Below are 113,809 nucleotides of genomic sequence, written 5' to 3'. Positions count from 1 at the left end.
CAGCTTCATGTCCTGGCCCTCGGGGCGGGCTGCTGCACGAAATTCGGCATCCAGGCCCGCCTCATGCAGCGCGTGCTGTCCGGACTCCGCATGCATGTCGAGTGTTCCGCCCTGACCAAGGCGGATGTGGCGGTTTATGTCGGCCTCGTAAAGGGTGGCCTCGATTCCGTTGACCTGCAGCACGCGGGCGAGCGTGAGGCCACCGAGGCCACCCCCGACAATGGCGATGCGGGGGGTGGTGGGGTGCATGGCGCTACTCCGTTCAGGTGACGCAGGGTTCGGGATCAGGCGGACCGAGGAGCCGAGGCCTGTTCGGCGACCGGCTTCGGAGCCACGGGCTTGCCACGGAGCGGGATCTCCTTGACGAAGAGCGCAGCCACGAAGGCGGCGGCGCACAGGCACGCGGCGAGCAGGAAGATGTGCTGGGTACCGGTGGCGACAGCGTCGAGGTAGGCGTCCTTGACCTGGGCAGGCAACTTGGCCAGGGCGGAGGCGCTGATCTGCGTGGATTCCCCGGAGCTGGTGGAGACGGGCACGTGGCTGGCCGTGGCATGGGTGAACAGGGAGCCGAAGACGGCGGTACCCAGGGAACCGCCCACGGTACGGAACAGCATGACGCCCGCGGATGCCGCACCCATGTCCCGCATCTCTACGCTGTTCTGCGCGATGGTCGTGGTCATCTGCAGCATGAAGCCCAGGCCGATGCCGACCAGCGCCATGTAGATCCCGGCGACGAGGCGCGAGGTGTCGGTGTCCATGGTGGCGAGCAGGCCGGTGCCGACGGTGAGGAGGGCGCCGCCCAGAATGGGGAAGATCTTGTACTTGCCGGTGCGGGACATGTACTTGCCGGCGATGTTCGAGACCAGGGCGACGGGGATCATCATCGGCATCAGCAGCAAGCCGGAGTTGGTGGCCGAGGCACCCTGCACGCTCTGCTGGAACAGCGGCAGGTAGAGCGTGGCGCCGAACATGACGACACCGGCCGCGAAGATCATGACAACGCTCAGAACGAAGTTGCGTTCGCTGAACACGCGCAGCGGGAGCAGGGGCTCGGAGGCCCGCTTCTGCGAGGCGATGAAGCCGGCCAGAGCCACTGCCGTGAGGGCGAACAGCGACAGGATCTGCCACGAGCCCCAGGCGTACTGGGTGCCCGCCCACGTGGCAGCCAGCACAATCGCGGTAATCGTGGTGGTCATCAGAACAATGCCCAGCCAGTCGATACGGGCCTTGCTGCGGATGGCGGGCAACTTCAGCATGACCGTGCACCAGACCAGGGCCAGCAGTCCGAGCGGAATGTTGATGTAGAAAGCCCAGCGCCAGCCGATGTGGTCGGCCACGAAGCCGCCGACCAGGGGGCCCCCGATGGTGCCGATGGCCATGACCGCGGCCGTCATGCCCTGGTAGCGGCCCCGCTCACGCGGCGACACCAGAGCACCGATGAGCGTGATCGCGAGGGCCGAGATGCCGCCGGCGCCCAGGCCCTGGATCGCCCGGAAGCCGATCAACTGGGTCATTGACTGCGAGGCCCCGGACAGCACCGAGCCGAGCAGGAAGACGCCGATCGAGGCGAGGAAGAGGTGTTTGCGGCCGAAGAGGTCGCCGAGCTTTCCCCACACGGGGGTGGATGCGGCGGTGGCCAGGGCGTAGGCGGTGACGACCCAGGAGATGTGGGACAGGCCGCCGAGGTCGCCGACGATCGTCGTCATGGAGGTGCCGACGATGGCGTTGTCGAGCATCGCCAGCAGCATCGCCAGCATGACGCCGAGCATCGTGAAGCGGATGCGGTTGGGACTTGCGGACGGTTCGGCCGACGAGGGCGCAGTTGGAGCCGTCGACATGGCTGATCATGCCTTTCGCGGAGGAGGAGGCGTGGTGGGAGCGGTCGCAACAACGCCCGCTCCTGTGCCGTCCAGGGAAACACAACCAGATGTAAAAGTACAACCGCTAGCCTTATTTATCCGATCGCCTTACGGGTTTACAGTGGCAGGCATGACCGAGACGACAGACATGGCCGAGACGAGGGGCGTGACCGAAACGCTGGGGCGTCGGGAGCGCAAGAAGGCCCAGACCCGCAAGGCGCTGTCAGAGGCTGCGGTGCGACTTTTCACCGAGCGCGGCTTCGACAACGTGGGCGTCAGAGAGGTGGCCGAGGAGGCGGACGTGGCTGTGACCACGCTGTTCAAGCACTTCCCGACCAAAGAGGCGCTCATCTTCGACGAGGACGAGGGCCGGGAAGCGGCCTTGATCGCCGCCGTTCACGACCGGGCGCCCGGCCAGTCGATCCTCGACGCGCTCCAGGGCCATCTCATGCGCACCCGCATCGCGTTCCGCGATGACACCACGGAGTTCACCGCGCTCTTCAAGCTGGTGGACGAGACACCATCCCTGCAGGAGTACCTGCACCGGATGTGGCGGCGGCACGAGACGGCGCTGGCCACCGCCATTAGCGAAGCCATCGGCGCTCCCGCAGGTGACGTCCGCGCCGCCGCGCTGGCCCGCTTCGTCATGGAGAGCGGCAATCTGGTCCAGGGACGCGAGAATCCCCAACAGGCTCTGGCGGAGATTTTCGACCTGCTCGCACACGGTTGGAGCGACGGCTCGAGCTGAGCCGTGCGGCCCGGCTCAGGTGAACACCGGCTCGGACCTCCGAGCGGCCTGAGACCGGGCCGAGAATGCGGATCCCGTCAACCTGCCTTCTACGAGCAAGGGCAACGACCGGCGCGACCGCCTCCGGTCACTGACCGCCCGCTTCTCCCGCGCTCTCCGTGGCCGTGTTGCGCGGCAGCAGCTTCACCGCCGGGAGGCAGAAGGCAGTGACCGCGAGGACCACGATCAGAGCGACCTTGATCGCATGGACGGGTGCGCCCGCATGCAGGTAGACGGTGGTCACGACGGCCGAGCCGATGCCGCTGGCCAGCTGTTGCACGGAGGTCAGAGTGCCTGAGGCACTGCCCGCTTCGGCGGGGTCGATATCACCGAGGGCGATGTCGATGATGAGGCCGTAGCAGCAGCCCATACCCACGCCGGTGACGAAGACGGGAAGGGCGAGCTGCCACAGGGTCACGTCTATGCCCTTTGCGGAGAGCAGGGCAAGCAGCAGGCCCGCGCCGAGCATGGTGACGACCATGCCGACGGCGATCAGCTTGCGGCCGAGCTTGCCGCCGAGGGCGATGCACAGGCCGGAGCCGGCGATGATGCCGAACGTCAGCGGCAGGAGGCCCACTGCGGTGTGGCCCGGCGTCTCCCCCAGCGCCCCCTGTATGAACAGGGAGAACACATAGGTGATGCCAGCGGTGACAGCGAAGAACAGCAGACCGACGATCATGCCGGAGCTGAATCCCTTGTTCTTCAGCAGGCTCGGCTTGATCAACGGCGCGTCCGCAGTGGCCTGCCTGCGGCCGAACAGCACCAGGAAGATCACTCCCATGAGCAGAGAGGCGATCGGCACGGCTTCCCAGCCGTAGGTGGAGCCCTCGATCAGACCGAACATCAACCCGAACATGGTCACGGCCAGCAGTCCCGCACCGACGCCGTCGACCGTGGCGGACGGGTCGGCGCCGTCACGGGGAAGGAGCTTGAGGGCGACCGCCACGCCGACGACGCCGAGCACGATGTTGACCAGGAAGATGGGCCGCCATCCGAGCCCGGCGATGTCCGCGTCGATGATGAAGCCGGCCAGGAGCGGACCGCCCACGGTGGCCACGCCGAGCAGCGGACCGAAGATGTTGAACGCCTTCTTCAGCAGGTCGCGCGGGAAGGTCTTGGTCATGATGGCCATGCCCTGCGGGATGAGCATCGCGCCGAAGAGGCCCTGTACGACGCGCGCAACGATCAGCACCGCCGGGTCCGGAGACAGCCCCGCGACCGCCGAGGCCACGGTGAAGCCGGCCATGCCGGTGAGGAACATGCGGCGTTGCCCGTATCTGTCACCGAGCCGTCCGCCGATGACGAGCAGGATGCCCATGGCGAGGGCGTAGGACGAGCCGAGCCATTTGATCAGACCCTCACCGCCCCCGATGTCGCCCACGATCGTCGGCGCGGCGATGTTCGTGACCGTCGAGTCGATCAGGTCCAGGGCATCGGCCAGCAGCACGAGCCCCAGGATCAGCCAGCAGGCCAGCCTGGAGATCGACCCAGCCGCGGACGCACTGCTCCGAGTCTGTTGTGTGGTGGTCATGGCGCTCCTACCAGGGCGGATCTGAGTCACACGCTTCATGGGCGGAAGATCACGAGATCCCCGAGGGCGTATGTCAGGTGGGAAGGTCCCAGCCTCAAGAAACCAGAATCATTCTGAGAATGCAACTGGATCGAAATCAGAGTCATTCTGTAACCGGTAGCATGGTGGCCATGGTGACGCAGGAACTAGGACGACGTGAACGAAAGAAGGCGGCGACGCGCCAGGCTCTGTCGGATGCGGCGTTGAGGCTCTTCGCCGAACGCGGCTATGACAAGGTCACGATCGCCGAGGTGGCTGCCGAGGCCGACACTGCCGTCGCGACGGTTTTCGCGCACTTCCCCGCCGGGAAGGACGCGCTCATCTTCGACGACGGCAGCGCTCGGCGAGCGGACCTGGAGGCGGCAGTGCGAGAGCGCCCCGAGGGCACCTCCATCCTCGACGCGGTGCATGGCTACCTCGCCCGACGTGGCCCCTTCATCGAGGGCATGAATGCCGAGCAGCGCACGAAGGCAGACCTGATCATCAACACCCCGGCGTTGCGCGCGTACGCCCGCACGCTGTGGATCGGCTGCCAGGACGCCCTGGTTCAGGCCGTCGCCGACGAGAGCGGACGTGATCCGCGAGATCCGGGGGTGCGCTCACTGGCCCGCTACGTTCTCGAACTGCCCGACCTCATCGGTGCGGACGACGACCCCCGGGCCTCCCTGGAGGCCGCCTTCGTCCACCTGCGCCTGGGCTGGCCCGACTTGTAGGCGGCCCGCACCCCGCGGGCGGGGCCGTCGGGACCTACACCGACGGATGTACGCCACTCAGCCCGCGGATGCAGAAAAGGTCCCCGGAACGTCGCTCCACGGTCTGTCGCTTCGAGCACAGCCCGGTTCGCGGGAGCCTCCGGCTTCCTGCTGAAGAACGCGATGCCCGCGGAACTCCTGACCGCGATCCGCAGCGTGGCCGTCGGCGACGCGGTCGTCGCGCCCCGCATCACCCGGCTCCTGCTGGAGAACTTCGCCCACCAGCTCCCCATCAAGTCCGACGTCGGTGTGCGCGAGGACGAGCGGCTGGAGCGCATCACTGTGCGCGAGCGCGAGGTCCTCACCCAGGTGGGCCGCAGCTTGTCCAACGCAGAGATCGCCGAGACTCTCCGCCTGGCCGAGGCGGCGGTCAAGACACACGTCAGCCGCATCCTGTTCAAGCTGGACCTGCGAGACCGCGTCCAGGCGGTGGTCTTGGCGTACGAGACCCGACTCGTACAACCCGACTGAGCCCGGGACGCGATGTCAGTCAGGCGTGTCGGCGGTGGCGAGCTGCTGCAGGCGGGAGGATTCGATGTCGAGGCCGTGCTGGGCCCGGCTCAGCGCCGAGGAGCTGTACGTCCCCTTTTCACGCACTGCCAGCAGCCGTTGGCTCTCGGCGGCCAGCACCCTCAGCCGCAACTCGAGGTACTGCTCCTGCAGATCCGCCTCCTCGTGGGGTGCTCTTGGGATCTGCGCGGCGTTGGAGGGGATGCGGGAGTCGGCACGGACCTGCTCGAGGATCTGCGGGTCGTAGTCCTTCCCGTCGGCCCGGTGCAGAAGCCGATCGTCGAGCACGTCCCGGGCTGCGAGGGCGAGTTCGCCCAGGAGTTGCTCGACGTCGTCGCGCAACTGTTGCGGGTCATCGGCGGGGATTTTCACCTTCCGGATGACCACCGGCAGCGACAGTCCCTGCAGCAGCAGCGTGGTGGCGGCCACCACGAAGGCGATCAGGATCAGCAGGGGCCGGTCGGGAGTGTCCTCGGGAAGCGTCTGGGCCGCGGCCACGGTGATCACACCGCGCATGCCGGCCCAGGCCAGCACCACACCGCCGCGCCAGTCCAGCGCCTGGTTCAGATGGAACTCCACGTCCGCCGCGATCCTGGTGATCCGGAGCGCGAACCGCTGCTTCTTCTGCTCGGTGTCCAGGCGTGGCCCCGAACCCCGGCGCCGGGACGTCCCGGCGCGGTCATCGACTTCGGGCCCCGTGTGGCCTCCGTCCAGCCGGGCCTGGATGTGAGCCAGACGGGGCTTGACCCGGGCCGCGCGGCGCGTGTCGCCGTGCAGTGCGGCGATCAACGGGGCCGTGAACACCATCCGTACGGCGATGACCAGTGCGGAGGCCGCCAGTCCGACGACCACGGCCCGTCCCACGTCTAGATGTTCGCGCTGAACCTCATCGACCAAGGTCTTGAGGCCCAGACCCATGAGCAGGAACACGGCGTTCTCCAGCAAGAAGGCCATAGTGCGCCAATTGGTGGCTTCGGTCAGCCGGTCCTGTGCCCGCAGGAACCGTGGTGCCTGGTGTCCGGTGACCAACCCCGCCACAACGACGGCCAGCACGCCCGAGGCATGGAACTCCTCGGCCGGCACGAAGGCGACGAAGGGGATGACGAAGGAGACGGCCGTGTTGAGGACTGGGTCACTCAGGCGACCGCGCACCCGCACATTGACCTGCCCCACGACCAGCCCCACCACCACTGCTACAGCCACCGCGTACACGAATTCGCCGGCGATGCCCCACAACGACACCGTTCCGGCGACGGCGGCCAACGCGGAGCGCAGGAGCACCAGCGCGGAGGCGTCATTGACCAGTCCCTCCCCCTCGAGCACCGTCAGCAGCCGGTGCGGCAGGCCCAGGCGCCGCCCGACCGATGTGGCGGCGACAGCGTCCGTGGGACTGACGACGGCGCCCAGGGCGAAAGCGGCGGGCCAGCTGATGTCGGGCAGAAGAGTGTGAAAGAGCCAGCCGGACCCCAGCGTGCTGGCCGCCACGAGCACCACGGCCAGACCGGTGATCGGTTTGAGGTTGCGGCGGAAGTCGACGATCGGCATGTTGACGGCGCCGGAATACAGCAGGGGGGGCAGCACCCCGGCCAGAACCCACTCCGGATCCAGCTCAGGATGCGGTACGCCAGGCACGTAGCTCAGGCCGATCCCCACCACGACCAGACTCAGCGGTGCCGCCACCCCCAGCTTCTGGGAGAAGGCGGCCACGGCCACGATGCTGATGACGCCGACAGCAGCGACGAGAGTAAATTCCACGATGTGACCAGGTACTTTCAGAGGTGCGGTCGTCTGGCAGCCGAGTGGTCTGGAACGTCTCAGTCGATAAGACAGGACACACGTCTTCTTATACAAGACGCCTCAGGAGTAGCGGCCGCTTACCCCACTTCCCCTGCACGCGCCGTGTCGTGCTGCCTCAGAAGCCAGGCTACGGATTTCTCGTCCCGATTTTCGAGAGCGTCAACCAGGTCCACGTGAAGCCCGTACCGGTCGCGCAGGTACGGCCCCAGGGGAACGCCGTCCTGGGGGAGGACTGCCTGCGCATGGCGCTCGACGAGGTCCAGCAGGTTGACGTACAGGGAGCGCAGCAGCGCGCTCGGCGTGATGTCGGCCACTCGTGCGTGAAGATGCCAGTTCGCTCGGACGAACTGCTCGGCGTCCTCCGCGCCTGCGGCCTCCTCCATCCGCGCAAGCAGGGCACGCAGATCCTTGATGTCGGCCGGCGAACCGTGCCACAGCGCGTCCTGCCACAGCAGCGGCTCCAAGGCGTTACGGATGCGCAGCGCCTCGGTCACGTCGTCCTGCGCGGAATCAAGCGCCAGAACGGACTGGGCGAGCCTTGCCATCGGTGTCTGCTGCGCGGCGAACAGACCGCCCCCCGGCCCTCGTTGCACCGTGACGACGCCCCTCGTCTGCAGCAGCCGGAGCGTCTCGTTGAAGGTGCCCACCGAGACTCCGCACCGGGCTCGCAGTTCGTCCTTCGTGCCCAGACGAGTTCCGGCGGCGACGCGGGCGGCAAGCTCCGTCACCATGTCGGCGGCCATCTCCGCCCGGGACTTCGCCCCGTCCTGGCCCCATTCTGATCGCCGCAGCGCCGGAGGATCCATGCCTCTGGCACGCCCCTCATGCCACGCACCCTCGTCCCGCGCTGCCACGGTCGCCCCCCTTTCGTGTCGGAATCGCCCCGACACCTGCGATTCATCATGACGAATAGCTTCCCACCTCTTGACGCCTAATGAAACCAGGGTGCAACATCACCATAATCATCATGGTGAATAGACCTGATCTCAATCGGCGGTGAGCGCGCCCCCAGGCGGCCACCATCGAGGGATCCCGCATGACCACCTTCAGACACCTCACAGTGAAGGTCCTTCCATGCACAAGGCCGTACGGGCACCGTAGAGGCACACTTCCGACGGGCCAGGCTCGAGCGTTCTGCCGACCGAGGACCCGCCTAGCGCACCGAGCATCCCGCCCCGTTGCAGGCGCGCCCCCTGCGCGCACTCTCCGACCTGCACGCCACAGGACGTTCGGTCGCGTTCACCCTCTTGCAACATGTCGCACCATTCGGTTCACTGTTCTGCATCGCGCTACATTCTCTGGAGACGACATGCTAGGGATCGTCCTGGTCGTACTCAGCGGGCTCTGGACCGGCGGCATCACGACAACCGCCTGGGAACGGATCCCGGTCTGGCGCCGCCTAGACCCGGTGTCCCGCGCCGTCGACTTCCGACGGTCGTTGCATCGGATGGATCCAGCCATGCCGATCCTCGCGGTCGTCGTCATCGTTCTGGGCGTTGTCTACGCCCTGCGGCACGACGGCGACGCCCGGACACTGGCATGGACCGCCCTCGGCACGGTCGCGCTGATCGTCGTCGTCTCGATCGTTCTCCTCGAACCCATCAACACCAAGTTCCGCCGGCTCCCGGAGGGCACTCCGCCACCGGACGCCGCATCTCTGCATGCCCGATGGGCACGGCTGCACATCGCCCGTGCGGTGGTGGCAGTCGCCAGCCTGGCTCTGTTCGTCTCCGCAACACATTCCTAGGAGGTCACCATGAATCGCATCCCACCCCCGGACCCCTCGCGTGAACCGCTCAAGGTCAACGTCTTCGAGCGGATGGCAAACGCGGCCAACCAGCTGATGGCGCTGTTCCCCTACGACGACGCCGGCTCGATCGTGCCCTGCGGCGCCGTGTTGTCAGGCGGTCCGGACAAGGAGTACGGCCACTTCTTCCACGGCAACTCCGTCGCCGAGGTCGTGGTCGTCTACGGCTCCCACAAGTCACTGCTGTCCTCGGGACAGATCTTCGCCACCCAGCCGTTGCACGGGGTCAACTCGTTCCTGCGCGACGAGAAGGACCCCGAGGCCTTCGGCGTCATGACGATCACCCAGCACCAGGCGGAGTCCGGGGACCAGCACGAAACGGTGATGGCCCGCTGCCAGGAGTGCAAGGCCGAGCTGGTCAGGGTCGACTACGACGCCACCCCGCACGGAGCCGAGGGTCACGACCCCACCCGGTTCGGCGCCGCCGACGACCGTGTCCGCCAGTTCCCCACCACCGCCGGGTCCATGGAGTTCCTGGAACTGCGCAACAGTGAGGAGGGTCGTACCTGCGCCGAGTGCGGGCACGTCAACACCCTCTTCCCCGCCGCGGAATGGGGATGGGTGCGGCAGGTCGAGCAGACCGACGTCGTCAACAACGCCTACCGCGAGCTGGTCAAGGAGGGCCTGTCGTGAACCGTCGTCGCATGCTGCACGCTTTCAAGGCCGGCCAGGAGGTCGGCAACTACGAGGACGCCGCCGTCCTGCAGGAGGCCGTCGACCCGCAGCTGTACCTGTCGCGGAACTGGCTTCCCCAGCCCTTCCACCTGATCTGTTCCAAGGACACGGTGATCACCCAGCTGAGCGGCGCCTCGCAGATCGCCCTGCGGGACAGCTCCGTCAACACGTTCCGCATGGGGGTCGGTGACCTGGCCTACGTCCCCGCGGGCACCCCACACCAGATGACCCCCAGTGAGGAGGGCGTCTGCCTGCGCTACATGCCCCTAGACGCCGGGCTGGTGGGTGCGGTCTGGTACTGCCTCGGCTGCGAGGTCGAACTCCAGAGGCACGAGTGGGAACACTCCAACGAGCTCCCCGCCTCCGGCTTCTACGCCGACGCCTGCGCGCGGTTCAACGCCGACCTCGAGGGTCGCACCTGCGGCAAGTGCGGCGCCGTACACCCGGAGATCGACCTGTCCGCGTACGGCTGGAAGGACGAGTGACGGAACCGAGCCCCCTGAGGTCGCCCCGGCCGTGACTGGCCTATCTCGGAAGGGACATCGCGTCCACGGCACCCGGGCCACGCGCACGGACCGCACACATCGGATCGAAGGGATTGGCACGTGTTCAAGGATTACATCGTCGTATCCGTCGGAAACCAGGATCGCTTTGTCGAGATGCAGGACTACGCGATCAACAACCACGCCCAGACCGTCATGAGTCACCGCCCGTTCAAGGGCGTCTTCCGGCGCTTCATCATCAGTCGGGTCGCCCAGCCCGCAACGCTGCCGGCGCAGCTCCTGTACAACCGTCCCACGGAGGTGGCCCTGGTCGTCGAGCACACCTGCGACGACGCGGCACTGTTCCGCGAGGCCCTCGAGGACGAGGAGTACAAGGCTGTCATCGGTCCGGACGAGGAATACATGGCGCGCCAATTCCTGGACACCCCTCCCGTTGCCGTGGAAATGGACGAGAAGGTGATCTTCTCGGAATCCGGTGCGGGGCAGTACCGCGTATTCGACTTCCTCAAGCGACGTTCCGACGTCAGCCCCGCCGACTTCTCCGACTGGCTCGCCCGGGAAGGCGTGCTGCTCGCCGACCTGGCAGAGTTCCGCGCGGCAGCGTCACGACGCGTCCACAACCACATCGGCACGGACACTGCCGTCTACGCGGAAAGCGGCGGCGCTGAGGCCTCGACCGGCCGGGAGTACGACGGCATCGTCGAGACCTGGGTGTCCTCGCCCGACGAACTCTCCCGTTTCCACTCCGAGATGAGACGTCGGCACGCCGACTACGTGGATCCCGAAGCCAGCTTCTCCGTGGTCGCCACCGAGAACGTCTTTGTCACCGATCAGACGTAGAGCGCGATCGGCCGAACCTGGGCCGCGGCGCACAGCCCTGGCTCGCCATGATGAACTCATCTAAGAGTTCCGTTTCACCGGCCGTGCGAGCGCCGCAGTCGCGGTGACTGAGCTGGACGCCGCTCTCGTCCACTCAGCACCGTCGGCAGGATGTCTGTCTCGTCGGCCATCGCCTGTGTCCAGGCTCCCTGCGACGCAGAAGATTCGCGGTGACCATCCAGCATCCGTCACCCGCGCTAGTCGGCATCGGCATGCCGGTGAGTCTCGCCGAGCCGTACGGCTCGAAAGCGGCCATCTCTCTGCCTCCGTCGGATCACCCCCCATTTCCGTCAAGGAGTGCGCCCGTTGAGTTCGACGACAGCAATCCCCGCATGGCGCCGGCAGGCCGGCGTTCTCGGCCTCGCCTGTCTCATTCTCCTGGTGGACGGCTACGACCTCTTCACCCTGGGCACCGTGGGGCCCAGCCTCGTGGACTACAAGCCCTGGGGTGCGACCACCTCAACTGTCGGGCTACTCGGCAGCGTCACCGCCGTCGGCATGCCGTTTGGCTCGGCCCTCGCGGGCTGGGCCGGCGACCGCTGGGGACGACGCGTACCGATGGCCGTCGCGGTCATCTGGGTCTCGGCGTCGATGCTGGGAGCCGCGCTCGCGCCCGGGCTGGGGTTCTTCGCCGTCGTGCGGTTCTGCACCGGGATCGGTATCGGTGCGCTGGCTCCGCTCGTGGGCGCCTTCGTCACCGACAGCGCACCACCGCATCGCAGGACGCTGCACCTCATGGTGGCGTTGGGGGCCCTCGGAATCGGCGGCATCGCTTCATCACTTCTTGGCAGGCTGCTTCTGCCCGACGTGCACTTCCAGTGGCTGTTCCTGCCTGGTGCAGTGCCCGTCGTCATCGTCCCGCTGATCTGGCGGCTGGTGCCCGCCGCTCCCCCGCCTCATGAACCGGCCCTCGCCGCGGCCCGGCGCAACCACGTGACCCAGCTGCTCACCCCCCAGTTCAGACGTACCAGCACGCTGTTCTGGGGCGCCACCTTCATGAGCATGGCCCTGGTCTACAGCACCAGCTCGTGGCTGCCCACGGTGATGGTGAAGGCAGGGTACGACCTCGGCTCGTCGCTGGACTTCCTCATGACCTTCACCATGGGCGCCGTCGTCGGAGGCCTGGTCCTCGCGCCGATCGCCGACCGGGGCCATCTGCGGATCGTGACGTTGGGGACGTTCCTCCTCGCTGCCGTCGCACTGCTCGTGCTCAGCACACCGCAGCCACGCCCGCTACTGCTCGTGGTGTCGGCGCTTGCCGGCCTTGGCTCGCTGGGCTGCCAGAACATGGTCGCGGCCTGTATGACCGCCTTCTATCCGCCACACCTGCGCAGCACCGGACTGGGTGTGGGGCTCGGCGTTGGCCGCGTCGGTGCAATGGTGGGTCCGACCTACCTCTCCGCCGTCACCGGCGCGTTCGACTCCCCCCGCGCGGGCTTCTACGCCTTCATGATTCCCGCCGTCCTGGGGGCCTCCGTCATCGCGCTGCTCCCCCGCCGGTTCGCACCCTCATCCACCGAGCCTGCCGCACCTGAGGCTGCGACCACTGTCGTCCGACCTTGATGCGACGCCGCTCCCTCAGGGACCCGTTCATCCCCTGACCTACAGGGCCGCGTCGGCAATCAACTGCTTCATCAGGTGTACGAACTCTCCGCGCTGAGCATCGAGCAACGGCCGCACCAGTTCGCTCTGTACGTCGAATACAGCCCGGGCGTGCTGGTAGAGCTGCTCACGTCCTGCGGCGGACAGCGTCAGAAGGTTCCGGCGGCCGTCGATCGCGTCGCGGGTGCGGGCGATGAGTTCCCGGCTCTCCAGCCGGGCGATGACGTCGCCGCCGCTGGACTTGTCCAGCGAGGCGTGCCTGCCCAACATACGCTGGTCGATGGGCGACTCGCTCTGCAGGACGAGCAGTACGCTGTATTGCACGGAGGTCAACTCGGCCGACACACGTTCGCTCCACAGCGTGGTGTGGAGTTGCTGTGCGCGACGGATCAGGTGACCGGGTGTCGTGTGCAGTCGTAGGGCCGGCAACCGCAACGGCCACCCGGACACTGCGGCGTTCTGTGGAATGGACGCCGTGGTGCTGGGCGGTTCCCCGCGGTAGACGACCAGCCGAAGCAGCCGCAGCAAGGCCTCACCCTCATCGAAGGACAGCGGCTGCAGCAACCGGTCCTGTACGTCGAGCACGGCTGGCGCCGCCCGCACCAGGATGGCCTCGCCCGGTTCGGTCAGACGGGCGAGCATACGTCGGCCGTCCCCCGGGTCACGGTCCCGTACGACCAGTCCTCGGCCTTCGAGCCTGCGAAGGACTCCCGCCGCGGTGGTCTTGTCCAGCGACATGAGTTCGGCCACGGTCCGCTGGTCGATCCCGGGCTGCTGCCCGAGGACGAGCAGGACGCCGTACTGCATCGACGTCAGGTTCTGCGGTACGTGTTGCTGCCACAACACGGCATGCAACTGCTGAGTGCGACGGATGAGGTGCCCCGGGGTGCTCGCGAGGACGGGCAGGCTCTCAGCCGCCACCTGCCCGGACCTGCCGACGGCCACCATGTCCCCCTCACGATCGCCCCCGATGGTACGCGTGCTTTCTCAGCCCGGCAGATCAATCGGTCAGGTCGAGGGCGGCACGGACAATGCTGTCGGCGTCCAGCCCGTGAAGGCGATACACGTCCTCGATACACCCTGACTGACCGAACCGGGTGACGCCCAAGGCCGTGGTGCGGACCTGGTTGATGGTGGCCAGAAAGGACAATGTGTGCGGGTGCCCGTCGAGGACAGTCACCAGAGGCGTCGCCCGTGCCGCGGGAAACACCTGGTCCAGGATCCACGACTCGGCCTGCTCATGGCCCTGGCGGGCGCGTACCGCCCGGTACAGCAGGTCGGGGCTGGTCACACAGATCAAGTCGGCGGCGATCCCCGCCTGACCGAGGCGGGCCGCCGCTGCAACGGCTTCGGGCACCACCGCCCCCATCGCCGCGATCGTGACGCTCGGCTCCTGGACGCGGCGCAACTGGTAGGCACCCGCCACGACGTGCCGCCGGCGGCGTTCCCGGGCGGCCGGGTCGGAGGGCACCGCGGCCAGCCCCTGGTCGACCGGCCGGGTCGACAGACGGAAATAGGCCGAGCCGCCGTCAGGCCTGCCGAGCTGCGCCAGCGCGGCGAGCAGGGTCCACTCGGCGTCGATCGCGAACGCCGGTTCGTAGCTGGTGCACCCCGGCTGCTCAAGTCCGATCGAGGGTGTCTTGACGGACTGGTGCGCGCCGCCTTCGGAGGCCAGGGACACACCTGAGGGAGTGCCGATCAGAATCGACTGGCCGCCGGCGTAGGTACCGAAGGACCACGGCTCCAACGCGCGCTCCACGAACGGGTCATAGAGCACGCCGATCGGCAGCAGCGGCTCGCCCCACCGGCTCCAGGTCGCGCCGAGTTCGCCCAGGAGCCCCACCAGGTTGGTTTCGGCGATCCCGAGTTCGATGTGCTGTCCGCTCGGCTTCTCGCGCCAGTGCAGGATCGTCTCGGGGTCGTCGGCGAACCAGTCTCGTCGTTCGTCGGGCGACCAGACACCCACCTTGTTCACCCAGCCGCCCAGGTTGGTCGTCGAGCTGACGTCCGGGCTGACCGTCACCACCCGCCGCGCCGCCTCCGGGGCCTCCCGGGTCAGGTCCAGGAGCACCCGGCCCAGCGAGGCCTGGGTGCTCGACGCTCCTGAGGGCGTTCGCCCGAAGTCGTCCGGCATGGCCGGAGTCTTCCGCGGTATCGGCTCCTGCCGGTGCAGCCGCTGGGCAGTCCGCACGCACAAGGAGCGGGCCGGGCTGTCCGCGGCGAACCTCCGCCAGGGATCGGCGGGATCGGCTCCGAGACGGATGGCCAGTTCCCCCAGCTGCTCCGGGCTCAGCAGCGCCGAGTGGTTCTGCGGATGCCCTCTGGTCGCCAGGCCGTACCCCTTGATGGTGTACGCGAAGACGACTGTCGGCCGGTCGTCACTGATCGAGTCGAACGCCTCGTCCAACGCCGCGAGATCATGGCCGCCGAGGTTCGCGATCGCGTCGACGAGGCTCTGGTCGTCCACCTGGCCCACCAGCTCAGCGATCCGATCAGCGCCGGGTCCGACTCCGGGCAGCCGCTGCCGCAGTTCCCTCGCGTCGAGGCGCAACAGCCGCTGATACTCGGGGTTGGTCATCTCCTCGATCCGCTGCCGCAGCTCGGGGCCACCGGGCCGGGCGAACAACTCCTGGAGCAGCCGTCCGTACTTGACCGTGATGACCTGCCAGCCCGCGGCGGCGAACATGCCCTGCAGCTTGCCGGCCGCGATGTCCGGCACGACCCGGTCCAGCGACTGCCGGTTCAGGTCGACGACCCAAACCACTTCGCCCAGCTGACCGACCGCCGGGTCCAGCACCGCTTCCCAGACAGCGCCCTCGTCCAGCTCCGCGTCACCCAGCAGCGAGTACTGACGTCCCCTGCCCGCATCCCCTCCCATGGCCTGCACATACCGGCGGGACACCGCTCCCCAGATCGGGGCGGTCGCGCCGATCCCTACGGATCCGGTCGAGTAGTCCACCGGGTCCGGATCCTTGGCCCGGCTCGGATAACTCTGTAGTCCGCCGAACTCCCGCAGCCGTGGCAGATACGACACGTCGAGCCGACCGAGCAGGTAATTGATCGCATGCAGCACCGGCGAAGCGTGCGGCTTCACCGACACCCGGTCCTCCGGCCGCAGATGCCGGAACCACAGTGCGGTCATGATCGACACCATCGAGGCCGACGACGCCTGGTGGCCCCCGACCTTCAGTCCGGACGGATTCGGCCGCTCCCGGTTGGCGTGGTGAACCATCGCCGTAGACAGCCACAGGAGGCGGTCCTCGAGCTGGCGCAGTACCTCGAAGGTCTCGTCGGTCCGCCTCGGGTCGATCACGGGGCTGCTCACAGGCTGCCCTCCTCATCCAATCGATCTACGGATGGAACTTAGGGAGTATACGGATCAAAAGTTAGGGGCGGCAACGGTCAGCGTCAAGCGCTCCTTGCCTTGCTGATGCGCCGATCGCGTGAGCGTCCCGCCCAATGGGATCACTCCGTATGCTCTCTAATATTGATTACCCGCGAGGGCCTGACAGCCCTTCTTCGGTTTCGTGCTGTGCCGTTTCCTGTGGTCGCCGCGCCCCAGCTGTCACTTCGGATGGGCGCCGAGTCGACCGGTCGGCGTCCACGCTCAGCCGGGGACGTTCAGCGCCACCTGATAGATCTGCTCGATAACGGTCATGCGTACCGCGTAGGCAGCGCCACCCGCGCGCGGCGAGCCAGTCTGGAACGTGTGCATCTCACCGGCAGAGTCGGTGCGGATCAGCATGCGCCGGCCGCGCCGGAACTTCCCCTCGGCAGTTGAGCCAGCGCCAGGCGGGCCATCTTTGTGTGGTCGGCGACGGTGTCGCTGCCGGCTGTGCCCCGCTGCGGCAGCCTTACGACCGGCCCTCCGGGGCCGCCGCATCCGTGGTCAACGAGAGTCACGAACGGATGCCGGCCATAGCTCTTCCTACAGGTCCGCGCGGCATCCTCCTTAACGGAGTGGAACAGCCACAGCCCACTGCCGGTGTCCACGATCACCTGACCGCGCGCATGCGGAGCTCCAGGTCCGGCCATTGTCAGACACGGTCGCCGATGTCGGCCCCTGCGGTGCCTGTGGCCCACGTGACCTGCGCGGTCGCTTTCCGCCTCCTACTACGCTCTCCTGATCTTGGCGAGCTTCTTGGCCAGCAGGAAGCCCGATCCCGCTGCCAGGCTGGCTCCGGGATGCGTGCTCGCGCCGATGTGGTAGAGCCGCTTGACCGGGGTCCGCGGCGCGAGCGCGTACGGCGAAGGCCGCAGAACCAGCATTTGATCGAGGTCGGGAGCGCCGGACGTGCAACTGCCGCCTACCAGGTTGATATTGGCCACTTCCAGATCTGCGGGCGACACAGCGATGCGCTCGATGATGCTGTCCTCAAGCCCGGGAAGATGGCGGGCGAGCCGACGCTGGATCCGGTCCGCATACGCTTCTCGCACGTCGACGGTCCAACCGTCGGTGACCGCTATCTCGCCCACCGCGTCACCGATCGGGACGGATGGCAGATCCAGCACCTGTATCCACAGCTGGGAACCACCTACCGGACCCCGGGTGTCGTCGAGGGCCATCGGCTGCCCGCAACAGATAGTCGACTCCGCAGGCAGCAAGCCGCGGCGCCCCTCATTGGCTGCACGCGACACGGCGTCCAGTCCACCGGTGATGTTAACCACGGCCGTGCGACTGAGGTCGTCGTCCACCGCCCAGCGCAACGGTCGGTCGAGTGAGTAGGCCATCTGAAAGACAGCCGGGCCGGGCCGAACCTTGCGGGCCGAGGCACGAAGCTCGTTGGGGACACTGACGCCATCCAGCAGGAGCTCGTAGAGTTGAGCCGCGGTCACCGAGCAAGCGACGGCGCGTCGCGCGTCGAACACGCGATCGCCGGCCGCCACACCCACCGCCTTGCCCTGCTGAACGATGACGCGGTCCACGTCGACGCCGGTCAGGCACACACCGCCGTGCTCCTCGATGATTGCGGCCAGCGCAGCGGCGACGGCTCTGCCACCGCCGACCGGCACGGGTTGCCCCATGGCCTCACAGAACGCCGCAACCGCGCGGACGGTTACGGCAGAGCCGAGTTCGTCAGGGCTTGAGGCCCCGTGGAGGGCCCACGGCGCGAGGAGAGCGTGGATGAGCGGTTCTTCGAAGGTCTCGCCCAGCCAGGTACGGGCCGACATCAGCATCTCGGCGAGCAGTGCCCGCGTCCCCGCGCCGCCGCGCCGCCGGTAGACACCCCACATCCAACGAAGTCCCGCCGGCGAAAGCGGGTGGAGGTTGCGTATGCCGAGCAGATCCTCGGCTCCGGCGAACAGAGCGCCGATCGCGGCGTCCCACGCCTTTCCTTGCCCGGGCTGAAGCCGCTCCAGCCGCTCGATATTGCGCGCGTGGTCAGTAGTCATCAGGAGCGAGCGTCCGTCATCAGTCACCACAGCGAACGGCTCGTCGGTATTGGCATATCGCAGACCATGGCGCTCGAGGTCTGCACTCAGATACTGGTATGCGGGGGAGCCGAGAAACTGAAGGTGGAAGCAGGACATCAGCTCGGTCCGGAAGCCACCCTTCGTGTCGACGGTGCACATTGCGCCGCCAAGATGCTCCGCACGCTCGAGCACAGCAACCCGCCAACCGCGCTTGGCCAGCGTTGCCGCCCCGACGAGGCCGTTGATCCCGCTTCCGACGAAGACGGCGTCGAACAGGTCGCCGTTCCGCGGCCGCCGATCTGCTTGCTGCATAGGGTTCCTCTCGTAACTCATGTGCCGTTGACCGCTTCAATGGGGCTCATGTCCGTTTGCGAGCACTGAAGGGTCGAATCCGGTGCGTTGCCGTCCGTAATCGCCGGCGAGCACGCACGAGACATCGGCGTCGCCATCTCCCGGAACGGAAGAGGTCGCACGCGCTATCCGGGTGAAGGTCTCGAATCGCGCGTCATGCGCACTGACCTCCCGGCGATCCAGAAGCTCATTGCCGGGAAGCCCAACAGATGGGTGGGTTCCCCTCAGCTTGCTTCGCCTCCGTGATGCAGGTCGACCAGCAGCCGGTTCAGGTTAACTCCCCATCCTCGCCATGTTGCATAATGCGGAACAGCGCCCCTGATTGTGATACCTAATCCGCCACATGGCAAGGCTGTCGCCGTCCCCTTGTTCGGGATGAACACCCGGCGCGCCGGCATCGGACGCCAGCGCCCGATCTTGAAGACGAGGGCTCCTTCACCGCACCCCGCACCGAGGCCCAGTAGGCCTAGGGCGGCGACCTGCTCCTAGTTGCCGCGATGGCTGCGACACGGCACCCGGCGAACGCCGCCGCCTCGGGTTTCGCATCTCTTTGCTTGCCCGTCGGAGCATGAGGGCTGCGGCGAACAGGCGTGACGAGCGCGCATAGCCGGTCGCAGAGACTGAAACTTCCCGAATGCGCGCCGAGAGAGGAACGAACCGTGAAGTTTGCGCGCGCACGTGTCGATAACTTCGGCTGGACCGGCCACCGTCTGCTCGTGGCCGAGGGAACGGGGCCGTGGATCGACCTTCGGGCCTGGGCCCGCGACGAGCTCGTCCATCGAGGCGCGAACGAGGAGCGCGCGAACGACCTCGCGGCCGCTTGCGTGCCCGGCAGCCTGTCGCAGGCGCTTCAGGGAGGCGACGTCTTCCTCGACCTCGTCGATCGTGCGGTGGCGGACGCCGAAGGTCACTGCGCCTGGGAGGGCGCGCTCACCTACGGCAACGCCGCTGACCCCGCGAGCTACCGCGACTTCATGGTCTTCGAGGAGCACTTCAGGTTCGGCTACGAGTGGCAGGGAAAGCCCGTCCCGGAAGTCATGTACGAACTGCCCGTCTGCTACGCGGGCGATCCGCGTTCGTTCATAGGGCCCTTCGACGAGATCCCTTGGCCGTCGTACTCCGAGCGCCTGGACTACGAACTCGAACTCGGGATCGTCCTGGGGCGCACGACGTCCGACGTCAGTCCGGACCAGGCGCTCGGTCATGTGCTCGGTCTGACGATCCTGAACGACGTCAGCGCACGTGATATCCAGGCACGCGAGATGACAGGCGGTCTGGGGCCTTCCAAGGGCAAGCACTTCGCCTGTGTCGCCGGACCGATGGTCGTCTCGCTCGACGAGTTGTCCTCCGAGCGGCTCGGGATGCGCGTCCGGGTCAACGGTGACGTCTGGTGCGAGACCACCACCGACCGGATGGTCTGGTCCGTCGCCGAGATCGTCTCCTGGGCTTCGCAGGGGGAGCGACTGCCTGCGGGGACCCTGCTCGGCAGCGGCACCTGCAACGGCGGATCGTCGATCGAGCTCGATCGTGACCTGTCGCCCGGCGACGACATCGAGCTGAGCATCGAAGGGCTGGGGATGACGCGCAACCGCCTGGGTCAACCCAGCAGCACCGGGACCCGTCCTCGGGCGCGAACACGGACCCAGGACGGACACACGGCCGAGCACCACTTCCTCACATGACGGCCACGCTGAACGACCAGCTGAGCTCGCTGCTGGGATCCGACCGCGTCAGGGGCCGACTGTTCGACCGGCTCGCCCTGGCCCACGATGCCTCGCACTACCGGCTCACGCCGGCCTCCGTCGTCGTACCGCGCAGGACGGAGGAGGTGGCGGCCGTCCTCTCCTGGTGCGTCAGGGCGGGTGTCACGGTGACGTTCCGATCCGGGGGAACCAGTCTCTCGGGGCAGGCGAGCACCGACGGGGTCATCGTCGACACGCGTCAGCACTTCCGCCGCATCGACGTGCTCGACGGCGGGGCGCGCGTACGCGTCGAACCAGGAGCGACGATCCGGTCGGTCAACGCACACCTCGCGCCGTACCGTCGCAGGCTCGGCCCCGATCCGGCCAGCGAGATCGCGTGCACCGTCGGTGGAGTGATCGCCAACAACTCCTCGGGCATGCAGTGCGGGACCGAACTGAACTCGTTCGAGACCCTCGAATCCCTGGTTGTCGTACTGCCAAGCGGAACGACGATCGACACCGGCGCCCACGACGCCGACGAGCGGCTGCGGGCCACGGAGCCCACGCTGTACCGGCGGTTGGCCCACCTGCGCAACCGGGTACGGAGCAACCCGGATTCCGTCGCCCGCATTGAGCACCAGTACTCGATGAAGAACACGATGGGCTACTCAGTCAACGCGTTCACCCGCTTCACGTCGCCGGTCAAGATCCTCGAACACCTGATGGTCGGCTCGGAGGGAACCCTGGGGTTCGTCGCGAGCGCCACGTTCCGCACCGTTCCTGTCCTGCCGCACGCCGCGACGAGCTTTCTGGTCTTCGACTCGATCGCCGACGCGATCGACGCGCTGCCCGCTCTGATCGAGGCACGCGCCAGGACGCTGGAACTCCTGGACGCCACGTCCCTTCGCGTCGCACAGCGACAGCCGGAAGTCGACTCGGTGCTCGGAGGTCTGGCCGTCGCCGACCACACGGCACTGCTCGTCGAGCTGCAGGCCGACGACGAAGCCGAACTGGCCGAACAGCTTGCCGGCACCGCGCCAGTGTTGGAACGGCTCCGGCTGCACCACCCGGCGACGTTTGTCAGCGACGCCGCGGCGCGCGCACGCATGTGGAAGCTGCGCAAAGGCCTGTACACCGCGGTCGCCGGTGCCCGGCCGCCCGGCACGACGGCGCTTCTCGAAGACGTCGCGGTCCCGATGCCCGCCTTGGCCGAGACGACGCAGCAACTGTCGCGGCTGCTCAACGCATACGGTCACGACGACGCGGTGGTCTTCGGCCACGCCAAGGACGGCAACCTGCACTTCATGATCAACCCGGCCCTCGGCGATCCCGAGCAGCTGCACCGCTATGAGGCGTTCACCGAGGACTTGGTCGACCTCGTCCTGGGGCAAAGAGGCACCCTCAAGGCCGAGCACGGGACGGGTCGGATGATGGCGCCGTACGTCGCGCGGCAGTTCGGTGACGAGTTGTACGACGTCATGCTGCAGGTCAAGGCGGCGACAGACCCCACGGGCGTGCTGAATCCCGGAGTTCTGGTGGGCGTCGGCCCCCGCGCTCACCTCGAGCACCTGAAGATCGTCCCGACGGTCGATCCAAAGGTCGACGCGTGCGTCGAGTGCGGATACTGCGAGACCGTGTGCCCATCCCGCGAGACCAGCACCACGCCTCGACAGCGCATCGCGCTGCTGCGCGAGATCGACCGCGCCGATCCGGACGAGGCCGAGCTGCTGAGGTCTGCGTTCGCTGTCGATGCGGTCGACAGCTGCGCCGCCGATTCATTGTGCGTGACCGCCTGTCCCGTGCACATCGACACCGGAGAGGTCATGAAGGGCTTGCGCGCCGGGCGCGTGGGTCCGCTGGCGGCAAGGACGGGCGTCGCCGTCGCTCGGCACTTCCGGGCGGCGGTCACCGTCGCTCGCGGCAGCCTCGGCGCCGCCTCCGCCGTTCCCCGACACGTGGCCGGTGGTGCCAGTCGGACGGCGCGGAGATTCGGGGGCGATGAGTGGATTCCCGACCTCACGCTCCCCCTTCCCTCGCCGGGACCGTTGCGGCGGCCGATCGCCTCGGCCCGGCCGGACGCGGTCTTCTTCCCCGCGTGCGTGAACTCGATCTTCGGTGATGGAGGTGCACCTGGCACGACGCGTTCCTTCATGGAGCTGTGCAGAGTAACGGGAATCCGGCTTCGGACGCCGGAAAAAATCGGGGGCCTGTGTTGCGGAACGCCGTGGAAGTCCAAGGGCTTCGTCGCAGGACATGTCGAGATGGCGGTGCACACCGTCGACTCCCTCTGGGGCGCATCGGAGCAGGGCCGGCTTCCGGTGGTATGCGACGCGTCAAGCTGTTCGCATGCGCTGGGAGAGCTGGGGCGTCATGTCGACGCCGAGCGCCGGGAGCGGTTCGAAGCACTGACGGTGTTGGATTCGGTGACCTTCGCTCGTGAGGTCATCGTGCCCCGGCTGGGGTCCGTCCGACGCGTCGGGTCAGTCGCGGTCCATCCCACATGCTCATCGGTCCACATGAACAACGTGGAGGACGTCCTGGCGATCGCCCGTCACTGCGCCGACGAGGCGGTCGTTCCTCTCTCCGCGGGGTGTTGCGGATTCGCGGGAGACCGCGGACTCCTGCACCCGGAACTCACGGAGGGCGCAACCCGGGCCGAGGCCGCTGAAGTCACCTCACGGCACTTCGATGCCTACGTCTCGAGCAACAAGACGTGCGAGATCGGGATGTCGCGCGCCACCGGCCGTCGGTACGAGCACGTGCTCGACCTGCTGGCAGCCTGCGTGAGGGACGGCGAATCGGAGGCCCGGCCCCACTAGCCGCTGAAGTGCGGGCGCCAGCGACCACTGGGGGCGAGCTCGCCGGCCTCGAGTCGGGTGACGCGGCCGTCGAACAAGGTGAGGGGCGCCTCCGTGGGAGCGCAGATGGTGACCTCTCGGACTGTGCACAGGACGACAACATGGTCGCCTGCCGGCACCTGTTGCAGAGCGGAGAGTTGGAGCACAGTGACCGCCGCGTCAAGTACTGGTGTTCCCCAGGTGGATTCATGCCAGTCGCCACCACGGAAGCGGTCGTCGATCGGCAGAGTGAATCTCTTGTACGTCGCGAGGGCGAAGTGCGGTAGGACGCTGAGGCTTGTCGCCGCGCACGTGGACAGCGACGCGGTGGCGGGATCTTCGGGATCGGCACAGTAAGCCACGACGGGTGGGGTGGCCGACACCGGCATGAGGGTTGCGACCAGCATCCCGATCGGGCGCCCGCCGACGAGTCCGGACACGACTGCAGAGCTGGTCGGCAGTCGATTCATGGCGCGGTGAAACGTGTGGGGATCGACATCAGGGCCGGACGACTGGGATTTCGCCACCATTTGCATACGATATGGCTCACTGCGGAAATCAGTGCGAAATCAAAGGTGGGCGTGCTCAGAAATGCGGAGACGGAGTGGTGAGTGACGAGCGTCGCGGCCTCGTCAGGGCGCGATTGCGGCCTCCTCGCCTGCGTGCGGACGTCCGCCCGCGGGAACGTGTCGGGGCGATGATCCGCGACCTGCTGGCCTCGCGGCGGGTGCTGCTGGTCACCGCTACGGCCGGATCGGGCAAGACAACAGCCGTGGCGCAGGCGTTGGCGTCGGTCGAACGGCCGATGAGTTGGCTGCGTCTCGACGTCTCGGACCGCGCGGCCGGTCGGCTCCTCGTCTACCTCGAAGCGGCACTGCGAGCTGCTGATCCCTCGATCGCTCCGGCCGTAGAAGCCGCTTTCGCGGCGGACGTCGGACACGTCGAGGCCGCGGCGATCCTGGCGGAAGGAGTCGGCCACCGAGAGCTGGTGATCGTTCTCGACGAGATGGAGAAGATCGTCGCCTCCGCCAACGCGCGGGCCGTACTGAGTTCTTTCATCCGCCATCTGCCCGACAGCGCGACCGTCGTCGCGATCTCCCGGGTGGAGACGCAACTGTCGCTGGCGCAGTCCGAGTTGGCCGGCATGGTAGGCAGGATCGCCGAGCGCGATCTCGCCTTCACCGTGAACGAGGCGCGTGCAGCGCTCGCATCACTGTCACGGAGGGAGGTGGACGCCGAGGCGGCGGTCGCGGCCACGGGCGGATGGGCGGCGGGGATCCTCTTCGGATCGTGGACGTCGGAGCAACACGTCCACGGCACCGGGGGCGAGGTCGATCCTCTCCACAGCTATCTGTCGACCGAGATCATGGCTGCGATGTCCCAGCGCCTGCAGGAGTTCCTGACCGCGACAGCGATCCTCGAGGAGGTCACTCCGGCACGAGCGGCACGGCTGGGGTTCGGGGAGGGCGGAACCCTCCTCGCAGAGCTGGCCGGTATGCACCTGCCGGTCGAACTGGACCGCCAACAACTGTCGATGCGCGCGCATCCGCGCTTCAGGGACTACCTGCTCAGCCGGTTCCTGGAGCTCGAACACTTCGTCCAGCAGACGTTGCGTCATGCACACGGTGAGCTCTTGCTTCATGAAGGGCAAGGGGAAGACGCCGTCGACGAGTTCATCCTGGCTGGCGACATCGCGCAGGCCGAGGACGTGGCGAAGTCGGTCATCCTCGACGTCACCCGACGCCTCGACCTGGACGTCGCGGATCGCTGGCTTCGCTCGTTCCGTCGATGGCGCATCGAGGAATCGCCGGTGCTGACAGCGGCGGAGATGCTCGTCGCCGTGGATCGCGAGGAGTACGGAGCCGGTGCGCGTGCCGCCGATCGTCTGCTGCTTCTGTCCCCCGGGACAGGTGAGGGAGCCCCGATCGACTCACGCATGATCGGGGTGATGGCATGGAGCTACTTCCTCGTCGGACGGATCGACGACGCCCGTCAACTGCTCTCGACAGCACCGTCGGATGCGCGTATCGACGTCATCCGTTTCTGCATCGGAGTCGAGCTCGTCGACGACCCGACGCACTACCGCGACAGACCGCTGGACTCGGGGACCGAGATCGACGGGCTTCTGGCGCGAGTCGACCTCGCACACGGACGCTTCGAGCGGTTGGTGCGGGGCAGCCCGTCCGCGATGACAGCGGTACGGCTGAGCCGCCTCGGGGCGCTGACCGGGCTCGGTCGGCTCGAGGACGCGCTCGGTCTGGCCGCGGAGTCGACGCACGGCTGGACCGGGACGCGTCTGCAGGCCGAACTGCTGGCCGAGTGCCGGCGCCCCGAGGACGCCTGGGCTGTGTTGATCGCGGGCCGGGACAGACTGGCGCGTACCGACGCGCCTTTGTTCCGAATCTTCGCTCTCCTCACCGAAGCGATGCTCGCGCTGCGTTTCCAGAAGGACCCAGCCCAGGCGGCCGCGGCATTGACGGCGGCCGAGCGTGAGCCGACGGCGTTGCAGCGCGTCCGCGTGGTGGAACAGCTGGAGCTGTGGCGGGGCCTCATCGCGCTGCAGGAGAATCGTGACGCCGTGGCCGTCGAGCGCCTCAGAGCGGCCGTACGGCTGATGACCGCATGGGACCGACGGCTCTTTCTTCCTACGGCGGCCGTCTACCTCTCCGAGGCGGAGTGGCGCGTCGGCAACGAGACGAAGGCGGACAAGGCGGCGGATCTCGCGCTGGCCGTCTCCCGGCAGATCGGCTCCATGCATCTGATCGGTCGCGCGGTGGCCGAGTTCCCGGCCGTACTCTCGCGCCGGCTCGATGCCGAGGTGGACGCGGACGGTCCCTGGCACGATCTCGGCCGCAGCTTGCTGCTGCAGGCAGAGATGAGATCCGACGTGCCGGACAGGTCGCTGATCCGTGTGCGAGAAGTCGCACCAGCGGGGTTGGAGATCGGGGGGCGCTACCACGAGCTGAAGCTGCTCAAGGCAGTCGAGCTGCTCTCCTATCTGGCGGTCAACGGGGGCAGCGCATCCCGCTCGGCCCTGATCGGCGCCCTGTTCGAGAGCAAGAACGACAAGGCGGCCCAGGCGTATCTGAGGATGGCGGTCAACGCGGTCCGCACCCTGTTCCCGAACGTCGCGTGCATCGATGTCGGTCCCGAGCGCGTCACGTGGGCTTTCGGGGAGCTGAGCAGTGATCTGGTCGAGACGCAGACCGCCTATCGGCGGCTCCGCGACGTGAGCGGCCCCCTGCGTCTCCAGCTTGCGCGCCGCCTGCTGAGCGCGGTGGGGACCGGCGAGTTCCTACCGGGAGCGCGCTCGCTGTGGGCAGTCGAGCAGCGTGAGGTATGGCACGGCCTCCTGCTCGACATCAGATTCGCCGCCTCCGAAGCGGCCTTCGCCGAGAACCAGTTGGGGGTCGCCCACATTCTCGTCCGGGAGGTGCTGGAAATCGACCGGTACCGGGAACGGGCGTGGCGTCTGGCGATGAAGATCGCCGCAGCCGTCGGGGACGGTGACCGGGTCCTCGCCCTGTTCCGGGACTGCGAACGCGCCCTGGCCGAAGTCCCGGCACAACCGAGCGAGTCGACGCGTCGGCTGCTGAGAGACCTGCGGAATTAGCCAGCGGGAGGCCTTGCACTACCTGGCTGTACGCATCGGTTTGTGTGAGGTGGCTGGGCTTGCCTGTCAGCCGTGATGGAGGCCGTGGCAGAGCGTGTCGAAGGCGGCGCGAGTGAACTCCGGGAGGTCTCGGCAAGGCGGCGGTGGTCCGGGCTCGCCAGCCAGCAAGCGTCGGCGTAGTTCGCGTTGGACGGCGCGGTGGATTCCGGCGATGCCGCCGGCCAGCAGAAGCGGGGAAGGGACTGACCCCTCCTTCTGAAGCTCGGCGGCGAGGGCGATTTCCGTGTTCTCTGCCATCTCACGTTCGCGGGCGCGCAGAGTGGGACTTTGCTGGATGACCCGCCACAACCGCAGCATCTCGTGCAGGGTCGAGGTCTCCGAGTAACGCTGTTCCAGCTGGTCCAGGACATAGTCGCGAATGGCTTCGACCGGGCAGCTGCCTTCCTCGCGATCACGGACGATCATGGCAAGTTGGTCCTCAGCCTCGGCCTGGCGGTCGAAGAACAGGTCTTCCTTGGCCGGGAAGTAGTTGAAGACCGTCTGCCCGGAGACGCCGACGATACGTGCCACCTCGGCAACGCTCACCTGGTCGAACCCGCACTCCAGGAAGAGCGGGAGCGCGGCGTCCGCGATCGCCTGCCGGGTCTGCTGCTTCTTGGTCTCGCGTAGTCCCATGCCGACGATCGTAGGGCCAACAAAAACTTTATTGACACAAAGCTTTGCGTGACAAAAAAAATGGCTAGGCTGGTTCTGCAACTACTCCGACACCTGCCGGAAACCTACGCATGGCCCAGTGTCGCGCCACTGCAAGGAGTACGTGTGTCCGCTCCACCATCCACGTCGGCATGTCCCGCCGTCACCCGCAACGTCCGCCGGGTTCGGCTCGGCGGGCTGCTCGCCATGCCAGTGTCGACGCTCGACACCATGGTTGCCGACACTGCGATGCCAACGATCGCGTCGCCCCCTCCATGAGCACGCAGATGGCCACACGGGGATCCAGGGCACCGGCGCCGGCGGGATCAGTTCATGAACCACCAACTCGCCCCCCAACCCTCCGAGGCGGCACTCACCCTCGCCGCTCCCGGCACAGTCGGGCGGAGTCTGTTCACCCCAGCATCCAAGAGAGGTACACACCATGATCAACATTGCTGTCATACTGGCCAGCACCCGCCCCGGCCGGCGCGGCGAGGCTGTGGCCCAGTGGGTGATGAAGCACGCCAGCCAGCGAGACGACGCCCGCTTTGGGCTGATCGATCTCGCCGAAGTAGGCCTGCCTCCCCTGGACGAGCCGGTGGGACCACGCAGCGGCCAGTACACCCAGGAGCACACCCGCTCCTGGGCCCAGACCATCGCCGGCTACGACGGCTTCCTCTTCGTCACCCCCGAGTACAACCACTCCGCCCCGGGCAGCCTGAAGAACGCCCTGGACCGTCTCTACGCCGAGTGGAACAACAAGGCAGCCGGCTTCGTCTCCTACGGCGTCTACGGCGGCGTCTGCGCTGTGGACTCCCTGCGCCCCGTCCTGAGCCACCTGCAGGTCGCCGACGTCGGCGCCCAGGTTGCCCTCAGTATGCACACCGACTTCACCAACTACACCGACTTCACCCCGAGCGAGCACCAGACCGCCGAACTGGCCGAAACCCTCGACCAGCTGATCGCCTGGTCCGCCGCGCTGGCCCCGCTGCGCACCGCCTCCTGAGCCGCCGCTATCGGAGGCGGCGAGGTGACCCGCCATGCGCGCTTAGGCCGATGTCATCGGGCGGAGAAGGCCCCAACATTGATCGGCTAAAGCCCAATTGATCGGCTTTCAGGTCGGCTGCACACGTGCCGGATACCGGTCAAGGGTGCCACGGTGATGCCCCTTTTGCCCGGCGACGTGATCCCCACGGGTACGCCCGCCGAAGTATTCCCGATCGAGGCCGCCGACACCATCCGGCTCGCCTGTCCGACCTCGGGCTGTAGCCAGGCGACGGGAGCGGCGGACACGGCAGTGGCGTCGCCGACATCTGGCCGTTCCAAGGGGCGATGCCCCTGCTGGACGAGAACGCAACTGATCACATTGAGACGACAAGAGGAGACATCATGTACCACCTTTTCGAAGGGCTGACCTTGAAGCCCGGTACCTCTCCGGAGGCCTTCGCCGCGATCGTGGCCAACGTCCGTGAGCTGGTGGCGGGCGTGCCCGCGATCGCCTCGTCGACGATCGGCCCGGCCCATCCCGCGCATGCCGAGGAGCACTCCGTCGACATCGCCATGCACTTGACCTTCGAGACCGAGGAAGCCCGCAACACCTTCTACTTCCACGACAACTGCAGGATCGTTTTTCAGAAGTGGGTCGTGCCCAATCTCGCCGGGACGCCGTTGCGAGTCGAATTCAGCGATGACCGCACCGCCCCCGAGACGGACAAAGTGCCTATGCCGCCTGCCCCATGGTTCACGGGCGACGAAGGCTTCGGCGACCCCGTCGAAGGGCACTGAGCCGGACCGGTTGCCAGGCGTCTGCGCCGCCTGAGGGCGCTCGCGCCTCTGTCGCCGCTGCCCCCGGAGCACTACCAAGCGGTCCTGGGTGACCCTCCCCCACCCCGATACACGCCGCTGCACCGCACCGCACCGCACCGCACCGCACCGCACCGCACCGCACCGAATGGAGAACGCAGATGTATCTGTCGCTGTTCTTGAACCCCGGCAGCTCGGGACCTGACAACGATCTCGAAGTGTTCGAGACGACGATCGCACACGCGTTGGAGGCCGATAAAGCCGGCTTGGCCGCGATCTTCCTCACCGAGCATCACTTCAGCGGGCACAACACCTACACCGACCCCTTCATGTTCGGCTCCTACCTGGCTCCTCAGCTCTCGCAGGCGTACATCGGTATCGCGGTCATGTGCGCGCCCTTCCACAATCCGCTGCGGATGGTCGAGTCCTGCAACATCCTCGATGTCCTGACGCGCGGGCGGTGCATCATCGGCATGGGGCCAGGCTTTTCGCGCCCCGGCGATCTCGAGCCATTCGGCATGACCCGCGACCAGGTCAGCGACATGACGGATCAGCGGATGGAGGTCATGCTGAAGGTCTGGGCCCGCGCGGAGGCAGACCCGCCTCTCGATGTCTCCACCGACTGGGACCAGGGCATACTCACCAACCGCGTCTCCCCTGCGCCGTTTCGCAAGCCGCATCCGCTGTTCGGCCGTGGTACCACGACAGACGCGACGGTCGTCCGGAATGCCGAGCTCGGGCTTCCCGTCATGTTCGGCATCTTCGTCGGCCTCGACGATGACAGCCGCAAGCAGGTCCAGCTCTACCGGGACACGCTCAGGTCCAGCGGTCACAGCCCGGAGAGGATCGCGGAGTGCGAGCGCTTCCTCGCCACGAGCAAAGCGGTCTACGTCGTTGAGACCGAGGCGGAGGCGGAGGCCTACTACGAGCAACTACGCCCGTTCCACGACGCCGCCGAGTCGATCGGCGCTCCGCGCCAACTCTGGGGAGAAGGCGGCATCAAGCGCGCCCACGTCTTCGGCACTCCCGAGAGCGTCGCCGAGCAGATCAAGGCGTACAGCGAGGTCGTGCCTGGCTTCCGCTGCGCCATGTTGCCGGGCCCTGGCGGACCGCCGATCAGCCATGCGCAGGCGAAGAAGTCGTTCCGTCTACTCATGGACGAGGTGGTGCCGCTGCTCGACCTCGAGACGTACCCGGATCCGCCCGAGGTCCAGGCCGAGCATTCGCTGACCGCCGAAGTCTCGGGCTGAGCTTGTCCCTGGCACGACTAATGGGGGGCAGTCCGTGCAGGTCAGGGAGCGTTGATGGGTTCGTATGAAGTAGTCGTCTCCCAGGTCGGGGAGAGCGGATCCGACCGGGTGTCCTGACGCCGACGAAGGCGTTCATGCCTGGGCAGGCCCCGATCCGGGAGGCGAGGTGTCCGACGGTGGTGAACCGGGTCATGCCGCTGCCGGTCTCGGCGATGATGACGTCGGCGGCTGCACAGCCTATGCCGGAGATGGTGTCCCCAGTCCACCCTGATTCATGCTCAGGTGGGCCCAGGAGCGCGGTGATGCGGGCGTCGAACTAGCCGACCACTGCGGTCAGTAACCCGCCCCGGAAACCGAGAAGCCCGACCACTCCCGAAATGGGGGATCTGGTCAACTCGTCGAGCGGCTGATCCGCTACAGCACCGAAGAATTCGCCCACTCCTCAACTACTTCGGCTGACCCTCAACGCCGATCGCCGCAGCCCTGTCACAACGCAATCACGGCGGCACCGAACAAGCACAAAGGACCGTGCACGCCTCTTGAAAACCCCAGACAAGCGTCGCACAATAAGGGCTACTGTTCCGCTATGTGACACATAAGACCTCCTGATCCAAGGCCCACCTTTTCCACCCTTCGTTGCCCGACCTGGTGGGAACCAGCCTGACGGGTCGCGGAAGCCGGAGACAGAAGCGGCCATGGTGGATCTTCGAAATTGGCAGACCATGGTCAAGCCGCAGAGCCCGCAAGGGCGACGCGATCCACATCGCCCGCGAACCCTCTACGCAGCAACAAAGAAGACCTAGGCCCCGATCAACTCGCCTCGCATTTCATTGAGTTGCATCACTGAGCTCCCAACAGGCAGCAGATCTACGCCGGCTGCCAGGTCAACGAGCCTGCATAGCCAACACGTCCACCTGCTCGAACTCGTCACCCTTGCCGAGGTTGTCGCCTGGTGGGACGGCATCGACGTACATCACGACCTGGATCTGGATCACGAACGCCGTAAGCGAAAACAACAACCAGCTCGAAGCCCGCAACGCCTTCGGCTTCCGCAACCGCGAGAGCCAGCGCCCACGGTCATGCTGCGCTACGAACCGACGAGAGCAGCACCCCCACTGACTTCGAACACCCGCCATGGTGACCTGAGCCCACCACATGCACAGCGTGATCACGATGAACCCGTGCCGCGCAGGCAGGGGTGCGGCGCAGACGCCTACGTGAAGTACGAAGAACTCTGATGGGAGTTGTGCTCGCAACATGAGACTCGAGGGACAGATCGCTCTTGCCATTGGTCGTCGTCACCGGCCGCGCTGCCCAGGCCAGCGAGGAAGCGGTCAATTCGATCGTGACTGCCGCCGACCAAGCAAGGTCCCTGGGCTCCAACATGAGCGCCGACGCCGGCATCCCAGTAGCTGTCGAGCAGGCCCTCACAGCCTTGAAGGCTGGGAGAGCTCACCGTACGTGTGAACCGGGGTAGGCACTGCATCGCTCGACAAGGCGATCAAGACGTTCCAGATGTGCTTTAGGCAAGGACATCTTTGCGAGCCTTGAGCGCTAGTGAACTATTGCCCACGGTAATTTCGACGCGATGGTCGCGGCCTTCCGCAACGTGCGCCGGGGCGGCGCCGAAATACCGACAATGACCTCATCAAGACGCAAAACGAGGATGCTCGGCGGCGAGATGGCGTTCAGTGCCGCTTCGAGGAGCCGCTCGCAATAAGGAGAGTTCGGGATGACGAGACGATCACCCCTGTTGTTGATGATCTGCGCCGTCGCCGTCGGAGTTGGAATGGCCGGTTGCGGCGATTCCAACAATTCGACCGGCGCTGCGAGCAAAGGCCCGATCAAGGTGATGACGCTGGGCACCTTCGACGCTCCGGTGATCGGCTGGAACGTGGCCAACGTCCCCGCGGCGATCGAGGCACGCGCGAAGACCATCAACGCGAACGGCGGGATCAATGGCCGCAAGGTCGAGGTGATCGAGTGCAACTCGGCCGCCGACCCCAACAAGGCCGCCATTTGCGGGCGGAAGGCCGTTTCCGAGAAGGTAGCGGCGATCGTGCGCACGAACATTGCCCCGACCGACGAGGCCGGCCTCTACGCCATCCTCAACAAGGCGAAGATCCCGGTCATCGGCGCCAACGTCAGCACCTCTACCGGCGGCTCGAGCCCAGTGGCGTTCCCGCTCGCCAATGAGGAGGCCTTCGCCTACGTACCCAACGCCCTCTCCGCCGCCGGCGCGAAAAAGATATCGGTCGTCGGCTCCGCCGAGACCAAGAGCCCGGAGGGCACGGCAGGTGCCATCGCCGCGATCAAGGCAGCGGGTGCGCAGCCCGGGCAGATCGTCTATGTACCGGGCAACACCGTCGACTACACGCCCTACGCGGCCAAGGCGATCGCCAACGGAGTGGACGGCGTCGCCGTCGTCGCGTTCCCGCAGACCAACCCCAGCATCGTCCGGGCGCTACGCGCCCAGGGCTTCAAGGGCAAGATAGGCGCCGCGACGCTGTTCATGCAGGACAAGTCCATCAAGGCGCTTGGCGACCTGGCCAATGGCATGATCTTCGTCGGCCAGTATGCGCCGATCACTGCCGACCTGCCTGCGATGAAAATGTTCCGGCAGGATATTGCAAAGTATGCCCAGAAGTATCCCCGCGACGAGTTTTCGCTCGGCGCCTGGCTGGCGATGTGGACGTTCGAGCGGGTCGCGGAAAAGCTCAACACGGTCGACAACAAGTCTGTTCTGAAGGCGATGAGCGACTTGACGGAATTCGACCAGGGCGGCATCACACCTCCTCTGACCACGACCAAGCCCGGCAAGTCCGTGAACAACCCGAAGATTACCCGTGCGTTCAACCCGTTCCTGACCTACTCGGTCCTCAGCGACGGGAAGTACTCCGCGCTGACCAAGGGCAAGTTGTTCCATGACCCGGTCGGCGAGGAGAAGTAACCGCCGGACGGCAGCCACCACCAGGCTCGCCTAGTCGTACTGGAGTACCGACGCGTATCCGCCGGGATGCGAGCGATTCACGTCCCGGCGGTATGACCCAGACGGAGAGAAAAAACCAGTGGCTGAATTCTGGCAGTTCGCAATATTGGGGCTCGGCGTAGGAGCGATCTACGCGCTTGTGGCGCAGAGCATCGTCCTCGTCTACCGCGGCTCCGGAGTACCCAACTTCGCGTTGGGCCCGATGGCCGTCGCGGGCGCCTACGCCTACTACGAAACGGTCGATCTCGGCTTGCCGGTTGTCGTCGGAGTCCTGGCCGGTGTCGCGGCGTCGGCTGTGATCGGCGCGCTGACCTACCAGCTCGTGATGCGGTTCATGCTCGACGCCACGCCGCTCGCGCGCCTGGGCGCGATTCTCGGCGTCTTCACGGTGCTCAACAGTGTGCTGCTCGCGATCTACGAGGACGATCAGGTTTCCGTCACCCCTCCGCTGCCTCAGGACACGGTGGGCTGGATTTCGCATGTCTTCGGTGCCAACGTCGTCGTCAGCGTCGATCGCCTCTATCTCTTCGCCATCGGCGCAGTCATCAGCGCGACGTGCTGGGCCATATACAAGTTCACCCGGTTCGGGCTGACGACGCGCGCCGTTGCTGAGAAGCCGGTCGCTGCCGCGGCTCTGGGGCGCTCCCCCCACCTGATCGCCACCGCCAACTGGGCTGCCGGAGCGGCGCTCGCCGGCTTCGCCGGGATTCTGTTCACGAACATCACCGGCCTCACGGTGGGGCAGTACAACCTGCTGCTCGTACCGGCGCTGGCAGCCGCGCTGGTCGGCGGCTTCACGTCGTTCCAGGTCACCTGGCTCGCGGCCCTGGCCACCGGCGTCGTCACGACGATCATCTCGAGCCAGGCGTCCTGGCTTCCGGGCCTGTTCAAGCAGCCGGGATGGCCGGACGCGATCCCGTTCTTCCTGATCATCGGCATTCTCCTCGTGAGGGGCCGCAGCCTTCCGATTCGCGGTTTCATCACCAAGCGCCCGCCGCACGCCGGCACCGGCCGCGTGAGGCCCACGATCCTCGTGCTCGCGTTCTTCGCGATTTCGGTTCTCGGGTCCGGTCTGGGACCCGTGGACTACGGCGGCGTCCAGGACGAGTGGGTCATCGCGATCTCCTACAGCATCGCGATCGGCGTGATCGCCATGTCGATGATCGTGGTGACCGGGTACGGAGGCCAGCTTTCGCTGGCGCAATTCACGATCGCGGGCCTTGGAGCGTTCGCCTGTGCGCGGCTCTACAGCGGCTCTCCGATCTTCGGAGTCAGCGTCGGTGGCGGCATGCCGTTCTTCCTGGCCGTGCTGCTGGCGGTCGCGATCAGTGTCGGTGTCGGCATGCTCGTCGCGATACCGGCCCTGCGAACACGAGGCTTCAACCTGGCGGTCGCGACCCTCGGGTTCGCCGTGATCGTGCAGCAGTTGGTGTTCACCAACCCCGACTACACCGGTGGCCCGGAGGGGACGCCGGTGTCCTCGCCACACCTCCTGGGCATCGACTTCGACCCGGTCTTCTACCCCCGGCGCTACATGTTGCTGTGCCTGATCGTGCTCACGCTCGTCGGCCTGGCCGTCACGAATCTGCGTCGCAGCACCGCGGGGCGCCGATTGCTGGCTGTGCGAAGCAACGAGCGTGCCGCGGCGTCATTGGGAATCAACGTCGCTTCGGTCAAGTTCTACGGCTTCGGCGTCGCGGCCGCGATCGCCGCGATCGGTGGGATCCTGCTCGCCTTCCGCCAGCCGAACGTCCTGATGACGGGCTACAGCCACGTGACATCGATCTCCCTCGCGGTGTTCATGATCCTGGGCGGAGTCGCCTTCATCGGTGGAGCGATGGTCACTGGGATTTTCATGCCGGGCGGAGTGGGGCCACAGCTGCTCGAGCCCATTTTCGGCACGAACTACATCGTCCCCATCGCCAGCGGCGTCGCGCTCGTCCTGACGGTCATGTTCAATCCCGACGGCCTGCTGCTCGACGTCTCGCGGCGATGGGGCAAGCTGTTCGATTGGCTGACCGCCCGGCTCGCACCCGTGCGAGCGGCGTTGCTCGCCCCTACGCGAGCGCTCCTGGAGAAACGCAGGCGCCCCATGGCGCTTCCCGCCGAGCGCATGACCGAGCGGGTGGAGCCAAGGACATTGCGGATCGAGGGGATGCGCGTGAGCTTCGGCGGCGTGCATGCGGTCGACGAAGTCTCACTGACGGTCGCGCCGGGCGAGATCGTCGGGCTGATCGGTCCAAACGGCGCCGGGAAGACCACGCTGCTGGACGCGGCTTCCGGGTTCACGGCCTGCGGCGCCGGCACGATCTCGCTGGACGGGGAGACGATCGACGACTGGAGCCCGCATCGTCGCGCGAAGGCCGGCTTGACGCGCTCCTTCCAATCGCTGGAGTTGTTCGAGACGCTGACGGTCGCCGACCATCTCCGCCTGGCGACGGAGCCGTACACGTGGCTCACCGGGCTTCGCGATCTGGTGTGGGCGCCCAAGCGCCCGCTGTCGCCCGCGGCCATCACCGCGCTGGAGGAACTCGGCCTGCTCGACGACATCGATCGCGTTCCGGAACAACTGTCGCACGGCCGGCGTCGCCTGCTCGCGATCGCCCGTGCGGCTGCCGCGCGCCCGTCGGTGCTTATGCTCGACGAGCCTGCGGCTGGCTTGGACGACGCGGAAAGCGAAGAGCTCGGCCGACTGCTCGGCAGGCTCGCGCGCACATGGGGCATCGCCGTGCTACTCGTCGAACACGACCTCGAGCTGGTGCTCTCCGTGTCCGATCGGATCGCGGTCCTGAACTTCGGCAAGAAGATCGCGGAAGGAACTCCGGACGAGGTCCGTTCTTCCGCGGAGGTCATCGCCGCGTACGTCGGGGAGACAGACGCGGAGACCCTGGATGCCGGCGAGGCGGGCGAGCCCGTCGCCACGTATGCGGGAACTGCGCTGATGGACGGGCGTCCCACGCCTTCCGCACGCCCGTCGACGTCGAAGCCGCTCCTGCACGTCCGCTCACTCACCGCGGGCTACGGCCGGGTGGCGGCTGTGCGCGACCTGGACATCGAGGTCCATGCCGGGGAGGTCGTGACGCTGCTCGGTCTCAACGGCGCCGGCAAAACGACCTCGCTGTTGGCGATGTCCGGAGCCCTGAAGGCGCTTGGCGGCGAGATCAGTTGGAAGGACAACCCGCTGTCGCGAGAGCCGATGGACTGGCGCGCACGTAACGGTCTGATGCTGGTCCCGGAAGAGCGCTCCGTCTTCATGGACTTGACGGTCGCCGAGAACCTTCGCGTGGGAAGCGGTGACATGGACTTCGTCCTGGAGCTGTTCCCGGAGCTGATCGAGAAGCTCGGCAGTAAAGCCGGTCTGCTCTCCGGTGGCCAGCAGCAGATGCTCGCTCTCGGGCGCGCGCTCGCGAGCCGCCCGTCGGTACTGATGGCGGACGAGCTTTCCCTTGGCCTCGCGCCGATCGTGGTCACCCGTCTGCTGCAGGCGATCAGGGCCGCTGCCGACGCCGGGGCCGGCGTGCTCCTGGTGGAGCAGCACACACAGGCAGCCCTCAGCGTCGCCGATCGCGCCTACTTCCTACGTCGCGGTCAAGTTGTGCTCTCCGGATCGGCTCACGAGTTCAGGGGCCGCGCCGAGGAGGTCGCCAAGGCGTATCTGTAGAGAACGAGTCGTGGCCCGTCCCCCATAGTCGGAAGGTCTGGGCCTGGTGGCCGACCGCACAGCCGTGGCTCACCGCTGTTCTCCTCAACAGGTCGTGCAGCTCAGAGCGCTCCACGCCCGAGATCGGCGCAAGTACCGTGGTGCAGCCCGTCTGCAGCACCGGGACGAGCGCGGAGAGGGGGCGCCGCCCCTCTGGGGTGAGCAGGACGCAGATTCGGCGGCGGTCGCCGGAGTTGGCGCACCACAAGGCCCGTTGTCGGCGTCCATGAACGGCGATCATCACGATCCTGTACCAGGAACACCGGGAGCATCGCCTCGCTGGATACGCGGTGACCAAGGTGAGCAGGTCGTGGAAGGAAGCGTCTGTGCAGGAGGCCAAGCGAGGGACGTCGACGGGCAAGGCCCTGCAGCTGCGGTGCGCCGCCTTCGGGCGCGGAGCATGAGTAGCGTGAACGGCCCTGCCCATCAGCCGTAGCCTACGGATGCTGATCTCACGGTGAACATCACCTGGCGATTCGACTGGCGATCGCATTGGAGCTTCTGTCCGGTCACGCGGTGACCCCACGGGCCAAGCGGGCGAACCTCTGCCCGCTCGGCGTCCGTCGTGTCGGTCGGATACCGGCTCACGCGCGTCAGATTGCCGGCGCCGTTCCCTGACCGGTGAGCCAGGCAGTATGAACCGAGCACTCCGCGATCACCTCTTCTGAGCAGCTGTTGGCAGCGCTGCTCACCGGATACATGAGGTTTCTCGTGTCGCGGCGTCCGACGTCAGGTCAGGCCTTCCGGGAGTTCGTCCTGCGGCGGCGGAAAGGTGCCGTTGAGGAGTTCGACCCGGTTCCCGTCGGGGTCGCGGTAAAACGCCACCCACACGTCGGGGCGGCCTCCGGGATGGTAGGCCGGTGCCTCCGGCTCAATCCCCACCGTCGCCAGCCTGGCGATCTCGGCGTCGAGGTCATCGACAGCGAGTGCAAGGTGACCGCTGCCTGCCTGGATCGTCCAGTTCGGGTCCTTCGACTCGTTCACGGAGAACTCGAGGGTCGCCTCTCCGCCCGGTGTCCCGAGGTACAGGGTGTAGAGGCCCTCCATCCGCATGCAACCGACGACATCGAGCCCGAGCGCACGGTAGAAGTCGAGGCTCGCCTGCGGGTCGGCGACCCGGATGTTGGCGTGGTGGATGCGTGTCATGCGTCCGCCTGCTTCACGTTGGCGATGTCGAAGTCGGCCTCCTTGGCCATCGGCCAGTAGTCGTGGCACGCCCAGGACTCCAGGCCCTGACCGAACGTCAGCTCCTTGGTGAAGAGCTCACGCCACGGCTGTACGAGCAGCGAGCGGGTGACGCGGCGCTGGATCCTGTTGCGCGCCATGAAGACCGTCTCGGCGATCTCCCAGGCTCGTTCGAGCAGCTTCTCATGGGGGACGACCTCGCTCACGAGGCCCAACTCGAGGCTCTGCTTGGCGTCGAGTGTCTCGCCAGTCAGCAGGAAGTACTTGCCGCGGTTGTGGCCGAGCAGTTCGCGGAACAGAGTGTGGACGCCGTCACCGGGGACGATCCCCATCCCGGTGTAGTGCGTGTCGCGGATCGTCGTGCGGTCCGACGCGATGACGATGTCGTTGAGCAGCGCCAGTTCGGCGTGGATCAGCAGGGGGCCGTTGATCGCCGCGATCACCGGGATCTCCAGGTTCAGGAGCGAGAACGGCTCCTTCGTCTGGTCGAAGTAGAAGACGTCGTAACCGTGACGGTGCTCGAACGGGTCTCGGAATCCGTTGCGGTCCCACGAGGCCTCGTCGAACGTCGACAGGAAGCCGTCACCGGTCCCGGTGAGGATGATCACCTCGTTGTCCGGGTCGTGGTGGATGTCGGCGAACGCCGGGATGAACGCGCGGTGGAGCTCCAGGTCCCACTTCGCTTCGCCACCATCGGTGTGCATCGCGACCTCGAGGACGCCGTTCTCCCGTTTGAAGCGGAAGTACTCGGACCACGTCTCCGCGTAGTCGTCGAGGTGGGTGCGGTACATGGCATGGCGGCTGAACGCGCCCTTGTTCGTCATGTCTGGCCCTCTCAGTGGGTTTTGCTCAGGGTGCGCAAGCGGGCGGAAAGCGAGGCGAAATCACCCGTGAGACGCGCACTCGGCGTGGGCCTACTTGTAGTGCTCGACCAGGCCGAAACGCTGAGTGAGGACGTCGAGATCCACGTCGGCTCGAGCGAGGATGCCGTCGCGGCTGGACTCCACCATGGTTCGCACCGAGGCGAGGTCCCACCCGACGAGTTCGTCCCCCCACTTCTTGAGCTCGCCGTCGACGACGACGAAGTCGACGTTGCGGGTCTCGGCCGCCGTCACGACCGTTCCGAAGGCGTTGTTGAGGGGGAGGGTGTTCCAGTCGAGTGCGTCGACGGCCACCAGGTCGGCCCTCTTGCCGGGGGTGATGGATCCTGTCGTCCGGTCCAGTCCGATGGCCCGGGCGCCTCCGATCGTCGCGAACTCGAGCACATCCCGGGTCGTCAACGGCTCCGGGAAACCGGTGTCACCTCGGTAGCGCCGCTCGAACGCGGTCATGCGCTGGATGTTCATCAGGGTGCGCATCTGGGTGAACATGTCGCCGGTCAGGCACACTTCGACGTCGACGCTGAGGCTCGGGCGGATCCCGAAGTCGAGGGCACGCTGGATCGACGGTACGGCTTCGGCGATGCCGATCGTGGCATCCGAGGTCGTGGGAATGGACACTCCAACGCCGTTGTCAGCGATCATGCGCCATGCGTCGTCGGACAGATCGAGGCAGTGGATGAGCAGCACGTCAGGGCCGAGGAGGCCGGCTCGGCCCAGCGCTTCGACGCGGTCGGACGCCGCAGGGCCGAGCACTCCGTCGGACGCGAAGCCGATCCCGAGGTTCCGCGCGAACTCCACGCTCTGGGGCCCCAGGGCGATCTCGGGCCGTGCGAAGTCGCCGGCGATCGCGCCCATCCGGAGGGTCAGGAGCTGGTCGTCGGAGGAGAAGTAGGTGTCACGAAGGCGCTCGGCATCTCCTGGCCACGTCGTGCTGAACTCGCCGCCCATGACCCCGCACGTGGTGTGCACGGCGCGGATACCCGTGTCCTGGAGTGCTCGGATCGCCTGGTCGGAGTGGTCGGGTGTCCTCGGGTTGTGCGAGAAGTCCAGGACTGTGGTGATGCCGGCGTCGAGACAGCCGAGTGCGGAGACGAGGTTCCCGACGTAGACGTCCTCGGGCGTGTACATGGGCCCGAGCCAGTTGTTCATCACCGCGAGGTAGGCGCTGTTGTGGTCGCAGTCGGGGATGAGGCGACGCAGCTGGTTCTGCCAGCAGTGCCGATGTGTGTCCTGGAAACCGGGGACGAGCACGTGACCGGAGAGATCGACCGCGATGACACTCGGGTCCGCGAGGGCGTACGAAAGATCAGGTCCGACGTCGACGACATGCGACCCGCGGATCAGGACGTCCGCTCGGCCGAAGTCTCCGATCGCGGGGTCCATGGTCAGGACCGCGGCTCCTCGGAGCAGTACTGTGCGGCCGGCGGCCGGTCCGGTCAGTCGGTCATAGGTGTCGTCGTGAGCTCGACGCATCAATGGCTCCCGTCTGCGATGTTGCCTGCCCACTCAGTCGGCGACGTGGGCGTGTCGAGAAACGTATGCGCAATGCCGAAACCTGGTCGAAACTCTCGTCACGTCGACGGACGAGTAGTCATGGCCAACCCGACTCCTCCTCGCGAGCAGCCGGTTTCGCCGCCCTTTGCGTGCGCCGCCGACAGTGGGGGAGGAACATGCGCGAGCCGCTGAACTCGCACGCCAGATGCCGCTGGAGACCTTGGACGGAACCTCATGCCTGACGAGCGAGTGAAGGACACAACACCCCTGACCGCAGATGTGGCCGTGGTGGGCTACGGCCCCGTGGGGCGGCTCCTGGCGTTGCTGCTCGGCCGTTCCGGCAGGCGGGTCGTGGTCGTCGAGCGCCAACCGCAGGCCTATCCCCTGCCGCGGGCCGCGCACTTCGATGACGAGATCGGGCGGATCCTGCAGTCGGTCGGGGTGTCCCCCGACTCGATACCGGACGTAGTCGAGGCGTACGACGACCTGTACGAGTGGCGGGCCGCGGACCGCCAGCCGCTGCTGCGGCTGGACTGGCGCGGCCTGGGTCCGTCTGGGTGGCACGTAAGCCACTTCTTCCACCAGCCTAGCCTCGAAAGCATCCTCGACGCGCAGGTCCAGGCGCTCGACTCCGTGGAGGTGCTGCGCGGTTGGACGGCGGTGGCCCACACCGATGGCCCGGACGCCGTCAGTCTGGAACTGCGCTCCGCCACCGACGAGCGGCGTTCGGTCTCCGCACGCTACGTCGTCGGTTGCGACGGCGCCAACAGCGTGGTCCGTTCCTGGATCGGAACGGAAGCCACAGACCTCGGCTACTTCCACGACTGGCTGGTCATCGACCTGCTGATGCACGGAGCACTCAAGGAGCCGGTGTTCTCCCCGCCGGCCTGGCAGTTGTGCGACCCTGTCCGGCCCACGACGCTGGTCCCCGGCGGCCCGGGACGCCGCCGTTTCGAGTTCATGCGCCTGCCGACCGAGACCGCCGAGGAACTCAACGACGAAGCAGTCGCGTGGCGACTGCTCGAGCCGTGGGGCATCGGTCCGGGACAGGCCAAGCTGGAGCGCCACGCCGTCTATACCTTCCAGGCCCGCTGGTGCGACACCTGGCGCAGGGGCCGCCTGCTGCTGGCCGGGGATTCCGCCCATCTGATGCCGCCGTTCGCCGGCCAAGGCATGTGCTCGGGCATGCGCGACGCCGTGGCCCTCGCCTGGCGGCTGGACCTGATCCTCGACGGCCGCGTAGCCGCCGACACCGTTCTGGACAGCTACGGGCCCGAACGCGCCGAGCACGTACGGCACTTCATCGCGGCGTCGATGGCTCTGGGCGAGGTCATCTGCCTCTCCGACCCGGTCGCCGCCGCCGAGCGCGACCGCGCGCTGCAAGCCGACCTGGCCGCGGGAGCCGAGTCTCCGCCCCGCCCGCTGCCGCGCCTGGGACCGGGGTTCCACCGCGAGGACACGGGCGGCGGCCTGCTGTCCATCCAGGCCGCAGTCACCAACGGCCGACGGACGGCCTTGTTCGACGACGTCGTCGGTCCCGGCGGTGTCCTGCTCATGGCCGACCCGGGGTTGCGCGAGTGGCTCCGCCCGGAGGACACCGCGTTGCTGGACGACCTCGGCTGGCAGGTAGTAGCGCTGGCGGCCGAGCCGACAGCTGGCGAGGTCGTCGACACCACCGGCGCCTACGCCGCCTGGCTGGCCGGGCTCGGCGCCGTCGCCGTCCTGGTCCGTCCCGACCTGTACCTGTACGGTGCCGCCGCCGACCCGGCGGATCTCACCGGGCTGCTCGATCATCTGCACGCGGCTCTGGGGAGACCGGCGACGGCCGACCGATAAGCAGGCCGACGACCGCGGCGAGCAACGCAACGCGGTATCCGTTCGTCGCCGCGACGGCCACCCGGAAGGCCGGGCTCCGGACGATGTCCACTTGGATCTGGCTCACCCCGGCACCTGGAACGGCGGCCGACCGATCGCTCTGAACGTACCGGGCCCGCCGCTGCCACCGGGGCGTACGGCAGCCGGATCCGGTGCGAGGCGCCATCCGTGGGGACGGTAGGGCGCCCAGGTGGGATCCGGGTCCTTCCCCAGCCCGGATCCCACCCGTCGGCAGACAGTCACCACCGACCCGAAGGCACACGATCATGCGCATCATCGCCATCGAAGAGCACTACATTCTGCCGCAGCAGCGGCAACACCTCGACGCCTCCTGGCTGCCGGACAAGCACCGCCGACAGATAGACGCCACCGTCGACCAGCGACTCGCGGACATGGATGCCGCCGGCATCGACCTGCAGGTACTGTCGGTGCCGGCGGCCCAGCCCAGGGCCCTCCCGGCCGAGACCGTCATCCCGATGTACCAGGGCTTCAACAACGACCTGCACACTGTCGTCACGGGCCACCCGGACCGGTTCGGCGCCTTCGCCGCGCTCCCGGCCAGTGAGCCGGACGATGCCGCCGCCGAACTGGAACGCGCGGTCGTAGACCTCGGCTTCGTCGGCGCCATGATCAGCGGCACCGTCGCCGGCCGTTTTCTCGACCACCCCGACTACGTCCCGATCTGGGAGACGGCTGCCCGGCTCGACGTGCCGATCTACCTGCATCCCGCACCGGCACCAGCGCCCGTCATGGACAGCTACTACAGCGGCTTCAGCAAGCCGGTCAACATGATGCTGGCCAACGGCGGCTACGGCTGGCACTACGAGACCTCGCTGCACGCGGTACGCCTGATCGTCGCGGGCGTGCTCGACCGCTGGCCCAACCTCAAGCTCATCCTCGGCCATCTCGGCGAGGGGCTTCCCTTCCACATGTCACGCCTCGACGAGGTGCTGACACCCCTGACCGACCATCCCGACAAACCCATCAGCAGCTACATCCGAAGCAATTTCTGGTTCACCACCAGCGGGTACTTCCACGACGGTCCCTTCGAGCTGGCACGCCGGGTCATCGGAGACGACCGCCTGATCTTCTCCGTCGACTATCCCTTCGCCGACAACCGCGAGGCCGGCGAGTGGTTCGCACAGCTCGAGCTGGAACCCGATACCCGCCGTCAGATCACCCACCAGACCGCCGAGAAGCTACTTGGCCTGCGCTGAACCGACCCGGCAACCGCCGCTCAGAAGCCTTCGGATTCTCTGGCTCGCGCCGTCATGGACGCGTAACATTCGGGCGATCGGATACATATTCGCATCTATTCCATAAGTACATCAGGTTGCAAATCCCAGGGAGGGGAGACGTCGTATACCACATCTTCGAGGGACTGACCCTGAGGGGCTTCCCCTCCCCGGAGGACGTCGCCACGCTCGTTACCCACATCCGTTAGCTCGTGGCGGGCGTGCCGGCGATCGCCTCGGCGACGATCGGCCCGGCCCACCCCGACCACGCCGACGAGCACTCGGTCGATATCGCCATGCATATGACCTTCGAGACCGAGGAGGACCGCAACACCTTCTACTTCCATGACAACTGCAGGATCCTGTTCCAGGAGTGGATCACTCCCAACCTCGCCGGTATCCCCTTGCGGATCGAGTACAGCGATCACCGCACCGCACCCGAGCCGGACAAGGTTCCCATGCCGCCCGCGCCATGGTTCAAGGGCAACGAGGGCTTCGGTGACCCCGCCGAAGGGAAGTGACCCCGAAAAGTCGTACGACCTGCGAAGCTGCCCGTTCGTCAAGCAGCTCAAGTACGCGGCGCACTACGATCCCAGTCGAGATTGAGTGCCTCGGTGATCTGGTCGAGGCTCTGCGTAAGGCGATCAACGGGCTCCGCTCCCCCGAGCGCCTCGGTCGCCGGGGCGGTCACCGAGGCAACCAGGCGCTTCCCCTCGGCGATGCCGTCGCGACCGCGATCGGTCACGTCGATGAGCACAATGCGCTTGTTGACCGGGTGGGGGCTACGCGTGATCCACGCCAGCTGGTCCAGGTGATGCAGGGCTGTGTTGACGCTCTGTGGAGTGATGTGGTGCCCCCGGGCCAAATCAGCGGCCGAGCACGGGCCCCTCTGCTCCAAGGTCACCATCATGCCCAACTGGGTGATGGTGACGCCCAGTTGCTCCAGCGCGGCATTGAGGTTGCGAGAAATGGCCTGCGTGGCACGCCACAGAGCGTGATTGAGCGTGCGGTTCCACGGTTGCGACTCCGGCATCGACATGCGCCCTCCCGGCATGTTGTCAGTCATCTGTTAACATAACAGCTGTCTGATAACTTAGGTTTCTGGAGAAACTCATGCCCGCGACTCCCACTGTCGCTCACAGTCCTCCCGCGCACGAGCCTCGCCGCGCGGCCCTCACGGCCCTTCTCGCCTGCATCGGCGTCTTCGCCTCCTACCTTCCCATCGGCGGTGTCGCCGTCTCCCTGCCCACGATCCAGCAGGGACTGAGCGCATCCACGTCGGACCTCCAGTGGATCAGCGATGCGTTCATCCTGCCGATGGCCGCCCTGATTCTCACCTTCGGCCTCATCGGTGACCTCTACGGCCGCAAGAAGGCATACCTGGTCGGCCTGCTTCTCTTCGCCGCCGGCTCCCTGACCAGCCTCACGGCCTCGTCGCCCCAACAGATCTGGGTCGGTCAGGCCCTCTCCGGAGCGGGCGCGGCCGCACTGCTGACCTCGACGCTGGCCTTGATCAGCCACGTCTACCCGGATTTCCGTGCGCGGGCCAAAGCGATCTCCGCCTGGGCGGCCGCCCTGGGCCTGGGCATGTCGCTGGGACCGCTGGTCTCGGGTCTGGTGCTGGAACACGCGAACTGGCGCTGGATCTTCCTGCCCGGTCTGGTGGTGGCCGTGCTCGCCACTGCTATCGGTGCACTCCTTCTGGAGGACTCCCGCTCCGCGCACGGTCGGGCCATCGACATCCCCGGTCAGGTCATCGCCGTCGTCACGATCACGGCGCTGGTGTACGGCGTCATCGAAGGTGGCGAGTCCGGCTGGAGTTCGACCCGCGCGGTCATCGCCTTCGTTGTAGCAGCTGTGGGGCTGGTCGGCTTCGTCGTCACGGAGCGGAAGGTAGCCTCGCCGATGCTGTCGATGAGTCTGTTCCGCTCACGCGCGTTCACCGGAGCAGGCGTGGTCATCGCGCTCACCCTGTTCGCACAGGTCGGACTGGTCTTCTCTCTCAGCCTGTTCTTCGGCACCGTCCAGCACCTGTCCGCGCTGCAGATCGGCTGGCGGTTCCTGGCCCTGAACGGGATCACGGTGCTGCTCGGCCCAGTGGCCGGCAAGCTCATGGGCCGGGTCGCCCCGGGCCTGCTGCTCACCATCGGGCTGCTCGTCACCGGACTGGGGACCCTGTGGCTGAACACCCTCGACGCCCACAGCTCCGGTGGAACCGTCACCCCCATCCTGCTGGTGATCGGGACCGGTCTGTCCTTCGTCATGGCCCCCATCACCGCGGTGGCCGTAGGAAGTGTCCCTCACCATCTGGCCGGCATGGCCAGCGCGGGCAGCAACACCCTGCGCCAGGTAGGCGGAGCAATGGGGCCCGCGGTTTTCGGTGTGATCCTCACCAACCACACGGTCTCTTCCCTGCCGAGCACTCTGGCCCAGTCCGGACTGAGCACTACTGATCAGCACCAGGTGACCGCCGCGGTCGCTCGTGAGGGCCTGAGTGCCGCCGGACACCTGGGGCTGCCCGCGCCCGCGACCGGTCAGGCCCTCGGCGCCTTCGGGGAGAGCTTCAGCAGCGCTCTGCACATGTGCACCACGATCGGCGCGATCGGCATGTTCGTCGCTGCCGTCGTTTCCAGTGTTCTGATCGGTGTGCGCAGGCACAAGGACCAGGCACCCACACCGGTGGACCCTGACACCACCGGTCGCCACCGCCGCCAGGAGCAGGCCCGGGTTTGACCGGCGGGTCTTCGCCATTTTCGAACGTGCCGTGAGGGACCTGCCGGGCCCTCACGGCACGCGGTGTTCGCTTTAGTCAGTGGTGAGGAAGCGGCCCTTGCGAAGGACCCCGATGTGGTGGGCAGGATTGACCAGGTGCGCGACGTCGGTGAGGGGGTCCGCGTCGAGCAGGACGGCGTCGGCGACAGCGCCCTGCGTGATCGTTCCCGCCTCGCCGCCGAGGCCGATCTTCCCGGCCGCGTGGCGGGTGCCGGCCGCCAGGACCGCGGGCAGGGGAAGGCCCGCCTTCGCCAGCAGTTGAAGCTCGCGCAGTAGAGCCACCGGAGGTGACGGCATCATCATCGAGACGTCGCTGCCGGCTACGATCTCCACACCCGCGTCGTGCATCATGCGCAGCGTCCGCATGGCGTAGTCGAAACGGACGCGGCACTCGTCCGCCGGATGGTGCGGGAAGGCGCGCCCGTAGAAGGGACTGCCGGTGATCCGCGGAATGTCGTCCGCGGTGATGACGCCGTCGGCGACGAGTTCCTCCAGGTAGGCAGCCTCGCCGTTGCGTCCCAACTGCTCCCAGGTGACCAGCGTGGGGCAGTACAGGGTGCCGTTCTCGGCGAGGAGTTTCGCCATGTCAGCGGCTTCCTCGTCGCTGTCGGGATGTTCGGGGAGGAAGGCGTGCTCGATGCAGTCCGCGCCCGCCTCCACGGCCTCTTCGAGGTCGACGCGCCGGCAGACATGGACAAGGACCTTGCGGCCCTTCTCATGCGCGGCGGCCGCCACGGCCCGCAGTGCGGCGCGCGGCAGTTTGGTGGGCGAGCCCGGTTCACCGTCGTAGATGCACTTGATGACGTCGGTCTGTTCCGCCAGCTCCAGGGCCAGGCGGTACGCGACGTCGGGGTCGTCGATCTGGTGACCGGCCGCGGCCATTTCGGCGTTGTCCAGGACCGGCCATCCGCCGATCCCGGTGAACACCGGGCCCGCGAAGTACAGCTCCGCGGCAGGGTCCGTGGCGATGCGCCGGTGTTCGCGCACGGCCAGTTCCAGGTCGAGGGGGCCGCCCAGGTTCACGACGCTGGTGATGCCTGCGCGTACGAAGCCGGCCAGGGCTTCGGAGACATGGCCGACGCGCTTTTCCGCCGGCTGGAAGAAAGCGAGCCCGCTGAGGTGAGTGTGGCTCTCCCACAGCCCGGGGACCAGCCAGCCGCCCTTGCCGTCGATGGCGGGCTCCTGCGTAGTGGCGGGCCGGACGGCGGTGAAACGCCCGTCCGCGACTTCGACCTCCGCACCGGTGAGCGGTTCGCCGCCGGTGCCGTCCACGACGGTCACATTGCGAATGATCACTGCCAACCTCCAAAGGTGTAGTGACTACAGGTTTATTCTGGCATGGCAATACCGCCCAGTTCCTTCGGGGGTGTTCTAAATGGAGTGACTACGCGTTCGTGGGGTGACGGCCGTCTGTAGCGCCGGTCAGGCGGCCCCAGCCGTCGGTGAGCAGGCCGAAGAGCGTGTCCACGGCTGCCAGGGGGTCCGGGCTGTCCCTGGCCAACAGGCGGATTTCCAGGGCGAAGCGCGCCAGCGCTCGCACCTCCACGTCGGCCGGGTCGCGGCCCAACTCATTGCTGATCGCAGCGGCCAGCGCATCCTCCTGGCTGAGCCACAGCCGCCGGGAATACTCACGCAGGGCGGGGGTGGAATCAACCAGTTCGAGGTAGGCGCTCAATTTCGGGGCCGGCATCGCGAGCAGCATGCTGCGCAGCTGCATGTGCAGCCCGTCGAGGACCGACTGCCCCGGGGCCCTGCGGCGCACCGCCCCGACGAGTGCGGCCTCAGCTTCCTCCGCCTGATCGAAGACCAGTGCCTCCTTGCTCGGGAAGTACTTGAACAGCGTCGTCAGGGACACCTCGGCGGCTTCGGCGACCTCCTTGACCCCGACCTCGTCGAAGCCGCGCTCCGAGAAGAGCCGCAGAGCCGCGTCCGCGAGCGCCCTGCGTGTTGCGGCCTTCTTGCGCTCACGGCGCCCGATCCCGTGCTCCATCACCCCTCGACGGTAGCCGAAAGCGAAACGGCTCAGCCCACAGCGGCAGAGGGACGCTCCTTGTCCCCCACTCTGAGAACTTCAGGCCGGGCGTGTCGGAAACGACTCGCGGCGGCGCACCGCTTCCGGGCGGCTCGCCAACTCCGGCGGTCGGGCCGGCCACGGACAGTTGTGCAATCACCACGGGGGCGGTCTGTCCCGCAAGCTGACTCAGAGGGCGATCTCATCCAGATCCACGGGCGCGGTGATGGTGCCCCGGTAGCCGATCTTGTCGGCGACAGACTGGGCCTTCGCCAGATAGACGCTGGCCGGCTGCGGTATCGGTGTGTAGTGACAGAACACGAGGTTCTTCGCCTCCGCGGCCTTCGCCACTTTCGGTACATCCATGACGTTGGAATGCGAGGTCAACAGATGCTCGCGCAGGGCAGATGCCTGCGCCGGAGGCATACTCTGGGTAAGCACCTCCACATTGTCGTTGTCCTGCACCTCGTGCACGAGATAGTCGCAACCGTGTGCCAACTCGATCAGGTTCTGATCGGGCGCCGCCGTGTCGCCGGAGAAGACCACCACCTTCCCGGACTGCTTCACCGTGAAGCGGTAGGCGTAGGCGTCTTTTACCTCCGCGCCGTGGAAGACCCGGGTCGCGTCGACGATGACGTTGGCGTCCTCCATGACCCGTACCACCGTGCTTCCCGGCCTGATCTCGACGTTCCGTGCGCGCACCTGGGGAAACTCCGGCAGGAACCCGCCCGCGACGAAGAGACGGATCTCCTGTTCGAACGCGGCGTTCAGGCCGGCTGTCGTAGCCGACATCTTGGGTGGGCCCCACAGCGTCACATCGCCCAGGCGGGAGTCGTGGTACGCCCAGCCGTGCAGCAGGACGTCAAGCAGACCCGAGGTGTGGTCAAGGTGATGGTGCGTGACGAAGACATCACCGAGCGGTGCGAACTTCAGGCCGGAAGCGACCAGCTGAGTCGCGGTGTTCAACCCCGCGTCGACCAGGTAGGTCCGCTGGTTTACGACGAGCGCGAGCGCAGGCTTGGCCCTGCTAGCCCTGACGATGGGGCCACCGTCCGTTCCCAGCACGACGATGCGGTCGCCCGTCGCGCCAGTGCCGGCGGAGGCAGCCGGGGCCCCCGCCACGTTAAGCCCTCCCGCGAGTGTGAGGCCGCCGCCCACGACGGCCGCGGCCTTCAGCAGTGACCGGCGCGTGGTCGCGACAACTTCGCGGTGGGCGGGGGAATCGTGCTGGCACATGGGAACTCCTTGAAGATGGGAGGGGATACAAGGTGCCCGGGAGACAGGGCGGGCTCTCCGCCCCGGTCGGAACCGCACCACGGAACGTTTGTTTCTGTGGTCAAGCAGGAAGTCGGCGGTCGGGTCGACGCGGTGACAAGCAAGTCCTCGTCCCGGCCCGCGGTACAGGTTCCAGCGTCCGGGGCGGGCTCGATTCAGCCGGTGCGTCCGCTGCGGCGGGCGCGTCCGCGAGCCGCGTGCACCACCGGAGCGGCACGCCGACATTCGGCGGCGCCGTTCAGGCACAGGACCGCGGGCGCGCCAGGGTGAACGTACGGGACCCCGTCCTCACTCCGCGGAGTCGCCCGTTGGATCACGTCCGTCCCGTCGCAGCTTGCGCGCAGCCGAGACACTCCCGCGGCTGCTCGAGTACTACCCAGAACTGATCCGCGCCCACGACCTGGTGCGTCAGTTCGCCGCCGAGACGGATCATGGCCGGACGTGCGTGGGTGCCGCTGCTCCGCAACCGGGTCATCCTCATGGCCATGCTCCGACGCCGCTTTCCATGACGGAGCGTCACCGGCGGACGGTGGCATGCCCCTGCTTCACGGAAATCTTGCCGGGGCGCGTTCGGGTGTACGCCGACGGCCGCTCGAGCACAACCAACCAGCATGACCACGATCTACAGCTTAGGTATCACAAGGCTGTTGCCTCTCCGAGCTTGAGAACTGCGCTTCCACTGGTTGGACATAGGGACTCTGAAAGCTCACAAGACGACGTCCAGGCGGTCCGGCCGTCGGGCCATGACCAGGTCGGGGGCGGGTTCGCGACGGTAGCTGGGAGCCAGCCGCATGTTCGGGAAGCGACGCAGCAGTTCCTCCAGCACTACCTGAGTCTCGAGTCGGGCCAGCGGCGAACCCAGACAGGCGTGTATCCCGTGTCCGAAGGTCGCGCTGACGGCTTGCCCGACCGGACGGTCGAGGGAGAAGCTTTCCGCGTCCGTCCCCCACACCTCCTGGTCCCAGTTCGCGGACTGCAGGCCGACGATCACCCGCTCGCCCGGATTGACGGGGCACCCGGAGATCTCGCCCGCCTGCTTCACGGTTCGCAGCACGTACTGCAGCGGCGCGTCGAGCCGGAGGGACTCCTCGATCGCCGTCGGCCTCAGCGTGGGGTCGGCGAGCAGCCTCTCCCACCGCTCCCGCTCTTCGAGCAGCGAGCACAGCAGGTTGGTGATCAGACTCGCCGTGGTGTCCGTGCCCGCCACGATCAGTTGGAAGAGATGGAGAGCCGCCTCGATCGGTGTGAACGCGGCTTCGCCGTCTGCGGGGTGAGTGAGGCCGTCCAGGACGTCGTCACCTGTGGCTGGGGCGGCAGCGCGCGCCACGACCTGCTGGACGAGGTACTCCGTGAGCGCGACGCTTTCGGGCATCGCCGGATCAACGTTCGGGATGGCGTTGTTGACGGCGTCGGCCCACTCCTTCAGGCGTTCCCAGTCGTCTTCGGGCAGGCCGAGGAAGGCGTAGACCACAAGTGTCGGGAGCCGGCGCGCGAGCCGACTGTAGATCTCGACCTCCTGGCCGGGCGCCCATTCGTCGAGTATGCCGGCCACGATCTTGCGGACACGGGGCTCCTGGGCCCGCAGCCGGGCGGGCGCGAACCATCGGCGCAGTCGGGTGCGCAGCTCCGTGTGGGCGGGCGGGTCGATGTTGGTGATCACTTCGAGTACCAGTGCGGGCTTTCCGCTTCCGTCGCTCAGCGCGAAGTTTCCGGTGGACGAGTATGTCTCCGGGTCGCCGAGAACCTGCACGGCATCTTCGTGCCGCGCCACGAAGTGGACCCCCGGTCGAGGCTGCGAGACCGGGCACTGTTCCCTGGCGGCGGCCAGTCGAGCGGAAGGGTCGGCATTGTGGGCCGGGTCCAGGGGGTCGTAAGGAGCGGTGCTGTGAGCAGTCATGTGGAAAGCCTTTGCATGTGATCTGGGCAGGAGCGAGCTGTTCCGAACCTCCACATCGGATGTGACCCCTGTCATTGCGATCAGGGGGGGGCGGGGGCTGAGCGGCATTTCCGCGAGGCTGATTTCAGTCCTGTGGTTCTGTGCGGCATGGCTATCGCAGGCCGCCACCGTCACGGCCGTGGCATCCGCTCGGTCTGCCCGGCGCGAGTTCGAACCCAGCCGCCGGAACGCGACATGATCAAGACAGCGTGGCTGTGGGCGCCGGCCGCTGCCGGGCGATTCGGGAGAGCTTCGGGGCTGAGACCGGAAGGTTCACAGCCGCTGCCGTGCCCCCGCCGTCCGGTCCGGCCGGCCAGTGCAGCAGCACGCGCCGCTCGGCGACGGAACCGTCGAGCACTGTCGGTTCCCCGCGGGGAGGGAGCTCGCCCGCGAGCCGGATCTTGAGACCGAACGCCTCGGTCCAGAAGAACGACGGGGCGATCGCCGCTGCTCCCGCCTCACGATCGAGCAGGGTCGCCGCAGCCGTCTCGGCCTGCGACAGCGCGTTGGACCAGTGGGGAGTGCGTACCGGTCGGCGGCCGGCTCCGCGCACCGCGACGACGTCGCCCGCCGCGACGACACCTGGGGCAGCAAGACAGTCCTCTCCCGTGACAAGCGCGCCGTCGGTCCCGCCGGTGAGCAGGAGGCCACTGCCGCGCAACCACTCGGTGTTGGGGACGTCGCCGGCAGCGGTCACAGCGATGTCTCCCTCGGCGACCGATGTGCCGTCCGGTGACACGAGCCGGTCCGGCACACCATCTCCGAATCCGAGGCCGATGCCCGCGCGGACGACGCGGACGCGCACCCCGTGGTCCGCGGCGGCGGCATGCAGCATCCCGGCGAGCAGCGGTCCGAGGCGGGAGGTCAGGGGCATGACCTGGTCCACGACCGTGACGGACTTGCCGAGCCTGACCGCCGAGGAGGCGATCTCCATGCCTAGGAAGCCACCTCCGGCCACCACTACGTCGCGCACCGCCGCCAAGCGCTTCCGCAGACTGACAGCGTCATCGAGACCACGGAGCATGATCTCGCCGGTGCGGTCAGCGGGAGCCAGCCGACGCGCCCGCGCACCGGTGGCGACGACCAGTCCGTCGTAGGACAGACGATCACCGTCGGAGAGTTCGACAAGTCTTTTCGAAAGATCGAGTCGGGTTGCCCGCACTCCGGCGATTACGTCGATGCCTTCAGGTGTGGGCAGGAAAACGCTCTCGTCAGGTTCGGCGCCGATGAGGACTCCCTTGGACAACGGCGGCCGGACATACGGGGGATGAGACTCCTCCCCCACCATGGTGATGGCCCCTTCGAAACCGAGCCGACGCAGCGCGCTTGCGCAGGCGCATGCTGCCTGGGACGCGCCCATCACCACCACGCGGCGTGGCACTGCCGTGCCGGATCTCATGAGGCGGACAGGGCCAGAGCCGCGACCGGGCAGGCACGGACCGCTGCCTCGGCGAGCGGCCTCTGCGGTGGTGGAACCTCAGCCGCGTCGATGACCAGCTCGTCATCGTCGTCGAGGTGCAGCAGTTGGGGTGCGGCCTGCTCGCACATGCCGTAACCCTCGCACCTGCGGCGGTCGACCGAGAGCCGGCCGATCACTTGCTGCTCCATTGCAACTCTCCATATCTGAAGCCGGTTGTGTACCGCGCCGCGACCTCGGCGGCGGCACCGACGGGCAGGGACCAGCCAGGGGAAAGTCGCGCTGGTCGTGGTCGATGCAGACAGGGGGTGGTCGACACATTGAGAGGCCAAAGACCCACATTCGTCATGATGATTATGGTGATGCTGCATCCTGGTTTTTCGCACAGTCAAGAGGCAGGACGCCAATCATCGCGACGATCGATACGACGAGGCCTCGAAAGCCTGGTGGGCGAGCTGAGGCCCGGACAGTTCGAGGCGACCCCCTCGACGCACGAGGCCGCGGCTTGCGGCGCCGTGCGCCGGGGACTCAGCTGGGCACCAAGGACGAATTCCCACCTGCTGCGGAGTGTCGGTCGGCCCCGGCTTGTTCGCCGCCTGGAAGAGACTGATGACCAGGCTCGCCCGGTCGGTCCTGCCGCTGAACGGTCGTAGGCAGACGTGAAGACGCGCTGTGGGCTGGCTCGCCGGATGACATCAAGGACTCGCGGGTCGCCCTCGAACGGATACAGACCGCGGCGGACGATGGTGACCCGCGAGGCGTTCGCTCCACACCCGCCGACTGGAGAAGCGTCATCGAGGAGTTGTACGGGGGCGTCTCGGCGGCGCGGCCGAGTAGCCGTCAGGGCCAGCGCCGCGTTGCCGCGTTGAAGACAACCCAGCATTCGTCCGCTGCGTGTGGCAACTGCCCTTTCCGGCGCCGAGATGTCGAGCGATGGCCGCCTTATGCTGGCACCGGCGACAGCCCGAGGTCACGGTAGGAGGAGCACTTTGCCGATCTGTCGTTGGCTTTCCAGGTACGAGTGGGCTTCGGCCGCTGACGCTAGGGGGTAGGCCCGGTCGATGATCGGGTTGATCTTCTTGGCTGCCAGCAGTTCCAGGCACAGTTGTTGGTCCCGTCGCGTCGCGCCGCGGACACTGGCGATCCGCACCTGGCCACCGATGAGCGCGAATGCATCCAACTCAAGCCGGGATCCCTGGCTGGTCGGCGAGCCCAGGACGATGACCGTGCCGCCGAGCCGTGTGCAGGCGAGGGAGAGCTGAAAGAAGTCGTTGCCTCCGACGCAGTCCCAGACGGCGTCGGCGCCCAGGCCGTGTGTCAGCTCCCGCACCTGTGCCGGCAGGTGGGGGTCGGTGGAGTGCACGACGTGGTCGTAGCCGAGCTTGCCGAGTGCTTCGCCTCTGTCCGGCTTGGTCGTGGTACCGATGACGGTGGCTCCGCTCAGATTCGCCAGCTGGGCGCAGGCAATCGCCATCCCGCCGCTGGCACCGGTGATGACCACCGTGTCGCCGGGGCCGACGGGCGCTTGCCGGGCGCAGTTGAGCGGGGTGGTGTAGGTCCACATGGTGGCTGCCGCAGTGTCGAAGTCGACGCCGTCGGGGATGGGTAGGACCGCGTCCTGGCTACGCGCGACGTACTCGGCGTATCCACCGAAGACCTGGTGACCGGGGTAGGCGGTGTCGACGCATAGGTTTTCGAGCCCCCGCACGCACAGGGCGCAGTTACGGCATGGTGGGTGCGGAAGCTGTACCACCCTGTCTCCTGGGAGCCACCTCGTGACATTCGCCCCGGTCGCCACCACCTCACCTGCTGCGTCCCGGCCGAGCTGGAACGGCAAGGGCCAGGCCGGCCGTCCCGGAAGAGGCTGCGGCAAGTTGCCCGAGCGGTAGCGCAGGTCCCAGCTGTTGACGGCCGTGGCGTGCACGCGCAACAAGACGTCGTCGGGGCCGACCTCGGGAACCGGCGCCTCTACGTACTTGAGCACCTCGGGCCCGCCATGCTCGAACAGGCGAACCGCCATCATCGTCTGTTCCATTCTCACATCCTTCCGATCAGAGCTGGCCCAGGGGGATCAGGAACTGAACGCCCGACGATCGGCCACTCGTTGTCGGGTCGGATGAAGGTCAGCTAGAAGATCCGCCCCGCAATTTCCGGATCGGACGAGCGCGTCGGGTTCGCGAGCAGCTCTACGACAGTCGCGGGTGGCCCGGCCCGAACGACGGCCTCGTCGACCGCTACGCAGTCGATCGGCACGGAGTGCCCGTTGATCATTTCCGCCATGTCCGCGATGGTGAGATCACTCGGACCATGAGCCAAGCCGAGGCATTGCACCTTCTCGACGGCCTGATGTCCTTCGGCAAGTTGGGCGCACTCCTGATCTCGAAAAAGTGGGCCATCCGAGCCAGGCTGGTGGATCGACTGGTCGCTCAGGGCTCAGCGGGAGTCGGCCAGCAACGACCGCCGCCGGATCGTGGGTTCCTGCACCCCCACGCGGCCGCGAGCTCGCCCGCGCCGCCCGCCGACACAAGGAGATCTTCCGCACCTGGTTGCGCGACCGCCTGAACGGGCTGGGCCTGGCCTCCACTACGAGCCTGCTGGAAGCTTGTCTGGTCGACACCTCCTTGGCGGAGACCATGACCCAACGGCGCAGACGGCCGATCGCCGCGGAGGTCTCACAGCGGAGAGAACCCTGACGGGTCCCGTCCTCCGGTCCTCCGCGAGCAGGGCCTCAGCGACTGCCGTGGCCGTGGCGCAGCAGTCCCTGCCCTGGTTGCGAACTTCCCACACAACGGACCGACCCTCCGATGACACTCGGCTTGCTTCACCGAGCGCCAAAGCGTCCAAGGGGTGAGCGCTGCTTCCCCACCCCCTGGGCAGGCCGCCCCCTCGGCGCTCTGGCATGAGAGGGGACGGCGTAGCCCCCGCGGTCGATGACACGGCCTGAGCCGCAACGGGACCGGGAAGTGGTCGGTCACCGCGGCGCCAGGTGAGGCGCTTTACGACACGACCGCCGCCGGCGTGACGCCCAGGCCCGGAGGGTGGCCGGACCGGCCGGTAAGGGCGCCTCAGGCAGGTTCCGCCTGTCCCACCATCTCGGCGAGCTCTGCCGCGTTCTGGGTGAAGTCGATCTCGTGGATGGCGTCGAAGGGGAAGCCGATCCGTTCGAACTCTTCCTCGACGGCCTTGGCGCTGTCGGCCTCGTAGACCGAGACGATGAATCCGGTCCGGGTGTTCACGAACAGCTGCTTGAAGGTCGCGTGCACCTGCTGGGCGACCTCCGGCGCGTTCCCCGCGATCTCCTCTTCCGACAGGCCGGGGGCCTGGTGAAGGCTCAGGTACAGAGGCATGGCAGAACTCCTTCATCCGTGCTATGTATCACGATACAGAACACTGTCCCTCTCATTGGAACGTAATGGCAAGAGTCATGGGGACTGGATATCCCTGCGCTACTGTGCTCTGCGTGGATCGAAAAGCGGGGACCAACATCGACGGGACCAACTCCTCAAGCCGTCCGGCGGGCCTGATCGGGGCAGTCGACAACGTGCTGCGGCTACTGCGTATGTTCGAGGCCCACGAGATGATCCGGGTCAATCAAGTGGCCCGCGACATGGGTCTGTCGCGGTCGACCGTCCACCGCATGCTGGCCACGCTCAGCCACCACGGCTTCGTGGCACAGGACGAGTTCTCCCGCGCGTACAAGCCCGGCCCCGCGCTCGTCGACATCGGACTCGCGGTCGTCGCGAACATGGACATCCGGGTTATCGCCCACGATGCCTTGGAACGTTTGCGTGACGAGACAGACGAAACCGTTCACCTCGCGACTCTCCGTGGGACGGAGGTGCTGTACATCGACAGTGTGGAGAGCCGACAGATCGTACGCACCGGCAACCGGACCGGCTTGACGCTCCCCGCTCATGCTACGGCGGCAGGCAAGGCCCTGCTCGCCGAGCTCAGCGACGAGGAGTTCCTGGCCCGCTACCCCTCTGAGGACCTGCAAGCCCCCACGACGCGGGCGCCCCAAACACGCGGCGAACTACGCGAGCAACTGAACGAGGTACGGCTCCGCGGCTATGGGGTCAACAACGCCGAGAGCGAATCGGACGTCAGCGCGGTCGCGGCAGTCGTCCGCGACAAACAGGGGCGTCCCCGGGCAGCCATAGCCACGACGGCTCCCGCCTCGCGAGTCGACGAAACCTGGGTCGCCTCCGCCGGGGCGGCCACCGTCCGGATCGCCCGCGAACTCAGCCAGCTACTCGACTGACCCTCCGCAGTTGAGAGGCGGAGCCCAATGCCTCACGCGCAGATGGCGCGTGAGGCATTGGGCTCTCCACCGGGCGAATTGCGAGAGATGACGCCGGTGAGAACAAGATCCGTCCAGGCGAGGACTGCCTGCGGTCTGCTCTACCAGCGCCCAGGGCGCCTCCATCAGCTGCACTGGGGCACGCTTAGCGCGCGGATCTTCCGCCCGGCGCTCTTGAACATACGTGGTTTCTTCCACTGGTAGGAGCCAGCGGAGACCTGCGCCGCGAGCCACGGGTGTTCGTCGATCGCGTGGAACAGGTTCAACCTCCACCGAGCGCAGGCACACGATCAGCCTGCGCGCCGACCACGATGGTCTGCGCAGCAGGCCGCTCTCCGTATACGAACCCGGCAGTCAGACGGCCGTAGCCGTCCCATGGTCGAGAACCTGGATGCTGGACTGCTCGGGGGCCAGATTCCGGAACAGCTGCTGGTGCAGTTGTTGGTGGACGGCGGCGAGTCCCGCCTGGTGGATGGGGATCGCGGTACGGGGGGCCACAGTCCGCAGGTAGTCGATCGCCTCGCTCGCCTTCATCCACGGTCCTCCGGTCGGCAGCAGGAGGATGTCCACTTGCTGGGGCGGGAGGACGAAGGCGTCGCCGGGGTGGAGGAGCCGGTCGTCGACCAGGTAGCCGTTGTTGTGCGGGCAGGGCAGGTCCGGGTGGATGACCGCGTGGTCGCCGGCGAGCACCTGGATGGGAACGCCGGCGACGGAGATGGTGTCCCCCTTGTCGACGGTCTCGTGTCGCACCCCGGCGATCTGCGGATTCTTGCTGGTGCCCGGGTCCACGATCAGCCGGGCCGCGGAGTTCTCGGCGAGCAGTGGAAGGAGTCGGGCCACGTCGACATGGTCAGGGTGCTCGTGGGTGATCAGTACGGCATCGATGTCACGGACGCCTTCGAAGTCCGTCGAATAGGCGCCCGGATCGAAGAGCAGCCGGACGGTGCTGCCGTCCCGCTCGATCTCGGCCAGTACGCATGCGTGTCCGAAGTGGGTGATCTTCATTCTGAACTCCGGTGGGAGAGGAATGGTGGGCGTCACAGCCAGGCAGGCAGCAAGGGCAGACTGGGCGGCGAGCAACTGAGGCCGGCGCCGGAGGCACGGCCAGTGAGCCAACCCAAGAGCTGCGCAGTGGTGCCCTTCACCTCTGTCATGGCGGCGAGCGGCTCGCTCGGCCGGGTCATCAGGGGTGCACGGCCCGGCTGGGCGCGTAGAACGAGGGGCGGGCAGCCGTCGCGCCCGGCCAGGGTGGTGACGACGTCGGGGAGTAGCGCCGTGGCCAGGCCGTCGGGCAGTGCGGCGAACGTTACCCCCGTACTCAGGTCGATGAGGTGGATCCACACTTCCCGGATCCGCAGCCACGGGATGAGGGACGCCGGCACCGCGCGGCCCTGGGCGGTGCGGACGATACACGCCCAGGCTGCGTCCGGCATGTCGTCCAGGGACTGTTGGAGGCGGGCGGCGCTGTCCCGGACGTCTTTGAGGATCACTTGCGCGGGTCGGTCGGCTCCTTCCTCGATGTCGCGCATCCGCCCGGAGGCACCCTGCGGATACATCGGGGTTTCCACGCCCGTGGCAGCCCAGGTGATCAGGTTGTCCAAGGCGTCCGCGTTGCGCGCCAGGTGGGTGAGCAGGTGGGCCGTCGTCCAGCCGGGAAGAGTCGACGGGCTGCTCACCCATGTCTCATCGGCCTGGTCGAGTTCGGTGTTCAGCAAGCTCGTACCCGCTGCCAGCCACTCGAGCAGCAGCGGGCGAGGTGCGGGCTCACGCGTCATCGGACTTCTCCTGGACGCAGTGGTTGCGGCATTCGCCCAGTCCCTCGATCCGGGTGGTGAGTACGGTGCCGTCACCGAGGTATTCCCGCGGGGTGCGGGCGTGGCCGACGCCGCCGGGGGTGCCGGTGGCGATGACGTCCCCGGGCTCCAGAGTGATGATCGTGGAGAGATACGACACGAGCGTCGCCGCGTCGAAGACGAGATCGCCGGTGTCGGCCTGTTGCTTCGTCTTACCGTCAACCTCGGTCACAAGCCGACGCGAGTCGGCACCCGCCTCGTCGGCGGTCACCAGGAACGGTCCGAACGGCGTGGTGGCCTCGAAGTTCTTGCCCTGCAGCCACTCCTTGGTGCGGTACTGCCAGTCCCGGGCCGTGACGTCGTTGAGGACCGAGTAGCCCGCAATGAGCCCGGCGGCCTCCGCCACGGAGACCTTGCGGGCCCGCGCCCCCACGACGACCGCCAGCTCGCCCTCCCAGTCCACGGCCTGCGAGGCCGCCGGCAAAACGATGTCGTCGTAGGCGCCGATCAGGACGGCGGGAAACTTGGCGAAGACAGTGGGGTATTCGGGGAGTTCCCGCCCCATCTCGAGGATGTGGGAACGGTAGTTGAGTCCCACGCAGAAGATCTTCTGCGGACGGGGAACGACCGGCGCGTAGTCGAGTGCGTCCAGGGCGTGCCGGGTGCCGTCGGCGCCGGCTGCGAGCTCCCGCCAGCCGTCTTCGGCGAGCAGCGCGCCGACATCCAGGTGACCGGTCTCCACCGCCTCCGTCTGGTCGATGCGCACGGCGGCCGTACCGGAACCGGTGCGGATGGTGGCGAGCTTCACGAGTACTCCTTGCGCGCGAGGTTCAGCCGTTCGAAGACGGGGGCGTCGCTGAATCGGAAGAGGTCCAGGTCGGTGTGGGCCTCGATGGCGACCTCGCACCACGAGGGCACGGCGATGACGTCGCCGCGTACGACGTCGGTGCGTTTGCCGTCGAGGCTGATCGCACCGGCCCCATCGAAGACCTGCCACACGCTCGAACCGGTCTCACGGACGGCCGCAGAGCGTTGGCCGGCCGCGATCCGGTGCATCTCGGTGCGCAGCGTGGTGAGCGCGTCCGCCCCCGTGGTGGGGTTGGTGAAGCGCACAGCAGCGTGACCGGGTTCCACAACCCCGGGGTGTCCCTCAGCGGCGACTTCGAGCTGGGCGGTCAGGGCCGCGTCGGTGTGTTCCCAACGGTAGGCGGCCAGAGGGGAGTTGGGCAGGTCCTGCTCCGTCGCGGAGACCGGCCGCAGCCCCGGGTGACCCCACACCCGTTCGGAACGGGAACGGCGCGGGGTGGAGCGGTCGCTCACGCCGTCCTCGCCGAATTCGAAGAAGCCGGTGTCGGTGGCGGAGACGAACGGGATGTCCAGGCCGTCGAGCCAAGCCATCGGCCGGGGGTTCGGGTTGTGGTGCCCGTGGAACTGCCAGCCCGGCGTGAGCAGGAGATCACCCCGGCGCATGGCCACGGGATCTCCGTCGACGACTGTCCACACGCCTTCGCCCTCGAGGACGAACCGGAAGGCGTTCTGGCTGTGCCGGTGGGCCGGAGCGACCTCGTTCGGGCCGAGGTATTGGATGGCCGCCCACAGAGTGGGTGTCGCGTACGGCAGCCCGGGCAGGCCTGGGTTGGACACGGCGATGGCGCGCCGCTCGCCCCCGCGTCCGACGGGGATGAGGTCGCCCGCTCGGGCTGCCAGCGGGTAGAGGTCGCCCCAGTGCCAAATGTGCGGAACCGCCTGGGGCGCGGGCGTCATCGGCATGAGGTCTTCGCGCGCGGTCCACAGGGGAATCAGCCCGAACCGGCTGAAGTCCGCGTACAACTGCTTCTCGTCACCGGTGGCCTCGCCCGAGGCCACTGGTGACGCCTGTGCCTGTGTCATCATGTGGACCTCTCCGCGAGCCGTTGCAGGTAGTTCCAGCCGGCCTCGCGTTGCGTGGGGTTCCACACCTGGTCCCGTTTGAAGGCGGCTTCCTCGTTGTCGGACCACACCTTCGGTCCGCCGGCGGCCATCGCCATGAGTTGCGTACGGCACGCCCGCTCCAGCAGGACGGCGTACATCACCGCGGTCGGCGCGTCGGGGCCAGCGGTGACGGCGCCATGCTGGGGCATGAGAACCGCGGGAGCATCGCCGAGCGTCTCCGCGAGCGCGACACCGAGTTCGGCGGTCGCGATCAGCGCTCCGGTGCCGGTGAAGCGCGGCACCTGCGGATCGCAGAACACCACGCCGTCGTGGGAGATGGGCCGCAGGGGCACGTCGAGGGAGGCGAAGGCGCTCAGCGCGGGTGCGTGGGTGTGGACGACACAGCCGACGTCCGGGCGCCGCGCCATGATCTCGGTGTGGATCGGGAACTCGATGTGCCGTCTGCCGTCGCCGTGGAGGACCTCGCCGGCGCGGCTGACCAGCACCACCCGCTCCGCGTCGATCTCCTCGAACCCCCAGCCGGAGGCCTTCATCCACACGCCGTCGGTGCCGGGGTCGCGGATGGCCGCATGCCCCCACACCATGTCGGTCAGGCCAGCCGCCGCCAGGGCACGACTGGCACGGACGGTCTCGTCGATCTCTGCTTTCATCACAGTCCTTGTACGGGGGGTTCAGGCGGCGAACGGCTGGTACAGCCAGTCCAGGTCGGTGTAGTCGTCGGCATTGCGCAGCCCGAAGACCCGGTCGCGCAGGGCCGGGACCAGGTCGCCGTCGGCGTGCCAGACATGACCCCAGCCGCGTACAACGCGCTGAACCATTGTCGTGCGGGGGATCCTTTCCGCCTGGTAGGCGGCGAAGGCGTCGCCTACGTCGCCGCCTGACTTGGCCATCTGGCGGGCCAGGCACTCGGCGTCCTCGATGGCCTGGCAGGCGCCCTGCGCAAGGTACGGGAACACGGGGTGTGCGGCGTCACCGAGCAGGGTGATACGCCCGCGGGTCCAGTTGTCCAACGGCTCGCGGTCGTACAGCGGCCAGCGCCTGGACCTGTTGAACAGCTTGATGTAGTCACGTACCTGTTCGCACGACGTGGAGAAGGCCTCGTCGAGTTCCTCGGGTCCTCCCCACTGGTCGGTGTGCTCGATGTCCGGGGTGTAGCGGAAGCTGCGGAAGACAGCGACCTGGTTGTAGAGCTCACCGCGTCGGATCGGGTACTGGACCAGGTGCTTGTGCGGGCCGAGCCAGATGATCTCGTCGTCCGGCTCCACGGGCACGTTGATCTCGCTCATGGGCAGCGCGCCGCGGTAGGCGACGAACGCCTCGGTGAAGGGCTGGTCGTCGGAGAAGAGCCGACGGGTGGGCGACCGCAGGCCGTCGGCGCCGATCAGGGCGTCGGTCCGGTAGCTGTCGCCGTCGGCGAAGCGGACGACCGCGGTCGTGGTGTGGTCCTCGACGTCGACGACCTGGCGGTTGTTCTCCAGAGTGACCTTGGGGTGCTCACGGCAGGCGGTGAGTAGGACGTCGAGGAGGTCGCTGCGGTGCAGCACGCTGTACGGATGGCCGTAGCGCTCGCGGAAGGCGGCGCCGAAGTCGATCGTCGTCAGATGCCGTCCGGTCTCGGAGTGCATGAACACGACGTTGCGCGGGCGCACCGCCACCTCACTGACGGCGTCGAGAACTCCGAGGGAGTCGAGGACCCGCATGGCGTTCGGTGCGATCTGGATGCCCGCACCGATCTCGGTGAACTCCTGGGCCTGCTCGATGATGTGGGTCTCGAAGCCTGCCTGGGCAAGGGCCAGGCCGGTGGCCATGCCACCGATGCCGCCTCCGATGATGAGCAGCGGGATGTGTCGCACAGTCACTCCTTAGTCCAGTCGGATACGAGTGGGGTGTCCACTCCTGTGGGGTCGGTGCCGCCGGCGCCGCCCGGGCTCTCGAGCGGCGCGGTCCTGCCGGGCAGCACCGTCGAGAAGAACGCGGCGTTGTCCTGCGCCCAGGTGGGATCCGCCTTGTTGGGGGCGGCGATGGCGTCCACGGGACACTCGGGCAGGCAAGCCCCGCAGTCGATGCATTCCGTGGGATTGATGTAACGCTTGGTGAGCCCCTCGTAGATGCAGTCCACGGGGCACACGTCCACGCAGGAGCCGTCGAGTTCGTTGATGCATTTCTCGTTGATCACGTAAGCCATGCGGCGTCCTCCTCCTTCAGGTGGTCGGTATCGGCGGGCGTTCGCTGGAGTGGCCCGGGAAGAGGTCCTCGTCGGGCCGCAGGAGCACAGCGATGTTGTTCACGGCGGTGGCCGCCTCGCCGAACCCGACCGCCATCAGCCGGACCTTGCCGGGGTACGTGGTGATGTCACCCGCGGCGTAGACGCGGTCCAGCCCCGTGGACATCGAGGTGTCCACGTGGATCTGCTGCCGGTCGAGCGTGAGCCCCCAGGTGGTGAGGGGACCCAGTGAGGCGATGTGTCCCAGGGCCGGGATCAGGACGTCGGCGTCGACCGTCTCCAGCGCCTGGGTCCCGCAGTCGCGAACGGTCACGGCTTTGAGGGACTCGGTTCCGTGCACTTCGGCGATCTCGCTGTTGGTCAGCACCCGTACCGGGGATTCCATGAGTCGGTCCACGGAGAACTGATGGGCCCGGAAGCGGGTACGCCGGTGCACGATCGTCACCTGACGCGCATGCGGGACAAGCATGTTGGCCCAGTCGACGGCGCTGTCACCTCCCCCGACGATCACCACCTGCCGGTCGGTGTAGGCGTGCGGGGGCTCGACCAGGTGATGTACTCCGTCCCCGGCGAACCCCGTCAGGGCGGGCAGTGGTCTCGGCGTGAATCGCCCGATGCCGCCGGTGATCAGTACGGCGCCCGCCCGGATGATCCGGCCGGCATCGGTGGTGACGAGGACCTCGCCCGATTCGTCCCTGCGCAGTTCCATGGCGCTCTCGCCGAGCAGGACGGACGGCGAGGCACTCTCGGCCTGCTGGGTGAGCCGCTCGACCAGTTCGCGTCCGCGGACGGCCGGAAACCCGGCGACGTCGAAGATCTCTTTGTCTGGATAGAGCGCCGCCACCTGCCCGCCGAGGTGGGGCAGGCTGTCGAGAAGGGTCACGTCCAGACCTCGCATCCCCGCGTAGTAGCAGGCGAAGAGACCGGCGGGACCGGCACCGACGATGAGGAGTTCGGTCTCGCTCGGGGCGGGCGTCGCGGGCACCGGGACGGATGCGGACATCATCGGCTCCTCAGAGGTACGGCGGCGAAGAGATCGGCATAGGCACGACTGGCTCCGGGGTGCAGCGGGAGCGGTGCGCGTGTCACCTCGGACGCTTCGGCGGGGTGGCGCCCCCGGGCCAGGATCCGGGCTGTCAGGCCGGCGAGTTCGTCGTCCAGGTCCTCTCGGCACAGCACGGCGATGTCGGAGCAGTCCAGCGTGTGCAGGTCGGCATCCAGGTCGGGGAGCCGGCCTGCGGCCAGCACACGGGTGGGCCAGCCTTGGCCGGCGAAGGCGTGCAGGACTCGCGGCCCCCAGGACAGGTACCTCACCGGACGCGCGGCCGCGACCTCCGGCCACTCGGGGGTGGACATCAGGTCATGGATCACGACGTCCGCCTCGCCCGTCACATAACGCGCGCAGCAGACAGCCGGCCGCTCGTCGTGCACGAAGTCCACACCGGAGTGAACTCCGACCATGCGCAGTGCCCGGCGCACGGCGAAACCGACGAGACTCACTCCGTCGTCAGCGGCCGTCGCGATGGTGACGCGATCGGCGCGGGCGACCAGACCGCCGACCGTGTCCTCCCCCAGTCGAGCATCGGCGGCGACGACGAGACCGCCACTCCGCGGGAACATCCCCAGCGCGAGAAGACCATGGAGGTCACCGAATCCGTACAGCAGGCTCAGCGCGGCAGTCGGGGTGACAAGGGCGAGGTCCGTCTCCCCGGCGAAGAGCCTGCTGGTCTCGTCCAGACCGCCACGCCCCACACGAATCCTGACCCGGGCACCCTTCGGTCCGAGCCGACGCAACTCCTGCTGGAGGCGATGACTGATCCGCTGCAGGTCGCCGTGGCGCTCACCGTCCGGTCGCTCGAAGGCACCGGTCATGGGGTTGCCTCGCGAACAGGCGTCGGCACCCCCGCACCACCCGGAAGTGGCAGCGATGGGGCGATGGGCAAGCCGAGAAGCTGGGACATGGCGGCTCCTGCTGGACTATCAATGACGCATCATACGGAACACTGTTCCGTAGTGTGGCCCTATTTTGGGACTGAGGCAAGAGCGAGACGATGTGAACTCTCGGAGTCTTCGATGGCTAGATGAGTGGCGCATCGGTACGCACGCGTGGAGACTGCGTCGGCAACCGGCTCCGCATCGCCTCACCTGCTTCGACCTCGCGCCCTGGGACCCGTAGATCTCGTCGTCATCGCATCGCTCTCCGGGCCGCTCCATGCCGTCTACGAGCCAGACCTCGAGCAGGCAGTGACCGTGCTGGAGCGCATGGGATTCCGCGTACGCCGGGCGCCGAAGCCGGGCGGCACCACTGGTGGAGCGCGGAGCGGCCGGTCCAGATCGCGGAGGAGCTCAACGCTCTTCTGCGTGATCCCGAGGTGCGCGCGATCATCGCCCATGACGGTGGCCACGGCGTTCGGCTACCTCGACCTGATCGACGTCGAGGCGATCACCGCCGACCCCAAGCCCATCCTCGGCTGCAGCGACATCCCGCTGCTGCATCTGGTGCTCTACGCACGGACGGGACTGGTCGGGTTCCACACCTACTTGGCCACGCCCGATTTCGGTGGGGCTCGGCACACTGCGCCCGCAGCACGCCGAAGCGAACTCGAGAGGCTCTACTTGACGCTACTGACCGGAACGGAGGCGATCGGCGCGCTGCCCACCACCACGTCGTGGGAGTGCTGGCGTCAATCGCATTGCGCTGGCGCAGGCGACGCCATACGTGCTTCCGCTCGAGTATTTCGACGGCGCGGTGCTGTTATGGGAGGAGATGGGCGGCCTGGCATCGTACGCGTGGAGCTACCTGCATGTGCTGCGGCACTGCGGCAACCTCGATCGGATCTCCGGCATAGTCGTGGGCGTTCCGCACGCGATCGGCGGACTTGAGGCGCCCGACGCGTCCCCGACGCTCCGCGAGATAGTCCCCGGCGACCGTTACATCCCCGTCCTGGGCAATGTCGAATTCGGACGTGCCGACCCGAACCTGCCGTTGCCGGTCGGCATCCGCGTCGGCCTCGATGCACAGCACCTGACGTTGTCGCTGCTCGAACCAGCGGTACGGCCGAACGCGGTGACAGGACCGGTCGGCTGAGCACCGCGTATCAGTAAGCCGCCAGCCGCAGTGGCACCCAGGGGTCGGCGGCTCACTGATCATCCGTTGCTTTTGCCGACCCCCGTCAAGAGGAAGCGATGCGAAGGACCAATGCGGCGACGGACAGGACCGTAAGCGCAACGACTCCGAACATCGACTGATCCATGCGTCGTGACTTGAGATGGAAGGCCAGCGCACCGGCGAAGTAGGCGATGCCGCCGACAGCCGCCGCGGCGCCGAGCGGCCACCAGAACAGACCGACGAGGAGACCGATACCGCCGGCCACGGTGCACGCGCCGAGCATCCACATCCGGTCAGCCGGGAAACCGACCTCCGTCATCAGGTCGGCCTGCCCAGCGTTGCCGGCCAGCTTGGCGATGCCGCTGCCCAGCATGGCTATGGCGAGCGCGCAGCTGATGATGATCGTGGCTGTGAACATGAGATTCCTCCAAGGGCGGGCTCGCCCATAAAAACGGGACGGGATGTCGTCGATGCGGCAGGGAGCTGGCCCCTCCCGCTGGCATTCGGAGCCCGCCGCCAGCTGGACGCTGCGAGCCGCGGCGACGGGCCGATGGTGGGCGAAAAACCCGGGATCGAGGTGGCGAATCGAGCACGAGTCACACACTCATGGCCGACCCCACCTCAGCCGGCGCGCCTGATCCACACACCTTCGGCGTACGCCCGTAACCCGGACGCGGAGTCCATGGGGCCGACCGACGCAAACATGCGCGCATGCGTCGCGGCCGACAGCAGAAGGGCCTTCTTTCCTTCGCGGCGACCGCCAGGAGATGTACTCACGAGGTGAGCGTATCCGAAAGCGGTCTCGCACGCTAAGTGTATCGGTTGCACTTTTTAATCTGCTCTGCTTTTCTGGGAAGCGCGGCCAGAACCGCCAAGCCCCGGCTCGCCCACCCCCACTCCTCGTCGATCGAAGGAACGATCATGAAGTCCTCAGATCCCGCTCACGCCCGAATCAGCATCATCGGCGCCGGCCCCGGCGGACTCACCTGCGCCCGCATCCTCCAGCGCCATGGCCTGGCGGTCACGGTCTACGACCGCGACTCGGGTCCCGAGACCCGCAACCAGGGCGGCACCCTCGATCTGGCCGCCGACAACGGCCAGATCGCCCTGCGCGAGGCCGGCCTGCTCGACGACTTCTTCAAGCTGGCCCGTCCCGAAGGGCAGGAAGTGCGCCGGATGGACCCGAACGGCGCGACCATCCTCCACAAGGTCCCGGAGGGCGACGAGCTCTACAGGCCGGAAATCGACCGCGGTGAGTTGCGAAATCTCCTGCTGGACTCGCTGCAGCCGGGAACCGTGCACTGGGGCAACACCCTCGAAACGATCAGCGGGCCCGCCGACGGGCCGCGCCGGCTGCACTTCGCCAACGGCATGACCGTCGAAACCGACCTGGTCATCGGCGCCGACGGCGCCTTCTCCCGGGTACGTCCCGCCGCGTCATCCGCTGTCCCCGAGTACGTCGGCGTGAGCTTCCTGGAGGCATGGTTCTTCGATGTGGAGAACCAGCACCCCGCCATCGCCGAGATGGTCGGCCCCGGCATGGCATCGGCGGTAGACGGCGAACGCGGCCTGATCGCCCAGCGCAACGGCGGGAACCACATCCGCGTCTACATCGCCCAGCGTGTGCCGGTGGACTGGATCGCCAGGAACGGCCTGACCGCCGACGACACCGACTGCATCCGCGCTCTGCTGCTCGACAGGTTCGCCCACTGGTCGCCCCGCCTGCGCCGACTGTTCACCGAGAACGACGGCTGCTACTTCGACCGCCCCCTCTTCGCCCTCCCCGTCCCTCACACCTGGGAACACAACCCGACCGTGACGCTGCTCGGCGACGCCGCCCACCTCATGCCCCCGGTCGGCGTCGGCGCCAACCTCGCGATGCTCGATGCCAGCGACCTCGGCCTCGCTCTCGCGGGCGCGGCCACCATCGACGACGCCATCCGCACGTACGAGAAGACCATGCTGCCCCGCTCCATCGAGATTGCCGGCACGGTCGATGGTGTCGCCGAACGCCTGTTGTCCTCTGACATACGCGAGTTCGCGCTCGCCGCCCAGGCTGCGTAACTCGACCGAGTCTCCTTCGCGCCCGCGGAGAGCGCTGGGAGCTGACGGCTTTCGACCGGGTCCAGGGTGAGTTGGGACCGGTGAGCCTCGCTCCTCCCCCGCCGCCCGCGGGCACTTGCTCAATCGCCGCATCCAGACAGTGGCTCCGGTCTCCGGCGACCGGGCACGACCACTGGATACGGCGCCGGAGCCGGAACGGGCGGCTGCTCAGGCCGAGTCAGTGCCTCGTCGGAGCCGGCGGGGGCACCGGTCCTCGGTTCGCTCCCCCGGTCGGGCAGGGCACGGCGCTCTCGGCCGTGACATCCACGGTGAGTCGGCCGATGCGGTCCACGATCAGCTCCACGGTGTCGCCGTCCTGGATCGGGGCGACACCGGCAGGGGTGCCAGTGGTGACGACGTCGCCAGGTTCGAGCACCGTGACCGTCGAGGCGTACGAGAGGAAGCTGGCGGCCGACCAGATGAGGTCACGCGTGTTGGCCTTCTGCCGCAGTGCGCCGTTGACGGTCAGCTCCAGACCGACGTCGTCCGGTGAGCCGAGTTCGTCCGGGGTGACGAGCCAGGGGCCCATCGGCGTGAAGGTGTCGAAGGACTTGCGTGTGGACCGGTCCTCGCCGCCACGCATGGTGATGTCCATCAGGCCGGTGTAGCCGAAGACGTGGTCCAGGGCCTGCTCTGGGGTGACATGACTGGCACGGCGGCCGACGACCAGAGCGAACTCGGCCTCGTGGTCGAAGCGCCGGTCGGAGTATGGAAGCCGGACGGTGCCGCCTGGATCGAGGAGCGAAGACGGGGACTTGAGGAAGAACCCGAGCGCGTCGATGTGGTAGTCCTCGTTCATCTCCGCTTGATGGTCACGGTAGTTGACCGGCGCGGCCACGATCTTCGTGGGATCCGGGACCGGCAACCGCAGCCGTACCTCGTCCAGCGGCAGTCCCGCCGATGGCCCGGCCTTGGCGGAGAGTTCCTCCAACAGCGGACGGACGACGGCGAAGTCCGTGATCAGACGGCGGACGAGACTGTACGGAGCCGGGGCGAGGCGGGAGGTGATCAGGTCAGTGATGTCCAGGACACGACCGTCCCGTTCGAGACCGAGGCGGTCGTCGTCGAAGCGCACGATGCGCATGAAGACTCTCCAGAGTGAGGCATCAGGCGGACGGGGTGATCTGGGAGGGGTCGGCAGTCCCGTGCTCCCTCCGCAGGCCCAGAGCTTCCAGAACAGGGGCGTCACTGACCGTGAACAGGTCGAGCGGCTCCTCCGCTATGTAGGTCACCCACGTCCAGGAGGGAACCGCGACCAGGTCACCAGGGGTGATGTGGTGTGCGGTTCCATCGAGGATGACGACGCCGGCACCACGGAAAACCGCGATGAGTGAGGAACCCGCACGCCGCACGCCCGGAGCCGTGTGGCCAGGCAGATACCGGTGCATCTCGCACCGCATGGTCGGCATCACGTCACGACCGCTCGTCGGGTCGGCGAAACGGACGTACGCGTGGCCGGTGTCGGCGGCCTCACTGCTCTGGTCGGTGAACTGACCGCTCAGGGCACGATCGGTGTCAGCCCACTGGTAACGCAGCAACGGTGAGTGAGCTGGCGCCTCCGAAGGCTGACCACCGGGGAGCAGGCCAGGGCCACCCCCGTAGCGACTCTCGGAGGCGGACCGGACGACGGTGTTGTTGGACGCGGCGGGTTCGCGTCCGGGCTCGAAAAACACCGCATCCAGCGCCTCCACCAGCGGCAGGTCGAGTGCGTCGAACCATGTCATGGGGTCGGCACCGGGGTTGTGGTGTTCGTGCCAGGTCCAACTCGGCGTGAGGATGAGGTCTCCGGCCGCCATGTGCAGCGGATCACCGTCCACCAGCGTCCACACACCCTCGCCCTCCAAGACGAAGCGCAGGGCTGCGGGGGTGTGGCGGTGGGCGGGCGCTGTCTCCCCGGGACCGAGGTATTGCACGGCCCCCCACAGCGTGGCGGTCGCGTACGGCGCACCGCCGAGCCCGGGATTCGCCAGTGCCAGCACCCTGCGGTCGCCCCCACCCTCCACGGGGACGAGATCCCCTGCCCGCTCGCCCAGCTCACGCAGCTCTTTGCCACGCCAACGGTAGGGCACGGCCTTGGGCTTCGGGGTATGGGTGAGCAGCCCGGTCAGTTCCCACAGCGGCTGAAGGTCTTTTTCCGCGAAGTCCCCGTACAGGTCGCTCAGTGCTGAGTCATCAGCCGCGTGAAAGCGCCGCGTCGCCATTTCTTCTCCATAAGTGTCATGCGGGCAGGAGCGGACTGCCGCTTGTGCGGCGACGGCCGAGGAGACCGCCGTACGTCGAAATCGACGGGTCAGGCAGGTGGGGTGGAGGTCGGCCAGCCGTAGGACGCCAGGTTGATCCCAGGGTGGACCGCCGCGCACTTACCGCAGGTGCGGGCGGCCGGATCAGTGGTGAAACGGGCGCAGGCGGCGGCGTACATGCGCACGACCGGCTTGTCGTTGTCGTGTTCCCACTCGTAGCGGCACAGTTCGTTCTGGCATTCCGGGCAGAACCATGTGGCACCCTGCAGGCCGGCCTTGAGCGGCATGTAGCGGATCGTGACACCCTCCTGGAGTGGCGCGATCTGGTGCGGAGTGCCGGCCGGGACGTAGACATGGTCCCCCGGGTCCATGCGGAACCGGTTCACGGAACTTTCCCTCAGGTGCACCTGCGCAGCGCCGGACAGCTGGCTGAGCACCGTGTCCTTCTGGCAGATCAGGTGGAAGGGCTGCGGCAGCCAGTTGCGTGACAGATAGAGCTGGGGGTCGGTGTCGGCGGGCAGGACTGCGGCGTCCTCGTAGTTCCCCAGCTCGGCGGCGACCTTGAGGGCGTGCAGCATGCGACGGCGGTTCATGACTTCGTCTCCTGCTCGGCCTGTGCGGAGGCGGCCTGGCGCATCGCGCGGTGAGCCTTGGATACCGCCTCGGTCTGGGTCACCATCCGGGCCCAGCCCCAGATGTCCGCGGGGAAGAGGTCGTTCACATGCCCGCAGGACTGACAGGTGCGCCCCTGTTCGGAGTTGCGTCGACCGGCGAACTCAATGGAGCCCAATGTCGTGGCGAACTGGCGCACCGGGGCGTCGGGCTCACCGTGGCGAGCCGCGTCGTAACCGGGGAGGGGGTACGGCGTCGCGTCGTAGTCATGGCGGACGAGCTCCGCCTTGCAGTTCTTGCAGCGGGCGATCAGCGCCTCCGACTGGTCGCCCTCCTCCGACTGGTGCTGGGTGACGACCAGGACGGCGAATGCCTCGGGATTCTTCTCGTCCCGTAGGAAGGAGTTCACTCCGTGCAGATGCTGGGTCGCCATGATCTGCCCAGTGGCAAGCATCGCCTCGTTGGAGCCGTACGTGACGGCCACCTCGTTCACCTCGTTCCAGTGGAAGAAGTGCCCGTACGCATTGTCGGGGCCGCCGACCAGGACGTTCCCGCAGGGGACGATCGCGCCGGCGTGGTCGTACGGGAACAAGGGCGTCAACTGCGCGGCCGCCCTGGCCATACGTTCGTAGACGTTGGCCTTGAGCGGTTCGCGGTCAGGGTCGGGCGGCGGGATCCGCCGTGTCTCTTGAAGGCCGTCCTGCTCGGCCACATCCTCGCTCACCACACCACCTGCAATTTGTCGCACGATACGGAACAGTGACCCCTATTGTGAAACTAGATATGAGGAATGGCAAGACGGATATAGATCTGGCACTCACGGATCAGCTCTCCGATGAGCCCGTAGATCGTTGACGCCCGGATCTGCATCTGGCTGATCACGTCGTCGATCTGCCATTCGTTCGGCCCACGTGCCTCACGCCCGCGAGGGGCGAACACAGGAGCGTCGATGGGGGGATCGACCGTCGAAGACACGGTGTACTCCCGCAGATCGTCGTGGCGCCCTAGCGTGGTGGCTGTGCGGTCGGGGCGCCGCACAGCCACCACGGCTCATGCCACGCAGATGCCCTCGACCGCTGCCTCGGTCAGGAGCTGCCGCGTGCAGAGGGTGCCTGCCGGGTATTCGGTCGCGATGGCCGCGAACTCGGGGGTGGAGACGGCCGCGCGGAGTGCCGCGGGGGACTCCCAGACGGCCAGGTTGATGATCGTGTTCCCATCGCCCGGTGTCCTGTGCAACTGGGCGCGGATGAAGCCGGGTTGGGTCACCATGTAGTCCGCGTGGCGTCGCCACTGTTCGAAAGCCGCGTCCAGCGCCCCCTTCGGGGCCACCACGATGTCGAGGAGGGTACAGGGACCGGTGTCGAGGCCCACCTGGGTGAAGAAGTCCTGTCCGGGATCGAGCTCGAAGAACGTGAGGTCGTCCGAGCCTGCTGCGTGAGCGGTCATGCGACACACACCCCCGGCACTGCGACCTTGCGCACCACGATCGGGTGGGCGATCGAGCCGTCCGGGTAGAGCGTGAGCGTCTTCTGGAACTCCTCACGCCTGAAGGCGCCCTGGAGGGATGCCAGGTTCTCCCAGGTGGCCACATTCGTGAGAATGCGGCTGTCACCGGTGCCGCGGTACAGCTGGGCGTCGACGAATCCGGGCTGCGCCTTCATGACGAGGGCGTCCTGGCGCCAGATGTCGATGACCTCGTCGACCTGTCCTTCCGGGGCGACGAAGACGTTGATGAGGGTGATGGGCTGTCCGTCGTCCGGTTCCTGGAGCTGTGCCAGGAAGGGGGCCGAGGCATCGAGGTCTTTCAGCTCGATCATGTGAACTCCTCTACAGGGGGTGAAGGGACGTCCTCAGCGCCGGTCGGCGATCAGGACGTGTGCGGGGCCTACCGGTTCAGCCGCTGTGTGAACCCGTCATCAGTCCGGCCAGGTCGTCGGGCTTGATGAAGGAGGGCGGCGGGGGCGGCCCCCAGTTGAACAGGCCCTTGGCTCCCTCAAAGACCTCGGGCTTCCAGAGCTGGTCGTCGACGATGCAGTCCAGGTCGGAGTAGTACTCGGAGAAGTTGCCCGCCGGGTCCTTGAGGTACCAGAAGAAGTTGGAGCCGACGTGGTGCCGGCCCAGCCCCCACACATGCCGTTCGGGATGGTCCTCCAGCATGGCCGCGGCGCCGCGACCGACCTCGTCGATGTCGTCGACCTGCCAGGAGGTGTGATGCAGGAACGCCACCGGCGCGGCGAGGACAAGGACGTTGTGGTGGTCGGTGGAACAGCGCATGAAGGCACCGACGTCGCCCATCCGGTCGGACAGCTTGAAGCCGAGACCGTCGAGGAAGAACCCGCTCGTGGCCTCGAAGTCGGTGGTACCCAGGACCACGTGGCCCAGCTTGCGGGGGCGGACCGGAGCGCCACGCATGATTCCCGGAGCGCGCATGCCGGTCCGCTCGATGCGGCCGGGACCGTTGTACGGGGTGGGCGGGGTCTCCGGCTGGGTGACGCGGGGCTCGACACGCAGTACCGCACGGACACCCGTGATCTTGTCGTACGCGGTGAGGGTGTCCTCCCCCCGCTCGGCGTGGACGCCGAGCCGGTCGAGCCTGGCGGCGGCCGCCGCGAGGTCGTCGGGGGTGTCGACGCCGACGCTGATCTCGATGAGACGGCGCGTCGGCGCGTGGGTGATGTGCAGCTGACGGCCTCCGTCGAGGGTGCTGAACGAGCCATCCAGTTCGTAGGTGAGGCCGAATTGGGTGTAGTAGTCGGCGGTTTCGGCAGTGTTGGGGACTCCCATGACTATCGAAGAGAGTCGGTGCAGGGCCATACGGAACTCCTGGACGCGGAAGGGTTGCGAGGGAGCGCGCGCTCAGGCGCGGAAGGTCTGACGCAGTTCGCCGATACCCTCGACGTGGCTGACGAGGACGTCGCCGTCGGTGAGCCAGCGCTGCGGGGTGCGGCCCAGGCCGACCCCGGCGGGTGTGCCGGTGAAGATGACGTCGCCGGGATGCAGGGGCAGGATGGCCGAGAGCCGGGACACCAGCGCGGGTACGGGGAAGATGAGGTCGCGGGTGCGGCTCTTCTGGACTTCTTCACCGTTGATCGTGCAGCCCAGCTCCAGGTCGTCGGAGTCTGCGAACGCGTCCGGGGTGACCAGGTAGGGGCCCATAGGCGTGAAGCCGGGATAGGACTTGCCGAGGCCGAACTGGGGTGCGGGACCCGTGAGTTGGGTGATGCGCTCGGAGATGTCCTGGCCCACGGTGAGACCGGCGACGTACAGCCACGCGTCGTCTTCGTCGACCTGGTAGGCGTGCTCGCCGATGACGACGACGAGTTCGACCTCCCAGTCCGTGTGACCGCCGTCGGGCAGCCGCACCTCGGTGACCGGCCCGGTGATGCTGGAGACGTACTTGGTGAACACGGGCGGCAGCGTGTCGGGTACGGCGAAGCCGGACTCGTCTGCATGGGCACGGTAGTTGAGGCCCACCGCGAAGCATTGACGCGGCTCCGGGGCGGGCGAGCCCAGTTCTGTGGCGGCGAAGGATCGTCCTCCGGACAGATAAGCGCCGGCCGCCCAGGCGCGGAAGGCGGCCCAACGCCCATAGACGCCCTGAGGGTCGGGGCCGAACAGGCCGTTGCTGGCCTTCTCGACGTCCACGGCGGTCTCGTCGTCCTTGATGATGACGAGACGCCCGGACAGGTTGGCGGTACGCACGTGCTGCTCCTTCGGGAGACGGGGATGCCTGGGTGACCTGGTCACACGAGGGGGGTGATCTTCTCCTCGACGCCGAGCAGGGCCTTGCCGTAGACCTCCATGGCAATGGTCGGCGCGGCGACCGCGTGGCGGCCGGCGGTGTTGGCGTCGCGCCAGATCCGCTGCAGCGGGTTGACCTCGGCGAAGGAGGCGGCGCCGTGGACGCTGACGAGCGTGTCGATCGCGGCGAGTACGTTCTGGATGGCCCAGCCGGTGTCCGCGCGGACGCGGGCACGCTGGGTGAAGTCGAGGTAGGTGCCGTCCTGCGCGGCCTGGTCGATGTCGGTGGCGGCGCGGTGGGCGTGCAGCGTGGCGGTGTCGATCCGCTGGGCGGCCTCGGCGATCTGCAGTTGCACGGCGACCGACTCGGCCTGGGTCTCGTAGAAGGTGTAGGAGATCGGCTTGCGAGAGGCCTTCTCCGTCACGTACTTCAGCGCCGCGCGCCCCAGTCCCAGTTGCGGACCGGCCAGGACCAGGGCGAGGACGGGCACGAATCCCGAGCGGGAGAGGACCTCGTCCGTGTGCTCCGTCGGGTAGTTGCCTTCGATGGCGGCGGGCACGGACATGACCCGGTGCTCCGGTACGAAGATGTCCTCGGCGATGAGGCAGTTGCTTGCGGTGCCCTTCATGCCGGCAACGAACCAGGTGTCCTCCAGGGAGAGGTCCGTCCCCGGTACGAGGACCAGCCCCTGGTCGACCACATCACCTTCTTCGTTGGTGAGGGGTACGCCGAGCACGGCCCAGTCGGAGTGCGACGAACCGGAGTTGTAGTACCAGCGGCCCGACACCTGCCAGCCGCCCTCGACCTTGACGCTCGTCGAGGTGGGGGTGAGCACGCCGGTGACCCGGGCGTCCGGATTGGCGCCGAACACGTCGTCCTGCGCTTTGGACGGGAAGAGGCTGGTGAGCCAGTTGCACACGTTGACGAGAGTGGCGACCCAGGAGGTCGAGCCGTCACCCTCGGCCAGTGCGGCTGACACGTCGAGCATGGTGCGCATGGACGTCTGGTGACCGCCGTACCGCTTCGGGATCGACAGCTTGAGAAGCCCGGCTTCACTGATCGCGTCGATCACCGCATCCGGTACCCGACGGTCGGTCTCGGTGACCGCCGCGTGCTCGCGCAGCAGCGGCTGCAGGGCCACGGCACGGGCGACGAGGTCATCATGGGTCGTCATGGTGGTGCGCTCTTTCTGTCGGTCGGCGGGTCGAAATCCCAGGCCGGAGCGGGAAGAGGGTCAGCGCGCGAAGGCGGCGACGTGTTCGCGGATGCTGTGTCGAGGACGACTCGCGTAGGCGGAGTGGGTCCCGAAGGTGCGGTATCCGTAGACGAGCGGGGGTGCGGGTGTCGTCCGGGCATGGACGACGGTGCCGAGCAGCAGCAGGTGGTCACCACCCTCCACGACATCGCTCACCTCGCAGGTCAGCCACCCCGGCGCGTAGTCCAGGCGGGGCAGGCCGTGATCGAAGTGCCAGTCGACGCCGGCGAACCGGTCGGTGTCACGGCGGGCGAAACTCAGCGCGAGGTCGTCCTGGTTTCGGGCGAGGACGTTGACGCCGAAGCGCCCGGTCGCGGTGATGCGAGACAGGACTGCGGAACCACGGTCGAGCGCAACGGTGACCATCGGCGGCCGCAGTGACAGGGACGCGAAGGCACTGACCGTCGTGCCGTGGGGCAGGCCCCCGGCCGTGGCTGTGACGATCGTGACCGGGGCACACACACCTGCCATGAGGTCACGGAACTCCTGCTCACCAAAGGCGGGGATCATGGAACCTCGATTCGTCATGATGATTATGACGATGTTGCATCCCTGTTTCTCGCGACGTCAAGAGATGGGACGATATTCGTCATAATGAATTGGCATTACCTGGCACGAGGATGGGGAGACCGTGGGGGCACAGGGTCAGAGCGCTCGGCGCGAGGAGCAGTCGATGACAACAGACAAGAACACCGACGAGCCGGCGCTGCGACGCGACGACTGGGGACAGGCGGGGGTCCCTTCGCGCGCCGAAGCGGCGGCGGATCTCGTGACCGGGTTCGCATCCCGCGTGCATCCCGGGACGCGCCTGGGAACGAAGGACGAACTCCGAGCCCGCTGCGGGGTGTCGGTCGGAACGTTCAACGAGACACTGCGACTGCTCCAGACACGGGGAGTCGTCACCGTGCAGCGCGGGCCGGGGGGCGGCCTGTTCGCCGCCGAGCAGACCCCCATGGCGAGGCTCGCCCATTCCGTCCTCGCGCTCGACGCCTCCCAGGCCGACGTGGTTCAGGCGCTGCGCATCCGCAACGCACTCGAACCTCTGTTGTGGCAGGACGCTCTGTGGAACGCCTCGCCCGCGGACATCAGAGAACTGCGCCGCCACCTCGAGCGAATGGAAACGGCTGCCGAAACAGGCGACGCCAACGCGTTCACAAGGGCCAACTGGCGGTTGCACGCCGGGGTCGCCGACCTCACCCCCAACGCCCTGCTGTGCTCGCTGTACGTTGCCCTCCTGGACTTGGTCGAGCGCCACTCCCTGGCGGTACGGCCGCAGCCGGGTGTACTCCTGGCGCAACACATCCACGACCGCTGCAGGCTGCACGCCGCGCTCATCGACACTCTCGACAAACGCGACGAGGCAGCCCTGATGCGACTGGTCGCGGAACACGACACGACTGCGACCGCCACCGACGAGTGACTCCGAGCCACCGACGGTCGACCATCGCGAATGTCCACGCATGTCTCGCATAGAAGGACCATTGTCCTATCTATTTGACTACGTGGCCAGGCTCTGACCTGCCCGGTCTTTGCGAGAGACGCCACATCGCACCGGGTGGCGGGCCTGAGAGATCGACCGAAGCGCTTCAGTCTCCGGTCACCGCCAGTCGGCCGCTGATGCGCTCGGCGGCATCGCGCACGACTCCGACCACCTCACCCAGTCGGCGGTCCGGGATCCGGTGTTCAAGGGCGGCCACGCTGAGAGCCGCCACGACAGCCCCGGCTTCGTCACGGACAGGGGCGGCGATCCCGAGGATGTCCGGGTCGAGTTCACCCCGGCTGACACAGTGCCCGTCGCTGCGGATTTCCGCGAGGCGGTCCATCAAGGTGTCGACGTCCGTCAGGGTTCGTGCGGTGAATCGCTGGAGCCGCTGGCCCTCCAGCAGCTCCCGGCACTCCTCATCGGGCAGCCATGCGAGCAGCGACAGGGCCGCCGCTCCGGCATTGATGGGGAGGACGCTGCCGCGCTCGTAGGAGATCCGCACCGGATGGCCCGACTCGCAGCGCTCCACACATATGACCGCTCCCCCGGTGCGGCGAGTGAGCAGCACTGTTTCTCCGACGTCGGCGCACAGGTCCCTCATCACGGGCAGGGCGATCTCCGACAGGCCGTACCCCCGCCGAGCCAGGCGCGCCAGCTCCAGAACGCGCAGCCCCAGGCGGAAACCGCCGCTCGGGTCCTCCTCCAGGAAGCCGCTCCCGACGAGACTCTGCAGGTACCGGTATGCGGTCGAGCGTGCCGTTCCCAGGGAGGTGGCGACCTCCTGAGCCGAGACGGACAGCTTGCTCTCCGAGAAGAGCCCAAGGATGTCCAGGGCCCGGTCGGCGGTCGAGTTGCGTTCCCGGTAGTGCCCGGCCGATGCGGCCGCCGCTGAATTTCGTCCTGTCATGCAGGACATCGTACGGGTCGTTACTGGACCGGTTGGTACGCGGCGCCGCCATCGTTGAGCAGTCGCTCAGCCTCCGCATAGATGTCCTCGGGAGGGAGGCTGAAGTCGATGGTCTTGCGGAAGGGCTGCCGAACGTCCCGGTCGATGCGGAGGTAGACCTCGTTGCGGTTGCCCTCGGGATCGAAGAAGTAGATGCCCAGCGCGTTGCCGTGGGTGACCTCCTGCTGGACCTTGACGCCTTCCTCCGCGAACCGCTGATGGAAGGCGCGCAGGTCTTCCACGGACTCCACGCGCCATGAGATCTGGTGCTGCTGCTTGTCGCCGACGGGCGAGGTGCGCCCGGCCTGGAGCACGAACTCGTGATGCTCCTCGTCCGGACGTGCACTGAAGAAGACGATCTGCAGGCCATCGTCCCCGTCAGTTACGGTCAGGCCCATGACGCGCTCGTAGAAATCCCGCATTTTCGGCAGATCGTAGACCCATAGCCCGGTGTGACCGAGTCCGATGATCGCCATACCGTAGCTCCAGTCTCACTTAGCAGGACACATGTCCTACTTAACGTCACAAGCGTACGATTGGTCTGCGTGCTGGTCAATGACAGCTTCCATGAGGTCACCTGGTCATCCAGCGCAGAGCTGCGGTTACGTTGGGGATGTCCTTCGGGCCCATGACGGCGGCGATGTACCGGTCGGGTTTGACCAGGACGAATCGGTTCCGGGCGGTGGCCAGCGCCTCCTCCAGTCGGCCGTCCGCGTCCGCGATCGCCCGGCGTGTTCCTGCGGCGGGCGGCAGACGGTCGCCGAGAGATGCGTCGATCCGCTCGATGCCCGCCCAGGTGGGGGTGTCGAAACGTCGCCAGGCAGCCGCGGGGACTTCGACACCTAGCAGAGCGAACGAGTCGCCGAGGGCGTCGTCGAGGAGTTGCGGGCGCAGGCCCGGCTGCACCAGCACCCGTGGCTGGGGCAGTTGAGTGCCCGTCAGGACGTGATCGCCCTGCACGAGCCCGGCGTCGTGCCGCGCCCGGGGGCGGAACCGCATCTCGGTGAGGTAGCGCCGTCCGGGCGGCGTACGCAGCATCGTACGGACGACGACGTCGCGTACGAGAGCTCGCCACCGGTCTGTGGTCATGACTACGTCACCGAGACGTTCGGAGAAGCGGACCATCGCCGCGGCGTGGGGGAGACGTTCGGCTTCGTAGGTGTCGAGGAGGCTTTCTCCAGCCCGTTTGTGCCACACCTCGTCGATCTTCCAAGCGAGGTTCGCGGCGTCCCGTATCCCGGAGTTGAGGCCCTGGCCCGCGAAGGGCGGCATCATGTGCGCGGCGTCGCCCATGAGCAGGACATGCCCGTCGCGCCACCGGTCAGCGACCACGGCGTTGAAGGTGTAAGCCGTACATCGCTCCACCTGCTCCTCTGTGAGTGGCCGGTAGGGCGCGACAAGCCTCCGCAATGTGTGGAAGTCGGGCTGGTCTCCCTTCTCGCCCTCGCCGGGACGGAGGAGGAACTCGTAGCGGCACCGGCCGTCGCGGCCCGGCACGATCACGGTGGGCCGATGGGGGGTGCCGTGATGCATGCCGTAGCGCTCGTCGTGGGGATCGCCGGTGGTATCGGCGACCAGCCAGACTTTCCGGTGACTCGTGCCGGTCATGCCGATGCCACGCAGTTCTCTGACGGTGGAGTGCCCGCCGTCGCAGGCCAGGACCCAGCTGACGTGGAGCAGTTCGGTATCCGTGTCACCCGATGCCCGGATCGCGGCTGTCAAGCCGGTGCCGGCAGAGTTGTCTTCCAGGCCGACCAGCTCCGTGGAGAAGCGCACGTCCGCCTCGGAACGAGACTTCAGCCCGTCCAGGAGGACGTTCTCCAGTTCGGGCTGGGCGAACTGGTTCTTGAACGGGAAACCGAGGCGGTATGGCTGCGGGCCCCGGGCGTGGAAGAGAGGGCGGCCGTGGCGGTCGTAGTAGCGGGTACCGGTGCCCGGCACGACGATCTCCAGGACCTGGTCCGCGAGGCCGGCCGCCTGCAGGGTCCGCAGGGACTCGTCGTCCAGGCTGATGGCCTTGGCCTCGTCGCTGGTGGAGGCGTTGCGCTCCACCAGGATGAGGGGTATGCCGCGCGCCGCGAGGAGGTTGGCGACGGTGAGGCCGACGGGTCCGCCGCCCACGACGAGCACCGGCGGTTGCTCACGGGTCACGGGTTGACCACCGCCATCCACATCGGTTCGGCCCTTCTCTGCAGGATTGTGATCCCCGCTTTCGCTTCGGTCAGAGGGAAGCGGTGGGTGATGAGTTCCTCTGCTTCGAGGGCGTTCCGCGCGAGGAGGGTGAGGACTCCCTGCGCGTCCGTGCGGGTGCAGGCGCGGGTGCCGACGATGCGCCAGCAGTTGGCCATGACCGCGACCATGGGAAGTGTCAGAGGGGTGCGGTTTGCCCCCATGTGAACGAGGGTGCCGCCGATCGTCAGGGCGGCCAGTGCCTGTGAGGTGGCCGGCCCGTCCGGGACGAAGTCGACAACTGCGTCCGCGCCCTGGGGAGCCAGGGCGCGCAGGGCTCGGGTCAGCCCGCCTTCTTCAGTCCAGCGCGCGGGCAGCTCTTCGAGGGCCACGACGTCGGTGATGACATCGCGGGCGAGGGCACGTACGTCGGCCAGACGAGCGGCGCTGCGCCCGACGAGGATCAGGTGGGACACACCGAAATGGGGGGCGAGTTTAACGATGGCGGTGCCCATCGTGCCCGTGGCGGCGGTGACCACGAGGGTGGCCCCCAGCGGCAGGTCGGCGCACTTCAGGGCCCGTACGGCGTTGGCAAGGTCGTGGACCTTCGCGCCGACGTCGAAGGACACGTGGGCGGGCAGCGGGTCGACCAGCCAGTGCGGCACACGGATGTACTCGGCCAGACCACCGTCGTGGTAGCGGTCGTACAGCGGCATGGGTACGTCCCCGAAGGCGGCGTGGCCGATCATCGCCTGCTGCGGGCACATCATGTCCCGGTCGGAGCGGCAGTAGCCGCAGGTACGGCAGTTGAGGTTGGGATGCACCCGCACCCGCGTCCCCGGGGTGACCGTATCGACCTCGTTGCCGACGGCGGCGATCGTGCCTGCGGCCTCGTGCCCGACCGTGGTGGGCAGATTTCTGAAGGCACCCTGGGCGAGCAGGGTCATCATGCCGGGCGCAAGGCCAGCGGAGGCCACTTTGACCAAGACGTCATGGGGGCCGGGTTCGGGGATGCCGATCTTGTTGAGGTGCAGCGCGTCTGAGCCCTCCTGGGCGCGCGCCGCCAGCATGACAGTCATGGTGTGCGTCTCCTTATCGGTCTGATGGCTGCAGCGCGGCCAAGCGTTCGGGGGTGTACGGCTCGGCGGTCCTGGTGGTCTCGGCGACCTGCGGAAGTTCGGGGGCGGCATACAGGCCGATGTGCCGACTCTCCTCGGCACAGACGCTCGCGTGCGCGACACCGAGCGGGATGCGCACGAAGTCACCCGGTCGGAGGTCGACGATGCCGCGCTGGCTGATCAGGGTGCGTCGGCCGCTGATCTGATACTGGATCTGATCGGCATCCAGGGTGCGCCGGTACACGCGCTGAGTATTGGGTTTCAGGCAAACGGTGCCCATGCGGAAGTCGACGCCACGGTAAAGCCAGGTCATGCCAATTTCGTCGGTGCCAGTGAGGACCTGGAGGCGCTCATCCTCGGCGTAGACCTGCTCGAGCAGCCTCAACTCGTCGACAGGCGTGACTGTAACGTCGTGTCCCGCGGCACCCATGCAACGGGTGACCGCCTCGTTGACCTTGCCTGGTTCCCAGCCGGGAAACACGGGGATCACTGCCTGCGACGGCCGTGCTGGGGCGCGTTCCTCGCGGACAGGAGTGGGTGTATAGAAGAGCAGGTGGCTCTCGCGACGCCCGTAGTTGTCGTGGGCGACACCGCGAGGCAACCGGGAGAACTCTCCCGGCCGGTGTTCCACGACGCCGAGCTCGGTCATCAGCGTGCGCTCGCCGGCGATCTGGTAGGAGATCTCGTCGACGTCGCAGTTGCGGTGGTAAAAGGGCTGGCGGTTGTCCATCGTCTGCCACTCGACGCGGATCTGTGCACTCTCGTAGATGCCGCGGGGCGGGGCGAACGGCACGGCCTCGTAATCCTGCGGGAAGTGGACCACACTCAGCGGCTCGTGATCCCGCCACAGCTTCACCGGGAACGAGTTGGGGTGGGGCGGGGAGAGCAGAAGGTGCTCATCGCGCTCGACCAGGCGGGACGGCTCGTCGGAGCAGGCGACCGCGATAACTTCGGTGACAGTGCCCATGAGACTTCCTGTTTCGGCGTAGGGCGGTGGTCAGGCGGCCACGGGCAGGTACTTGTCGAGAAACGCGTGAGTACGCCGCCAGGCCCTGCGTGCACTGATCTCGACGTACATGTGGGGGCGGGCGTCGCAGGCGAAAGCATGCCCGGCACCCGTGTAGATGTGGCTCTCGAAGTCGGCTCCCGCGGCGGTGAGAGCCCCCTCGATGGCCGCGACCTGTTCGGCGGGAATGGTGGGGTCCTCGGCACCAACGTGCAGCAGCAGGGGCGCGTCGATCTCCTTGGCCCGGTCCAAGACCGCATACGGGCCGACTGCGATACCAGGGCCGTAGAAGACGACGGTGGCGCCGAGTCCGCTGATGCCGGTGGCGGCGGTGAAGGCGGCCCGGCCGCCGAAGCAGAAGCCGTTGAGGGCAGTACGGGAGGCGGGAACGCCTTCCTTTTCGGCAAGGTGTTCGAGTACGGCCTCGACATCGGTGGCGATCGCGTCCGGCCCAATTGCGCCGATCAGAGGCATGGCCTCGGCATGCTGTTCGTAGGCCACTGTGCCGACTCCGTTGCGGTGGAACAGGTCAGGGGCGAGAGCGAGGAAACCACGGGCGGCGTAGCGGCGGGCGATGTCCTGGATGTGGTCATTGACGCCGAATGCCTCCTGCAGGACGATCACCGCCCGGTCGGTGGTGTGTTCGGGCCGTGCGACGTACACGCGCATCGGGCCGTCTGCTGTGGTGACAGTGATCCAGTTGTCCGTCATGGTGGTCACGCCGTGCTGGTGGTTCATAGCTAGTGCCGAGCCCTTCCCTGCTTGAATGTGCGGTGGCTGGTGGTGCGATGGGACATGTGCACGCCGTGGGTCATGAGCCGGGCAGGGCGCTGTAGTAGCGGGCGGCTCCCCGATGCAGAGGGAGGGGTGTCGCACCCAGGGCCCGGGGGTCAAGGGGAAAGGTCAGCGGGCTGCACTCGGGAGCCAGGTGAAGGTACTGGCTCTCAAGGGTGTGCCTCGTCTCCCCGAGCACCCAGGCGATTGCATAGCCGACGTCGTCGGGAAGGTCGGCACGAGCGAGCACTAGGACGTCGGAGAAATCGAGGGTCCTGAAAGCAGCCCGCCCGGGAAAGTATTCGCCCTCGACGACCGTCGCCGGCCAGGCGAAGTCGTCGAAGAGCCCTCCGAGGACGTCCTCCTCGATCTCCAAGAGGTTCAGGTGCCGACTGATATCCAGCCAGTCCGGCTGCATGATCGTCTCATGCACGATGGCGTTTGCCCGGCCTTCTCTCACATGGTCGAGCGACTTGGACGGGTACTCGTCCTCGAGCAGTTCGCCACCCCAACCGGTGATGTCGACGCCCGACCGGGTCAAGACCTCGTGTGCGGCGAGTCCGACGTGGTGGGCACCGTCCTGGACGGCTGTGGCCAGCCGAAGTACAGGCTTTCGCTCACGAAGCTCGGCAAAGGTGGTGATGCCGAGATCCCTGTGTACCGCCACGACCAGGCGAGCTCGTCGCGGAATCACACCGAGGGCTCGAAGGTCCGGGTAAGACTCGCCTGCGTACACGCCGCTCCCTTCGAGCGCCGCGACCGTGAAGGCGGCCGGCGTCGTCAGGGCGACGTGGACCTCGCCACGGCCTACCGCCCGCACAGCGTCGACGAACCCCCTGCCGTTCCAGGTGGCAATCCGGGTGTGCGGGCCCGAGCGCCCGGCGAGTTCCTGGGTGATCCAGCCGCAGATCCGATGCAGGTTCGCGCTGCCCCAATCGCCTCGCAGATGCAGGGTCAGGGAGCGGTCGATCTTTGGTTCCGCGGAGCGGATGGGCGACGCATTGAACGGGCACATAATGACTTCCTGTCCCATAATATAGGACTACCATCCTGCTAAATGGAATCCTAGGTGGGGTGAGTATTCAAACACGGAGAGACGTACAGGGAGCACAGGTGACTGAGGACGTGACGGAGCGAGAATCCGAGCAGTTGCCCGCCGACCTTGTTCGTCTGGTCCGGACACTCCACCGGGCGCTCCGGCAGCGCCAGACTCCCCCGGTGGGCCAGAAGGTCCGGCCCCTAGCCCAGGAAGTGCTCCACCTCGTCGAGAGCCGACCCGGCGTCAGCATCCGCGAAGTCGCGGACAGCCTGGCCATGCAGCCCAACAACGTCAGCACGATCGTCACCCAGCTCATCCGGGACGGGTTCATCGACCGACGCCCCAGCGCGCGTGACCGACGCTTCGCCGAACTCCACCCCACGGAGAAGACCATCGGAGCCGGCAGGGCCATCGACGACAGTCTCGACGAGGTGATCTCAGATGCCTTGCTCCGCCTGCCTCCCCAGGCCGGACAGCGCATCAGCGCCGCGCTGCCCGATCTGTGGGAACTGGCGCGCACCATTGTGCCGAGTGCTTAACGGCTGAGCAGTTCGGCGAGGGCATCGCTGACGGCGGCCCTGGGATCGGCCGGGGCTTCCTGCGATCGCCAGGCGACGTAGCCGTCAGGTCGGATCAGCACTCCCCCGCCAGGTTTGAGGTCGAACGCGAGAGCGACCTCGTCCGCGCGCACCTGATCCAGCGCAAGGCCGGGGATCGGTTCGAGGTCCCAGTCACCGCCTACGGTGAGCAGCACCCAGTTCCGCGCCGAGAGATCTATCGTCGACACCCGGTCGTTGTCGCGGTCGAGCCAGACGTGCGGTGCGCGGGTCCCCGGACGGCCCGCCCATTCGTCGGGGCGACGCGCCGGTGGCAGGTCGGGCCCGGCGCCCAGCACGGCGGAAGAACGGTAGAGATAGCCGAAGCACAGCGCAATGTCGTCGATGATCTCGATGGCCTCGCGAGGCCCCATGTCGACCAGCTGCTGGTCCTGTCGGGCGAAGAGTTGTTGATGACACAGCCAGGCGACGGGCCGCCGCTCCGCGTCGTAGGAGTCGAGCAATTCCTCACCGGCCTGGCCGGAGAGCACCGCAGCGAGCTTCCACGCCAGATTGTGCGCATCCTGGATGCCGGTGTTCGCGCCATACCCACCACGGCTTGGCGGCAGGGTATGGGCGGCGTCTCCGGCGAGGAAGACCCGGCCGTGCGCGTACGATTCGGCGATCGCCGCGCGCATCTCCCACCGCCCGGTGGTGATCAGTTCGTAGTCCACATCGGAGACTCCGATCGCGCTGGTGATCAATCGTCGCCACTCGGGCTCTGTCGGCTCCTCCTCGGACTGGAGCATCAGTACCCAGCGGTCATCCCCGTAGGACAGCAGAAAAGCCTGGAGATCCGGCTGGTCGATGACGAACTGGACGAACCCGTCCCGCAGATGCTCCAGACGGGCGTCGAACAGAACGCTGCGTGTCGTGCCCAGATAACCGCGGCCGCTGCGGGTGATCCCGAAACTTTCCCGGATCGGGCTGCGGTGACCATCCGCGGCCACGAGGTACTTCGCTCGGACCGACCGTTCGCCACCATCGACGACGTCGCGGATCAGACCCGTCACCCCGGTCTCGTCCTGTTCGAAGGACACCAGGTTGGTGCCGAACCGGATGTCCGCGCCGAGTTCTTCGGCCCGCGCACGCAAAAGCGGCTCCAGCTTGTCCTGCGGTAGGCCGATCTTGTCGGCTGGTGAGTAATCAGCCTCCGGTGCATTACCGGACTCCCACGGCAGCTCCTCCAGCCGCTCACCGGCCAGGCTGGTCACGCGGACCCGCCGGAAGCCGTCGCGGAAGGCCGGGATCTCCGGCCATCGCACCCCCACGGACCGGTACAACTCTGCTGTCCGCATCGTGTACCCCAGCGCCCGGGGGTGCGGGGAGCTGCCCGGATGCCGCTCCACGAGCGTCACTGGCACGTCATGCCACGCCAGGAACAGCGCCGTGGACAACCCGACGAGGCCCCCGCCGACCACCAGCACGCCGGTCGATTCCTCGATCATTCCTTCCTCCTTCAATACGCCGTATAGTGCGATACAGCGTATCGGACGATACGGCATAGTGAGCGGAGTGGGGTAACGTGACTGCCAATGAGTGAGCCAAAACCGGTGTGGGACCGGCCCGAACCAGCCAGCCGCCCGGCGCCCGTACCGCTGAGCCGGGAACGGATCGTCGCAGCAGCCATCGAGCTGGCGGACGCGGAGGGCCTCGCAGCGGTGTCGCTGCGGAAAGTGGCGGCCGCACTCGGCGCCGGGCCGATGCGGCTGTACGGATACATCGACACTAAGGAGGACCTGTTCGACCTCATGGTCGACGCGGTATACGGGGAGGTCCGGCTCCCCGAGTCGACCAGCGACTGGCGTTCCGACCTGCGCGAGATCGCGCACGAGACCTGGCGATGCGCGCTGCGGCACGAGTGGTTCGCCGAACTGCTCGGCGGCCGACCCCACCTCGGCCCGAACGCGTTGCGCTACCTGGAGGTCGCGTTCGCCACGTTCGGAGACCGCGACGTCGACACCATCATGGTCGCGTTCGGGGCGCTGAACTCCTACGTCGTCGGCGCGCTTCGCACCGCGCTGGCCGAGCTGAACGCCGAGCGGGCGACCGGTATGACCGAGGACGAGTGGCGGCTGACCCGCGGCCCGTACCTGGCGCAGATGGTGGCGACCGGTCACTACCCGGCACTGGCGAAGATCATGGCCGAGACGACATATCCCGATCCGGCCACCCTCTTCGACCCGGGCCTGGAGATACTCCTGGACGGTATCGCCGCACGCCTGGCCTAGCGGCTCAACCGTTGCGCTGGCCGCGGCTTGCGATCCCTCCACGGAGCGGGGTGAGGTCGCAGCTCCCCCCGTCGGCGGCCCAAGTGCCCGGCCCGCCGATCCAGCGGGCCAGATGCGCCTCTCGGCGGTGCCGCACTCGACGTCGTCCTGCCTCCGGGTGAACCCACGAGCTGCGACACAGACACGCCTCGATCTTGTAGCGGTTCCCTATGGAGACATCATGCGTCGACCGCTGTCCAGTCTTGCCAACGACGTCATCGAGTAGCAGACTGCGGGACACTGTTCCGCATCACGACACATTATTGTGCGCAAGGGAGTAGCAGCATGAGTGACAGTCCGCGTCTGAACCGTCCGGTCACCGTCCAGTTCCGCGCGGACTGGGGGCAGGCGAACTTCCACCGGATCTGCGGCTGGCTCTCCCAGGAGCTGGGCGATCGGTCACCAGAAGGCTCGCGTTTCGGCATTTGGAACGGACGCGGTGGGTCCGACCAGATCGCGGCGCTGCGTGCCAAGGAGTGCGACATCACCATCGTCACGCCGACTGCCGCGTTGAGCATGATGCAGCAGGCCGGCGAGCTGAAAGGCTTGGCCGCCCTGGGTGTTCTCCCGCAGCGGGACCGGCTCGTGGTCGCGGTGGACGCCGAACTCCCCGTGTCCACCGTGGCCGACCTGGCGTCCGTCGACCGCCCTCTCACGATCGCGACCTCCCAAGACGACGGGGTGAACCTGATCGGCTTCGCCGCTCACAAAGGACTCCGCCTGGCCGGACTCGACCCCGACCGGTTCTCGTTCTTCTACGACGAACGCCCCTTCCCGCCGATCCACCAGTTCGCGTCCGGCAAGGCCGACGTCCTCATCCACGAAGCCATCATGACCCCCCACTGGCAGAGCATCGACCGGGTCCGGCCGGTCAAGTACCTGCCCTGGGGCGACGCCGTACTGGACGCGTTCGAGGCCGAGGGATGGGGCCGGGCCACCGTTCCCGCCGGCTACCTTCCGGGCCTGGAAAAGGACCTCACCACGCTGGACTTCGCCGACTTCGGACTGCTGTGCCGCGAGGACATGGAAGACGACCTCGCCTATCTGGTCACCTGGTGCATGGTCCGCACCCGGGCAGCGCTGGAGGGGCAGTACCGGCACATCCCGGCCGACCGCTCCCCCATCGGTTACCCGCTGGTCCCCGCCGACATGGCCCGCACCCCGCTCCCGCTGCACCCCGCAGCCGCACGTGCTTATGCGGACCTGGGCGACGGCGAACTCCCTGAGGACGACGGGTCGGTCATCTGGAAGTGACACGGTGATCGGCCGGCAATGTCCGACCGACAGATCGCCCCCGCGAGTATGGGCCGGCACGAGTGTCGTGTCGGCCACTGGCGGGGACCCACGGCTTTGAGTCCTGTATCTCAGATCAGACTTCTCGTACCGCGGTACTAGACGCTCGCAAGAGTTCCGACCGCAGTAGCACGAGATCCAAGGACCCGCCCGCCTAGCTTTGGCGACAGAGGCGCCAGAACCGTCCGGCGCCACCATTCCGAGGACACAACTCGATGATCGAGGCACAACAACTCACAAAGAAATACGGCGAGAAGACAGCCGTGGATCGACTGGACTTCGTCGTACGACCTGGCACCGTCACCGGCTTTCTCGGGCCGAACGGTGCGGGGAAGTCCACGACCATGCGCATGATCGTCGGGCTCGACGCGCCGACGAGCGGTTCTGTCACGGTCGCCGGCCGCCGGTACGCCGAGCACCGGGCGCCGCTGCAAGAAGTGGGCGCACTGCTCGAGGCCAAGTCGGTCCACCCTGGACGTTCGGCGTTCCAGCATCTCAACGCCCTTGCACTGACCCATGGGGTGCCCCGCGGCAGGGTGGACGAAGTCATCGATCTCGCGGGCCTGGCCAGCGTCGCCAAGAGGCGGGCCGGAGCCTTCTCCCTCGGCATGGGGCAGCGGCTCGGCATCGCTGCGGCGCTGCTGGGTGATCCCCAGACGGTGATGCTGGACGAGCCGGTGAACGGGCTGGACCCCGAGGGCGTGTTGTGGATCCGCAACCTGTTGCTCGGACTCGCGGCGGAGGGGCGCACGGTGTTCGTGTCCTCTCACCTGATGAGCGAGATGGCTCTGGTGGCGGACCACCTGATCATCGTCGGCCGCGGGCGGCTGCTGGCAGACACGACTGTGCAAGATCTCGTCCGCGAGGCGGGCGGCGACATGGTGAACGTGGCGACGCAGGATCCGACGAGGTTGCGTGAGGTCCTGGCGGGGCCGGACGTCGACATCACAGGTCGGCCGGGCTCCGAGGCACTGCAGGTGCGGGGTCTGAGCGCCCGGGAGATCGGCCTCAAGGCTGCGGAGAGCGGAATCGCGCTGTTCGAGCTCAGCCAGAAGACGGTGTCCCTGGAGGAGGCGTTCATGGATCTCACCAAGGACGCCGTGGAGTACCACGCATCCGCCTCCACGACCGGCATCAAGACCCCGGGGAGGGCCGCATGAGCATCATAACCGTGCCGACCGGGACTCCCGAGACGCCCGAAACTGGCTCCTCACCGCGCCCCGCCTACCGGGTGACCGGCGTGCGGGTGGTGCGTTCGGAGTGGGCCAAGCTGTGGTCGCTGCGCTCGACGTGGATCACGCTGGGCCTGGCCCTGCTGTTCCTGGTGGCGGTCGGGCTCATCGCCACAACGCAGTACAAGTCGCAGCTCGACTCCGGAAAGCCCCTGGACGGCGACTTCGCCGACGCGACGGCCGTGAGTCTCGCACTGTTCGGTACGGGTTTCGCCCAGCTGGCGATCGGCGTCCTGGGCGTGTTGGTCACCGCCGGGGAGTACTCGACCGGCACGATCCGCGCCACGCTGGCCGCGGTGCCCCGCCGGTTGCCGGTCCTGTGGTCCAAGTCGTTCGTGTTCGGTCTGGTCGCACTGGCGGTGGGAACCTTCGGCGCGTTCGCCACCTTCCTGTTCGCCAGCGGCATCGTCGACGGCACGAACGCCGCCCGGAGCTTGTCGGACGCGGGGGTTGTACGCAGCCTGCTCGGCGCGAGCCTCTACCTCGGCCTCGTGGGAGTGATGGGCGCGGCGCTGGGGGCCCTGCTGCGTTCGGTCGCGGGCGGCATCTCGGTACTGGTAGCCGCCCTGCTGCTGATCCCTGGTCTGGTGCAACTGCTGCCGAAATCCTGGCAGAACGACATCAGCCCATACCTGCCCGGCAGCGCGGGCGAGGCGATGTACTCCCTGACCCACGACTCCACGACCTTGTCGCCGACAGCCGGCCTGCTGGTCTTCCTCGGCTGGACGGTGCTGGCGCTGGCCGGAGCGGCGTATCGCCTGGTACGCAGCGACGTCTGACGACCGGCACTGCGGAGCCCCGATCCCCATGACCACCGACGACTTCACCGAGATGGGCCCGTACATCGCCCGTCTCAGCCGGTTCGGTGAACGGCTGAGACGGTCCGACGCCGAACGCCCGTGGGTGGTGGACATCGCGGTGGTCGGGCTGGTCTTCGTGCTGTTCTGTCTGCCGGACCTGATGGATGGGGGCGTCACCGGGGACGGTGACGTCCCCCGCGCGCTCCGCTCCACACTCAAGCAACCGACGGTGGCGGGAATGCTCGCTCTACAGGCCGGGCTGGTGCTGCCGCTGCTGTGGCGGCGCCGGAAGCCATGGCCGGCGTTCGTCGCCGTGGTGACGGTCTTCGCAGTTCAGTGGGCACTGGGCATCGCGTTGCGCGCAGACATCGCCCCGCTCGTCAGCCTGTACAGCCTGGCCCTGCACGGGCGGCTGCGGCAGCTGCCGCAGGCCGGCACAGCGATGCTGGGGGCGATGGTGCTGGTCGCGGTGCGCGTCTCCGTCGCCGTCTCGGTCTGGGTCGCCCTCTTCTTCCTGCTCAGCGCCGCGACCGCTGCGTTGGCACTCGGCCTCGCACTACGGATCCGTCGGGCCCAGGTCGCCGGATTGCGGGAGCGAGCGGCACGTCTGGAGATCGAGCGTGATCAGCGCGGCAGGCTGGCGGTCGCCACCGAACGCGCCAGGGTGGCGCGCGAGATGCACGACATCGTTGGCCACAACCTGTCCGTCATGATCACGCTCGCCGACGCCGGGGCGTACGCCACCGCCGTCTCCCCGCAACGGGGCAAGGAAGCACTCGTCCTGATCGGAGACACCGGTCGTCAGGCACTGGGCGAGCTGCGGCGTGTGCTCGGCCTCCTGCGTGATGCCACAGAGGAGCGCACGCGCGAGCCCGAGCTGAGCCCGCAGCCCGGCCTCGCGGACGTCGACGCGCTGTGCGCCAAGGTACGCACCGCCGGGCTGGAGGTCGTCTACCGGACCGCGGGAGTCTCGGAACACCTCGACGACGGCGTGCAGTTGACGGTTCACCGCATCGTGCAGGAAGCCCTCACCAACACCCTCAAGCACGCCGGCGCCGGCACGCGGGTGCATCTCACGATCGCCATGGAGGACGCCCGGCTGAAGGTTCGCGTCCATGACACCGGCCCGGTCGGCCAGAGCCGTATGCCACAGAAGTCGAATGAAGAAGGACACGGGTTGGTGGGCATGCGCGAGCGAGTGGCTCTCTATTCCGGCAGTCTGAGCGCCGGGCCGGCGCCTGGCGGAGGATGGGCCGTGGAGGCGACCCTCGACCTCACGCCCCGGGGCGGTGCCTCATGATCACTGTGCTCATCGTCGACGACCAGAATCTCCAACGCTTCGGCTTCCGCGTCCTGTTGGAGTCCGTGCCCGAGATGGAGGTGGTCGGTGAGGCGGCGCACGGGGCGGAAGCGGTACGAAAGACCGCCGAACTTCACCCCGACGTCGTCCTCATGGACGTACGAATGCCGGGCATGGACGGCATAGAGGCCACTCGCCGCATCGTCGCCACCGGCGGTCGTTCCCGCGTACTCGTCCTGACCACCTTCGACCGGGACGAGTACGCCCACGCGGCCCTCCGAGCCGGCGCCAGCGGGTTCCTCCTCAAGGAAGCCCGTCCTGATGAACTGCTCGCCGGTATCCGCGCCGTCGCTGTCGGGGACGCCGTCGTCGCCCCCGCCCTGACCCGCCGTCTGCTGGACGAGTTCGCACACCACTTGCCTCTGCGCCGCAAGGATCCGGCAGAAGATCCGAGGCTCGCCTCGCTCACCAACCGCGAGCGCGAAATCCTCATCGCGATGGGCAAAGGCTGGACCAACGGCGAGATCGCCGCTCGTCTGGTCGTGGCCGAGTCCACCGTCAAATCCCACGTCGGCCGTGTCCTGGCCAAGATCGGAGCCCGCGACCGCGTCCAGGCCGTGATCATCGCCTACGACCTCGGACTCGCCCGGCCTCAGGTCGACTGAGCGAACCCAACGGAGGGGGCAGCCGCAGGACGCGCCGCTTGTCCGCGCGTCGACGCGGGTGGAGGGGCGCGAGCGCGCGAGCTGGTCGACGCAGTGGGAAGCTGCCAGGCAGACCCTTGAGACCAATCGGTCACGGCGGTCTACTCGATGCCGGCAATCGGCGTGCGGAACCCCCAGGAGAGACGGCCTTCGGGCTCCTCTCCCATGAGCAACGCTCCATCGAGTGCGGCGATGTGCGGATGGGTCCGCTCCGAAATGCCCTCCACCGTGCGGCGCAGGGCGTCCCAGTGCTCGTTGGGCGCTTTGCCGGCGCCCCGCTGCTGAGCACAGCCGAACGACAGCGCGAAGGGTGGCTTGTCGCGCTGCGCGCCCATGGCCTATCCCACACCCAAGAGCTCGACATGCCCGGCCCCTACACCCGCGTCTCCGGCTACCAGCGGACCCGGCAGGCTCTCGACGCGGGACTGGACTTCACGGCGGCCTTCGCGGGCACCGACATGGTGGCGGCCGACGCTCTGGCCGCGCTGCAGGAGGCCAGGCTGGACGTCCCGGCGACGTGTCTCTCGTCGTCTTCGACGACGTCGCCTTCGCCACCGGCCTCTCCCCCGCGCTCACCACCGTCCGGGTTCCGTACGAGGACCTGGGCCGTACGCCGGTCGGGCTGGCTCTGGGCCGCGGAAAACGTCTGGCGACCGACGACCACGTGGTACTCAGCACGCAGCTGGTGATACGGCAGTCGGTACGTCGGCTGAAGTGACGAGGTTGCGCCACCTCGTCCTCGACAGGATCAACGTCGCCGGGCGGACACCACGGTGATTCTGCATCCTCACTCGGAGGCAGGAAGTAGGGATGCCAGTCCGTCCGCCACGGCAAGTAGAACGCGGTCGGCGTACGGTCGACCGACGATCTGGACGCCAATAGGCAGGCCCTGGGTGGTCGTGGCCACTGGTACGACCAGGCTGGGAAGGCCGATGTGGCTCGTGAGATTGGCCCAGCTGGTCTGATCGAAGAAACTCCGCTCCTGGCCATCGACCGTAAGGGTGCGGCTGCCTGCCGGGATCGCGGGCGTTGGTGCGGCCGGTGTGACGAGAACGTCGTGTTGCGTGAAGAAGTACTGCCAGTCCGATCGGAGTCGGGCGCGTTCTTCGTTCGCGCGCAACCAGCTGCGGTGGGTTTGGGTCCGGTGGCGGAGGAAGATTGCGCGGGAGCTGGTCTCGTCGTCCTGCAGTTGTCGTGCCGCGGCGAGTTCAGCGGCAGCGGTCTCGTCATTCGTGGTGGCCGTCGCGGTGGCATGCAAGAGCTGTTCAAACAGGCGTGTGGAGTCGGCGAAGCCAGTAGGTCCGTGTGTGTGCCGGACCAAGGCGCCGGCTGCGTTCAGCGTTTCCTCCAAGGTGACCAGAGCCTGCGAGGTCTCCTGGTCGACAGGGCAGTTCGGGTCCTCGGACCAGATCGCAATGCTCAACTGCTCGATGCTCTTGCCGACCGTCGGCAGGTCTACGCGCCAGGGCGTGCCCTCGGCGGGTGCCGGTGTGGTGAGCGCGGCGAGTAGCAGGTCGAGGTCTCGGGGGTGGCGAGCCAGGGGGCCCGGAGTAACCATGTCGCTGCTGGTGAGCCAGCCCGGTGGCCGGGGAACGTGGCCGCGGGCCGGAACGAGTCCTTGTGTCGGCCTCAGCCCGTACACCCCGCAGTAGTGGGCGGGCAGGCGCAGCGAGCCGGCGAGGTCACTGCCGAGGTCGGCGGGGGTGAGATGGGCGGCGACCGCCGCAGCAGGTCCTCCCGAGGAGCCGCCCGTTGTTCGCGCTGCGTCGTGCGGGTTGAGCGTGCGGCCAAAGAGGGCGTTATCGGTGTGGAGGTCCTGGCAGTACGCGGGGGTGTTTGTCTTGCCCATGATCACCGCGTCCTGGTGGCGGAGCCGCGCAACAGCGTCTGCGTCTTGGTCGGGAACGTGGTCTGCCAGTTCCTCGGCTCCGCTGGTGGTGCGAAGGCCAGCCGTTTCGAAGCTGTCCTTGATGGTGATCGGGAGACCGTCGAGGACCCCGCCGACCTCACCGCGGGCTCGGCGCTCGTCGGCGGTGTGAGCGGCTTGCCGGGCCGCATCGTCGTCGCGGGTGATGACGGCGTTGAGAGTGGTGGCGTCGATTCGCGCGAGGTGAAGGTCCAGCAGCTCTCGGCTGGAGATCTCGCGGCGGTCCAGGGCCCGCAGCTGGATGTGCGCGGGCTGGCGGGTCAGATCGGTCATATGGAGGCTCGCTCAGGGTGGGGGGTGCGGGCACGTTGGCGGGGAAGGTGGCGGGCAACAGCGAGGAGGGCGTCGATGTCGTCCATCGGTTGGCTGGTCTCGGGGTCGGTATCGGCGAAGTCAGTGAGCTTGTCAGGATGGGGATGCTCGCCAGCCTTGTGGGCGGCGATGGCGGCGAGTATCTGGTCGGCAGTGACAGCAGCGTTCAGTTCCTCGCCCGCGAGTCCTCGCGCCCTGTGGTGCGCTTCGCTGCTTTCACGGACGCCCGCTTCGAGGTACTGGCGGATCACGAAGCGACCGTCACGGATCTCCACCGCCCGTCGGTAGAGCTTGAACCCGATGCTGCGAAAGCGGCGGCGCTGGGTGGGGTCGCCATGGTCGACCGGCAGGCGGATCTCGGGGGCTTCGCTGGAGAAGGCCAGCCACAGGGGGCGCAGCCGGTAGTGGCTGAGGTGCTGCTTGATCCAGTAGCGGACGTTCTTGGCCTGGTCGGTGATCGTGGGCACCAGCCAACCGATCAGCGTGAGCATGGCGCCGACGTCGCCGCACGTCCAGGCGAAGTTCTCCCAGCCGGCGAGGGAGATCCCGAAGGCGGGGGCGATGACGTTGCCCGTCCGCACGCCGCTGTATCCAAAGGTAACGACGGCGCCCAGGGCGACGACCCGCAGACCGACGCGGACGGAAGAGCGCTTGCTGCGCCGGGCCAGCCGCCAGCAGCCGCGGGCGAGGAGCACCTCGCCGATCGTGTACGCGGTGACGTAGAGGGTGAGGTAGGCGGCGTACGTGTTGTCGTGCGCGTAGTACAGCGTGAAGTCGATCGGCCTCGGTGCGCTCGGCGTCAGCAGGGCGAAGAGCACCAGTAGCCCCGCGATCACTGCGAAGCCCGCACCGAGCCAGGCTCGCGCTCTTCTGCGGGCGATGTCCGGGGGTGACCCCCAGTAGGTGAGGACCACCTGTTGGCAGGCGATCAGCGCCATCACGCAGCCCTGGGCCAGAGGGACAGAGAGGTTCACGGTGCCCAGGACGCGGTCGAGGTAGTCCCACATCGGGGTGATGGAGAACAGGAACGACAGACCCGACAGCAGGAAGACGGAGGCCAGGGCCGTGGTAGCGGGGTCACGGCGCCGGGCGGGGATGTCCCGCAAGAGGCAGAGGAATCCCAGGACGGCGACCACGAGGCTGATCGGGTGGAGCAGGTCCTTCACGGCCGGGCCTCCCGCCTGCGCAGCAGGGTGTGCGCAACGCGGTCCAGGACCTCGTCACCGGAGGACTCGTCGCTGCGCAGCCACCGGTCGATGATCCGGCGCTGGAGGAGCGAGGCGAGGAGCTCGGTCTCGTGCTCCTCCGCGTCGTCGTACTTGGTCCGCCCCAACATCATCTGCACGATGGCCGGGTCCATGGTGGTGATGAGCGCCGGCGCGAGAGCAGACAGCGGGCGGGCCTCGTGGTGCCCGAGGAACAGATGCATGAACTCGTGAGCGATGATCTGATCTTGATGCAGGCCGCTGGTCCGCGGGTCGTAGAACACGTAGATGACGGCCTCCAGGACCGCACAAGCCCCGCAGACCGACGGTGCCTGCTCTTGCGGCTGCAGGATCACCTCGCGCCCCGTACGACGGGAGACCTCGTCGCGTAGGTCGCGGATGTTCGTGACGTCGGGGAGTTCCAGGGCGGCCAGGGGATCATCCTGGCGCCACCTACCCGTGGACCACATTGCCATTCCTTGATCATTTCCTGAACTGTAGCCGGAATTCGGCTAGTTGGAGGGCGGCAGCCCCTCCATCTTCCGCACGCCGTCCACGAGACCGAGAACCGCTTCCTTTCCGTCCGCCGAGACGTCGGACAGACGGAGGAGCACATTTTTGATCTTGGAGTCGCGGAGCAATTCCAGCAACTTCAGTTCCTCCGTGGTCTTTTCGGCAACCTCATCGTCAAACCAGTAGGCGGCGGGAACTCCGAAAAAACTTGCCAGCGCTTCAAGGTGACGCTTCGTCGGATTGTCCCGGCGTCCGGTGCGCAGCATCCAGAGATAGGTGGAGGTCACGGTTTCGAGCCCTCGCTCGGCCATCAGCTCGGCCACTTCGGAGTTGCTGTACGGGCCGCGGCCAGGCGGATGCACCACTTCAAACAGGCGGTTGAGCCGGTCACTGAGCCTCTTCGCGTGAAGGCTCACCGGCTCCTCTGCTGGCTCTTTCATGGTCCTTCCCAAGGGGCGTGACTTAACAGGGGTTCAGCCACTGTACCCTGCGATTAACGTCAGTTGACGCATCGATCTTGCGTATGGAAAGTTCTACCCCGCAAACACTATCGGCGTTTGCGCGTCCGCCCTTCGGGACGGTCTGTCCGTTTCTACCGATAGATGTGCATCGCATGGGTGACACGTGTCACTTCACCCTGCCGGCAATGGCTGCACCTGTAATGGAAATGCGAATTTAATCTTCGAATGGAAAGGAACTGTGGAGACGCTCGATCACCTTCGGGATGCCCGCACGGTTAATTTCGTGAGGTCATTCGAAAATCGCTGTGCCCGGCCGGTGCTCGCTATGCTCGTGGATGAGCGGCTGACGCTTTGGCGCCGCGCCCGCACCGGAACGGCGCGGGCGTCTGCGCCGACCGCGTGGTGCTCGTCCCTCACGGTGACAACCTGCGTCGCTGACACCAGTCGGCGGTTGGTCGCCGCCACCCGCCTCGGTGTGGCGGGTGCGGAGGGGGACGCTGTGAGGGTCCTCCTGGAGTACGGCGGGACTATCAGCCTGCCGCTTGTGTCACGGCCCGCCGCCTCCACGCGTAGGCGCAGGTGCCGGCGCCTTCCGGCGCGACTTGTAGAGAGTCCTTTAGCAAGGTCTGGATCTTGCCGCAGGTCCTGCATATGTTCGTCGTCCCTCGCCGGGCTCTCCGCCCGGCGGCAGCCGACGCCAGGAGCCACATGCGGAACGCACGATCCAGCCGGGTGAGATAGCCCGGAACACAGCGACGGCGCCCAGGGAGCGGTAACTCCCGGACGCCGAACGCCAACTGGTACTCCTGCCCCGGCAAGGGCGGAGATTTACCCACCTTCCCGCACCGGTCCTTTCCTACGAGGCACACCGGCGCGAGTTTCACCACGGAGGAGAGTCCCACATGCCGCCTGCCCTGCGCAAAGGGCCGGTAACCCCGGCTTGCGCGGCAGCCGTCCTCGCATCACCGCCCGATTCCCTGGCCGTGCACCGGGCGCCCGATGCCCTCGCTCTGGCGCCGGCTCCCGGCACCCGTCCCGTCGGGGCGGTGGCCCAATGAGCCGGGACACCCGCGAATGGGCGTGGGAGCACAGCGCCAGCCGTGGAAACGCGCGCCTGGTCCTGCTGTCGATCGCCGACCGGATCCCCGACGCACAGTGCGTCGCCTGGGCATCCCTCACCTCGCTCATGAGGCGTACGAACGCCAGCCGCAACGCCGTGCGCGCCGCCATCACGGCGCTGGCCGTGGCCGGCGAGCTGGAGGTGCTCGACGACCTCGACGGCCCGCAGCACAGCACGGTCTACCGGCTGCCCCAAGCCGCCGCGTGGCTGGCCAAGGTCGCGGCGGCCCGCAAGGACGATCCCGAGGCTTATGTCGAGCCCCCGGCCGCGTCCGATCCGACGCCCGAGCTGGACATCGAGCGGCTGCGCAGGCACGGCATCTGGCCCAAGACCCGGTCGGAATCCGACCCCCCTCGTCAGGATCTGACCGGGTCAGAATCTGCACCCCCTCGTCAGAACCTGACCCCTCCCCGGGTCAGATCCCGACCCCTGCCCGGGTCAGATTCTGCCCCCCAGAACCGTAGTGAACCGAAGGTGAACCGTAAGGACAGCAGCAATGGTGCTGCCGGTCTCACCTCCGCTGCGGACTGGCAGGTCGATGACGCATGCCTGTCCTGGGCCCAGCAGCAGGGACATCTCGCACGTCTCGGCGAGCACGGTCTCCAGGCCTCTGACGCGAAGTGGCGCCACCACCGTGCCGATCGGAGCCCTCGCTCCGCCGCAGCCTGGGCTGCCGACTGGCGGTCCTGGATCGCCCGCGAGCACAGCCCCACCCCCCAACGCCCGAACCTCTACGCCCTGCCGGGCGGTACTCCCCCGCCGCAGACCGGCATGACTCGCACCGAGGCACACATGGCCGCCCTGCTCGCCGCCGTCGACGACCCGACCGGAACGGAGTAACTACCTTGGACCGCCGTGAAGTTGCTGCCGTGCTCACCTACGTCGGCCGCCTGGACCCACGCACCATCCGCACCGACGCGGGCGAGGCCCGCGACCAACTAGCCATGTGGCACGAGCTGCTCAACGACGTCCCGATGGCCACCGGCCAGGGCTGGGACGTCCGCGATATCGTCCGCAAGCGCATCGTGAGTTCGCCATACCCGATTCTGCCGGCCGATGTGGCTCGCGAATGGCAGGTGCACCGCCGCGAGCGTCTGGCTCGGCACACCGACCCGACCCCGATAGCCGACCCGGACAATCCGGAAGCCTGGCGGGCGGAGCTGCTCGCGGCGCGCGATGCTGTGGCGACGGGGCGCACCGCACCCTCGGCGCATCGCGGGATCACCGCAGGGCGACACCGTCCGGGCCTCAAGGATCAGCTGGCCGCCGTCGGCTCCTACATCCCGGCCGCCGTACGCGCCGAGCTGGCCCCGTACCGCCCGGCCCGCGCCGCCCGCGAAGCCGCCATCGCTGCCGGAGGCCCCGACGTCCTCGGCATGCCGTGCGACTGGTGTCACGCCGAGAAAGGTGAGCCCTGCCGCCGCCGTCGCATCAGCCTCGACGGCACAGCGCGGGGTAACGCACCGCGCGCCACGGCTCACCCCGGCCGCATCGACCGCGCCCTGGCTGCCCAGAACCAGCAGGCATCCGCCGCCTGACCGCAGCCCGCTTCTCCACCACAACGTTCCGCCTGCGGTACGGACCCCATCCTGTACCCCGAGCCCGCCTCGAAGCGCCCTCGGCACCCTGAACCACCACCTGGGCCGAGCGACCCTCGCCAACCGAGGCGACTTCCGGAGACTGCCTTGCGCCACATCACCACCAACCACACCCCCACCCCCACGATCCGCGGTATCGCCGACCACAGCTGGCAGGAGCGGGGCCAGTGCCACGGCCTGCCGGCCAAGGAGATCGACGAGCTGTTCTTCCCGGCGGCCCGCGACCGCGCGGCCATCGACGCGGCCAAGGCGATCTGCGGCAGCTGCCCAGTGAAGAAGGCGTGCTTCGACTACGCCCTCGACAACGAGATCCGCCAGGGCATGTGGGGCGGGCTCACCGAGGACGAACGCCGCCCCTGGCACGCCCGAGTCAACAAGCGTCTGGATTACGCCCGAGTCAAGGCCGCGTTCGAGGGCCGCGACGTCCACCTCAGCGAAGCCGAGCGCGATGCCGTCACCCGGCACGCCTACGTCCGCGGCTGGAACCCCGAGCGGCTCGCTTACGCATTGCGGCTCGATCTCGACTGGGCGCGCGACCTGATGCGCAACGCCGCCCATGCCGTTGCCGACCGCGACCGCTACTGGGGGCAAGGCGACCCGGCCGACGACGAGTACACCGAGAACGAGGACGCCGAGGCGGCTGCCTCGCCGGTGCAGGTGCCCCGCCAGGCGCAGACCCACGCCCTGATCACCGCTCTCCGAAAGGCAGCATGACTCACCCCGTCGCCATGCTCTCCCTCCCCTTCGGCATCGAGCCCGTCAACCTCGTCGCAGCCGTCGGTGTGCTCGCCCTGGTGCTGGCCGGGTGGTCAATCCGGCGCAACCGGACCCGGGCGGGCGGCCCGCGCGCCGCCACCCCCGCAGTCTGGGTCGCGGCCCTCGCCGCCCTCAACTGCACCGCCTACAGCGCCGACACCAGCTGGCGCTTTGCCGCCGACTACCTCGACATCGCCGGCACGGTGGAGCGGGCCATGATGTTCAGTGCGGCCGAACTAGCGCTGTTCGCGACCGCGCTGATGGCCCGGCAGAACCTGAAGACGCAGGGAGCACCCGGCCTGCCGGGCGGCGTAGTCTGGGTGATCACCGGGGTGCAGGTCATCCCGGCATACGCCGAGTCAGGCACAGTGGGCGGCACCGTGCGTGCCTTCGTCGGCCCTGTCATGGCGGCCGTGCTGTGGCACCTGGCCATGGGCATCGAGCTGCGACTGCACAAGCCAGACGCCACCTCCCAAGGACTCCTGGCAACTCTCGGACGTGAAGTGCGGGAGCGGCTCCTCTCCCGCCTCGGCGTCGCGACCCGCAACCGCGATGCCGCGCAGATCACCAAGGACCGCGCGACCCGGCGGGCAGTGGCCCTCGCCTCCCAGTTGGCCGGGATGCCCGAGGAAGAGCGTGAGAAAGGCCGTGGCAGCCGGATCACGCGTCGGCTTCAGTCGGCTCTCGCACGATCCGGTGTCGGCACCGATCCAGCCCAGCGGCGTGCGCTTCTGGAGCAGCTGGCCGCCCGCCGGCACGCGACGGAGCTCGCCACCGTGGTCCTGCCGTCGCCCTGGATTCAGCCCTCGCGCGACGAGGACGCCGATCGCGGGGACCGGTCCCCTCTCCCTCCGTCGATCACGACTCCGTCGGCGAACGGGACGCATGCGAGTGCATGGATGAGCGCGGTCCCCGGCGACGGTCCCCGAAGCACCACATCGATCGGGGACCGGGCAGACGGGAACCGTACGGAACCGGGGACGGGACACGGGCCCGACGGTCCCCGTCCCCATCCGGTCTCGGTCGGCGACGAGGACCCAGCCGCCGAGTCCAGCTCGGTCGCGCTGCGCGACGGCCAGGAGGCGGCGGTCGGGGACCGGGAGACCGTGCCCGCCGGAGCCGAAGAGCCCAATGACGAGGCGAGCGGCCGTGCCGATGGAGTGGACGAAGCCGCTGTTCAGGGGGGCGCAGGAGGATCCTCGGTGTCCTTTTCCACCGGGGACGGGGACCGCGAACACCCCGGCACCGAAACAGGGACCGAGGCCAATAGGGACCGTCCCCACAGAGTCCCCGACCACGACGGGGACCGCGAACGCCCCGACTCCGAAACGGGGACGGAACCCGACGGGGACCGTCCCCGCACCGTCCCCGTACAGCGGGCGCCGAAGGCGAGGGCACCCCGGAACCGGCCGGGCGGCGGTCAGTCCACCCGGTCCCGGAGGCAGCCGAAGCTGAGCGTCGAGGAGATGGTTGAGCGGGTCCGTCCCCACGTGCCCGCGCTGCTCAAGCGTGACGGGAACGAGTCCCTGACCCGGGTTCAGCTCCGGGAAATCCTGCGCGCCCAGAAGATCCGGGGCGGGCGGAACGAGGATCTGACGCCGGTTCTGCAGCAGCTCCGCACCGACGCGGGCACCACGACGGCACGGAGTACGGCTCGATGAAGAACTGCCGGCGCTTCGCGTACATCAAGTCCGGCTTCGAGCAGGACATCATGTCAAGCGCTCCCGGGGCTCCGCGTCGGTGAGGACCAGCGCGAGGAACGCCGTCGTGGTGAGGCGGAACCTGGCGGGGGCCTTGAACCAGCACCTCGATCGCTGCCACGAGTGCGGCTGACTTTCGTAAACCAGCAGGTCAAACGCCTGCTTCCACCGATCCTTCCGGTGGCCTGTCCTCGGCCGGGCCAGGCCACCACCACCGCGCTGGAGGAACCCGCCATTCCTGCCCGTGTTCCTGCACGCCGCCGTGCTCCCGTCGCACGGCCAGTGGCTCGTCCAGCACTGTGCCGCATCCCCCGTCCAGCTCCTCGACGGCCCGGCCGCCATGGTCGATTTCGCCGCCGACATCCAGCACCGCATCCGCACCAGGAGGAACCGCATCCGATGACAGATCCTACGACGCCTCCCACCCCCACAGCAGGTGAGGCGGAAGCCAACTCCAGTTCAGCGGGAGCAAGTTGGTGCAAGAGCATTGCTCCCGTTGGGAGCAATGCTCTTGCGTCTCCCGCCCCAGGGGTGGCGGGAGCGGATCGGCACCGGGGGGCGCCGATCCGTCAGGATGCGGCCGAGGGCGGACCGCATCCTGACGAAGGGGACAGCCACTCCTGCCACAGCAGCGACTGCGCCCACGCCAGACCGCCGAAGCCCCGCGTCCAGCAGCGTGAGCGCCTGCGCGACGAGAAGAAGCGCATACACCAGCCGAGCTGCCGCATGAACGACGCCGAATACCACCTCCTAGTCCGCGCCGCAGCCGCCTGCAGCATGAGCGTCGCCAACTACCTCGCCCGCGCCGCGCTCAAAGCCGCCCGCAACCTCGACCTCACCGCCGCGGAAATCGCCAGCGAACGCGAGATGCTGCACGAGCTGTTCGCCCTGAGGGCCGCACTCAACCGGATCGGCAACAACCTCAACCAGGTTGCGGCAGCACTGAATTCGGACGAGCCCGCACCGCAGGCCAAGGCGGTCCTCGCGGGTGTCGACCGGGTCTCTCTGCGTGTGGACGCCTTCGTCCAGCGCTACCTGGACGGCGAGCGTCCCGCCGCATGATCCCCCGAGTCCACGACATGGGCAACGACACCTACGGCCTGCTGGAATACCTGTACGGTCCCGGCAAGGCCGAGGAGCACATCGACCCCCACCTTGTCGCCGCGTGGGACCGTCTGGCCCCCGACCCCGGCCGTGCCCCCGGCCGCGACCCCAGGGCGACCAAGCGTGACCTGCAACGCCTGCTGGACCAGCCCGTCATGGCCCTGCCCGAAAGCGCCAGGCCCGCCGAGCACGTATGGCACCTGTCCGTGCGCGCTGCGCCCGAAGACCCGATCCTCACCGACGAGCAGTGGGCGGACATCGCCCGCCGCATGGTCGCCGCCACCGGTATCGCTCCCAAGGGCGACGATGCCGCCTGCCGCTGGGCGGCCGTCCGTCACGCCGACGACCACATCCACATCATCGCCACCGTCGTCCGCCAGGACGGCCGCCGAGCCCGTATCCGCCACGATGGCGCCCGCTCCCAGGCGGAAGCCCGGAAGATCGAAGTCGACTACGGGCTACGCCGGTTGAACACGGGCGACGGCACCGCCGCCAAGCGCCCCACCAGCGCCGAACGCCACAAGGCGATCCGCCAGGGCAGAGAACGAACCCCACGCGAGGAACTGCGCGAGACGGTACGCCGCGCCGCCGCCGGAGTCGCCAACGAGCAGGAGTTCTTCGACCGCCTGGCCGCCGCCGGCCTCCTGATCCACCAGCGCGTCGCGCCCTCCGGCGATCTGCTCGGCTACAAGGTCGCGCTGCCCGACGACCGCAACGAGAACAAAGAGCCGATCTACTACTCGGGCTCCACCCTCGCCCCCGACCTCTCCCTCCCCAAAATCCGCGAACGGTGGGCCGCCAACGCTTCCGAACCTGACCGTGACGCCGCCACCGAACCTTCCTCCGGATCCGCCCGTATCAGCCCGTCGACCGCGCGCCGCCAGGCGACACGGGCGGTCTGGCAGGCCGTGCTCGTCCTCGACCGGGGCGACGACGGGCAGATCGCCGCGCATCTCGCCGCGGCCGGCGAGGTCCTCGACGCGTTGGCCAAGACCTCGGCCGCGCACACCCGGCGCGAACTGCGCGACGCCGCCTTCGTGTTCGAGCAGGCCACGCGCTCCCACATCCGGGCCCAGCGAGGCCACGCCCGCGGTCTGCGGCAGGCCGCCCGCGACCTCGTCCACGGGGGGCCTGCGCTCGGCCGTGGGGAGGACGGCGCCACCACCGCCATGCTGATCGACATGGTGTTCTTCCTGGTCACCGCTGCCGCCCACTGGCACGGGATGAAGGAGCACGCCCAGCAGGCCGCTGCTGCCCGCGAGGCCGCCGAGCACCTGCGCGCCGCCTACCAGGCCGCCGCACCAATGTATCTGGGCGTCATGCGCGAGCGTGGCCGGCGCCTGTCCCAGCCCCTGCTGCACAAGCAGGCCACCTCCCTGCGCCGGGCAGTGCCGGAGCTGGCCGAGCAGGTCCTGGCCGAGCCGGGCTGGTACGCGCTGGCCGCCACCCTCGCCGACGTCGAGAGCGCCGGTCACGACCCGGCCGCGCTCCTGGCCCAAGCCGCCGCCCGCCGGGAGCTGGACACCGCCGACTCGATCAGCGACGTCCTCGTGTGGCGGCTGCGGCGGATGGCCGATCTGTCCGCGGACGCCTCCTCCACGCCACCGCACACCACCCCCACGCGCACCGCCACCCGCAGGACCGCGCAGCGCGCGGCGAAGGGCAAGGATCGTTCCGGCAAGACCCGCTGAATTCAACAATTCTAGAGTTGCAGCAGGTCAGGGACTTGCGGCACTCTCCTCGTGCAGGTGAGACGACAGAGATGGAGACCGCGTGTTCCGACGTACACGTGCGGAGAGAGACTTCCGTGAAGCCCAGCGTGCCGGCCAGGCACTCCTGGCGATGCACACCGAGTGGCCGCTGCCCGACGCACCCGGCCCGGAGACCACAGCGCCGGACTTCCTGCCGCCGGACTTCCGGGCACCGGTCCGCCGGGACGTCTCAGGCTTCATGATGCGCTGGGACCGGCCGCTCGTCATCGACGGGGACGTCCATCAGTGCCACTGCGGTGCGTACCGGAACTGGATCGTCTTCAACATGCGCGACGACTCGGTGTGGCTGCGCTGCCCAGCCGGCCACGAGACGAAAGAGCCGCGCCTGGACACCGCCTGGTACAACCGCAACTCCGGTCCGGTCGACCGCTTCCACCCCACCCTCGAAGAGGGCCTGCGCCACCTCGGCCACTGAAACCCGCGAAACCCCTTCCCCTGCCCCTGCGTTCGTCGGCGCCCGGACAGCCGGCCCGGTCAGACCATCCGTCCCGCACCACAAGGGGTTTCCGCATGCGCCTGTCCACCACGACCGCCCTCGGCCTGAGCGCCCTCACCGTCCTTGCCCTGGCCGGCTGCTCCACCCGCATGGAGCCCGCCACCACCTCCACGTCGTCTTCCACGCCTGCGCCTCAGGACGGCACGCCGAAGGCACCCGCGCCGCTGTCCTCGGCCGAGCTGAAGACGCGGCTGCTGAGCGAGAGCGACCTGGGCGAGGGCTACACCAGCACGCCGCCGCCCGCCGTCCGGCACGACGACGTCACCGTGATCGGCTGCCCGGCACTGGCCGAGCTCGACAGCGACACGGCCACCAGCACCAGCCTCAGCTTTCCCCGCAAGGCCAAGGTGTCCTTCACCTACGCTGGCAGCAGCAGCTCCGAGCTGTCCGAGGAGCTCTACAGCGACGGCGCGGCGAAGCTGTCCAAGGGCATCGGGACGGTCTTCGACGCGATGCTCTCCTGCCCCACCTACCAGGTGGTGTCGGGCAGCACCGTCATCGACATGGTCACCACGAAGACGAGTGCCCCTCAGCTGGGTGACGAGCGGTGGAGCCAGCTGCTCACCTACTCCGCCGGCGGGCAGAGCAGCGTCGTCAAGCAGACGGCGATCCGCAGCGGCAACGTCCTGGTGATCGTCTCCGGGTCTCCCGCTCTCGTCGACGCCCACCTCGCCGACGCCGTCCAGGCGGCGCAGGCCCGCTGACGTACGACACTCCGAAACGCCCCGTTCTCCCCTGCTTTTCGGGCCAGGACGGGGCGTTCGTCGTCCGGAACTACATCGGACAACTCGAACCACGCCTGCCGCCCCCGTGTCGCTGACACGCCCGCGCTGTCCGGGCACCTGGCGTACGGCACGGCACAACACCCCCGACGCAACGGAAGCGGGCCCGCTCTCTCACCATGACAACGGTGAGAAAGCGAGCCCAAGTAGTGGGACACTCAGCGGACGGCGTGGCACGGTCAAAGCAGACCAGTGCACGAGGTCATGACAGCGCGGGCATACCCGCCTCCGGCGCACGAGGCCGTTCGATAGCGAGCAGCCGGTCGTGGTGGAGGCCCAGCTCCACGATCTCGTCGTCCGCGGGCACGTAGGTGAGGATCGTGAGCCGCCGCCCCCGGGCGGGCTGGGTCACGGTCAGGACGTGGTGCCGGTCCAGGCAACCGGACACGGTATACGCGTCACCGGAGTTGAGGTCCGTAGCACGTCCCTGAAAGGTCTTCAGCTCCCGGCGCTGGGTCCACCAGCAGGCCCGCGCCCGCATCCGGGCGAGTGCCGTCGTCCGTCGGTCGCGCTCGGTCTTCCAGGCGCGACAGCAGGGGGCGCACTCCACGGTGGCGTCGGGGTTCGGGGCGGAGAGCGGCAGGCCGCACAGGGCGCTGCGGGTGGCGGTGTTGCGGCGGTGTCCGGTGACGAGGTTGCTCCGGCCGCTGGGCGCCCAGAGCACGTCCTCCTCTCGCGGGCACACCTCGTCGGCGGGCACTCGCACCTCGCCCGCCAAGCGGTGGAAGCGGTTCAGAGCGGCGAAGAGCGCGGTGCAGTTCGCACACTTCCGTCGCGCGGACGATGGGCGGGGATCGAGCGATTTGCCGCAGTAGCCCATCAGGTGGCCCGGGATCGGCCGGTGCGCAGTGGCCCCTTTACCCGTCCCGACAGCAGGCCGGGAATCCGGCTCTCCACCAGGGTGCGGCGGCGTGGTCAGAATCCGGAAGGCGCGCGTGCAGCTCTGGCACAGGGAGTGTGCCGTGTTCTCTCCGATCGGCGCAAGGTCCGCCGAATGAGTGGCGCATACCGTTAACGGCTCGGTGCCGAGCATCACGCCGTGGTGGGCAGTCCCTGTCGTGGGCGAGATGGACAGCAGGATCAAGGGCAGGGGCAAGCAGACCTCCAAGGTCAAGGTGGGGATGGTGAGGGTGTGCCGTGTCGTCAGTCGCGGCGTACGACGGTGAGCCGGTCCTGCGTCCCGTGGGGCAGGGTGCGCCGGGCAACGGGGACCGGAGAGGCGAGCGAGGCGGCGAAGACCGCGACCAGATCGTGAGGGACGCTGGCGCTGAAGCTGGCGCACCACAGGTACGGCGCTCCCAGCACGGGTTCCGCCCATGCCTGCCATCCCAGAAGGTCGTCCCGGGGGTCAGCGTCCTGGACGAGCGGCGGCAGCGTCTCCAGGGAGATGCTGGCGGAGAAGCCGGGGTCAGTGGCGGTCGTACGCGGACGGTCCAGGTCGCGCAGCCAGCCACACGCGCTGAGCACGGTGAGCACCGTCTCCGCGTCCTCGAACCCGGCATCGGGCGCTTCGCGGGCGTCGAGCGCGAGCAGGAGGTCGGCGATCGCCTCGTGTGGGACGCCAGCGGTGAAATACACGTTCCACTCGGTCATGGCCGAGGCGGTGTGCGGGCGCGCCGACAGTTGCCAGGCCACGGGGAGCCCGCCCAGCTCGAACGGGTAGGCGGCGAGGATCCATTCGGCGCCGCGCAGACCGTCGGGGCTCACGTAGAGCAGGGTGTTGCGGGAGGTCGGCCACATGCGCCAGCCGAGACCGCTGAGGGTGTCGCCGATCCGCTCGGCGAGGGCATCGTCATCGCCGGCCAGGTGGCGCGGGGTGACCCAGTACACCGGGTCCGGCGAGTCGGGGTGGGAGGGATCGATGGGGTGGTACGGGTGCAGGGGCGCCTCCGTGAGTTCGATGGATCACTGGCCGGTGTGCGGACCGGTCGCGCCGCGCCGGCGACGCGAGGGTCCCTCAGCCGGGGGTTGCCAGGTCAGAGCGACCGCCACCGCGGGTGGCAGGGGGCCGAACTGCACGGCCTCCTTGGACTCGGCGATGTAGACCACCCGTCGGCCCTGCTCGTCCACTGCCGACTCCACACCGCCCAGCAGGTGGGCCATGGGGAAGAAGGGGTTGACGGCGAGGCGGACGGGCGTGTCAGGGTTGTACGCGGACAGCAGGTTGAGCAGGTCACCGACGGTCATCTCGCGCTGGTGCGATTCCAAGGTGTTCTCCAAGCAGTAGCGAGCGAGGCCGCGAGAGCGGAAGCAGGGTACGCGGGGCGTACGAAGGGACGGGACGCGTCAGTCACAGGGGCGGGAGGCGGCCAGGATCTGGGCCACGACAGCAGCAATGATCTCCGCTGGGGTCTCCGTCCCGAAGGACATCCGGTAGCCGGGGACGTTTGCAGTGCCGGTGACGGCGATCACCCAGCCCCTATCCGTCGCCCGGTCATCATCGGGACCGCCGGGCCGGCCGTTGGGGAAGTAGCCGAGGTAGAACCGGCCGTCGCGCGAGCCGATGTGGACATCGGCCCGGTCGTCCACGATGTGGGTGAAGTCGGCCTCCGTGAACTGGTCGATCACCTGCATCGGCTGGCCGGCGCCGAGCTTCCAGGAATGAAGCCGCAGGGCCGCAACCGTCGTGGAGAATCCCGGTTGATCCGCATCCAATGACACCGCATCACCTCTCTGACCTGGCGTTTTAGGGAAGGTCGTTTAGGTTGACATGGCGTCACGGCGATCACCAGTCCTTGCCGGATCTTTCCTGTCTGCCGCAGGCGAACTGCCGTCTGCTGAGATCCGGACACGGGAGCTGGAGTCCGGGGTGCTGTCGATGAACAGCGCGTCCGGAGATCGGCCGCTCACCGACGGCGTCCCCGCCAGGATCACGCTCTTGCCGGAAGCACAGACCGTAGGTGCGGCTCTATGAACGTCTTCTTACGACACACGGACACCCCTGGCATTACCGCGTAGGGGTTCCTGCATGGACAGCTACGGAGAGCAGCGTCGAGGCCGTCGAATACTCCGTGTGGGTTACAGAGGGAGTTGCAAGCCGATCGGGGGGTGTGGACGTGTCGGCCGTGCCGACGCATCGGCCTCCGGAGACCCTGCTGCCACCGCAGCCGTCGGGGTGGTGGTAGGGCCTGATCCACGACGTCGCGGAGGGACGATCGTGCACGACGTTGTCTGCCCCGAAGCAATCGATGGGGGCAAGGGAATGGGCACGGTGGAGGCGCTGGACGCATTGATGCGGCCTGGCGCTTCACCATGCCATGAGTGCTGCACGGCTGAAATCCTCCTTCCTGCAGCGGAGTTGGGCAAAGGAGACGGGTAGCCACCACCGCGTTTCCGCTCGCCACCTGCTGTGAGTCAGCCGCCGGTTTCCTCTGGAGAGGACTGGACCAGCGAGCAGAGCACCTTGTCCGTCCGCTGGCCGGCCGGGCAGACGAAAACCCCCGAACTCCGCATGGGGAATTCGGGGGCTGGTGAGAAGATCCGTCCAGCTTGATCAGTTCTGTGCGCTGCCACTCTTGTCCGAGGTACGGCGGCGCCGTACCGCGAAGACAGTTCCACTGCCCGTGGCGAGGAGGACACCGGCGCCGCCGAGCAGCCACGGGGTGGCATCGGCTCCGGTGTGAGCGAGGGAGCCGTCCGCGGTCTTCGAGGAAGTGCCGGACTCGTCGGCTGTCGGCGAAGAGCCGGTGCTCGTCGTCGGGGAGCCTGCCGTGCTGGCCGCCGTGCCACCACTCGCCGTGTCGCCCGGCGCGGTCGCCGTGTCGGTCGGCTTCTCGGATGACGTGGGGGCGGGGGTCGTGCCGCTGGTCTTCTTGGCGTTGGTGATGGTCACGGTCACCGGGTCGCCCGGCTTGGCCTTGAACTTCTTCGTGGACGTGTAAATCGCGTAGCCGGCGGGCACCTTGACCTGCTTGACCCAGAAGGTGCTGCCCGCGCGGGAGTTGATGGGCAGTGTGCCGCTGGCCGTTCCCTCGGAGCCGGTAGTCAGCGTCAGGATGGTCGTGTCGCCGCTGCCGATGTTGACCATGGACCCGGCCAGCAGCTTGCTGGTCTTGTCGTCCTTGGCCTTCAGCAACAGGGAGGCGGACTTGAACGGGTCGATGATCGTCAGCGGGGTGTCAGCACCGGGAGTGACGATGACGTCCTGGTCGTCCACGACGTCGTGCAGCGGGCTACCGGAAGCCGTCTGCTTGAGCCGGTAGATGCCCGGCGCGAGGTCGGAGAAGGCCAGCTTCGCCTGTGTGTCGGTCTTGCCTCGTCCGGCTTCCTGGCCGGCGGAGTCGAGCAGCAGGAACGCGGCGTCGCGGAGCATATCCCCGGCCGTGTCCTTCACGGTGATCTCGACGCCGCCCACGTCAGGGGCCGGTGTTTCTGCGGGAGCGGCGGAGGCCGAGGAGGTCAGCTCGGACGGCTGCGCCGTCGCGGCCGACGCCCAGCTGAGGGTGCCGGTTACCGCAGCGGCGACGGCAGCGGTTCGCACGGCGCCGCGGACGAAACGGGGATGCACGAGAAGAGGGGCTCCTTGTCAGGGGCTGGGAGGGTCATCGGGTCCGGCCGGAGGCCGGGGCGGGAGGCGGCGGGGCCGCAAGCGTGTTACTGGGCGCCTGCCTGGCTGTCGTGGTGGTGACGTAGAGGGCGCGGCGGGTGAGGACAGGGATGTCCTGGACGGTGCGGTGCAGTGGCTCGGTGGAGATCAGCGAGGCGGTGAGGGCTGCGACGAGCGTGGTGGGTGTCCCGAAGGAGAAGCGGGCCGTCCAGTGGGGCTCGCTGGGGAATCCGCCCCAGGCCCGCCAAGCTGGTCTGTCGGCGCCGTTGGCGTACTGGTGGCGTACGCCACCGAGTTCGTCCGGGGTGAGGAAAGTCTGTGTGCCGTCGGTCTTGACGTCGTGGCTCCAACCACAGGCGAGCAGCGGTGCGTATGCCTCGTACGGCGCCATCTCTTCCTGGAACAAGCGGTCTTGGTCGCTGTGCCGGTCTTCGAGGTAGAGGTCGAGCAGTTCGGTGTGGACGTCGTGGAGCAGTTCGACGGGGGTGGTGGCGTCAAAGGTGATCCACCAGGCTGGCGGGGTGAAGTCCGGCGGGGTGAACGGGGCTTGGTGTGCGGTGGTGGTCCACGTGCCCTTGCCGGGCTTGTCGGGCTGGGGGTCGTAGGTGGTCTGCAGTCGCAGGCAGGGGCTGAACGCGGTGGCCGTGCCGTTGTCAGTCTGAGCGAACAGCCAGCCCTCGTCGAAGGGGAAGGCCCATGCCGTGCGGGGGTCGAGGGCGCCGGGTCCGGCGAGGTGGCGGGGAAGCACCTGCACGGTCTGGGCCGAATCGAGGTTCTCCAAGGGGTGGGTCATCACAGGCAGTGCTCCTGCGGGAAATTACGGAATGCCGAATGCCGAACGTCGGGGCCGGTGAGTGGGGGCGCGGCTCAGCGGGCGCGGGCGCCGGCACGGGTGACCGGCGCGGCGACAGAGGGGCGCGGGGGCCCGCTCGCGGTGTGGCTGGGCGCGGATGCGCTCCAGGCACCGGGGAACCAGATGGCGCTGTACTGCTCGATGGCATCGCGCAGCCCGGTGGTAACGGCGCCGTCCCACGGTGGCCGACCGGGACGGTGGTACTTGTTGAATGTGCCGTACCCGCTGGTGTTGCGGCTGGTGTTGTTGGCTTCGTCGCGCCGGTGGAAGGTGCCGTGGTCCACGAAGCCGAGGGCCACAGCGTCGATCTCGCCGCGGTCCGGGTGGACGACCGCCAGACGCAGCCCGCCGTAGGTGTCGGCGTGGATGGTGCGGCTGAAGTCGATCCGAAGCCGCAGGGGCGTGCCCGGAACCGGGGCCGCGTAGTAGGTGTTGCCGACGACGGTGTGGTCGTGGAACGGGAGGCACAGTTCGGCAAAGAACTCGGGTGCCTGCAGGGACAAGGAGTCTCCGGTCGGGATCGGGGCCGGTGTTAATGGCGCGGGCTCGGCAGGGCCAGGCGGCTGGTGGTGCTCCAGCGCGGGACGCTGGTTGTGGGCAGCGCGGCCGGGCGACGGGAGGCGAGGCGCTGCACGTCGAGCGGGGTCGGACCGGGCGGGCGCGGCGGGAGGATGGGGGTGAGCTGGGCCAGGTCCTCGACGTAGCTGTAGGTGGATTCGCGCCAGCGAGGCAGGGGGGCGGGATCGCAGACGGACTCGGTGACGGCCTTAAGCAGGGCGACGGGGGTGTCGGTGCTGAAGGTGGCGTACCAGAAGGGGCGGCTGAGGGAGGTGCCGGCCCACAGCTGCCAGCGGGCGTCGCGGGTAGTCAGCTCGATTTCCGCAACGAGATCGCCGGTGGTGTACTCCAGGGCGGCGAGCCCGTCGGGTGACTGGACGGCGAAGACGCCCCCTCGGGGGCAGTCGAACAGCCAGCCGCGGTTGACGAGCGGATCGATGGCGAGGAACGGGTCGCGGTCCTTGCTCCCGGAGACCGGACGGGCGAGGTAGCGGTCCGGGCCCCGTTCGTACGCGGCGGCGAGCGCAGTGGTGAAGGCGGTCACGAACTCCGTCGGCGCGGAGTCGTTGAAACAGACGCCCCACAGGGGCAGGCCGAAGGGGTCCTTGTAGGCGTTGATGCGCCACAGGCCGTCGTCCTCGCCTTCGGGAAGATAGCCCAGTCGCACCCTGCGGTCCGGGGCGTTCAGGTAGGCGTTGCCGAGGTCGTCATGGTGCAGTTCCCAGCCGAGGTTGCGCAGCGGGTCGAGGCCGGGATCGCCGACAGCGGTGGTACTGGCGAGATGGCGGGGGGAGACATAGACGTCTCCGTCGATGGTGCGCGTGCCCGGCGCCGACCAGGAGGCCGAACTGCCGCTCACCGTCGAGGAGGCCTACCGGGGCGGCCGCCGTACGGTCACCCTCGCCGGGCCG

General features: G+C 67.7%; 108 protein-coding genes and 3 pseudogenes (1 of these 111 cut by a window edge). 43 read left to right on the top strand and 68 right to left on the bottom strand.

The features are described 5' to 3' along the window. Nucleotides 1-249, bottom strand: the beginning of a protein-coding gene (locus tag ABZ896_RS08265; RefSeq protein WP_360923812.1) for an NAD(P)/FAD-dependent oxidoreductase. The gene continues 933 nt to the left of window position 1, outside the view; 249 of the gene's 1,182 nt are visible here — the first part of the coding sequence; the start codon lies at nt 247-249; the stop codon falls past the left edge of the window. A gap of 35 nt (nt 250-284) precedes the next feature. Then, on the bottom strand, nt 285-1,838 hold the full coding sequence (locus ABZ896_RS08260; protein ID WP_360923809.1) for an MDR family MFS transporter: 1,554 nt from the start codon (nt 1,836-1,838) through the stop codon (nt 285-287). Between the two features lie 151 nt (nt 1,839-1,989). Here ABZ896_RS08260 and ABZ896_RS08255 point away from each other — a divergent pair, with 151 nt between their 5' ends. Next, nucleotides 1,990-2,607 carry a helix-turn-helix domain-containing protein gene (locus ABZ896_RS08255; RefSeq protein ID WP_360923806.1) on the top strand — a complete coding sequence of 206 codons (618 nt, stop codon included), beginning with the start codon at nt 1,990-1,992 and terminating at the stop codon, nt 2,605-2,607. Between the two features lie 127 nt (nt 2,608-2,734). Here the strand turns inward: ABZ896_RS08255 and ABZ896_RS08250 are convergent, their stop codons facing one another. Further along, nucleotides 2,735-4,177 carry an MFS transporter gene (locus tag ABZ896_RS08250; RefSeq protein ID WP_360923803.1) on the bottom strand — a complete coding sequence of 481 codons (1,443 nt, stop codon included), beginning with the start codon at nt 4,175-4,177 and terminating at the stop codon, nt 2,735-2,737. A 161-nt stretch (nt 4,178-4,338) separates the two neighbouring features. Here ABZ896_RS08250 and ABZ896_RS08245 point away from each other — a divergent pair, with 161 nt between their 5' ends. Together ABZ896_RS08245 and ABZ896_RS08240 are read left to right on the top strand one after the other, a co-directional pair. Continuing rightward, nucleotides 4,339-4,929, top strand: a complete 591-nt coding sequence (locus tag ABZ896_RS08245; RefSeq protein ID WP_360923800.1) for a TetR family transcriptional regulator — start codon at nt 4,339-4,341, stop codon at nt 4,927-4,929. A gap of 129 nt (nt 4,930-5,058) precedes the next feature. Then, nucleotides 5,059-5,439 (top strand): annotated as a pseudogene (locus ABZ896_RS08240) (response regulator transcription factor); the annotation flags it as partial. 15 nt (nt 5,440-5,454) lie between these two features. Here the strand turns inward: ABZ896_RS08240 and ABZ896_RS08235 are convergent. Beyond that, on the bottom strand, nt 5,455-7,329 hold the full coding sequence (locus ABZ896_RS08235) for a cation:proton antiporter (protein ID WP_360923797.1): 1,875 nt from the start codon (nt 7,327-7,329) through the stop codon (nt 5,455-5,457). 23 nt (nt 7,330-7,352) lie between these two features. Further along, nucleotides 7,353-8,018, bottom strand: coding sequence for an FCD domain-containing protein (locus ABZ896_RS08230; RefSeq protein WP_360923794.1), 666 nt, complete (start codon nt 8,016-8,018; stop codon nt 7,353-7,355). Between the two features lie 566 nt (nt 8,019-8,584). On the opposite strand from ABZ896_RS08230, the gene ABZ896_RS08225 reads away from it, so the two are divergent. From ABZ896_RS08225 to ABZ896_RS08205, 5 genes are all read left to right on the top strand, one after another. Continuing rightward, on the top strand, nt 8,585-9,022 hold the full coding sequence (locus ABZ896_RS08225; protein WP_360923791.1) for a DUF1772 domain-containing protein: 438 nt from the start codon (nt 8,585-8,587) through the stop codon (nt 9,020-9,022). Between the two features lie 9 nt (nt 9,023-9,031). Beyond that, nucleotides 9,032-9,715: a hypothetical protein gene (locus ABZ896_RS08220; RefSeq protein WP_360923788.1), complete on the top strand. Its 684-nt coding sequence runs from the start codon at nt 9,032-9,034 to the stop codon at nt 9,713-9,715. Continuing rightward, entirely contained in the window at nt 9,712-10,242 is a 531-nt protein-coding gene (locus tag ABZ896_RS08215) for a hypothetical protein (protein WP_360923785.1), read from the top strand. The genes ABZ896_RS08220 and ABZ896_RS08215 overlap by 4 nt, the downstream gene beginning before the upstream one ends. A gap of 120 nt (nt 10,243-10,362) precedes the next feature. Then, entirely contained in the window at nt 10,363-11,100 is a 738-nt protein-coding gene (locus ABZ896_RS08210) for an EthD domain-containing protein (protein ID WP_360923782.1), read from the top strand. Nucleotides 11,101-11,445: 345 nt separating this feature from the next. After that, the gene (locus tag ABZ896_RS08205) at nt 11,446-12,702 is read left to right on the top strand and encodes an MFS transporter (RefSeq protein WP_360923779.1); all 1,257 of its coding nucleotides are present in this window, start codon (nt 11,446-11,448) and stop codon (nt 12,700-12,702) included. Between the two features lie 39 nt (nt 12,703-12,741). Here ABZ896_RS08205 and ABZ896_RS08200 read toward each other — a convergent pair whose 3' ends face one another. The 4 genes from ABZ896_RS08200 to ABZ896_RS08185 form a co-directional block, all read right to left on the bottom strand. Beyond that, entirely contained in the window at nt 12,742-13,662 is a 921-nt protein-coding gene (locus tag ABZ896_RS08200; protein WP_360923776.1) for a MarR family transcriptional regulator, read from the bottom strand. A 79-nt stretch (nt 13,663-13,741) separates the two neighbouring features. Further along, nucleotides 13,742-15,973: a pyruvate dehydrogenase gene (locus tag ABZ896_RS08195; protein ID WP_360923838.1), complete on the bottom strand. Its 2,232-nt coding sequence runs from the start codon at nt 15,971-15,973 to the stop codon at nt 13,742-13,744. A 375-nt stretch (nt 15,974-16,348) separates the two neighbouring features. Beyond that, nucleotides 16,349-16,486, bottom strand: a complete 138-nt coding sequence (locus ABZ896_RS08190) for a hypothetical protein (protein WP_360923773.1) — start codon at nt 16,484-16,486, stop codon at nt 16,349-16,351. Between the two features lie 368 nt (nt 16,487-16,854). After that, entirely contained in the window at nt 16,855-18,468 is a 1,614-nt protein-coding gene (locus tag ABZ896_RS08185) for an NAD(P)/FAD-dependent oxidoreductase (protein WP_360923770.1), read from the bottom strand. Between the two features lie 698 nt (nt 18,469-19,166). On the opposite strand from ABZ896_RS08185, the gene ABZ896_RS08180 reads away from it, so the two are divergent. Then, a complete protein-coding gene (locus ABZ896_RS08180; protein WP_360923767.1) occupies nt 19,167-20,189 on the top strand; it encodes a fumarylacetoacetate hydrolase family protein in 1,023 nt (340 codons plus the stop codon). Further along, nucleotides 20,186-23,008, top strand: coding sequence for an FAD-binding and (Fe-S)-binding domain-containing protein (locus ABZ896_RS08175; protein WP_360923765.1), 2,823 nt, complete (start codon nt 20,186-20,188; stop codon nt 23,006-23,008). Before ABZ896_RS08180 ends, ABZ896_RS08175 begins: the two co-directional genes overlap by 4 nt. On the opposite strand, the gene ABZ896_RS08170 is transcribed toward ABZ896_RS08175, so the two are convergent. Continuing rightward, a complete protein-coding gene (locus ABZ896_RS08170) occupies nt 23,005-23,556 on the bottom strand; it encodes a flavin reductase family protein (protein ID WP_360923762.1) in 552 nt (183 codons plus the stop codon). The two genes, ABZ896_RS08175 and ABZ896_RS08170, sit on opposite strands and share 4 nt — an antisense overlap. 11 nt (nt 23,557-23,567) lie before the next feature. Here ABZ896_RS08170 and ABZ896_RS08165 point away from each other — a divergent pair, with 11 nt between their 5' ends. Continuing rightward, on the top strand, nt 23,568-26,639 hold the full coding sequence (locus ABZ896_RS08165) for a hypothetical protein (protein ID WP_360923759.1): 3,072 nt from the start codon (nt 23,568-23,570) through the stop codon (nt 26,637-26,639). 66 nt (nt 26,640-26,705) lie between these two features. Here the strand turns inward: ABZ896_RS08165 and ABZ896_RS08160 are convergent, their stop codons facing one another. Then, nucleotides 26,706-27,314: a TetR/AcrR family transcriptional regulator gene (locus ABZ896_RS08160; RefSeq protein WP_360923756.1), complete on the bottom strand. Its 609-nt coding sequence runs from the start codon at nt 27,312-27,314 to the stop codon at nt 26,706-26,708. A gap of 460 nt (nt 27,315-27,774) precedes the next feature. On the opposite strand from ABZ896_RS08160, the gene ABZ896_RS08155 reads away from it, so the two are divergent. From ABZ896_RS08155 to ABZ896_RS08145, 3 genes are all read left to right on the top strand, one after another. Beyond that, the gene (locus ABZ896_RS08155) at nt 27,775-28,338 is read left to right on the top strand and encodes an NAD(P)H-dependent oxidoreductase (RefSeq protein ID WP_360923753.1); all 564 of its coding nucleotides are present in this window, start codon (nt 27,775-27,777) and stop codon (nt 28,336-28,338) included. A gap of 326 nt (nt 28,339-28,664) precedes the next feature. Continuing rightward, complete coding sequence (locus ABZ896_RS08150; RefSeq protein ID WP_360923750.1) at nt 28,665-29,117, top strand: Dabb family protein; 453 nt, start codon at nt 28,665-28,667, stop codon at nt 29,115-29,117. Nucleotides 29,118-29,296: 179 nt separating this feature from the next. Beyond that, nucleotides 29,297-30,385, top strand: coding sequence for an LLM class flavin-dependent oxidoreductase (locus tag ABZ896_RS08145; RefSeq protein WP_360923747.1), 1,089 nt, complete (start codon nt 29,297-29,299; stop codon nt 30,383-30,385). Here the strand turns inward: ABZ896_RS08145 and ABZ896_RS08140 are convergent. Together ABZ896_RS08140 and ABZ896_RS08135 are read right to left on the bottom strand one after the other, a co-directional pair. Continuing rightward, a complete protein-coding gene (locus tag ABZ896_RS08140; RefSeq protein ID WP_360923835.1) occupies nt 30,288-30,626 on the bottom strand; it encodes a hypothetical protein in 339 nt (112 codons plus the stop codon). The genes ABZ896_RS08145 and ABZ896_RS08140 overlap by 98 nt on opposite strands. A gap of 1,313 nt (nt 30,627-31,939) precedes the next feature. Beyond that, nucleotides 31,940-32,251 carry a hypothetical protein gene (locus ABZ896_RS08135; protein ID WP_360923744.1) on the bottom strand — a complete coding sequence of 104 codons (312 nt, stop codon included), beginning with the start codon at nt 32,249-32,251 and terminating at the stop codon, nt 31,940-31,942. Between ABZ896_RS08135 and ABZ896_RS08130 the strand changes: the two genes are divergently transcribed. Continuing rightward, a complete protein-coding gene (locus tag ABZ896_RS08130) occupies nt 32,238-33,335 on the top strand; it encodes an ABC transporter substrate-binding protein (protein ID WP_360923741.1) in 1,098 nt (365 codons plus the stop codon). The genes ABZ896_RS08135 and ABZ896_RS08130 overlap by 14 nt on opposite strands. 118 nt (nt 33,336-33,453) lie before the next feature. Continuing rightward, a complete protein-coding gene (locus ABZ896_RS08125; protein WP_360923738.1) occupies nt 33,454-37,035 on the top strand; it encodes an ATP-binding cassette domain-containing protein in 3,582 nt (1,193 codons plus the stop codon). Between the two features lie 768 nt (nt 37,036-37,803). Here the strand turns inward: ABZ896_RS08125 and ABZ896_RS08120 are convergent. The 3 genes from ABZ896_RS08120 to ABZ896_RS08110 form a co-directional block, all read right to left on the bottom strand. Beyond that, a complete protein-coding gene (locus ABZ896_RS08120; RefSeq protein WP_360923735.1) occupies nt 37,804-38,220 on the bottom strand; it encodes a VOC family protein in 417 nt (138 codons plus the stop codon). Then, a complete protein-coding gene (locus tag ABZ896_RS08115) occupies nt 38,217-39,083 on the bottom strand; it encodes an enoyl-CoA hydratase/isomerase family protein (protein WP_360923732.1) in 867 nt (288 codons plus the stop codon). Before ABZ896_RS08115 ends, ABZ896_RS08120 begins: the two co-directional genes overlap by 4 nt. A 90-nt stretch (nt 39,084-39,173) precedes the next feature. After that, nucleotides 39,174-40,613 carry an amidohydrolase family protein gene (locus ABZ896_RS08110; protein ID WP_360923729.1) on the bottom strand — a complete coding sequence of 480 codons (1,440 nt, stop codon included), beginning with the start codon at nt 40,611-40,613 and terminating at the stop codon, nt 39,174-39,176. A gap of 255 nt (nt 40,614-40,868) precedes the next feature. On the opposite strand from ABZ896_RS08110, the gene ABZ896_RS08105 reads away from it, so the two are divergent. The 3 genes from ABZ896_RS08105 (at nt 40,869) to ABZ896_RS08095 (ending at nt 44,265) form a co-directional block, all read left to right on the top strand. Continuing rightward, entirely contained in the window at nt 40,869-42,470 is a 1,602-nt protein-coding gene (locus tag ABZ896_RS08105) for a bifunctional 3-(3-hydroxy-phenyl)propionate/3-hydroxycinnamic acid hydroxylase (RefSeq protein ID WP_360923726.1), read from the top strand. A gap of 305 nt (nt 42,471-42,775) precedes the next feature. Beyond that, nucleotides 42,776-43,726 (top strand): amidohydrolase family protein, encoded by a 951-nt coding sequence (locus ABZ896_RS08100; protein WP_360923723.1) that lies wholly within the window; start codon nt 42,776-42,778, stop codon nt 43,724-43,726. A 230-nt stretch (nt 43,727-43,956) separates the two neighbouring features. Then, nucleotides 43,957-44,265, top strand: a complete 309-nt coding sequence (locus ABZ896_RS08095) for a hypothetical protein (protein WP_360923720.1) — start codon at nt 43,957-43,959, stop codon at nt 44,263-44,265. Nucleotides 44,266-44,312: 47 nt separating this feature from the next. Here the strand turns inward: ABZ896_RS08095 and ABZ896_RS08090 are convergent, their stop codons facing one another. After that, nucleotides 44,313-44,810: a MarR family transcriptional regulator gene (locus ABZ896_RS08090; protein ID WP_360923717.1), complete on the bottom strand. Its 498-nt coding sequence runs from the start codon at nt 44,808-44,810 to the stop codon at nt 44,313-44,315. 47 nt (nt 44,811-44,857) lie between these two features. Here ABZ896_RS08090 and ABZ896_RS08085 point away from each other — a divergent pair, with 47 nt between their 5' ends. Further along, nucleotides 44,858-46,477 carry an MFS transporter gene (locus tag ABZ896_RS08085; protein WP_360923714.1) on the top strand — a complete coding sequence of 540 codons (1,620 nt, stop codon included), beginning with the start codon at nt 44,858-44,860 and terminating at the stop codon, nt 46,475-46,477. 72 nt (nt 46,478-46,549) lie between these two features. On the opposite strand, the gene ABZ896_RS08080 is transcribed toward ABZ896_RS08085, so the two are convergent. The 9 genes from ABZ896_RS08080 to ABZ896_RS08040 all read right to left on the bottom strand — a co-directional run bounded on the left by ABZ896_RS08080 (nt 46,550) and on the right by ABZ896_RS08040 (nt 56,502). After that, entirely contained in the window at nt 46,550-47,812 is a 1,263-nt protein-coding gene (locus tag ABZ896_RS08080) for an amidohydrolase family protein (protein ID WP_360923833.1), read from the bottom strand. A gap of 88 nt (nt 47,813-47,900) precedes the next feature. After that, entirely contained in the window at nt 47,901-48,506 is a 606-nt protein-coding gene (locus ABZ896_RS08075) for a TetR family transcriptional regulator (protein ID WP_360923830.1), read from the bottom strand. A gap of 210 nt (nt 48,507-48,716) precedes the next feature. Further along, complete coding sequence (locus ABZ896_RS08070; protein WP_360923711.1) at nt 48,717-49,763, bottom strand: MBL fold metallo-hydrolase; 1,047 nt, start codon at nt 49,761-49,763, stop codon at nt 48,717-48,719. A gap of 745 nt (nt 49,764-50,508) precedes the next feature. Continuing rightward, nucleotides 50,509-51,699 carry a cytochrome P450 gene (locus ABZ896_RS08065; RefSeq protein WP_360923708.1) on the bottom strand — a complete coding sequence of 397 codons (1,191 nt, stop codon included), beginning with the start codon at nt 51,697-51,699 and terminating at the stop codon, nt 50,509-50,511. Nucleotides 51,700-51,937: 238 nt separating this feature from the next. Continuing rightward, nucleotides 51,938-53,098 carry an FAD-dependent oxidoreductase gene (locus tag ABZ896_RS08060; protein WP_360923827.1) on the bottom strand — a complete coding sequence of 387 codons (1,161 nt, stop codon included), beginning with the start codon at nt 53,096-53,098 and terminating at the stop codon, nt 51,938-51,940. Nucleotides 53,099-53,133: 35 nt separating this feature from the next. Then, nucleotides 53,134-53,346, bottom strand: a complete 213-nt coding sequence (locus tag ABZ896_RS08055) for a ferredoxin (RefSeq protein ID WP_360923705.1) — start codon at nt 53,344-53,346, stop codon at nt 53,134-53,136. A 779-nt stretch (nt 53,347-54,125) separates the two neighbouring features. Next, entirely contained in the window at nt 54,126-55,190 is a 1,065-nt protein-coding gene (locus ABZ896_RS08050; RefSeq protein WP_360923703.1) for a zinc-binding dehydrogenase, read from the bottom strand. 92 nt (nt 55,191-55,282) lie between these two features. After that, nucleotides 55,283-55,435: a hypothetical protein gene (locus ABZ896_RS08045; RefSeq protein ID WP_360923700.1), complete on the bottom strand. Its 153-nt coding sequence runs from the start codon at nt 55,433-55,435 to the stop codon at nt 55,283-55,285. A gap of 785 nt (nt 55,436-56,220) precedes the next feature. Further along, complete coding sequence (locus ABZ896_RS08040) at nt 56,221-56,502, bottom strand: nickel-binding protein (RefSeq protein WP_360923697.1); 282 nt, start codon at nt 56,500-56,502, stop codon at nt 56,221-56,223. Between the two features lie 113 nt (nt 56,503-56,615). On the opposite strand from ABZ896_RS08040, the gene ABZ896_RS08035 reads away from it, so the two are divergent. Continuing rightward, the gene (locus ABZ896_RS08035) at nt 56,616-57,416 is read left to right on the top strand and encodes an IclR family transcriptional regulator (protein ID WP_360923694.1); all 801 of its coding nucleotides are present in this window, start codon (nt 56,616-56,618) and stop codon (nt 57,414-57,416) included. Between the two features lie 393 nt (nt 57,417-57,809). Here the strand turns inward: ABZ896_RS08035 and ABZ896_RS08030 are convergent, their stop codons facing one another. Genes ABZ896_RS08030 through ABZ896_RS07990 form a run of 9 tightly spaced genes read right to left on the bottom strand, consistent with a single transcriptional unit; the run spans nt 57,810 to nt 65,276 of the window. Next, nucleotides 57,810-58,460 (bottom strand): MBL fold metallo-hydrolase, encoded by a 651-nt coding sequence (locus tag ABZ896_RS08030; protein ID WP_360923691.1) that lies wholly within the window; start codon nt 58,458-58,460, stop codon nt 57,810-57,812. 32 nt (nt 58,461-58,492) lie between these two features. Further along, complete coding sequence (locus ABZ896_RS08025) at nt 58,493-59,230, bottom strand: maleylpyruvate isomerase family mycothiol-dependent enzyme (protein ID WP_360923688.1); 738 nt, start codon at nt 59,228-59,230, stop codon at nt 58,493-58,495. Then, nucleotides 59,220-60,056 (bottom strand): fumarylacetoacetate hydrolase family protein, encoded by an 837-nt coding sequence (locus ABZ896_RS08020; RefSeq protein ID WP_360923685.1) that lies wholly within the window; start codon nt 60,054-60,056, stop codon nt 59,220-59,222. The genes ABZ896_RS08025 and ABZ896_RS08020 overlap by 11 nt, the downstream gene beginning before the upstream one ends. Next, complete coding sequence (locus tag ABZ896_RS08015; RefSeq protein ID WP_360923682.1) at nt 60,053-61,141, bottom strand: cupin domain-containing protein; 1,089 nt, start codon at nt 61,139-61,141, stop codon at nt 60,053-60,055. The genes ABZ896_RS08020 and ABZ896_RS08015 overlap by 4 nt, the downstream gene beginning before the upstream one ends. Then, nucleotides 61,138-61,830: a class II aldolase/adducin family protein gene (locus ABZ896_RS08010; protein ID WP_360923679.1), complete on the bottom strand. Its 693-nt coding sequence runs from the start codon at nt 61,828-61,830 to the stop codon at nt 61,138-61,140. The genes ABZ896_RS08015 and ABZ896_RS08010 overlap by 4 nt, the downstream gene beginning before the upstream one ends. A 21-nt stretch (nt 61,831-61,851) precedes the next feature. Next, the gene (locus ABZ896_RS08005; protein ID WP_360923676.1) at nt 61,852-63,033 is read right to left on the bottom strand and encodes an FAD-dependent monooxygenase; all 1,182 of its coding nucleotides are present in this window, start codon (nt 63,031-63,033) and stop codon (nt 61,852-61,854) included. A 2-nt stretch (nt 63,034-63,035) separates the two neighbouring features. Further along, nucleotides 63,036-63,365 carry a ferredoxin family protein gene (locus tag ABZ896_RS08000; protein WP_360923673.1) on the bottom strand — a complete coding sequence of 110 codons (330 nt, stop codon included), beginning with the start codon at nt 63,363-63,365 and terminating at the stop codon, nt 63,036-63,038. 16 nt (nt 63,366-63,381) lie between these two features. Then, a complete protein-coding gene (locus tag ABZ896_RS07995) occupies nt 63,382-64,407 on the bottom strand; it encodes an NAD(P)/FAD-dependent oxidoreductase (protein ID WP_360923670.1) in 1,026 nt (341 codons plus the stop codon). Further along, the gene (locus tag ABZ896_RS07990) at nt 64,407-65,276 is read right to left on the bottom strand and encodes a hypothetical protein (protein WP_360923667.1); all 870 of its coding nucleotides are present in this window, start codon (nt 65,274-65,276) and stop codon (nt 64,407-64,409) included. Before ABZ896_RS07990 ends, ABZ896_RS07995 begins: the two co-directional genes overlap by 1 nt. A gap of 390 nt (nt 65,277-65,666) precedes the next feature. On the opposite strand from ABZ896_RS07990, the pseudogene ABZ896_RS07985 reads away from it, so the two are divergent. Further along, nucleotides 65,667-65,882, top strand: a pseudogene (locus ABZ896_RS07985) (LD-carboxypeptidase); the annotation flags it as partial. A 241-nt stretch (nt 65,883-66,123) separates the two neighbouring features. Next, entirely contained in the window at nt 66,124-66,492 is a 369-nt protein-coding gene (locus ABZ896_RS07980) for a hypothetical protein (RefSeq protein ID WP_360923664.1), read from the top strand. A gap of 85 nt (nt 66,493-66,577) precedes the next feature. Here ABZ896_RS07980 and ABZ896_RS07975 read toward each other — a convergent pair whose 3' ends face one another. Beyond that, on the bottom strand, nt 66,578-66,931 hold the full coding sequence (locus tag ABZ896_RS07975; protein ID WP_360923661.1) for a DoxX family protein: 354 nt from the start codon (nt 66,929-66,931) through the stop codon (nt 66,578-66,580). 503 nt (nt 66,932-67,434) lie between these two features. Between ABZ896_RS07975 and ABZ896_RS07970 the strand changes: the two genes are divergently transcribed. Then, nucleotides 67,435-68,577: an NAD(P)/FAD-dependent oxidoreductase gene (locus ABZ896_RS07970; RefSeq protein ID WP_360923658.1), complete on the top strand. Its 1,143-nt coding sequence runs from the start codon at nt 67,435-67,437 to the stop codon at nt 68,575-68,577. Nucleotides 68,578-68,794: 217 nt separating this feature from the next. On the opposite strand, the gene ABZ896_RS07965 is transcribed toward ABZ896_RS07970, so the two are convergent. The 11 genes from ABZ896_RS07965 to ABZ896_RS07915 all read right to left on the bottom strand — a co-directional run bounded on the left by ABZ896_RS07965 (nt 68,795) and on the right by ABZ896_RS07915 (nt 76,993). Then, complete coding sequence (locus tag ABZ896_RS07965; protein ID WP_360923655.1) at nt 68,795-69,700, bottom strand: fumarylacetoacetate hydrolase family protein; 906 nt, start codon at nt 69,698-69,700, stop codon at nt 68,795-68,797. A gap of 22 nt (nt 69,701-69,722) precedes the next feature. Next, on the bottom strand, nt 69,723-70,817 hold the full coding sequence (locus ABZ896_RS07960; RefSeq protein ID WP_360923652.1) for a cupin domain-containing protein: 1,095 nt from the start codon (nt 70,815-70,817) through the stop codon (nt 69,723-69,725). An 89-nt stretch (nt 70,818-70,906) separates the two neighbouring features. Continuing rightward, nucleotides 70,907-71,449 (bottom strand): hypothetical protein, encoded by a 543-nt coding sequence (locus tag ABZ896_RS07955; RefSeq protein WP_360923649.1) that lies wholly within the window; start codon nt 71,447-71,449, stop codon nt 70,907-70,909. Beyond that, on the bottom strand, nt 71,446-72,192 hold the full coding sequence (locus ABZ896_RS07950; RefSeq protein WP_360923647.1) for a hypothetical protein: 747 nt from the start codon (nt 72,190-72,192) through the stop codon (nt 71,446-71,448). Before ABZ896_RS07950 ends, ABZ896_RS07955 begins: the two co-directional genes overlap by 4 nt. A 53-nt stretch (nt 72,193-72,245) precedes the next feature. Then, entirely contained in the window at nt 72,246-72,443 is a 198-nt protein-coding gene (locus ABZ896_RS07945; RefSeq protein WP_360923644.1) for a hypothetical protein, read from the bottom strand. 75 nt (nt 72,444-72,518) lie between these two features. Next, complete coding sequence (locus ABZ896_RS07940) at nt 72,519-72,914, bottom strand: antibiotic biosynthesis monooxygenase family protein (protein WP_360923641.1); 396 nt, start codon at nt 72,912-72,914, stop codon at nt 72,519-72,521. Next, a complete protein-coding gene (locus tag ABZ896_RS07935; protein ID WP_360923638.1) occupies nt 72,911-73,285 on the bottom strand; it encodes an antibiotic biosynthesis monooxygenase family protein in 375 nt (124 codons plus the stop codon). The genes ABZ896_RS07940 and ABZ896_RS07935 overlap by 4 nt, the downstream gene beginning before the upstream one ends. 76 nt (nt 73,286-73,361) lie before the next feature. Continuing rightward, entirely contained in the window at nt 73,362-74,282 is a 921-nt protein-coding gene (locus ABZ896_RS07930) for a VOC family protein (RefSeq protein ID WP_360923635.1), read from the bottom strand. 42 nt (nt 74,283-74,324) lie between these two features. Beyond that, on the bottom strand, nt 74,325-75,170 hold the full coding sequence (locus tag ABZ896_RS07925) for a fumarylacetoacetate hydrolase family protein (RefSeq protein ID WP_360923632.1): 846 nt from the start codon (nt 75,168-75,170) through the stop codon (nt 74,325-74,327). A gap of 41 nt (nt 75,171-75,211) precedes the next feature. Beyond that, the gene (locus ABZ896_RS07920) at nt 75,212-76,384 is read right to left on the bottom strand and encodes an acyl-CoA dehydrogenase family protein (protein WP_360923629.1); all 1,173 of its coding nucleotides are present in this window, start codon (nt 76,382-76,384) and stop codon (nt 75,212-75,214) included. Nucleotides 76,385-76,444: 60 nt separating this feature from the next. Next, nucleotides 76,445-76,993 (bottom strand): flavin reductase family protein, encoded by a 549-nt coding sequence (locus ABZ896_RS07915; protein ID WP_360923626.1) that lies wholly within the window; start codon nt 76,991-76,993, stop codon nt 76,445-76,447. A gap of 145 nt (nt 76,994-77,138) precedes the next feature. Here ABZ896_RS07915 and ABZ896_RS07910 point away from each other — a divergent pair, with 145 nt between their 5' ends. Then, entirely contained in the window at nt 77,139-77,885 is a 747-nt protein-coding gene (locus ABZ896_RS07910) for an FCD domain-containing protein (RefSeq protein ID WP_360923623.1), read from the top strand. A 166-nt stretch (nt 77,886-78,051) separates the two neighbouring features. Here ABZ896_RS07910 and ABZ896_RS07905 read toward each other — a convergent pair whose 3' ends face one another. From ABZ896_RS07905 to ABZ896_RS07875, 7 genes are all read right to left on the bottom strand, one after another. Continuing rightward, nucleotides 78,052-78,855, bottom strand: a complete 804-nt coding sequence (locus tag ABZ896_RS07905) for an IclR family transcriptional regulator (protein WP_360923620.1) — start codon at nt 78,853-78,855, stop codon at nt 78,052-78,054. A gap of 20 nt (nt 78,856-78,875) precedes the next feature. After that, nucleotides 78,876-79,370 carry a VOC family protein gene (locus tag ABZ896_RS07900; RefSeq protein WP_360923617.1) on the bottom strand — a complete coding sequence of 165 codons (495 nt, stop codon included), beginning with the start codon at nt 79,368-79,370 and terminating at the stop codon, nt 78,876-78,878. Between the two features lie 97 nt (nt 79,371-79,467). Beyond that, the gene (locus ABZ896_RS07895) at nt 79,468-81,045 is read right to left on the bottom strand and encodes a bifunctional 3-(3-hydroxy-phenyl)propionate/3-hydroxycinnamic acid hydroxylase (protein WP_360923614.1); all 1,578 of its coding nucleotides are present in this window, start codon (nt 81,043-81,045) and stop codon (nt 79,468-79,470) included. Next, nucleotides 81,042-82,142 (bottom strand): alcohol dehydrogenase catalytic domain-containing protein, encoded by a 1,101-nt coding sequence (locus tag ABZ896_RS07890; RefSeq protein WP_360923611.1) that lies wholly within the window; start codon nt 82,140-82,142, stop codon nt 81,042-81,044. The genes ABZ896_RS07895 and ABZ896_RS07890 overlap by 4 nt, the downstream gene beginning before the upstream one ends. A 13-nt stretch (nt 82,143-82,155) precedes the next feature. Further along, the gene (locus ABZ896_RS07885) at nt 82,156-83,148 is read right to left on the bottom strand and encodes a hypothetical protein (protein WP_360923608.1); all 993 of its coding nucleotides are present in this window, start codon (nt 83,146-83,148) and stop codon (nt 82,156-82,158) included. Nucleotides 83,149-83,178: 30 nt separating this feature from the next. Continuing rightward, the gene (locus ABZ896_RS07880) at nt 83,179-83,898 is read right to left on the bottom strand and encodes a dienelactone hydrolase family protein (RefSeq protein ID WP_360923824.1); all 720 of its coding nucleotides are present in this window, start codon (nt 83,896-83,898) and stop codon (nt 83,179-83,181) included. Nucleotides 83,899-83,998: 100 nt separating this feature from the next. Next, entirely contained in the window at nt 83,999-84,994 is a 996-nt protein-coding gene (locus ABZ896_RS07875) for a TAXI family TRAP transporter solute-binding subunit (protein ID WP_360923605.1), read from the bottom strand. 80 nt (nt 84,995-85,074) lie between these two features. Between ABZ896_RS07875 and ABZ896_RS07870 the strand changes: the two genes are divergently transcribed. After that, a complete protein-coding gene (locus ABZ896_RS07870; RefSeq protein WP_360923602.1) occupies nt 85,075-85,539 on the top strand; it encodes a MarR family transcriptional regulator in 465 nt (154 codons plus the stop codon). On the opposite strand, the gene ABZ896_RS07865 is transcribed toward ABZ896_RS07870, so the two are convergent. Then, nucleotides 85,536-87,044, bottom strand: coding sequence for an FAD-dependent monooxygenase (locus ABZ896_RS07865; RefSeq protein WP_360923599.1), 1,509 nt, complete (start codon nt 87,042-87,044; stop codon nt 85,536-85,538). The two genes, ABZ896_RS07870 and ABZ896_RS07865, sit on opposite strands and share 4 nt — an antisense overlap. Before the next feature lie 87 nt (nt 87,045-87,131). On the opposite strand from ABZ896_RS07865, the gene ABZ896_RS07860 reads away from it, so the two are divergent. From ABZ896_RS07860 to ABZ896_RS07835, 6 genes are all read left to right on the top strand, one after another. After that, nucleotides 87,132-87,827 (top strand): TetR/AcrR family transcriptional regulator, encoded by a 696-nt coding sequence (locus tag ABZ896_RS07860; RefSeq protein WP_360923596.1) that lies wholly within the window; start codon nt 87,132-87,134, stop codon nt 87,825-87,827. Between the two features lie 324 nt (nt 87,828-88,151). After that, complete coding sequence (locus tag ABZ896_RS07855) at nt 88,152-89,120, top strand: TAXI family TRAP transporter solute-binding subunit (RefSeq protein WP_360923593.1); 969 nt, start codon at nt 88,152-88,154, stop codon at nt 89,118-89,120. A 254-nt stretch (nt 89,121-89,374) separates the two neighbouring features. Then, nucleotides 89,375-90,319, top strand: a complete 945-nt coding sequence (locus tag ABZ896_RS07850; RefSeq protein WP_360923591.1) for an ATP-binding cassette domain-containing protein — start codon at nt 89,375-89,377, stop codon at nt 90,317-90,319. Next, nucleotides 90,316-91,170, top strand: a complete 855-nt coding sequence (locus ABZ896_RS07845; protein ID WP_360923588.1) for an ABC transporter permease subunit — start codon at nt 90,316-90,318, stop codon at nt 91,168-91,170. The genes ABZ896_RS07850 and ABZ896_RS07845 overlap by 4 nt, the downstream gene beginning before the upstream one ends. A gap of 28 nt (nt 91,171-91,198) precedes the next feature. Then, a complete protein-coding gene (locus tag ABZ896_RS07840; RefSeq protein WP_360923585.1) occupies nt 91,199-92,491 on the top strand; it encodes a histidine kinase in 1,293 nt (430 codons plus the stop codon). Next, the gene (locus ABZ896_RS07835) at nt 92,488-93,156 is read left to right on the top strand and encodes a response regulator transcription factor (protein WP_360923583.1); all 669 of its coding nucleotides are present in this window, start codon (nt 92,488-92,490) and stop codon (nt 93,154-93,156) included. Before ABZ896_RS07840 ends, ABZ896_RS07835 begins: the two co-directional genes overlap by 4 nt. Before the next feature lie 140 nt (nt 93,157-93,296). Here the strand turns inward: ABZ896_RS07835 and ABZ896_RS07830 are convergent, their stop codons facing one another. Continuing rightward, nucleotides 93,297-93,530 (bottom strand): hypothetical protein, encoded by a 234-nt coding sequence (locus ABZ896_RS07830; RefSeq protein ID WP_360923841.1) that lies wholly within the window; start codon nt 93,528-93,530, stop codon nt 93,297-93,299. Between ABZ896_RS07830 and ABZ896_RS07825 the strand changes: the two are divergent. After that, nucleotides 93,444-93,913: pseudogene (locus ABZ896_RS07825) on the top strand (substrate-binding domain-containing protein). The gene ABZ896_RS07830 and the pseudogene ABZ896_RS07825 sit on opposite strands and share 87 nt — an antisense overlap. 69 nt (nt 93,914-93,982) lie before the next feature. Here ABZ896_RS07825 and ABZ896_RS07820 read toward each other — a convergent pair. Genes ABZ896_RS07820 through ABZ896_RS07805 form a run of 4 tightly spaced genes read right to left on the bottom strand, consistent with a single transcriptional unit; the run spans nt 93,983 to nt 97,592 of the window. Then, entirely contained in the window at nt 93,983-95,395 is a 1,413-nt protein-coding gene (locus tag ABZ896_RS07820; RefSeq protein ID WP_360923581.1) for an amidase family protein, read from the bottom strand. Continuing rightward, entirely contained in the window at nt 95,392-96,600 is a 1,209-nt protein-coding gene (locus ABZ896_RS07815) for an MAB_1171c family putative transporter (RefSeq protein WP_360923578.1), read from the bottom strand. The genes ABZ896_RS07820 and ABZ896_RS07815 overlap by 4 nt, the downstream gene beginning before the upstream one ends. Continuing rightward, nucleotides 96,597-97,109, bottom strand: a complete 513-nt coding sequence (locus ABZ896_RS07810; RefSeq protein ID WP_360923576.1) for a hypothetical protein — start codon at nt 97,107-97,109, stop codon at nt 96,597-96,599. Before ABZ896_RS07810 ends, ABZ896_RS07815 begins: the two co-directional genes overlap by 4 nt. Nucleotides 97,110-97,151: 42 nt before the next feature. Further along, a complete protein-coding gene (locus ABZ896_RS07805) occupies nt 97,152-97,592 on the bottom strand; it encodes an XRE family transcriptional regulator (protein WP_360923573.1) in 441 nt (146 codons plus the stop codon). Between the two features lie 1,075 nt (nt 97,593-98,667). Here ABZ896_RS07805 and ABZ896_RS07800 point away from each other — a divergent pair. The 9 genes from ABZ896_RS07800 (at nt 98,668) to ABZ896_RS07760 (ending at nt 106,863) form a co-directional block, all read left to right on the top strand. Then, nucleotides 98,668-99,573 (top strand): helix-turn-helix domain-containing protein, encoded by a 906-nt coding sequence (locus tag ABZ896_RS07800; RefSeq protein ID WP_360923570.1) that lies wholly within the window; start codon nt 98,668-98,670, stop codon nt 99,571-99,573. 5 nt (nt 99,574-99,578) lie between these two features. Continuing rightward, complete coding sequence (locus tag ABZ896_RS07795; protein ID WP_360923567.1) at nt 99,579-100,271, top strand: hypothetical protein; 693 nt, start codon at nt 99,579-99,581, stop codon at nt 100,269-100,271. Between the two features lie 147 nt (nt 100,272-100,418). Beyond that, nucleotides 100,419-101,045: a WhiB family transcriptional regulator gene (locus ABZ896_RS07790; RefSeq protein WP_360923564.1), complete on the top strand. Its 627-nt coding sequence runs from the start codon at nt 100,419-100,421 to the stop codon at nt 101,043-101,045. Beyond that, nucleotides 101,042-102,748 (top strand): hypothetical protein, encoded by a 1,707-nt coding sequence (locus ABZ896_RS07785; RefSeq protein WP_360923561.1) that lies wholly within the window; start codon nt 101,042-101,044, stop codon nt 102,746-102,748. Before ABZ896_RS07790 ends, ABZ896_RS07785 begins: the two co-directional genes overlap by 4 nt. Before the next feature lie 283 nt (nt 102,749-103,031). Next, entirely contained in the window at nt 103,032-103,190 is a 159-nt protein-coding gene (locus ABZ896_RS07780) for a hypothetical protein (RefSeq protein ID WP_360923558.1), read from the top strand. 323 nt (nt 103,191-103,513) lie between these two features. After that, on the top strand, nt 103,514-103,849 hold the full coding sequence (gene mobC / locus ABZ896_RS07775) for a plasmid mobilization relaxosome protein MobC (RefSeq protein WP_360923555.1): 336 nt from the start codon (nt 103,514-103,516) through the stop codon (nt 103,847-103,849). Next, nucleotides 103,846-105,582: a relaxase/mobilization nuclease domain-containing protein gene (locus ABZ896_RS07770; protein ID WP_360923552.1), complete on the top strand. Its 1,737-nt coding sequence runs from the start codon at nt 103,846-103,848 to the stop codon at nt 105,580-105,582. Before mobC ends, ABZ896_RS07770 begins: the two co-directional genes overlap by 4 nt. An 82-nt stretch (nt 105,583-105,664) precedes the next feature. After that, entirely contained in the window at nt 105,665-106,078 is a 414-nt protein-coding gene (locus ABZ896_RS07765; protein ID WP_360923550.1) for a hypothetical protein, read from the top strand. Nucleotides 106,079-106,173: 95 nt separating this feature from the next. After that, a complete protein-coding gene (locus tag ABZ896_RS07760; protein WP_360923546.1) occupies nt 106,174-106,863 on the top strand; it encodes a hypothetical protein in 690 nt (229 codons plus the stop codon). A 280-nt stretch (nt 106,864-107,143) separates the two neighbouring features. Here ABZ896_RS07760 and ABZ896_RS07755 read toward each other — a convergent pair whose 3' ends face one another. From ABZ896_RS07755 to ABZ896_RS07740, 4 genes are all read right to left on the bottom strand, one after another. Then, nucleotides 107,144-107,641, bottom strand: a complete 498-nt coding sequence (locus ABZ896_RS07755) for a hypothetical protein (RefSeq protein WP_360923543.1) — start codon at nt 107,639-107,641, stop codon at nt 107,144-107,146. A 443-nt stretch (nt 107,642-108,084) separates the two neighbouring features. Beyond that, nucleotides 108,085-108,771 (bottom strand): DUF317 domain-containing protein, encoded by a 687-nt coding sequence (locus ABZ896_RS07750; RefSeq protein WP_360923540.1) that lies wholly within the window; start codon nt 108,769-108,771, stop codon nt 108,085-108,087. 75 nt (nt 108,772-108,846) lie between these two features. Then, nucleotides 108,847-109,128, bottom strand: coding sequence for a hypothetical protein (locus tag ABZ896_RS07745; protein WP_360923821.1), 282 nt, complete (start codon nt 109,126-109,128; stop codon nt 108,847-108,849). Between the two features lie 99 nt (nt 109,129-109,227). Next, nucleotides 109,228-109,602 (bottom strand): DUF317 domain-containing protein, encoded by a 375-nt coding sequence (locus ABZ896_RS07740; RefSeq protein ID WP_360923537.1) that lies wholly within the window; start codon nt 109,600-109,602, stop codon nt 109,228-109,230. A 307-nt stretch (nt 109,603-109,909) separates the two neighbouring features. On the opposite strand from ABZ896_RS07740, the gene ABZ896_RS07735 reads away from it, so the two are divergent. After that, nucleotides 109,910-110,260, top strand: coding sequence for a DUF6233 domain-containing protein (locus tag ABZ896_RS07735; protein ID WP_360923534.1), 351 nt, complete (start codon nt 109,910-109,912; stop codon nt 110,258-110,260). Between the two features lie 174 nt (nt 110,261-110,434). On the opposite strand, the gene ABZ896_RS07730 is transcribed toward ABZ896_RS07735, so the two are convergent. The 4 genes from ABZ896_RS07730 to ABZ896_RS07715 all read right to left on the bottom strand — a co-directional run bounded on the left by ABZ896_RS07730 (nt 110,435) and on the right by ABZ896_RS07715 (nt 113,757). Next, nucleotides 110,435-111,448 (bottom strand): SpaA isopeptide-forming pilin-related protein, encoded by a 1,014-nt coding sequence (locus tag ABZ896_RS07730; protein ID WP_360923531.1) that lies wholly within the window; start codon nt 111,446-111,448, stop codon nt 110,435-110,437. A gap of 34 nt (nt 111,449-111,482) precedes the next feature. Continuing rightward, complete coding sequence (locus tag ABZ896_RS07725) at nt 111,483-112,280, bottom strand: DUF317 domain-containing protein (RefSeq protein WP_360923528.1); 798 nt, start codon at nt 112,278-112,280, stop codon at nt 111,483-111,485. 74 nt (nt 112,281-112,354) lie between these two features. Continuing rightward, the gene (locus ABZ896_RS07720) at nt 112,355-112,843 is read right to left on the bottom strand and encodes a hypothetical protein (RefSeq protein WP_360923525.1); all 489 of its coding nucleotides are present in this window, start codon (nt 112,841-112,843) and stop codon (nt 112,355-112,357) included. A 29-nt stretch (nt 112,844-112,872) separates the two neighbouring features. Next, nucleotides 112,873-113,757 (bottom strand): DUF317 domain-containing protein, encoded by an 885-nt coding sequence (locus ABZ896_RS07715; RefSeq protein ID WP_360923522.1) that lies wholly within the window; start codon nt 113,755-113,757, stop codon nt 112,873-112,875. Between the last annotated feature and the right edge of the window lie 52 nt (nt 113,758-113,809).

It is taken from the genome of Streptomyces sp. NPDC047072, from assembly GCF_040643855.1.
Classification (GTDB): Bacteria; Actinomycetota; Actinomycetes; order Streptomycetales; family Streptomycetaceae; genus Streptomyces.
The sequence above is the reverse complement of the archived record's forward strand: the minus strand, read 5'-3'. Positions and strand labels throughout refer to the sequence as shown.

Coding starts and splice junctions, on each gene's coding strand:
- ABZ896_RS08260 (WP_360923809.1), bottom strand. CDS start 1,838: ATGTCGACGGCTCCAACTGCGCCCTCGTCGGCCGAACCGTCCGCAAGT.
- ABZ896_RS08255 (WP_360923806.1), top strand. CDS start 1,990: ATGACCGAGACGACAGACATGGCCGAGACGAGGGGCGTGACCGAAACG.
- ABZ896_RS08250 (WP_360923803.1), bottom strand. CDS start 4,177: ATGACCACCACACAACAGACTCGGAGCAGTGCGTCCGCGGCTGGGTCG.
- ABZ896_RS08245 (WP_360923800.1), top strand. CDS start 4,339: ATGGTGGCCATGGTGACGCAGGAACTAGGACGACGTGAACGAAAGAAG.
- ABZ896_RS08230 (WP_360923794.1), bottom strand. CDS start 8,018: ATGGCCGCCGACATGGTGACGGAGCTTGCCGCCCGCGTCGCCGCCGGA.
- ABZ896_RS08225 (WP_360923791.1), top strand. CDS start 8,585: ATGCTAGGGATCGTCCTGGTCGTACTCAGCGGGCTCTGGACCGGCGGC.
- ABZ896_RS08220 (WP_360923788.1), top strand. CDS start 9,032: ATGAATCGCATCCCACCCCCGGACCCCTCGCGTGAACCGCTCAAGGTC.
- ABZ896_RS08195 (WP_360923838.1), bottom strand. CDS start 15,973: ATGGTTCACCACGCCAACCGGGAGCGGCCGAATCCGTCCGGACTGAAG.
- ABZ896_RS08190 (WP_360923773.1), bottom strand. CDS start 16,486: ATGCTGATCCGCACCGACTCTGCCGGTGAGATGCACACGTTCCAGACT.
- ABZ896_RS08185 (WP_360923770.1), bottom strand. CDS start 18,468: ATGCAGCAAGCAGATCGGCGGCCGCGGAACGGCGACCTGTTCGACGCC.
- ABZ896_RS08175 (WP_360923765.1), top strand. CDS start 20,186: ATGACGGCCACGCTGAACGACCAGCTGAGCTCGCTGCTGGGATCCGAC.
- ABZ896_RS08170 (WP_360923762.1), bottom strand. CDS start 23,556: ATGGTGGCGAAATCCCAGTCGTCCGGCCCTGATGTCGATCCCCACACG.
- ABZ896_RS08165 (WP_360923759.1), top strand. CDS start 23,568: ATGGCTCACTGCGGAAATCAGTGCGAAATCAAAGGTGGGCGTGCTCAG.
- ABZ896_RS08160 (WP_360923756.1), bottom strand. CDS start 27,314: ATGGGACTACGCGAGACCAAGAAGCAGCAGACCCGGCAGGCGATCGCG.
- ABZ896_RS08155 (WP_360923753.1), top strand. CDS start 27,775: ATGATCAACATTGCTGTCATACTGGCCAGCACCCGCCCCGGCCGGCGC.
- ABZ896_RS08150 (WP_360923750.1), top strand. CDS start 28,665: ATGCCCCTGCTGGACGAGAACGCAACTGATCACATTGAGACGACAAGA.
- ABZ896_RS08145 (WP_360923747.1), top strand. CDS start 29,297: ATGTATCTGTCGCTGTTCTTGAACCCCGGCAGCTCGGGACCTGACAAC.
- ABZ896_RS08130 (WP_360923741.1), top strand. CDS start 32,238: ATGACGCTGGGCACCTTCGACGCTCCGGTGATCGGCTGGAACGTGGCC.
- ABZ896_RS08120 (WP_360923735.1), bottom strand. CDS start 38,220: ATGACACGCATCCACCACGCCAACATCCGGGTCGCCGACCCGCAGGCG.
- ABZ896_RS08115 (WP_360923732.1), bottom strand. CDS start 39,083: ATGACGAACAAGGGCGCGTTCAGCCGCCATGCCATGTACCGCACCCAC.
- ABZ896_RS08110 (WP_360923729.1), bottom strand. CDS start 40,613: ATGCGTCGAGCTCACGACGACACCTATGACCGACTGACCGGACCGGCC.
- ABZ896_RS08105 (WP_360923726.1), top strand. CDS start 40,869: ATGCCTGACGAGCGAGTGAAGGACACAACACCCCTGACCGCAGATGTG.
- ABZ896_RS08100 (WP_360923723.1), top strand. CDS start 42,776: ATGCGCATCATCGCCATCGAAGAGCACTACATTCTGCCGCAGCAGCGG.
- ABZ896_RS08090 (WP_360923717.1), bottom strand. CDS start 44,810: ATGACTGACAACATGCCGGGAGGGCGCATGTCGATGCCGGAGTCGCAA.
- ABZ896_RS08085 (WP_360923714.1), top strand. CDS start 44,858: ATGCCCGCGACTCCCACTGTCGCTCACAGTCCTCCCGCGCACGAGCCT.
- ABZ896_RS08075 (WP_360923830.1), bottom strand. CDS start 48,506: ATGGAGCACGGGATCGGGCGCCGTGAGCGCAAGAAGGCCGCAACACGC.
- ABZ896_RS08070 (WP_360923711.1), bottom strand. CDS start 49,763: ATGTGCCAGCACGATTCCCCCGCCCACCGCGAAGTTGTCGCGACCACG.
- ABZ896_RS08065 (WP_360923708.1), bottom strand. CDS start 51,699: ATGACTGCTCACAGCACCGCTCCTTACGACCCCCTGGACCCGGCCCAC.
- ABZ896_RS08060 (WP_360923827.1), bottom strand. CDS start 53,098: ATGGGCGCGTCCCAGGCAGCATGCGCCTGCGCAAGCGCGCTGCGTCGG.
- ABZ896_RS08055 (WP_360923705.1), bottom strand. CDS start 53,346: ATGGAGCAGCAAGTGATCGGCCGGCTCTCGGTCGACCGCCGCAGGTGC.
- ABZ896_RS08050 (WP_360923703.1), bottom strand. CDS start 55,190: ATGGAACAGACGATGATGGCGGTTCGCCTGTTCGAGCATGGCGGGCCC.
- ABZ896_RS08045 (WP_360923700.1), bottom strand. CDS start 55,435: ATGGCGGAAATGATCAACGGGCACTCCGTGCCGATCGACTGCGTAGCG.
- ABZ896_RS08040 (WP_360923697.1), bottom strand. CDS start 56,502: ATGCCTCTGTACCTGAGCCTTCACCAGGCCCCCGGCCTGTCGGAAGAG.
- ABZ896_RS08030 (WP_360923691.1), bottom strand. CDS start 58,460: ATGAAGATCACCCACTTCGGACACGCATGCGTACTGGCCGAGATCGAG.
- ABZ896_RS08025 (WP_360923688.1), bottom strand. CDS start 59,230: ATGACGCGTGAGCCCGCACCTCGCCCGCTGCTGCTCGAGTGGCTGGCA.
- ABZ896_RS08015 (WP_360923682.1), bottom strand. CDS start 61,141: ATGATGACACAGGCACAGGCGTCACCAGTGGCCTCGGGCGAGGCCACC.
- ABZ896_RS08010 (WP_360923679.1), bottom strand. CDS start 61,830: ATGAAAGCAGAGATCGACGAGACCGTCCGTGCCAGTCGTGCCCTGGCG.
- ABZ896_RS08000 (WP_360923673.1), bottom strand. CDS start 63,365: ATGGCTTACGTGATCAACGAGAAATGCATCAACGAACTCGACGGCTCC.
- ABZ896_RS07995 (WP_360923670.1), bottom strand. CDS start 64,407: ATGTCCGCATCCGTCCCGGTGCCCGCGACGCCCGCCCCGAGCGAGACC.
- ABZ896_RS07990 (WP_360923667.1), bottom strand. CDS start 65,276: ATGACCGGTGCCTTCGAGCGACCGGACGGTGAGCGCCACGGCGACCTG.
- ABZ896_RS07975 (WP_360923661.1), bottom strand. CDS start 66,931: ATGTTCACAGCCACGATCATCATCAGCTGCGCGCTCGCCATAGCCATG.
- ABZ896_RS07970 (WP_360923658.1), top strand. CDS start 67,435: ATGAAGTCCTCAGATCCCGCTCACGCCCGAATCAGCATCATCGGCGCC.
- ABZ896_RS07965 (WP_360923655.1), bottom strand. CDS start 69,700: ATGCGCATCGTGCGCTTCGACGACGACCGCCTCGGTCTCGAACGGGAC.
- ABZ896_RS07960 (WP_360923652.1), bottom strand. CDS start 70,817: ATGGCGACGCGGCGCTTTCACGCGGCTGATGACTCAGCACTGAGCGAC.
- ABZ896_RS07955 (WP_360923649.1), bottom strand. CDS start 71,449: ATGAACCGCCGTCGCATGCTGCACGCCCTCAAGGTCGCCGCCGAGCTG.
- ABZ896_RS07940 (WP_360923641.1), bottom strand. CDS start 72,914: ATGACCGCTCACGCAGCAGGCTCGGACGACCTCACGTTCTTCGAGCTC.
- ABZ896_RS07935 (WP_360923638.1), bottom strand. CDS start 73,285: ATGATCGAGCTGAAAGACCTCGATGCCTCGGCCCCCTTCCTGGCACAG.
- ABZ896_RS07930 (WP_360923635.1), bottom strand. CDS start 74,282: ATGGCCCTGCACCGACTCTCTTCGATAGTCATGGGAGTCCCCAACACT.
- ABZ896_RS07920 (WP_360923629.1), bottom strand. CDS start 76,384: ATGACGACCCATGATGACCTCGTCGCCCGTGCCGTGGCCCTGCAGCCG.
- ABZ896_RS07915 (WP_360923626.1), bottom strand. CDS start 76,993: ATGACGAATCGAGGTTCCATGATCCCCGCCTTTGGTGAGCAGGAGTTC.
- ABZ896_RS07910 (WP_360923623.1), top strand. CDS start 77,139: ATGACAACAGACAAGAACACCGACGAGCCGGCGCTGCGACGCGACGAC.
- ABZ896_RS07905 (WP_360923620.1), bottom strand. CDS start 78,855: ATGACAGGACGAAATTCAGCGGCGGCCGCATCGGCCGGGCACTACCGG.
- ABZ896_RS07900 (WP_360923617.1), bottom strand. CDS start 79,370: ATGGCGATCATCGGACTCGGTCACACCGGGCTATGGGTCTACGATCTG.
- ABZ896_RS07890 (WP_360923611.1), bottom strand. CDS start 82,142: ATGACTGTCATGCTGGCGGCGCGCGCCCAGGAGGGCTCAGACGCGCTG.
- ABZ896_RS07885 (WP_360923608.1), bottom strand. CDS start 83,148: ATGGGCACTGTCACCGAAGTTATCGCGGTCGCCTGCTCCGACGAGCCG.
- ABZ896_RS07880 (WP_360923824.1), bottom strand. CDS start 83,898: ATGACGGACAACTGGATCACTGTCACCACAGCAGACGGCCCGATGCGC.
- ABZ896_RS07875 (WP_360923605.1), bottom strand. CDS start 84,994: ATGGGACAGGAAGTCATTATGTGCCCGTTCAATGCGTCGCCCATCCGC.
- ABZ896_RS07865 (WP_360923599.1), bottom strand. CDS start 87,044: ATGATCGAGGAATCGACCGGCGTGCTGGTGGTCGGCGGGGGCCTCGTC.
- ABZ896_RS07860 (WP_360923596.1), top strand. CDS start 87,132: ATGAGTGAGCCAAAACCGGTGTGGGACCGGCCCGAACCAGCCAGCCGC.
- ABZ896_RS07855 (WP_360923593.1), top strand. CDS start 88,152: ATGAGTGACAGTCCGCGTCTGAACCGTCCGGTCACCGTCCAGTTCCGC.
- ABZ896_RS07850 (WP_360923591.1), top strand. CDS start 89,375: ATGATCGAGGCACAACAACTCACAAAGAAATACGGCGAGAAGACAGCC.
- ABZ896_RS07845 (WP_360923588.1), top strand. CDS start 90,316: ATGAGCATCATAACCGTGCCGACCGGGACTCCCGAGACGCCCGAAACT.
- ABZ896_RS07840 (WP_360923585.1), top strand. CDS start 91,199: ATGACCACCGACGACTTCACCGAGATGGGCCCGTACATCGCCCGTCTC.
- ABZ896_RS07835 (WP_360923583.1), top strand. CDS start 92,488: ATGATCACTGTGCTCATCGTCGACGACCAGAATCTCCAACGCTTCGGC.
- ABZ896_RS07830 (WP_360923841.1), bottom strand. CDS start 93,530: ATGGGCGCGCAGCGCGACAAGCCACCCTTCGCGCTGTCGTTCGGCTGT.
- ABZ896_RS07820 (WP_360923581.1), bottom strand. CDS start 95,395: ATGACCGATCTGACCCGCCAGCCCGCGCACATCCAGCTGCGGGCCCTG.
- ABZ896_RS07810 (WP_360923576.1), bottom strand. CDS start 97,109: ATGTGGTCCACGGGTAGGTGGCGCCAGGATGATCCCCTGGCCGCCCTG.
- ABZ896_RS07805 (WP_360923573.1), bottom strand. CDS start 97,592: ATGAAAGAGCCAGCAGAGGAGCCGGTGAGCCTTCACGCGAAGAGGCTC.
- ABZ896_RS07800 (WP_360923570.1), top strand. CDS start 98,668: ATGAGCCGGGACACCCGCGAATGGGCGTGGGAGCACAGCGCCAGCCGT.
- ABZ896_RS07785 (WP_360923561.1), top strand. CDS start 101,042: ATGACTCACCCCGTCGCCATGCTCTCCCTCCCCTTCGGCATCGAGCCC.
- mobC (WP_360923555.1), top strand. CDS start 103,514: ATGAACGACGCCGAATACCACCTCCTAGTCCGCGCCGCAGCCGCCTGC.
- ABZ896_RS07770 (WP_360923552.1), top strand. CDS start 103,846: ATGATCCCCCGAGTCCACGACATGGGCAACGACACCTACGGCCTGCTG.
- ABZ896_RS07760 (WP_360923546.1), top strand. CDS start 106,174: ATGCGCCTGTCCACCACGACCGCCCTCGGCCTGAGCGCCCTCACCGTC.
- ABZ896_RS07745 (WP_360923821.1), bottom strand. CDS start 109,128: ATGACCGTCGGTGACCTGCTCAACCTGCTGTCCGCGTACAACCCTGAC.
- ABZ896_RS07735 (WP_360923534.1), top strand. CDS start 109,910: ATGGACAGCTACGGAGAGCAGCGTCGAGGCCGTCGAATACTCCGTGTG.
- ABZ896_RS07725 (WP_360923528.1), bottom strand. CDS start 112,280: ATGACCCACCCCTTGGAGAACCTCGATTCGGCCCAGACCGTGCAGGTG.